The 88729-nt window shown below is 72.5% G+C and carries 73 protein-coding genes and 1 tRNA gene; 32 read left to right on the top strand and 42 right to left on the bottom strand.

What is annotated here, in order from left to right; all coding sequences use genetic code 11:
* Positions 1–104: 104 nt before the first annotated feature.
* From QEZ54_RS31815 to QEZ54_RS31790, 6 genes are all read right to left on the bottom strand, one after another.
* Positions 105–431, bottom strand: a complete 327-nt coding sequence (locus QEZ54_RS31815; protein ID WP_281308450.1) for an AzlD domain-containing protein — start codon at positions 429–431, stop codon at positions 105–107.
* On the bottom strand, positions 428–1174 hold the full coding sequence (locus tag QEZ54_RS31810; protein WP_281308449.1) for an AzlC family ABC transporter permease: 747 nt from the start codon (positions 1172–1174) through the stop codon (positions 428–430). The genes QEZ54_RS31815 and QEZ54_RS31810 overlap by 4 nt, the downstream gene beginning before the upstream one ends.
* A gap of 149 nt (positions 1175–1323) precedes the next feature.
* Entirely contained in the window at positions 1324–2574 is a 1251-nt protein-coding gene (locus tag QEZ54_RS31805) for an MFS transporter (protein ID WP_281308448.1), read from the bottom strand.
* A 186-nt stretch (positions 2575–2760) separates the two neighbouring features.
* Positions 2761–3726, bottom strand: coding sequence for an ATP-binding cassette domain-containing protein (locus tag QEZ54_RS31800; RefSeq protein WP_281308447.1), 966 nt, complete (start codon positions 3724–3726; stop codon positions 2761–2763).
* Between the two features lie 11 nt (positions 3727–3737).
* Positions 3738–4541, bottom strand: coding sequence for an ABC-2 family transporter protein (locus QEZ54_RS31795; protein ID WP_281308446.1), 804 nt, complete (start codon positions 4539–4541; stop codon positions 3738–3740).
* Entirely contained in the window at positions 4534–5262 is a 729-nt protein-coding gene (locus tag QEZ54_RS31790; RefSeq protein ID WP_281308445.1) for an ABC-2 family transporter protein, read from the bottom strand. The genes QEZ54_RS31795 and QEZ54_RS31790 overlap by 8 nt, the downstream gene beginning before the upstream one ends.
* Before the next feature lie 253 nt (positions 5263–5515).
* Between QEZ54_RS31790 and QEZ54_RS31785 the strand changes: the two genes are divergently transcribed.
* Positions 5516–8158 (top strand): WG repeat-containing protein, encoded by a 2643-nt coding sequence (locus tag QEZ54_RS31785; RefSeq protein ID WP_281308444.1) that lies wholly within the window; start codon positions 5516–5518, stop codon positions 8156–8158.
* A gap of 60 nt (positions 8159–8218) precedes the next feature.
* On the top strand, positions 8219–9217 hold the full coding sequence (locus QEZ54_RS31780; RefSeq protein WP_281308443.1) for an aldo/keto reductase family protein: 999 nt from the start codon (positions 8219–8221) through the stop codon (positions 9215–9217).
* Positions 9218–9294: 77 nt separating this feature from the next.
* On the opposite strand, the gene QEZ54_RS31775 is transcribed toward QEZ54_RS31780, so the two are convergent.
* The gene (locus QEZ54_RS31775) at positions 9295–9492 is read right to left on the bottom strand and encodes a hypothetical protein (protein WP_217397915.1); all 198 of its coding nucleotides are present in this window, start codon (positions 9490–9492) and stop codon (positions 9295–9297) included.
* A 154-nt stretch (positions 9493–9646) separates the two neighbouring features.
* Here QEZ54_RS31775 and QEZ54_RS31770 point away from each other — a divergent pair, with 154 nt between their 5' ends.
* From QEZ54_RS31770 to QEZ54_RS31760, 3 genes are read left to right on the top strand one after another with little or no spacing between them, the layout of a single operon-like run.
* Entirely contained in the window at positions 9647–11512 is a 1866-nt protein-coding gene (locus QEZ54_RS31770; RefSeq protein WP_281308442.1) for a bifunctional adenosylcobinamide kinase/adenosylcobinamide-phosphate guanylyltransferase, read from the top strand.
* Entirely contained in the window at positions 11487–12275 is a 789-nt protein-coding gene (locus QEZ54_RS31765; RefSeq protein WP_281308441.1) for an adenosylcobinamide-GDP ribazoletransferase, read from the top strand. Before QEZ54_RS31770 ends, QEZ54_RS31765 begins: the two co-directional genes overlap by 26 nt.
* A 10-nt stretch (positions 12276–12285) precedes the next feature.
* Positions 12286–13344, top strand: coding sequence for a hypothetical protein (locus QEZ54_RS31760; protein WP_281308440.1), 1059 nt, complete (start codon positions 12286–12288; stop codon positions 13342–13344).
* 38 nt (positions 13345–13382) lie between these two features.
* Here the strand turns inward: QEZ54_RS31760 and QEZ54_RS31755 are convergent, their stop codons facing one another.
* Entirely contained in the window at positions 13383–13730 is a 348-nt protein-coding gene (locus tag QEZ54_RS31755) for an MmcQ/YjbR family DNA-binding protein (RefSeq protein ID WP_281308439.1), read from the bottom strand.
* A gap of 79 nt (positions 13731–13809) precedes the next feature.
* Complete coding sequence (gcvT, locus tag QEZ54_RS31750; RefSeq protein WP_281308438.1) at positions 13810–14934, bottom strand: glycine cleavage system aminomethyltransferase GcvT; 1125 nt, start codon at positions 14932–14934, stop codon at positions 13810–13812.
* Between the two features lie 72 nt (positions 14935–15006).
* Here gcvT and QEZ54_RS31745 point away from each other — a divergent pair, with 72 nt between their 5' ends.
* Positions 15007–16575: a leucyl aminopeptidase gene (locus QEZ54_RS31745; RefSeq protein ID WP_281308437.1), complete on the top strand. Its 1569-nt coding sequence runs from the start codon at positions 15007–15009 to the stop codon at positions 16573–16575.
* A gap of 119 nt (positions 16576–16694) precedes the next feature.
* On the opposite strand, the gene QEZ54_RS31740 is transcribed toward QEZ54_RS31745, so the two are convergent.
* On the bottom strand, positions 16695–17015 hold the full coding sequence (locus QEZ54_RS31740) for a hypothetical protein (protein ID WP_281308436.1): 321 nt from the start codon (positions 17013–17015) through the stop codon (positions 16695–16697).
* A 194-nt stretch (positions 17016–17209) separates the two neighbouring features.
* Between QEZ54_RS31740 and lpdA the strand changes: the two genes are divergently transcribed.
* The 3 genes from lpdA (at position 17210) to QEZ54_RS31725 (ending at position 21454) form a co-directional block, all read left to right on the top strand.
* A complete protein-coding gene (lpdA, locus tag QEZ54_RS31735) occupies positions 17210–18586 on the top strand; it encodes a dihydrolipoyl dehydrogenase (RefSeq protein WP_281308435.1) in 1377 nt (458 codons plus the stop codon).
* Positions 18587–18651: 65 nt separating this feature from the next.
* Positions 18652–20415, top strand: coding sequence for a 2-oxoglutarate dehydrogenase, E2 component, dihydrolipoamide succinyltransferase (gene sucB, locus QEZ54_RS31730; protein ID WP_281308434.1), 1764 nt, complete (start codon positions 18652–18654; stop codon positions 20413–20415).
* A 136-nt stretch (positions 20416–20551) separates the two neighbouring features.
* Positions 20552–21454, top strand: coding sequence for a TIGR01777 family oxidoreductase (locus QEZ54_RS31725; protein ID WP_281308433.1), 903 nt, complete (start codon positions 20552–20554; stop codon positions 21452–21454).
* Positions 21455–21526: 72 nt separating this feature from the next.
* On the opposite strand, the gene QEZ54_RS31720 is transcribed toward QEZ54_RS31725, so the two are convergent.
* The 3 genes from QEZ54_RS31720 to QEZ54_RS31710 all read right to left on the bottom strand — a co-directional run bounded on the left by QEZ54_RS31720 (position 21527) and on the right by QEZ54_RS31710 (position 24259).
* Positions 21527–22669 carry a polyprenyl synthetase family protein gene (locus tag QEZ54_RS31720; RefSeq protein WP_281308432.1) on the bottom strand — a complete coding sequence of 381 codons (1143 nt, stop codon included), beginning with the start codon at positions 22667–22669 and terminating at the stop codon, positions 21527–21529.
* Between the two features lie 204 nt (positions 22670–22873).
* Positions 22874–23269 (bottom strand): SCO5389 family protein, encoded by a 396-nt coding sequence (locus QEZ54_RS31715; RefSeq protein ID WP_281308431.1) that lies wholly within the window; start codon positions 23267–23269, stop codon positions 22874–22876.
* Positions 23270–23281: 12 nt separating this feature from the next.
* Positions 23282–24259: an ATP-binding protein gene (locus QEZ54_RS31710; RefSeq protein WP_281308430.1), complete on the bottom strand. Its 978-nt coding sequence runs from the start codon at positions 24257–24259 to the stop codon at positions 23282–23284.
* Between the two features lie 191 nt (positions 24260–24450).
* Here QEZ54_RS31710 and QEZ54_RS31705 point away from each other — a divergent pair, with 191 nt between their 5' ends.
* Positions 24451–26295, top strand: coding sequence for a DUF6541 family protein (locus tag QEZ54_RS31705; RefSeq protein ID WP_281308456.1), 1845 nt, complete (start codon positions 24451–24453; stop codon positions 26293–26295).
* A gap of 399 nt (positions 26296–26694) precedes the next feature.
* On the opposite strand, the gene QEZ54_RS31700 is transcribed toward QEZ54_RS31705, so the two are convergent.
* Both QEZ54_RS31700 and QEZ54_RS31695 read right to left on the bottom strand, forming a co-directional pair.
* A complete protein-coding gene (locus tag QEZ54_RS31700) occupies positions 26695–28077 on the bottom strand; it encodes a hypothetical protein (protein ID WP_281308429.1) in 1383 nt (460 codons plus the stop codon).
* Between the two features lie 113 nt (positions 28078–28190).
* Positions 28191–30197: an MMPL family transporter gene (locus QEZ54_RS31695; protein ID WP_281308455.1), complete on the bottom strand. Its 2007-nt coding sequence runs from the start codon at positions 30195–30197 to the stop codon at positions 28191–28193.
* Positions 30198–30523: 326 nt separating this feature from the next.
* Here QEZ54_RS31695 and lipB point away from each other — a divergent pair, with 326 nt between their 5' ends.
* Positions 30524–31180, top strand: a complete 657-nt coding sequence (gene lipB, locus QEZ54_RS31690) for a lipoyl(octanoyl) transferase LipB (protein ID WP_281308428.1) — start codon at positions 30524–30526, stop codon at positions 31178–31180.
* Between the two features lie 199 nt (positions 31181–31379).
* On the opposite strand, the gene aspS is transcribed toward lipB, so the two are convergent.
* Positions 31380–32648 carry an aspartate--tRNA(Asn) ligase gene (gene aspS / locus QEZ54_RS31685; protein ID WP_281308427.1) on the bottom strand — a complete coding sequence of 423 codons (1269 nt, stop codon included), beginning with the start codon at positions 32646–32648 and terminating at the stop codon, positions 31380–31382.
* Positions 32649–32961: 313 nt separating this feature from the next.
* Here aspS and lipA point away from each other — a divergent pair, with 313 nt between their 5' ends.
* From lipA to QEZ54_RS31665, 4 genes are all read left to right on the top strand, one after another.
* Entirely contained in the window at positions 32962–33894 is a 933-nt protein-coding gene (gene lipA / locus QEZ54_RS31680; protein WP_281308426.1) for a lipoyl synthase, read from the top strand.
* 32 nt (positions 33895–33926) lie between these two features.
* Entirely contained in the window at positions 33927–34610 is a 684-nt protein-coding gene (locus QEZ54_RS31675) for a DUF4191 domain-containing protein (RefSeq protein ID WP_281308425.1), read from the top strand.
* A gap of 122 nt (positions 34611–34732) precedes the next feature.
* Positions 34733–35305, top strand: a complete 573-nt coding sequence (locus tag QEZ54_RS31670) for a helix-turn-helix domain-containing protein (protein WP_281308424.1) — start codon at positions 34733–34735, stop codon at positions 35303–35305.
* Between the two features lie 28 nt (positions 35306–35333).
* Positions 35334–36584: an MFS transporter gene (locus QEZ54_RS31665; RefSeq protein WP_281308423.1), complete on the top strand. Its 1251-nt coding sequence runs from the start codon at positions 35334–35336 to the stop codon at positions 36582–36584.
* Between the two features lie 160 nt (positions 36585–36744).
* On the opposite strand, the gene QEZ54_RS31660 is transcribed toward QEZ54_RS31665, so the two are convergent.
* Complete coding sequence (locus QEZ54_RS31660) at positions 36745–37110, bottom strand: RDD family protein (RefSeq protein WP_281308422.1); 366 nt, start codon at positions 37108–37110, stop codon at positions 36745–36747.
* Positions 37111–37347: 237 nt separating this feature from the next.
* Between QEZ54_RS31660 and glnA the strand changes: the two genes are divergently transcribed.
* Complete coding sequence (gene glnA, locus QEZ54_RS31655) at positions 37348–38781, top strand: type I glutamate--ammonia ligase (RefSeq protein WP_281308421.1); 1434 nt, start codon at positions 37348–37350, stop codon at positions 38779–38781.
* Positions 38782–38911: 130 nt separating this feature from the next.
* Here the strand turns inward: glnA and QEZ54_RS31650 are convergent, their stop codons facing one another.
* Positions 38912–39292, bottom strand: a complete 381-nt coding sequence (locus QEZ54_RS31650; RefSeq protein ID WP_281308420.1) for a holin — start codon at positions 39290–39292, stop codon at positions 38912–38914.
* A gap of 192 nt (positions 39293–39484) precedes the next feature.
* Between QEZ54_RS31650 and QEZ54_RS31645 the strand changes: the two genes are divergently transcribed.
* Entirely contained in the window at positions 39485–42019 is a 2535-nt protein-coding gene (locus QEZ54_RS31645; protein WP_281308419.1) for a penicillin acylase family protein, read from the top strand.
* Positions 42020–42090: 71 nt separating this feature from the next.
* On the opposite strand, the gene QEZ54_RS31640 is transcribed toward QEZ54_RS31645, so the two are convergent.
* The 5 genes from QEZ54_RS31640 to QEZ54_RS31620 form a co-directional block, all read right to left on the bottom strand.
* Positions 42091–42870, bottom strand: a complete 780-nt coding sequence (locus QEZ54_RS31640) for a metallophosphoesterase (RefSeq protein WP_281308418.1) — start codon at positions 42868–42870, stop codon at positions 42091–42093.
* 120 nt (positions 42871–42990) lie between these two features.
* Positions 42991–45927 (bottom strand): bifunctional [glutamine synthetase] adenylyltransferase/[glutamine synthetase]-adenylyl-L-tyrosine phosphorylase, encoded by a 2937-nt coding sequence (locus QEZ54_RS31635; RefSeq protein WP_281308454.1) that lies wholly within the window; start codon positions 45925–45927, stop codon positions 42991–42993.
* Between the two features lie 46 nt (positions 45928–45973).
* A complete protein-coding gene (locus QEZ54_RS31630) occupies positions 45974–46738 on the bottom strand; it encodes a type 1 glutamine amidotransferase (RefSeq protein WP_281308417.1) in 765 nt (254 codons plus the stop codon).
* 25 nt (positions 46739–46763) lie between these two features.
* A complete protein-coding gene (locus tag QEZ54_RS31625) occupies positions 46764–47402 on the bottom strand; it encodes a TetR/AcrR family transcriptional regulator (protein WP_281308416.1) in 639 nt (212 codons plus the stop codon).
* A gap of 332 nt (positions 47403–47734) precedes the next feature.
* Positions 47735–48703: an endonuclease/exonuclease/phosphatase family protein gene (locus QEZ54_RS31620; protein WP_281308415.1), complete on the bottom strand. Its 969-nt coding sequence runs from the start codon at positions 48701–48703 to the stop codon at positions 47735–47737.
* A 79-nt stretch (positions 48704–48782) separates the two neighbouring features.
* Between QEZ54_RS31620 and QEZ54_RS31615 the strand changes: the two genes are divergently transcribed.
* Positions 48783–49733 (top strand): LD-carboxypeptidase, encoded by a 951-nt coding sequence (locus tag QEZ54_RS31615; RefSeq protein WP_281308414.1) that lies wholly within the window; start codon positions 48783–48785, stop codon positions 49731–49733.
* 75 nt (positions 49734–49808) lie between these two features.
* On the opposite strand, the gene QEZ54_RS31610 is transcribed toward QEZ54_RS31615, so the two are convergent.
* The 3 genes from QEZ54_RS31610 to cimA all read right to left on the bottom strand — a co-directional run bounded on the left by QEZ54_RS31610 (position 49809) and on the right by cimA (position 52816).
* Positions 49809–50213 (bottom strand): hypothetical protein, encoded by a 405-nt coding sequence (locus QEZ54_RS31610; RefSeq protein WP_281308413.1) that lies wholly within the window; start codon positions 50211–50213, stop codon positions 49809–49811.
* A gap of 179 nt (positions 50214–50392) precedes the next feature.
* Positions 50393–51088 carry a D-Ala-D-Ala carboxypeptidase family metallohydrolase gene (locus tag QEZ54_RS31605; RefSeq protein WP_281308453.1) on the bottom strand — a complete coding sequence of 232 codons (696 nt, stop codon included), beginning with the start codon at positions 51086–51088 and terminating at the stop codon, positions 50393–50395.
* A 132-nt stretch (positions 51089–51220) separates the two neighbouring features.
* Positions 51221–52816, bottom strand: coding sequence for a citramalate synthase (gene cimA / locus QEZ54_RS31600; protein WP_281308412.1), 1596 nt, complete (start codon positions 52814–52816; stop codon positions 51221–51223).
* A gap of 307 nt (positions 52817–53123) precedes the next feature.
* Here cimA and QEZ54_RS31595 point away from each other — a divergent pair, with 307 nt between their 5' ends.
* The 3 genes from QEZ54_RS31595 to QEZ54_RS31585 all read left to right on the top strand — a co-directional run bounded on the left by QEZ54_RS31595 (position 53124) and on the right by QEZ54_RS31585 (position 55454).
* Complete coding sequence (locus QEZ54_RS31595; RefSeq protein ID WP_281308411.1) at positions 53124–53912, top strand: class III extradiol ring-cleavage dioxygenase; 789 nt, start codon at positions 53124–53126, stop codon at positions 53910–53912.
* Positions 53913–53976: 64 nt separating this feature from the next.
* Positions 53977–54720: a tyrosine-protein phosphatase gene (locus tag QEZ54_RS31590; RefSeq protein WP_281308410.1), complete on the top strand. Its 744-nt coding sequence runs from the start codon at positions 53977–53979 to the stop codon at positions 54718–54720.
* Positions 54717–55454, top strand: a complete 738-nt coding sequence (locus tag QEZ54_RS31585) for a tyrosine-protein phosphatase (protein ID WP_281308409.1) — start codon at positions 54717–54719, stop codon at positions 55452–55454. The genes QEZ54_RS31590 and QEZ54_RS31585 overlap by 4 nt, the downstream gene beginning before the upstream one ends.
* 57 nt (positions 55455–55511) lie before the next feature.
* Here the strand turns inward: QEZ54_RS31585 and QEZ54_RS31580 are convergent, their stop codons facing one another.
* Positions 55512–56363 carry a hypothetical protein gene (locus QEZ54_RS31580; RefSeq protein ID WP_281308408.1) on the bottom strand — a complete coding sequence of 284 codons (852 nt, stop codon included), beginning with the start codon at positions 56361–56363 and terminating at the stop codon, positions 55512–55514.
* A complete protein-coding gene (locus QEZ54_RS31575; protein ID WP_281308407.1) occupies positions 56363–57124 on the bottom strand; it encodes a VOC family protein in 762 nt (253 codons plus the stop codon). The genes QEZ54_RS31580 and QEZ54_RS31575 overlap by 1 nt, the downstream gene beginning before the upstream one ends.
* 137 nt (positions 57125–57261) lie before the next feature.
* On the opposite strand from QEZ54_RS31575, the gene QEZ54_RS31570 reads away from it, so the two are divergent.
* On the top strand, positions 57262–57912 hold the full coding sequence (locus QEZ54_RS31570; RefSeq protein ID WP_281308406.1) for a hypothetical protein: 651 nt from the start codon (positions 57262–57264) through the stop codon (positions 57910–57912).
* A gap of 82 nt (positions 57913–57994) precedes the next feature.
* Here QEZ54_RS31570 and QEZ54_RS31565 read toward each other — a convergent pair whose 3' ends face one another.
* Both QEZ54_RS31565 and QEZ54_RS31560 read right to left on the bottom strand, forming a co-directional pair.
* A complete protein-coding gene (locus QEZ54_RS31565; protein ID WP_281308405.1) occupies positions 57995–58861 on the bottom strand; it encodes an oxygenase MpaB family protein in 867 nt (288 codons plus the stop codon).
* Positions 58862–58929: 68 nt separating this feature from the next.
* Positions 58930–60372: an alpha-amylase family protein gene (locus QEZ54_RS31560; RefSeq protein WP_281308404.1), complete on the bottom strand. Its 1443-nt coding sequence runs from the start codon at positions 60370–60372 to the stop codon at positions 58930–58932.
* 349 nt (positions 60373–60721) lie between these two features.
* Between QEZ54_RS31560 and QEZ54_RS31555 the strand changes: the two genes are divergently transcribed.
* A complete protein-coding gene (locus QEZ54_RS31555) occupies positions 60722–61165 on the top strand; it encodes a MarR family transcriptional regulator (protein WP_281308403.1) in 444 nt (147 codons plus the stop codon).
* Between the two features lie 166 nt (positions 61166–61331).
* On the opposite strand, the gene QEZ54_RS31550 is transcribed toward QEZ54_RS31555, so the two are convergent.
* From QEZ54_RS31550 to QEZ54_RS31530, 5 genes are all read right to left on the bottom strand, one after another.
* Entirely contained in the window at positions 61332–62066 is a 735-nt protein-coding gene (locus tag QEZ54_RS31550) for a polyprenol monophosphomannose synthase (protein ID WP_281308402.1), read from the bottom strand.
* A gap of 37 nt (positions 62067–62103) precedes the next feature.
* Positions 62104–62175, bottom strand: a tRNA-Val gene (locus QEZ54_RS31545).
* A gap of 82 nt (positions 62176–62257) precedes the next feature.
* On the bottom strand, positions 62258–62713 hold the full coding sequence (locus tag QEZ54_RS31540) for a peroxiredoxin (RefSeq protein WP_281308401.1): 456 nt from the start codon (positions 62711–62713) through the stop codon (positions 62258–62260).
* Between the two features lie 137 nt (positions 62714–62850).
* Positions 62851–63294 (bottom strand): DUF3052 domain-containing protein, encoded by a 444-nt coding sequence (locus QEZ54_RS31535; RefSeq protein WP_281308400.1) that lies wholly within the window; start codon positions 63292–63294, stop codon positions 62851–62853.
* A gap of 215 nt (positions 63295–63509) precedes the next feature.
* Positions 63510–65831, bottom strand: coding sequence for a thiamine pyrophosphate-dependent enzyme (locus QEZ54_RS31530; RefSeq protein ID WP_281308399.1), 2322 nt, complete (start codon positions 65829–65831; stop codon positions 63510–63512).
* 102 nt (positions 65832–65933) lie between these two features.
* Here QEZ54_RS31530 and QEZ54_RS31525 point away from each other — a divergent pair, with 102 nt between their 5' ends.
* Entirely contained in the window at positions 65934–66839 is a 906-nt protein-coding gene (locus QEZ54_RS31525) for a metallophosphoesterase (RefSeq protein ID WP_281308398.1), read from the top strand.
* Between the two features lie 154 nt (positions 66840–66993).
* Here the strand turns inward: QEZ54_RS31525 and QEZ54_RS31520 are convergent, their stop codons facing one another.
* The 4 genes from QEZ54_RS31520 to QEZ54_RS31505 all read right to left on the bottom strand — a co-directional run bounded on the left by QEZ54_RS31520 (position 66994) and on the right by QEZ54_RS31505 (position 73055).
* Complete coding sequence (locus QEZ54_RS31520; RefSeq protein ID WP_281308397.1) at positions 66994–68568, bottom strand: mucoidy inhibitor MuiA family protein; 1575 nt, start codon at positions 68566–68568, stop codon at positions 66994–66996.
* A gap of 135 nt (positions 68569–68703) precedes the next feature.
* The gene (locus QEZ54_RS31515; RefSeq protein WP_281308452.1) at positions 68704–71238 is read right to left on the bottom strand and encodes a glycoside hydrolase family 9 protein; all 2535 of its coding nucleotides are present in this window, start codon (positions 71236–71238) and stop codon (positions 68704–68706) included.
* Between the two features lie 340 nt (positions 71239–71578).
* On the bottom strand, positions 71579–71983 hold the full coding sequence (locus QEZ54_RS31510) for a YjbQ family protein (RefSeq protein ID WP_281308396.1): 405 nt from the start codon (positions 71981–71983) through the stop codon (positions 71579–71581).
* 538 nt (positions 71984–72521) lie between these two features.
* Positions 72522–73055, bottom strand: coding sequence for a hypothetical protein (locus QEZ54_RS31505; protein WP_281308395.1), 534 nt, complete (start codon positions 73053–73055; stop codon positions 72522–72524).
* 203 nt (positions 73056–73258) lie between these two features.
* Here QEZ54_RS31505 and aceE point away from each other — a divergent pair, with 203 nt between their 5' ends.
* A complete protein-coding gene (gene aceE, locus QEZ54_RS31500; RefSeq protein WP_348650595.1) occupies positions 73259–75994 on the top strand; it encodes a pyruvate dehydrogenase (acetyl-transferring), homodimeric type in 2736 nt (911 codons plus the stop codon).
* A gap of 139 nt (positions 75995–76133) precedes the next feature.
* On the opposite strand, the gene QEZ54_RS31495 is transcribed toward aceE, so the two are convergent.
* Entirely contained in the window at positions 76134–77933 is a 1800-nt protein-coding gene (locus QEZ54_RS31495; RefSeq protein ID WP_281308394.1) for an ABC transporter ATP-binding protein, read from the bottom strand.
* 81 nt (positions 77934–78014) lie between these two features.
* On the opposite strand from QEZ54_RS31495, the gene QEZ54_RS31490 reads away from it, so the two are divergent.
* Genes QEZ54_RS31490 through QEZ54_RS31480 form a run of 3 tightly spaced genes read left to right on the top strand, consistent with a single transcriptional unit; the run spans position 78015 to position 80656 of the window.
* Positions 78015–78674 carry a ThuA domain-containing protein gene (locus QEZ54_RS31490; protein WP_281308393.1) on the top strand — a complete coding sequence of 220 codons (660 nt, stop codon included), beginning with the start codon at positions 78015–78017 and terminating at the stop codon, positions 78672–78674.
* Positions 78675–78704: 30 nt separating this feature from the next.
* The gene (locus QEZ54_RS31485) at positions 78705–80018 is read left to right on the top strand and encodes a M48 family metallopeptidase (RefSeq protein WP_281308392.1); all 1314 of its coding nucleotides are present in this window, start codon (positions 78705–78707) and stop codon (positions 80016–80018) included.
* Positions 80019–80023: 5 nt separating this feature from the next.
* On the top strand, positions 80024–80656 hold the full coding sequence (locus tag QEZ54_RS31480; RefSeq protein WP_281308391.1) for an MBL fold metallo-hydrolase: 633 nt from the start codon (positions 80024–80026) through the stop codon (positions 80654–80656).
* A 125-nt stretch (positions 80657–80781) separates the two neighbouring features.
* Here QEZ54_RS31480 and QEZ54_RS31475 read toward each other — a convergent pair whose 3' ends face one another.
* Positions 80782–82473, bottom strand: coding sequence for a stealth family protein (locus tag QEZ54_RS31475; RefSeq protein ID WP_281308390.1), 1692 nt, complete (start codon positions 82471–82473; stop codon positions 80782–80784).
* Between the two features lie 106 nt (positions 82474–82579).
* Here QEZ54_RS31475 and QEZ54_RS31470 point away from each other — a divergent pair, with 106 nt between their 5' ends.
* Together QEZ54_RS31470 and gltX are read left to right on the top strand one after the other, a co-directional pair.
* Positions 82580–84154: a glycosyltransferase family 39 protein gene (locus QEZ54_RS31470; protein WP_281308389.1), complete on the top strand. Its 1575-nt coding sequence runs from the start codon at positions 82580–82582 to the stop codon at positions 84152–84154.
* 84 nt (positions 84155–84238) lie between these two features.
* A complete protein-coding gene (gene gltX, locus QEZ54_RS31465; RefSeq protein WP_281308388.1) occupies positions 84239–85672 on the top strand; it encodes a glutamate--tRNA ligase in 1434 nt (477 codons plus the stop codon).
* 61 nt (positions 85673–85733) lie between these two features.
* Here the strand turns inward: gltX and QEZ54_RS31460 are convergent, their stop codons facing one another.
* Positions 85734–86324, bottom strand: a complete 591-nt coding sequence (locus QEZ54_RS31460; protein WP_281308387.1) for a copper resistance CopC family protein — start codon at positions 86322–86324, stop codon at positions 85734–85736.
* Between the two features lie 400 nt (positions 86325–86724).
* On the opposite strand from QEZ54_RS31460, the gene QEZ54_RS31455 reads away from it, so the two are divergent.
* Complete coding sequence (locus tag QEZ54_RS31455; RefSeq protein WP_281308386.1) at positions 86725–87363, top strand: hypothetical protein; 639 nt, start codon at positions 86725–86727, stop codon at positions 87361–87363.
* 42 nt (positions 87364–87405) lie between these two features.
* Entirely contained in the window at positions 87406–88203 is a 798-nt protein-coding gene (locus QEZ54_RS31450) for a hypothetical protein (protein WP_281308385.1), read from the top strand.
* The last annotated feature ends 526 nt before the right edge of the window (positions 88204–88729 follow it).

Genomic DNA, 88729 nt, shown 5'->3' with positions numbered 1-88729 from the left:
CCAAGATTCGTGCAGTTTCCCCGAAACTGCACCTCAGCAGGGCGCGCACGCCCCCGCCGCAGGCCGGGAGGAGCGGCAGGGGCGGGGGCGCCGGGAGGGGCGGGTCAAGGGAGGCCGGCGAGGCGGAGTAGGGCGGCCGTGGCGGCGGCGGCCACGACGACGACCACGAACGGCGCCCGTCGCCAAGCGAGCACCGCCCCGACCAGGACCGCGACCGGCCGCGCGACCCCCAGCGCCAGCCGCCCCGAGTCGGTGAACACGGCGGTGGCCACCAGCGCCGCGAGCAGCGTGGTGGCCGCGATCGGGAGCAGGTGCCGGAGCCGTTCGGGAAGGACGAGGCGGCCGCGCAGCAGCACCCCGGTGACCCGGAACGCGTACGTGCCCGCAGCCAGGGCCGCGATCACCAGCAGGGTCTTGGTCGTGGTGCTCATACCTTCTCCCGCTGGGCACTGGTGGTCGGGTCGGGTTCGGCGGCGGCCGGGGTGGTGCGTGGGCGCGGGGTGGGCAGCAGCACTGCGGCGCCGACGCCGACCAGGGCGACGAGCACGGGCAGCCCGGCCGGCAGCAGTGGCGTGGTGAGCACGGCGACGGCGGCGCCGGCGAGGGCGGCGTACCGGGTGGGGCGGTCCTTGAGCGAGGTCATGAGCAGGGCGAGCAGGCCCGCGGGGAAGGCGGCGTCGAGGCCGTACACGTTGGGGTCGCCGACGGCGCCGCCGAGCAGCGCCCCGGCGACGGTGCCGATGTTCCAGGTCACGAAGATCGCGATGCCGACCGACCAGAAGGCGCGGCGGCTGCGGGCCGGGTCGGACTGCGCCAGGGCGAACGCGGTGGACTCGTCGATCAGCAGGTGCGAGCCGAGCAGCCGGTGGCCGAGGCGGTCGCCGACGGAGCCGCCGACGGCCAGGCCGAAGGGCAGGTGCCGGGCGTTGACGAGGATGCCGCCGAGCACGGCCGCGACGGGGCTGGCCGCGACGAAGGCCACGGCGAGGAACTGCGATCCGCCCGCGAAGACCAGCAGTGACATCAGGACCGGTGCCCACAGCGGCAGGCCGCCGGCGACCGCGATGGCGCCGAACGACAGGCCGATGACGCCGGCGGCCGCCCCGATGGCCAGGGCGTCGCGCAGCAGCGCCGTGTCGCGGGTGGCCGTGCTCCGGCCCGCGCTCGAGCCCATATGTAATCACCTCTAGGGCCGTTTGATGATTACACCCACCTTAGCCTCGGCCCCACCGGCGCTCCCGCCCGACGTCCGCGTCCCACCCCTTGGACCGGCGTTAACAGGGGCCCCTTGCACCACGGAAAGCGATAAGAAGGGGCCCTTCCTTACCGGTGGGCGGGGGTGGGGAGGGGGCGCGGGGTGGCGGCGGGGAGCAGGGCGCGCCGCAGGCTGGGCGCCGCGAGCAGGGCGAGCAGCAGGCCGACCAGGGCGGCGGCGAGCGGGACGGCGAAGGCGCTCCGGTAGCCGACCAGGTCGGCCAGGCGCCCGGCCAGCGCTGCGCCCAGTGACACCCCGGCCACGACGCCGCTGGCCAGCAGGGTCATCACCATGCCCGCGCGGCGGGGCGGGCTGAGCCGCCCGGCCAGCGCGTACCCGGAGATCAGGTACGGGGCGGCGGTGACGCCGAGCACGATCACGGCGGCCACGGCGGTGACGACCGAGCCGGCCAGCAGCAGGGCCGCGGCCCCGGCGACCAGCGCGGCGGCCGACGCGACGTACCGGCTGACCGGGCCGAAGGAGGCGGGCAGCCAGGCCATGGCCAGTCCGGCCAGCGCGCTGCCCACGCCGAGCACCGCGTAGATGAGCCCGGCCGAGCCGGGGGTGCCGATCGCGTCGGCGAAGGCGGTGACGGCGGTCTGGGTGGCGCCGAAGACGACGCCGATCACGGACATCGCGGCGACCAGCACCGCGACCCGGCCGAGCGGCAGGCGCTGGGCGGCGTCGGCCCGGCCCGGGGTGCGGGGCAGCCGGACCACCGGCGGGGCGGTGCGGTGCAGCGCGAACGGGATCGCGGCGAGCAGGGTCAGCACGGCGGCCACCAGCAGCGGCGCCCCCGCGTGGCCGGTCAGGGCCAGGGTGCCGACCAGCGCCGGTCCGGCCAGGAACGAGGCTTCGTCGACGGCCCCCTCGTACGCCATCGCGGTGGGCAGCCTGCGCTGCTGGCCGTGCTCGCCGAGCAGGACCGCCCAGCGCACCCGCACCAGCGGGCCGACCTGCGGCATCGCGAAGCCCGCGAGCGCGGCCAGCGGCAGCACGGCGGTGCGGTGGCCGCCGAGCACGGCGGCGACGAGGGCGGCGTAGGCGAGGGCGTCGAGCGCGGCGGCGGTGACGCCGACGGTGCGCTGGCCGTACCGGTCGGCGAGGGTGCCCACGACGGGGCCGCCGACCGCCGCGCCGAGGCCGAACGCGGCCGCGGCCAGCCCGGCGGTGCCGTAGCTGCCGGTGGCGGCGACGACGAGGGTGATCACGCCGAGCGGACCCATGGCGGCGGGCAGCCGGGCGAGGAAGGCCAGGACGAGGAACCAGGGTCCGGTCAACCGGACCAGTTCACGGTATGAGGCACGCGGGGCCGACATGATTCTCCGGGTACGACGCAGGTCATGTGCGTCGTCCCACCCAACCGACGCACCCCTTGCGGCCCTGTGCGCCGCCCACTCTACCCACCCCAAGATCCCCGCACGACCACCTGTCCGCCGGCTCACACACGCGGTGGTTAAGAAGGGGCCCTTCTACTACGGAAAGCGATAAGAAGGGGCCCTTCCTTACCTCGGGGCGGGGGTGTGGCGGTACAGGCGGGCGATGACCGTTTCGATCTCTGGTTCGGTGACGGACAGGTCGCGCAGCACGCCGGTGGCCGTGAGCTGCGACACCAGCGTGCCGATCGGGGCGGTGCGGTCGACGGCGAAGGTCAGCCGCCCGCCCTCGGCCGATTCGAGGCGTACGCCGGGCAGGTCGGGCAGGGTGGCCGGGACCTCGTCCAGCTCGGCGACCAGGCGGCGCTGCGAGCCGTACCGGGCGTGCAGGGCCTCGATGGTGCCGTCGTGCACCACCCGGCCGTGGTCGATGACGACGATGCGGCGGCACAGCCGCTCGATGTCGGCCAGGTCGTGCGTGGTCAGCACGATGGTGGTGTCGCCCTTGGCGCCGAGCTCGGCCAGGAAGCCGCGGACGGCCTGCTTGCTGACCACGTCCAGGCCGATGGTCGGCTCGTCCAGGAACAGGATCTGCGGCCCGTGCAGCAGCGCCGCGGTCAGCTCGCCGCGCATGCGCTGGCCCAGCGACAGCTGCCGCACCGGGATGTCCAGGAACGCGTCGAGGTCGAGCAGGTCGCGGCAGCGGCGCAGCCGGGCGGCGTGCTCGGCGGCGGGCACCCGGTAGATGTGGCGCAGCAGCTCGAACGAGTCGCGCAGGGGCAGGTCCCACCACAGCTGCGAGCGCTGCCCGAACACGACGCCGATGCGCCGGGCCAGGGTGGTGCGCTGCGGCACGGGCGCCAGCCCGCACACCGACACCCGGCCGCCGGACGGGTGCAGCACGCCGGTGAGCATCTTGAGGGTGGTGGACTTCCCGGCCCCGTTGGGGCCCAGGTAGCCCAGCATCTCGCCGCGCTGGACCACCAGGTCCACCCCGGCCACGGCGGCGACGGTGCGCCGTTCGCGCTTGAACCGCCCCGCCCGGACCCGGATGTCGAACTCCTTGCGCAGGTCGTACGCCTCGATGATGTTCACGGGACTCCCCCTCACGAGCCGGTGCTGCGGTAGTGGCGCACCCCGGTGCGCCAGATCAGCCAGGCCGCGGCGGCCGCCAGCGCGGCCACCGCGGGGCCGGTCCAGCTCAGCCAGGCCGGGCCGCCGAGCGGGTCGGCGCGGCCGAGCACCACCAGCGACGGGTAGTACGCCACGAAGCCGAAGCCGAGCGTGAACCCGAAGAGGCGGCGCAGCCAGGTGCCGTAGACCGGCATCGGGTACGCGGTGAAGTCGCGGCCGCCGTAGGTCAGGGAGCTGCTCAGCTCACCGGACTCGACCCACCAGAACGCGACCGTGGAGGTGGCGATGAAGAACGCGCCGAAGAACACCGCCCCGCACAGCGGCGTCAGCACCAGCATCAGCACCCGTACCGGCGTCAGCGGCACGTCGGCGGCGCGCAGGGCCACGACCAGCAGCAGCACCGAGTAGACCACCCGGCCGATGCGGCGCACCCCCACGTCGAGGGCGAGCAGCTGCCCGAGCACGCCCAGCGGGCGGATCAGCACCGCGTCGAGCAGGCCGGTGCGGACGTACGTCTTCATCCGCTCGATGTTGCCGACGAACAGGTCCGACAGGGCGAACCCGGTCGCGGCGAGTCCGAACACGACGAGCGTCTCGCGCAGGGTGAACCCGCCCAGCGCGGGCACCTGGCGGAACACCACCAGCACCGCGAGCAGGTCCGAGCCGAAGAACAGCAGGTTGCCCAGCAGGTCCAGGGTGAAGCTCAGCCGGTACGACGCCTGCCCGCGCACCTGCGCGCGGACCAGCTCCCGGTAGATCCGCAGCCGCTCAGCCACCCTGCACCACCAGCTTGCGCTCGGCGCGCCGCTGCACCACCCGGCACAGCCACAGCAGCAGCACCGCCCACGCCGCCTGGACCCCCAGCATGCCCAGCTGGACGGGCCAGCCGTCGCGCTCGGTCAGCACGTCCAGCGGCGCCTGCAGCAGCGACGGGCCCGGCGTGCCGAACCACAGCAGTGCGGCGGCCCAGTCCGGCAGGAACCGGATCGGGAAGAACAGCCCGCCGCACAGGCCGGAGAAGACCGCCCAGGCCATGCCGACGCCGCGGTAGTCCAGCAGCCAGTAGCAGGTGGCGTTGGCCAGGAACCGGCAGGCGAAGCAGACCACCGTCGCCAGCACCACCGAGACCAGGAACAGCGGGTAGGTCGCGGGGCGGTGCGGCAGGTACATGTCGAAGATCAGCGCGCCGGTCACCATGGGCACGGCGAAGCGGGTGAGCATGGCGTACGCCGCGCGGCCGAAGTCGGCGGCCAGGAAGGCGAAGACCGGGTCCACCGGGCGGAGCAGGTCTATCACCACGTCGCCGGAGCGGACCCGGTCGGCCAGGTCGGTCCAGCCCCAGAGCATCACCACGCCGATCAGGCCCTGGCCGGCCCAGACGTAGAGGACCAGCTGCGGACCGGTGTACCCGGCGGCGGTCGCCCCGACGGCGGTAGCGGCCGCCGAGACGGCGAGCATCACGTACGTCCGCAGGAGCCCGAAGACCGAGTTCGTCACCGTCGCCGCCACGGTCGCCTGCCGGTACGTGGCGAATCTGCGGAAGCCCGATGCGCCTAATGTCCGTATTAGCGAGGCCATCTCGGTGAAGTTTCGGATTGTGAGCCGATCCGCAGTGGCGGTGATGAAGCCCACCCCGTAACCTCCACTCGCAACCGCATTCTGTTTCGGGCCGGAAGACCATATCCTTGCGTGCTTCCGGGCCGCGATGCGTTTTGCGCGGTAGTGGCACTTTGACCAGGCGAGGTGGGGCGTGAGCGACGAGCGCACCGACGAGCGGCACCGCGGCACCCCGGCCTGGGCCGGTACACCGACGTCGCCGTGGTCGCGCGTGCCCGGACAGCGTCCGCCCGCCGAGGCGCAGCAGGAGCAGCCCGCCCAGCCGCAGGGCCAGCAGCCGCCGCAGGGGCAGTTCGCCCCCGGCCAGGCCCCGGGCCAGCAGGGCGGCCCCCAGCAGTACGGTCCGCCGCAGCCCGGCCAGAACCCGCCCGGCCCGTTCCCGCCCGCCAGCGGCCAGCGCCCCGGCCAGGGCGGCATGCCCGGTCACCCGAGTGCGCAGCGCGGCGGCCGCCCCGGCCCGATGCCGCCGCAGCCCGCGGGTCCCCAGTTCCGCCCGAACGGCCCGCAGGGCCAGGTCTACGGCAGCCCCAACCAGCAGCACCCGCAGGGTCCGCCGCCGCAGGGCCAGCCCGGCCCCGGCGGCCCGGGGCAGTACGGTCCGCCCCAGCAGCGCCAGGGCCAGCCCCCGCAGGGTCCGCGCCCGCCGCAGCAGGGCCAGGTCTACGGGCGCCCGCAGGGCGGGCCCGGTCAGCAGGGCGGGCCCGGTCAGCAGGGCGGGCCCGGCCAGCAGTTCGGACCGCCGCCGCAGGGTCCGCGTCCGCCGCAGCAGGGCCAGGTGTACGGGCAGCCGCAGCCGGGCCAGCCCGGTATGCCGCCCGGCCGCCCCGGCCAGCCCGGTCACCCCATGCCGCCGCAGCCCGCCCAGGGTCAGCCGCAGCCCGGTCAGCCCCAGCCCGGCCAGCCGATGGGCGGTCAGCCCGTGCCCGGCCAGCCCGGCGTCGCACCGCAGGCACCCGGGGTGCCGCCCGCTGCCCCGCTGCCCGGTGCGGGCACCCAGGGACCCGCCCAGCCCGTGCAGGCCGCCGCGGGTCAGGCCGTCGCCACCCCGGTGGCGGGCCAGCCCGCTCCCGCCGCGCCTGCCGCCCCCGGCAAGCGCGGACGCCACTCCACCGCCGACACCGGAATGCTGCCCGCGATCACCGACGACACCCCCGCCCCGGCGGCCGTGAGCAGCACCGAGGCGCCCGTCGCCGAGGTCGCGCCGGTCTCGGCGGCACCCGTCTCCGCCGCTCCCGTCTCGGTCAACCCCGTCTCCCCGGCGGTGCCGTCGGCGCCCGTCGTGGCCAGCCCGGACACGGTGCTGCCGGTCGCGGCCAGCGCCGCGGGCGCGGCCACCGCGCTGTCGGCGCCGACCATGCTGCACCCGCTGGTGCGCCCCGGCGCGGCCCCGGCCGCCGAGCCCGACGCGGCCGTCACCGCGGCGGCGCAGGAGGCGGTCGCCGAGGAGATCCCGGAGCCGACCGAGAGCGGCCCGGATCCGGAGCAGGTGCTGGCGGCGTACCAGTGGCGGTTCCATCACGAGACGCTGCGCGAGCTGGTCGACAACCCCGACGAGCTGCGCGAGATCCGCGACAGGCTGACCGAGAAGCTCACCCCGGCCACCGACAACCCGACCCGGGCCCGGCTGCTGAGCCTGCGCGCCGTGGTGTCGCGCATCCTCGGCGACCTGAGCAAGGCCATGTCCGACGGCAAGATGGCGCTGGTGCACGCCGAGGCGACCGGCGAGCTGCGCCGGATCGCGCTGGCCAAGGCCCGGCTGGCGCACGTGCTGCAGTGGCGCGGCGACTTCACCGAGGCCGACAAGCTGTTCGCCGAGGCGAACTCCAGCGAGCTGCCCGACCGGCTGCGCGCCACCATGCACGAGCACGCGGGCCGGTCCTGCCTGGACCAGGGCCGCTACATGGAGGCGTTCAACCACTTCGAGAAGGCCCTGGAGCTGCGCAAGGTCGAGGACCCGGAGCTGATCGCGCGCACCGAGATGGCGCTCGACGCCGTCTCGATGAAGATCGCCGAGAACGGCATGGGGCCGTACCCGCGCAGTTCCGACGAGATCCTGCAGGTCAGCAAGCCGCCGGTGCCGCGCTTCGACGACCGGGTGCAGTGCTGGGGCTTCGCCGGCTCCGACGGCCGCACCGTGATCTCGCCCGCCTTCGCCGACGTGCAGCCGTTCCGCGACGGGGCGGCCTGGGTGCGGCGGCCGGAGATGGAGACCTGGGAGCTGATCGACGAGGCGGGCAACCGGCTCATCGACGGCCGGGCCGGGTGGCTCGGCGTCGGCTCGTTCTCCGACGGGCTGGCCTGGGTGTCGCGCGACGGCGCGGGCGGCTGGGTCGCCATCGACAAGCAGGGCCGCGTCATCATCTCGACCGGCTTCGACGACGTGCGCCCGTTCCGCCGCGGCCTGGCCGCGGTGCGCCGGGGCGGCTGGGGCGCGGTCGACAAGCAGGGCCGGGTCGTGGTGCCGTTCCAGTTCACCGGGTTCGCCACCGCGCTCACCGACGGTCGTTACGTCGACGGCTTCTCCGACGAGGGCCTGGCCATCGTGGACGCGGGCGGCCGCAAGGGCGTCGTGGACCGGGCCGGTGCGGTCGTCGTGCCGCCGGTGCACCCGGCGCTGGTCATCCACCCGGTGGCGTTCCTGATCGCCGGGCCGACCGGCCGCTGGGGCGCGCTGGACCGCAAGGGCCGTCCGTTCATCGACCCGGAGCTGCCCAGCCGCCAGGTCGTGATGGAGGAGCTGGACCGCCTGCTCGCCGACACCAAGCCGGTGCTGTAAGTTCCACGCCCCGCCGTGCCCCGGTAAGGGGCACGATCGCGGCCTGGATAGGGTCGGGGTATGGAGTTTCGGCATTTGGGCCGTTCCGGGATGCTCGTCAGCGAGATCTCGTACGGAAACTGGATCACCCACGGCTCGCAGGTCGAGGAGGACGCCGCGCTCGCGTGTGTACGCGCCGCCCTCGACAGCGGCATCACCACGTTCGACACCGCCGACGTGTACGCCGGCACCCGCGCCGAGGAGGTGCTGGGCCGGGCGCTGAAGGGCGAGCGCCGCGCCGGCCTGGAGATCTTCACGAAGGTGTACTGGCCGACCGGTCCCGGCCGCAACGACCGGGGCCTGTCCCGCAAGCACATCATGGAGTCGATCGACGGCTCGCTGCGCCGCCTGCAGACCGACTACGTCGACCTGTACCAGGCGCACCGCTACGACTACCGCACGCCGCTGGAGGAGACCATGGTCGCCTTCGCCGACATCGTGCACAGCGGCAAGGCGCACTACATCGGCGTCTCGGAGTGGAAGGCGTCGGAGATCCGCGCCGCCCACGCGCTCGCCACGGAGCTGCGCATCCCGCTGGTCTCCAACCAGCCGCAGTACTCGATGCTGTGGCGGGTCATCGAGGCCGAGGTCGTGCCGACCTCCGAGGAGCTCGGCCTCGGCCAGATCGTGTGGTCGCCGATGGCCCAGGGTGTGCTGTCGGGCAAGTACCTGCCCGGCCAGCCGCCGCCGGCCGGTTCCCGGGCCACCGACGAGAAGTCGGGCGCGAACTTCATCTCGCGCTGGCTCGCCGACGACGTGCTGACCCAGGTGCAGCGGCTGCGGCCGCTGGCCGACCAGGCCGGGCTGACCATGGCCCAGCTCGCCGTCGCGTGGGTGCTGCAGAACCCGAACGTCTCCTCGGCGATCATCGGCGCGAGCCGCCCCGAGCAGGTGCACGACAACGTCAAGGCGGCCGGGGTCAAGCTCGACGCCGACCTGCTCAAGGCGATCGACGAGATCGTCGAGCCGGTCACCGAGCGCGACCCGGCCCGGACCGAGTCCCCCGCCAACCGGCCCTGACCTGTCACGACGCGAGCCGTGGTCCCGTCCCAGCTGGACGGTGACCACGGCTCGCGTCGTGTCCGGAGCTCTCCGCGCTACTGCGCGCCCTGCAGGCTCATCCGGTACTCCTCCCGGTCGCCCTCCACCAGCACCACGTCCGTGGCACCGGCCGAGAGCAGGTCCCGCCACACCTGGCCGAGCCAGGACTCGGCGTCCGCCTGGTTGCTGAACGTCTCGTTCGGGCCGTCGACCGGCTTGCCTTCCGCGTCCTCGTACCGCCAGCTCCACGTCATGCCGCCCAGCTTAATCCGCGCCGGGCCCCGTCCACCGCAGGCGCCGACCGTGCAGTTTCGGGGAAAGTGCTGGATTGCGGGCCAAGATTCCAGCACTTTCCCCGAAACTGCACCACCGACCAGCCCCGGCGGGCGGCGACAGTATCCTTCGGGCATGTCGCATGACGGGTGGCCCTCACACATCGGGGCGCGGGTGCTGGTCCTGGGCGGTATCCGCTCCGGCAAGAGCGAGTTCGCCGAGTCGCTGCTGTCCAACGCATCGTCGGTGCGGTACATCGCCACGGCGGTGATCGGCGACGACGAGGCGTTCGCGGCCCGGGTCGCCGCGCACCGGCGGCGGCGGCCGCAGAGCTGGCTGACGGTGCCGACCGAGGGCGACCCGGCGGCGCTGCTGGGCGCGCTGATCGAGGCGCTGCCGGACGAGACGCTGCTCGTCGACGACCTGGGCGGCTGGGCGGCGGCGCTGCTGGACGCCGACGGCGCCGACGAGCGGGTGCGCGAGCTGGCCGATGCGGTACGCGGCTGCCGCGCCCGCCTCGTGCTGGTGAGCCCGGAGGTGGGCCTGTCGGTGGTCCCGCCGACCGCGGCCGGGGTCCGCTTCGCCGACCTGGTGGGCCTGGCCAACCAGGCCGTGGCCGCGGCGTGCGACTCGGTCGTGCTGGTCGTCGCGGGGCAGCCGTCGTGGCTGCGCCGCCCCGGCGCGACGGACGCGCTGGAGACCCCGGAGGTGCCCGCGACGGCGCCGGTGACGGCCGTCCCGGCCCCCGCGGCCCCGGCGGCCGCGCTGAGCGCCCCGGTGGCCAGCCCCGAGGTGGTCGTGCCGACGCCCGCCGTGGCGGCGCCGTCGCAGGCGATGCAGGAGCGCACGCAGGCGCTGCCGATCGTGGCCACCGGCCTGGTGATCCAGCCGGGCATGGACCTGCCGATCCCGGACAGCGACGCCCGCGACGCCGCCCGCGACCACCTGAACCTGCTCGACATCGCGGGCAGCGGCCTGGGCAGGCTCGCCGAGGTGGTGCTGTTCGCCGCCGGGGCGCAGAGCCGCGCGGTGCCGGCCCCGTGGCGTACGCCGCGACTGGTGCTGCTGCACGGCGACCACGCGGGCGGGCTGACCGCGGGCCAGTCCCCGGCCCGGTCGGCCCGGACCGCCGACGAGGCGCGCCGCGGCGAGGGCCCGCTCGGCCTGCTCGCGGGCGAGTACGCGGTGAGCCTGCAGGTGGTGGGCACGGCCCCGGCCGCGCCGGTCGAGTTCGAGCCGGCCACCACGCTGGACGTGGTGGAGGGGGCGCTGCGGCAGGGCTGGCAGCTGGCCGACGAGGCCGCCGACAGCGGCGTCGACCTGCTGATCCTCGGTTCGTGCGGGGCGGGTGCGGAGGCGGCCGCCGCGGCGATCGTGTCCGCGGTGACCGGCGCCGAGGTGCCCGCGCTGCTGGCCCGGGTGGTGGGCCCCGACGGCTCGGTCGACGACACCGCCTGGATGGACCGCTGCGCGGCCGTACGCGACGCGCTGCACCGGGTGCGCGGCCGGGTGCTGAACCCGAAGGAGATGCTCGCCGAGCTCGGCGGCGCGGACCTGGCGGTGGCGGCCGGGCTGATCCTGGGCGCGACCGCCCGCCGTACGCCGGTGCTGGTCGACGGCCCGGTCGGCGTGGCCGCCGGGCTGATCGCCCGCGACCTGGGCAGCCCGTCGCGGCTGTGGCTGGCCATGGCCGACCACGGCAGGCACCCGACCACCACGCTGGCCGCCGACGTGCTGGGCGCTCCGCCGCTGGTGGACGTGCAGCCGGGCCTGGGCGAGGGCACCGCGTCGCTGCTGGCGCTGCCGCTGATGCGCTCGGCGCTGACCCTGGCCGCGACCCTGCCCGCGCTGCCGCCGGTGCTGGACGCGCCGCCGGAGCACCTGCTGGAGCCCGAGGAGCCCGTCGCCGCGGTCGAGGTGGACCACCCGACCGACGAGCCGGTCGCCGCGGCGGAGCCGGAGACCGAGCACGCCGATGGCCGACCGTCCCAGGTGGAGTGACGGGGCGCGCCTGGCGCTGACCACGTTCACCGTCGCGCCCGTGTCCGGCCCGCAGCGGCTGGACCGGGCCGTCGGGGGCGTCGCGATGCGGCTGGGTCCGCTGGTCGGCGTGCTGCTCGGGCTGCTGCTCGGCGGGGCGCTGGCGCTGCTGGCGGCCGGGCTGCCCGCGCTGCTCGCCGGGCTGCTGGCGGTCGGCCTGGCCGCGCTGCTGACCCGGGGGCTGCACCTGGACGGGCTGGCCGACACCGTCGACGCGATCGGGTCGTACCGGTCGCGCGAGCGGGCCCTGGAGATCATGAAGTCGCCGGAGGTCGGCCCGTTCGGGGTCGTCACGCTGGTGCTGGTGCTGGGCGCGCAGGCGGCGGCGCTGGCCGCGGCGGCCGACCGACCGCTGTCCGCGCTGTCGGCCACGGTCGCCGCGGCGGTGGCCTGCGGGCGGCTGGCGGTAGCGGCGGGCTGCGCACGGGGCGTGCCCGCGGCCCGGCCCGGCGGCATGGGCGCGCTGGTCGCCGGGACCGTCGGCCCGGTCGCGCTGGCCGTGAACACGCTGCTGGTCGCGGCCGTGGCCGTGTCGGCGGTGCCGCAGCGCCCCTGGCAGGGGCCGGTGGCGGTGCTCGGCGGGCTGGCGGTGGCGCTGGCGCTGCGCGCCCATCTGGTACGGCGCCTCGGCGGCATCACCGGTGACGTGCTCGGGTTCCTGTCCGAGACGGCGACGACGGTGACCCTGCTGGCGGCGGTTCTCTTCCCGGCCGCGAGCCACTAGCATCCCGGGAATGATCGAGTCACCCCTGCTACGCGCCACCGACCGGCTCATCGAGGCACGCACCGCACATGATTCGGACGCGTTCGACGAGGCGCTCGAGGCGTTGTGGGCCGCGGCGCAGCATGCGGGCCCGGACGAGCTCACCGCGGCGCTGTCGCAGGTAGCGCCACTGCTGGCGGTGCTCGACGCGAGCGTGGGCGGCGAGTTCGCGATGCTGTGCGGCGCGCTGATCGAGATCGGCGCGATGCCCGAGGCGCTGCTGATGGTGCTGACCGTTCGGCTGCCCGGCATCCTGTCCGACGCGGTCGCCTTCACCGACGTGTGGGCGCGCCTGGTGCCCGGCACGCCGCTGCCCGAGCCGGACATGGAGAACTTCGACACCGCGCTGGACCGCCTGGACACGCGCATGCCGCCCGCCGAGGCTTCGCACCTGACCGAGGCGTGGTTCGCGCTGACCTCGTGGCTGCGCTGCGCCTCGACCATGCTGCAGGCCTCGCCGATGGCGCGGCAGTTCCTGTCGACCGATCCGGCGCTGCGGTCGATGGTCGCCGAGCTGGAGTCGCACCGCGAGGACATGATCTGGGTATCGTCGCTGCTGGGTGTGCTCGACAACGCGCAACTGGTGGTGCTGCACCGGGCCCAGCGACGCGGCTACGTGGTGCGCATCGGCGGGGTCGGCGACAACTTCCAGCTGCACACGCTGCTGGCGGGCACGTTGGCCGGTCCAGCCGAGCGCGGCCTGCTCACCGGGTACGAGGTGGATCCGGCGTGGACGGCGGTGGCCGCGAACGCGCCCCGGTCGGCGTTCGGCGGGCAGGTGCGGGGGCAGTTCAACCTGGTCGACGTCCACGGCAACTGGATCTGGAACGAGGGCACCCCGGCCGACATCCCGCTGCTCGACGGCGTACGCGTGGTGGTACTGGACCCGCCGCCGTACGCGCGGGGCTGGGACAACAGTCGCCGCTTCCCGCTGATGCCCGCGTGGATCAGCCTCGACGAGGTGATGGCGCCTGAGCAGGCGGCCGCGTGGCTGTCCCGCGTCGCCGACGCCAAGCCGATGGGCGCCTGAGCCCTACTCCCGTCATACCTGAGCGGCGCCGGCGGCGGTCACTCGGCGTCGTACTGCTTGACCAGTTTCCTGGGGGCGGTGCTGCGCCAGGCCTCCAGCACCAGTTCGTGCAGCTCGCCGGGGTCGGCCTCGGCGAGCTGCACCTGCACCCAGCCGAACCTGCCCACGTACGCGGCGACGGAGTAGACGTGCGGGCTGTCGCCGATCAGCGCGGCCTGCTCCTCCTTGGACGCCTTGACCGTCATGGCCGGGCTGTCCGGGGCGCCGCTGGCGAACATCTTGCCGTTGACCCGCAGCGTGGGGTGGCCCCACTCGGCGACCATGACCTCCTCGCCGCCTGGCAGCGCCAGCACCCAATCCCTGACCTGCTCATACGTCACCGCCATGCGCCCCACCCTACTAGTGGCGTGAAGAAGGGCCCCTTCTACATCGGATAACGATAAGAAGGGGCCCTTCCTTGCCTCCTCAGCGGACGGAGGGGGTGACGAAGGGGGGCTTGGTGACGGTCATCGTGGAGCGGCGGCCGCGGATGTCGACCTCGACGGTGTCCCCCTCGGACAGTCCCGAGCCGCTGTCCAGCAGCGCCAGCGCGATGCCGATCTTGCGGGTGGGCGAGAAGGTGCCGCTGGTGATCTCGCCGACGACCTGGTCAGCGGCGCCGAGCACCTGCATGTGCGGGCGCGGGATGCCGCGGTCGGTGGCGACCAGGCCCCAGAGCGTACGGCGCGGACCCGCCGCCTTCTCGGCGACCAGCGCGGACCGGCCCCAGAAGGCGGGCTTGCTCCAGCCGACCGCCCAGCCGGAGCGGGCCTGCACCGGGGTGATCTCCAGCGACAGGTCCTGCCCGTGCAGCGGGTAGCCCATCTCGGTGCGCAGCGTGTCGCGGGCGGCCAGGCCGCAGGCGCGCACCGGCAGGTCGGTGCCGAACAGCGCGTCCCACACCCGGACCGCGTCGGCGGCCGGGGCGACCAGCTCGTAGCCGTGCTCGCCGGTGTAGCCGGTGCGGCACACGGTCAGCTCGACGCCGTCCAGCTCGGCGGTGGCGAAGCTCATGTACTCGTGCTCGGTCGGCAGCCCGAGGCGGCCCAGCAGCTCGGCCGAGCGGGGACCCTGCACGGCGAGCACGGCGTAGTCGCGGTGCTCGTCGGTGATGTCCAGGTCGGCGGGCGCGGCGGCGCGCAGCCGCCGGACGACCTCGGCGGTGTTCGCGGCGTTCGGGATGAGGAAGACGTGGTCCTCGCCGTGCAGGTACGCGATGATGTCGTCCACCACGCCACCGGTCGCCTCGTCGCAGCACAGCGTGTACTGCGCCTTGCCGGGCTTGATCCGGCCCAGGTCGTTGGTGAGGCACGCGTTGACGAACTCGGCCGCGCCGGGTCCCGCGATCCGGGCCTTGCCGAGGTGGCTGACGTCGAAGACGCCGACCTCCTCGCGTACGGCGGCGTGCTCTTTCAACACCCCGCCCCCGGCATACTCCAGCGGCATGTCCCAGCCGCCGAAGGCGGCGAACTTAGCCCCCAGCGCAGCGTGCCGCTCGTGCAGCGGCGACCTGAGCAGGGCGGTTGAGTCTTTTGAACCCACGTCGGTCATGAGCGCAACTTACCCTGGCACATACGGTTGGTTAGCATCGGCGCAGCAACCCACGTCCATCAGGAGAACTTTGTGACCACGCCCACCACGGCTCTGCCCACGCTGAGCCTCGCCGACACCGATCCCGCAGACCTGACCGTGGACGCCGTCGTCATCGGCGTGCACAGCCAGGACGGAGCCGAGGGCGCGGCCGGCGAGCTGCTGCTGGCGTCCGGGGCCGAGAGCATCGCGGCGGCGTTCGACGGCAAGCTGACCGCGACCCTGGCGGTGCTCGGCGCGACCGGGGGCGCGGGTGAGGTCACCAAGGTGGCCACGCTCGGCACCATCGCCGCACCGGTGCTGGTCGCGGTCGGCCTGGGCGCCGAGCCCGTCGGCGCCGCGCCCGCGCCCGACACGCTGCGCCGGGCCACCGCCGCGGCGGTCCGCGCCCTGGCCGGGGCCAAGAAGGTCGCCCTGGCCCTGCCCCTGTCCGACGACGCCGAGGACAGCGGCGCGCCCGCCCTGCGCGCCGTCGCCGAGGGCGCCGCGCTCGGCGCGTACCGCTTCACCGGATACAAGGCCAAGCCCGCCGCCACCCGCAAGGACCCGGTCTCGGCCGTGTCCGTGCTCGTCCCCGACGCCAAGGAGCAGGCCGCCCAGGCCGAGCTCAAGCGCGCGGGCGTGGTGACCACCGCGGTCGCCCGCACCCGCGACTGGGTGAACGTGCCCGCCAACCTGCTGCGCCCGCCGACGTTCGCCGACGAGATCGCCGAGGCGGCCGCCAAGGCCGGGCTCGAGGTCGAGGTGCTCGACGAGCAGGACCTGATCAAGGGCGGCTTCGGCGGCGTGCTGGCCGTCGGCATGGGCTCGGCCGCCAAGCCGCGCCTGGTCAAGCTCACCTACAGCCCTGCCTCCTCGACGAAGTCGGTGGCGCTGGTCGGCAAGGGCATCACCTTCGACACCGGCGGTGTCTCCATCAAGCCGCCGCAGGGCATGTGGGAGATGAAGTCCGACATGGCCGGCGCGGCCGCGGTGGCCAGCACGATGATCGCCCTGGCCGAGCTGAAGCCGGCCGTGGCGGTCACCGCGTACATCCCGATCGCGGAGAACATGCTGTCGGGTGAGGCGTACCGGCCCGGTGACGTGGTCACCATGCGCGGCGGCAAGAAGGTCGAGGTGCTCAACACCGACGCCGAGGGCCGCATGGTGCTGGCCGACGCGATCACGCTGGCCTGCGAGAGCAGCCCCGACTACCTGATCGAGACCTCGACGCTGACCGGCGGACAGGTCATCGCGCTGGGCAAGCGGATCGCGGGCGTGATGGGCTCGGACGCGCTGGCGCAGCGGGTCAAGACCGCGGGCGAGGTCGTCGGCGAGCCCACCTGGCCGATGCCGCTGCCGGACGACGTACGCAAGACCATGGAGTCCGACGTCGCCGACATCCTGCAGGTCAGCGCCGGTATGGAGCGCGCCGGTCACATGCTGCAGGGCGGCGTGTTCCTGCGCGAGTTCGTGGCCGAGGGCGTCGAGTGGGTGCACATCGACATCGCGGGCCCGTCGTTCCACTCCGGCGAGCCGACCGGCCACTGGAGCAAGGGCGGCACCGGAGTGCCGGTCCGCACGCTGCTCGCCCTCATCGACGACATCACGGCGAACGGCTGACGGCTGACGGCTGACGGCTGACGCATCGGCTTCACATTGACGCTGGCCCATCTAGAGCACGTTTCCACTGGAAACAGTCCTCTGGATAGGCCAGCGTCAATGCTATGTGTAGGCGACCTTCAGGCGGTGCCGCCCCGCTTCTGGCGGGCGTTGTAGTCGCGCATGCGCTGCGGGTACCCCACCAGCTGGACGTCGTACACCGGCATGGCCAGCCGCTGGGCGAACTGGCGCACCGCCCCGGGGTTCGGCATGCGGCGCCGGGTCCACTCCCCGTCGTGGGCGATGAGGATGACCGTGGTCCCCGTCACCGTGGTACGCGGCTCGATGAAGGCCTCCACCCCCCGGCGGGACCGTACGAACTGCTCCAGGTACTCCAGATCTGCCGGATTCGCCGGCCGGTCGCCCGAGGGACCGCTGCCGCGGCGGCGGAACCAGCCCACTGTGCATCTCCTCTCCGCAACGGTGTGCGGTGAACCTACCGATGGGACACAAGAGTAGTCAGACGTGTCCTTGAGCACCTCGAGTGCGCGCGGCCCCGCCGACAGTGACAAGATGGCCGATGGTGGGCTGAGCACACGCTGGCGAGGCCTGCCCCTGGGCCTCACAGTGGCAATGACGCGACCTTGGAGCGATCGTGAGCGACACCTTTGACGTAGTCATCCTCGGCGGCGGAAGCGGGGGCTACGCCACCGCGCTGCGCGCGACACAGCTGGGTCTGTCCGTCGCGCTGATCGAGAAGGACAAGCTGGGCGGCACCTGCCTGCACCGGGGCTGCGTGCCCACCAAGGCGCTGCTGCACGCCGGCGAGGTCGCCGACCACACCCGCGACGCGGGCCACGTCGGCATCAAGGCCGAGCTGATCGAGATCGACATGGCCGGCGTCAACGCGTACAAGGACGGCGTCGTGGCCGGCCTGTACAAGGGCCTGCAGGGCCTGATCAAGCACGCCAAGGTCACCTACGTCGAGGGCACCGGCACGCTGGTCGCGCCCAACGCCGTCGAGGTGGACGGGCAGCGCTACACCGGCCGCAACATCGTCCTGGCCACCGGGTCGTACTCCAAGAGCCTGCCGGGCCTGGAGCTGGACGGCGAGAAGGTCCTGGCCAGCGAGCACGCGCTCCAGCTGGACCGGGTGCCCGCCTCCGCGATCGTGCTGGGCGGCGGCGTCATCGGCGTCGAGTTCGCCAGCGCGTGGAAGTCGCTGGGCGCCGAGGTGACCATCGTCGAGGCGCTGCCCCGCCTGGTCGCCGCCGAGGACCCGGACATCTCCAAGCAGCTGGAGCGCACCTTCCGCAAGCGCGGCATCAACTTCAAGGTCGGCAAGCCGTTCGAGAAGGTCGAGAAGACCGACACCGGCGTCAAGGTGACCATCGCCGGCGGCGACACGCTCGAGGCCGAGCTGCTGCTGGTCGCGGTGGGCCGCGGCCCGGCGACCGCCAACTGCGGCTACGAGGGCCAGGGCGTCACCATGGAGCGCGGCTTCGTGCTGACCGACGAGCGCCTGCGCACCAACATCCCCAACGTGTACGCCGTCGGCGACATCGTCCCCGGCCTGCAGTTGGCCCACCGCGGCTTCGCGCAGGGCATCTTCGTGGCCGAGGAGATCGCGGGCTTGAACCCGGCGCCGATCGTCGAGTCGGGCATCCCGCGCGTGACCTACACCGACCCGGAGATCGCGTCGGTCGGCCTCACCGAGGCGCAGGCCAAGGAGAAGCTGGGCGCCGACAACGTCGAGTCGTACAACTACAACCTCGGCGGCAACGGCAAGAGCAAGATCCTCAACACCCAGGGCTTCGTCAAGCTGGTGCGCCAGAAGGACGGCCCGGTCGTCGGCATCCACATGATCGGCGCCCGGATGGGCGAGCAGGTCGGCGAGGCGTCGCTGATCGTGAACTGGGAGGCCTTCCCGGCCGAGGTCGCGCAGCTGATCCACGCCCACCCGACCCAGAACGAGGCGCTGGGCGAGGCCCACCTGGCCCTGGCGGGCAAGCCGCTGCACGCGCACAACTGAGCGATTAAGCTCGCCTCGTCCTATTCCATACTGCGGATCTGCATTCAACTGAGGAGTCTGAAGCAATGCCGGTATCGGTAACCATGCCGCGGCTCGGCGAGAGTGTCACCGAGGGCACCGTCACCCGGTGGCTCAAGCAGGAGGGTGAGCGCGTCGAGGTCGACGAGCCGCTGCTCGAGGTGTCGACCGACAAGGTCGACACCGAGATCCCGTCGCCGGCCGCCGGCATTCTCAGCAAGATCCTCGTCGGCGAGGACGAGACCGCTGAGGTAGGCGCCGAGCTCGCCGTCATCTCGGGCGAGGGCGAGAGCCCGGCCGCCGCCGCGCCCGCTCCGGCGGCGCCCGCGGCGGCCGAACCCGCCCCCGCCGCCTCCCCGGCCCCGCAGGCCGCGGCTGCGGCCGAGCCCGCCGCCCCGGCTGCGGCTCCAGCGGCCGCGTCCTCCGGCGACGCCACGCCGGTGCGCATGCCCGCCCTGGGCGAGAGCGTCACCGAGGGCACCGTCACCCGGTGGCTGAAGGCGGTCGGCGAGACCATCGAGGTCGACGAGCCGCTGCTCGAGGTCTCCACCGACAAGGTCGACACCGAGATCCCGTCGCCGGTCGCGGGCACCCTGCTGGAGATCACCGTCGCCGAGGACGAGACCGCCGCCGTCGGCGCGCAGCTCGCCCTGATCGGCGCGGCGGGCGGGGCTCCGGCCGCCGCCGCTCCGGCCGCGCCCGCACCCGCCCCGGCCGCCCCGGCCCAGGCGGCTCCCGCCCCGGCCGCCCCGGCGCCCGCTGCTCCGGCCGCGCCCGCTGCTCCGGCCCCGGCTCCGGCCGCCGCCGCTCCGGCGCCCGCCGCGCCGACGGCGACCCCGGTGGCCGCGGCCCCCGCCGCCGCCCAGGCCCCGGCCAACGGCGACGGGTACGTCACCCCGCTGGTGCGCAAGCTCGCCGCCGAGCACGGCGTCGACCTGAACGCGCTGGCCGGCACCGGTGTCGGCGGGCGCATCCGCAAGCAGGACGTGCTGGACGCGGCCGCCAAGGCCAAGGCACCGGCTCCGGCCGCTGCCGCCGCCCCGGCGCAGGCCGCCCCGGCCGCCGCGCCGAAGTCGGCGCCCAGCCCGCTGCGGGGCCGCACCGAGAAGCTGTCCCGGCTGCGGGCCACCATCGCCAAGCGCATGGTGGAGTCGCTGCAGGTCTCGGCGCAGCTCACCACGGTGGTCGAGGTCGACGTCACCCGGATCGCGCGCCTGCGTGAGCAGGCCAAGGCCGACTTCGCGGCCAAGCACGGCGCGAAGCTGTCCTTCCTGCCGTTCTTCGCGCTGGCGGCGGTCGAGGCGCTGCGGCAGTTCCCGAACGTGAACGCGTCGCTCGACATGGAGGCCGGCACGGTCACCTACCACGACGCCGAGCACCTGGGCATGGCCGTGGACACCGACAAGGGCCTCATCGTCCCGGTGATCCGCAACGCGGGCGACCTGAACCTGGCCGGCCTGGCCCGGCGGATCGCCGACGTGGCCGAGCGCACCCGCACCAACAAGATCCTGCCGGACGAGCTGTCGGGCGGCACCTTCACGCTGACCAACACCGGCAGCCGGGGCGCCCTGTTCGACACGCCGATCATCAACCAGCCGCAGGTGGCCATCCTGGGCACCGGCGCGGTCGTCAAGCGCGCCGTGGTCGTGGACGACCCGGACCTGGGCGAGCTGATCCTGCCCCGGCAGATGGTGTACCTGGCCCTGTCGTACGACCACCGGCTGGTGGACGGCGCCGACGCGGCCCGGTTCCTCACCGCGGTCAAGGAGCGCCTGGAGGCGGGCAACTTCGAGGCCGAGCTCGGCCTCTGAGCGATCGTCCCGGCGAGGGGCGTCCCGGCAGCGGCCGGGGCGCCCCTCGCCCGTTTGACGGCGCCCGATGGCTCGGCGCGCCCGCGCCGGGCGGTGTCGGCCCGCCGCGGGCGCCCCGCTCGGGCATGATTGCCGTATGCGGATCGTGGTGGCGGGAGCCTCGGGCTTCCTCGGGCAGCCCTTGCTGGCGACGTTGCAGGCGCACGGCCACGAGGTGGTCCAACTCGTACGCCGCCCCGCCGGGCATCCGTCCGAGCGGCAGTGGGACCCGGCCGCCCCGGTCCGCCTGCCCGACGGCACCGACGCCGTCATCAACCTGTGCGGGGTCGGGGTGTCCGACCGCCGCTGGAGCGACGAGTACCAGGCGCTGATCCTGTCCAGCCGCCTCGTGCCCACGACGACGCTGGCCAACGCGGTGGCCGCACAGCGCATCCCGCTGCTGGTCAACGCCTCCGGTGTGGGCTACTACGGCGACACCGGCGACCGCGAGGTGACCGAGCTGTCGCCGGTCGGCGACGACTTCCTGGCCGGGGTGTCGCGGCACTGGGAGCAGGCGACCGCGCCCGCCGCCGACGCCGGGGCCCGGGTGGCGCTGCTGCGTACCGGCTACCCCCTGCACCGCGACGGCGGTTTCCTCAAGGCGCAGCTGGTGCCGTTCAAGATGGGGATAGGCGGGCGGCTGGGCAGCGGCCGGCAGTGGGTGCCGTGGATCTCGCTGGCCGACTGGCTGGGGGCGGTGGCGCACATCCTCGGCGACGACCGCATCGACGGCCCGGTCAACATGGTCGGGCCCGAGCCGGTCACCAACACCCAGTTCACCAAGGCGTTCGGCGCCGAGCTGCACCGCCCGACCCTGTTCCCCATCCCCAAGGCCGCCCTGAAGATGCTGTACGGCGAGTTCGGCAACGAGGCCTTCCGCAGCCTGCGCGTCCTACCCGCCGTCCTGCGCGAAACCGGCTACCACTACCACCACCGCACCGTCTCCCAGGCGCTGCGCGCCGCCATGACCGACCCCCTCCCCACCCCCACCCCACGTTGATCATGAACTTACGGACGTGTTCGACGGCGTGTCCCCACCCCGCCACCGTGATCACCGCCGTGCCGGCGGCAGTCAGCGGCGGCGGGTGACGGCCGCCACGGCCAGGGAGCGGAGGGTGTCGCGGGCGGCGGGGTCGATCGGCAGGGCGTCCAGTACGGCCAGGGCCTGGGCGCAGCGCTGCTCGATCAGCCCTTCGACCGCCTCGGGCGCACCGGTGGCGGCGATCGCCGCCCGCAGCCGCTGCGCGCTCCGTTCGCCCAGGTCGGCGCGGCCGTAGAGGCTGGTGATGGTGCGGGTCTGCGCCGTATCCGCGCGGGCCAGCGCCAGTCCGATCAGCACGGTCGGCTTGCCCTCGCGCAGGTCGTCCACGACGGACTTGCCGGTCTGCGCCGGCTGCCCGAACACGCCGAGCAGGTCGTCCCGCAGCTGGAACGCCGCGCCGAGCGGGTCGCCGAACCGCTCGAAGCCGTCGAGCAGCTCGCCGGGCGCGCCCGCGAGCGCGGCTCCGATCTGCAGCGGCCGGGTGACCGTGTACCGCGCCGTCTTGTACCGGATGACCTGCTCGGCCAGCGGCACCGAGCCGCCCGCCACGGTCAGGTCCAGGTACTGCCCGACCATCACCTCGCTGCGCATCAGGGCGAGCCAGTGCCGGGCGGCGGCCACCCGCCCGGGGTCGGCGCCCGCCTCCTCGAACATCTGGTCCGACCACATGGCGCACAGGTCCCCGGCGAGGATGGCCAGGCTCCCGGCCAGCCGGTCCCGATCGGCCGCCGCCCCCCGCAGCGGCGGCAGGCCGGTGAAGGCCCGGTGCAGGGTCGGCTCGCCCCGGCGCAGGTCGCTGGCGTCCATCAGGTCGTCGTGGATGAGCGCGAAGCTGTGGAACAGCTCCAGTGCGGCCGCAGCGGAGATCACCGCCTGCTCGTCGCGCGGGTCGAAGCCGGGCTCGGGCGCGGCCGCGCGCCAGCCCCAGTAGCAGAACAGGGGCCGCAGGCGCTTGCCGTCGGCCAGTACGAAGCGGCGGATCAGGCTCATCGCCTCGGTCAGCCCGGAGGCGGGCGTGCCGGGCGTCTGGGCTTCGACCGCGCCGAACTCCTCGGCGCGGCGGTTCAGGAACAGGGCGAGCGCGGCGTCGAAGCGCTGCCGCAGCAGCGCGGGTTCGGCGGCGGTGGTTCGGGTGGCGCGGCGTGGTGCGATGACGGGTATGGCACGCGACATGGCCGGCTCCTCTCCGGCTGGGCGCCCGGGTGCAGCGCTACCAACTTGACTAAGTCAATCATACGAGCAATTGCATTAATGCATACATGACACTGAACCTCAGTCTGTCCACCTCACGCGAATGAAGTTTCACTCATCGATGCCGCCGAAGCCGGACGCCACGCGGCCGGAGGACCCCGGTCCCCCGGCCGCGCGGCGTTCCGGTCAGCAGTCGCGCAGCTCAGGCGACTGGTTGCGCAGCTGCGCCAGCGGCGACACGAACTCGGCGTACGCGGCGCCGCCGACCGCCGACGGCGCGAACGCCGCCACCCGGTGGCAGTTCTGGAACGCGAACTTCACGCCGAAGTGCCGCTCCGCCGCGCCCCGGATCGAGTCACTGGCCAGCGCGCGCAGCAGCTGCCCGCGCTCGGCCTCGCTCGGCGGCGGCACGGCGTGCTCGCCGAAGGGCGCGGTCGGGTCGTCGCGCAGCTCCTGCGCGGCGGCCGTGAGCACCGCCCACGCGTACGGCAGCGACTCGCGTACGCAGTCGACGAACTCGGCGTCGTCGACCTGACCGGCCTCGGCGCGCTCCAGCAGCGCCACGGGCACCTCAAGGGACATGGGTACTTCCTCTCATCGGTGGTGCTCGGCGAGCTCGAGCCACTGCGGCCCGAGCACGAATCCGGGGTCGACCTGCGCGGCGAGGTCCTCGCCGCTGCGGGCGTTGCCCCAGGCCTGCGCGTTGCGCAGGTGGAACTCGACGGCCTGGGCGGTGTAGCGGTCCCAGTCCTTGGCGCAGCCGTCCACGGCGGCGCGGATCCGGTCGAGCGCCGCCCGGTTGGCGGGCTCCAGCTCGGCGATGGGGCGCGGGGCACCCCGCTCGGCGGCGCGCACGAACGACGACCGCCCCACCCAGGTGAGCAGGTCGTCCCCCACGTGCTCGCGCAGGAAGTCGACGTCCGACGCGTCGTCGATCTTGTTGCCGACCACGTGCACCCGCACCCCGAACTCCCGGGCGTACCCGATGTACTGCCGGTACACGCCCACGCTGCGCAGCGTCGGCTCGCACACCAGGAAGGTCGCGTCGAACCGGGTGAACAGCCCGGAGGCGAAGCTGTCGGCGCCGGCGGTCATGTCGACCACCACGTACTCCCCCGGCCCGTCGACGAGGTGGTTGAGCAGCAGCTCGACCGCGCCGACCTTGGCGTGGTAGCAGGCCACGCCCAGGTCCTCGGTGGCGAAGGGGCCGGTCACGGCCAGCCGGATGCCGCCGACGCGGCGTACCAGCCGGTCGTAGATCGGGTTGGGCCCGGCCACCCGCAGCAGGCGCGAGCCGCGCCCCGGCGGGGTGGTCTTGACCATCGCAGCGGCGGAGGAGATGAGCGGGTTGTCGCCGCGCAGGTACTCCTTGATCTGGCCGAGGTGGTCGCCCAGCGAGGGCAGCAGCACCGCCTCGTCCTCGCTGATGCCCAGCGCCGCGGCCAGGTGCTGGTTGATGTCGGCGTCGACGGCCAGCAGGGCAGCGGAGTCCTCCGCGGCCAGGTGCCGGGCCACCAGCGCCGCAAGGGTGGTCTTGCCACTACCGCCCTTGCCGACGAATGCCATCTTCATACTGCTATTGATACCCATTTTCAATAAGACCTCAACCACCGCGGGCCCGGCGTGTCGCCGCTGCTAAACTGCGCCGAGTGTCGATCGCCTCGCAGCGCACCCCGCTGACCACACCCGCGCCCAGCGCTCCCGACGCGACCCCGGCACCCGGCAGACCCCGCGCGTGGCGAGCCGACCTGCTGGTCGCCGCCGTGTCACTGCTCATCGCGGTATGGGTCACCGGCGCGCTCTGGGCCGATCCCGCCCACCGCGCCAGCGGCGTCAACTCCGGTGACCAGGCCTTCTTCGAGTGGCTGCTCTCCTACGGGGCGTACGCGGTCACGCACGGGGCCGACCCGCTCTTCACCCACCTGCTCAACGTGCCCGACGGCGTGAACCTCGCCGTCAACACCTCGATCACGGTGTACGCGGTCGCCTTCGCCCCGCTCACCATCCTGGCCGGGCCCACCGCCACCTTCCTGGCGATCCTCACCCTCAACCTGGCCCTGAGCGCCTTCGCCTGGTACCGCCTGTTCGCCCGCCACCTCGGCGCCGCCCCGTGGGCCGCCGCCGTCGGCGGGCTGTTCTGCGGCTTCGCGCCCGCGATGATCTCCCACGCCAACGCGCACCTGAACTGGACCGCCCAGTGGGTCATCCCGCTGATCATCGGCCGCTGCCTGCTGCTCATCCGGCGCGGCAGGCCCGTCCGCGACGGAGCGATCCTGGGCCTGCTCATCGCGGTCTGCTTCTCCATCGCCGCCGAGGCGCTGTTCTTCACCGCCCTCGCGCTCGGCGTGTTCACGCTCGTCTGGGCGCTGTCCCGGCGCGCCGAGACCCGCACGCTGCTGCGCCCGGCGCTGACCGGCCTCGGCACCGCCGCGCTGGTCGCGGGCGCGCTCCTGGCGTACCCCCTCTGGCTGCACTTCCTCGGCCCGCAGGGCTACCACGGCACCGGCTTCGACCCGAAGGTCCACAACGAGGACCTCGCCGCGTACGCCGCCTGGCCGGAGCGCTCCATCGCCGGTGCGCTCGGGCTCAACGCCAAGCTCGCCGCCAACCCGACCGAGGAGAACTCCTTCTTCGGCGCCCCGCTCCTGCTGCTGGTCATCGTCGGCCTGGTGCTGCTGTGGCGCCGCGCCGACCGGGCCCACCGGGCCACCCTGCGCGGGCTGGCCGTCGTGGCGGGCGTGTTCACCGTGCTGTCACTCGGCCCGGAACTGCGCTGGCTCGGCCGCCTCACCGGCACCCCGATGCCCGAGGCGCTCGTCGGCGGCCTGCCCGTCTTCAACGCCGCGCTACCGTCCCGCCTGGCCCTCATCGTCGCCCCGGTCTTCGGCCTCCTACTCGCCTGGCTCGGCACCACCCTGACCCGCCACCGGGCCCACCCCGCCACCGCCGAGCCCACCGCCCGTCCCGCCGACTCCGGACCCGCCGCCGACACTGAATCCAGCGCCGACACGGCCGCTACCCGGTCCGCCACCCCCGGCCGACCGCTGCCCGGACCCCGCTGGGCCTGGCTCGCCGCGTTCGCCGTCGCGCTGGTCCCCCTCTTTCCGACCCAGCTGTCGGCCCGCGACCGGGCGCCCGTTCCGCACTTCTTCGCCGACGGCACCTGGCGCCAGTACGTCGCCGACGGCGGCACCGTGGTCCCCGTCCCGATCACCAACGACCTGCTGCCCGACGGCCAGCGCTGGCAGGCGGCCGCCCTGGCCGACGCGGCCGGTGCGGGCGAGGGCGTGTTCCGGCTGCCCGCCGGGTTCTTCCTCGGCCCCGGCGGTCCCAACGGCACCGGCCGGATCGGCCCGATCCCGCGCCCCACCCAGACGCTGCTCGAAGAAGTCGCCAAGACCGGCACCGTGCCGCCGATCGGCGAGGCCGAACGGGCCGCGCTGCGCGAGGATCTGCGCTACTGGCACGGCTCGATCGTGGTGCTCGCCGACGACGTACACGGCGCCCACTGGCCGACGTACCAGCCCGCGCTGCTCCAGACCATGACCGCCCTGCTCGGCGCCCCCGAACGCGTCGACGACGTCTGGCTCTGGCGTACCCCCGCCTGACCCGGCCCCGGTCAGCTACTCGGCGGCGGTCGGCTGGGCGAGCAGGGTAACGCGAAGGGCCGGTGATCACCGCCTGCGGTCACAAGCCGTGGTTCAGGCCGACGTTCTGACCTCAGACGGCGACCAACAGCCGAAACAGGCCCGGAGATCGCGGTCTCCGGTCACATCACCGCCCACCCGCTGGCCCTATCCCACCTTCGGCCCAGAGACGCCGACCATCGCCGCCAGCTGACCCGAGATCGCGGCTTCGGGTCACATTGCTCGCACTTACACGAGGTTCTGACCGGCGAGAGTGATCTTCGAGCAGCGCGGCTCCAGCGACCGTCGGGCCGACGGTGACATCGTGGAGCTGGTCGGTGGTGGCCGGGTGGTACGCCGGTGGCGGTCCTGATCAGCGGCTCACCAGCGCCACTCGGCGCGGGCCAGGCGCGGGGCGACCCGCTCGGCCCAGGCCGCGCGGGTGCTCGCGGCGATCCGGCGCACCAGCGGCACTCCGAGCCAGAGCAGCACCCCGCCGCTGTAGGCCGCGCTCACCCACTGCCCCGCCGTCAGGTAGCGGAACTGCCAGGACACCAGCGGGTACCACAGCGAGCTGTACTCGGGGCTGTGCCAGCACAGCGCCTCGACCGACTGCGGGGTGTTGAAGCAGGCGGTCGGCCACAGCTCGTGCCACAGCAGGCTGTTCAGGCCGATCCATACCGACACGATCAGCACGGCCAGGGTGAGCAGGTCGGCGCCGAGGCGCGCCTGCCGGTGCCCGAGGCGCAGGGCCAGTGCGAGCGAGGCGGGCAGGATCCCGGCGAGGAAGAAGCGCGGGCCCCAGCTCATGCCGCCGTACCAGGCCCACCAGGGGGCGTAGACCAGCAGCAGGCCGCCGAGGAAGGTGAGCCAGAGGCGCTGCAGCCGGGCCAGGTCGAGGCCGGTCGGGCCGAGGTCGGCCAGCGGTCCGCGGATGGGCAGGAACATGCCGGGCAGGTACCAGACCAGGCCGCGGCCGAACGAGAACAGCAGGGCGAGCAGGCCGAAGAAGACGGGGTACGAGAATCCGGGGCGGCCCGAGAACGGCATGATGTCCTTGGCCCCGCGGTCGCCGACGTAGCCGCCGTGGCGTACCAGGATCTCCAGCAGCACCAGCGCGGCCGCCGCGACCACCGGCAGCACCAGCCGCAGGCGCCGGTCGCGCCACAGCTGCGACAGGCCGACCAGGCCCAGCCCGACCAGGGTGGCCGGGGTGTTGACCGCCCCGACGACCATCGACGCCCAGCCCCAGCCGCGGCGGCGACCGCGGACCACGACCACGATGCCGACCATCACGAAGATCATGGTGAACGGCTCGCTGCCGTAGTGGCCGACGTCCGGCGCGATCATGCTGGCGGACACGGTGAGCAGCAGGAACCGGCGGATCAGCGTGCCGGGCACCAGCCCGCGCAGCAGCAGCGCCAGCGCGCCCAGCCCGGCGGTGAAGACGACCAGGTTGAAGTAGCGGATGCCGGCCTCGGGCGTGGCGACGAGCTTGCCGAGCAGCCACAGCGGCGTGGAGAACAGCGGCCCCATCAGCGAGTACTCGCTGTGGTCCACCCGTCCTTCGGCGAGCAGCGCGGTGATGCTGCGCAGCCGGTCGGCGCCGTCGGCGACCGGGCCGAGCTGCTGGCCGAAGACCAGCCGGGCGAGCCCGGCGACGATCAGCACGGTCTCCACGACGGCGGTCCAGCCCGGACGGCGCGGGTCCGGTGACTGCTCCGCGGTGACCTGCGCTCGGGTTTCGATGGTGGTCGTCGACACGCCGGATACCTTACGGCCCGGCCGACCGCACCCGCCGCACCGGCGGACCGCACGTGAAGAAGGGCCCCTTCCACCTCGCATTGCGATAAGAAGGGGCCCTTCCTTACGTCAGGTCAGGCGGAGCGGCGCCAGAGCTTGCCGGGCCACCAGACGAAGCGGCCGATGTCGATCGTCAGCGCGGGGACGAGCAGGGAGCGCACCAGCAGCGTGTCCAGCAGCACGCCGAACGCCACCGCGAACGCGATCTCGACCACGAACACCAGCGGGAGTACGGCCAGGGCCGCGAAGGTGGCGGCGAGCACGACGCCCGCCGAGGTGATGACGCCGCCGGTGACCGCCAGGCCCTTGAGGGTGCCGTCCTTGTGGCCGATCCGGCCGGCCTCCTCGCGTACCCGGGTCATCAGGAAGATGTTGTAGTCGACGCCGAGCGCCACCAGGAACACGAACGCGAACAGGGGGTACGACGAGTCGGCGCCCGGGAAGTCCAGGATGTCGGTGAACACGAACCCGGAGATCCCCAGCGTGGCCAGGTACGACAGCACCACGGTGGCGATGAGCAGCAGCGGAGCGATGAGCGAGCGCAGCAGCACCATCAGGATCAGGAAGATCACGCCGAGCACCAGCGGGATGATGACGTTGCGGTCGCGCTGCGAGGTCTGCTGCACGTCGACGTTGATCGCGGTGAACCCGCCGACCTTCGCCTCGGCGCCCTCGATCGCGTGCACCGCGTCGCGCAGCCGGTGCACGGTGTCGGCGGCGGCGGTGGAGTCCGCCGCGTCGGCGAGCGTGGCGTCGATGCGGACCAGCCCGTCGACCACCTTCGGCTGCGCGTTCGGGATCGGGAACGGGCCGGTGTAGGCGTGCGCCTCGGCTACGCCGCCGGTGGCCCGTACCACGGCGAGGGTCTGGTCGAGCTTGTCGGCCCGGACCACGATCTCGGCGGGGCTGCCGGTGCCGCCCGGGAAGTGCGCGGTGGTCAGCTCCTGCGCGGCGACCGAGTCGGGGCGGCCGGTGAAGCCCTCGGTCTGCGGGATGCCCTCGGCCTTGAGCTGGGTCAGCCCGGCCACGCCCGCCAGCAGCAGGAACGCGGTGGCGATCCAGACCAGCCGGGCGCGGCGGCCGACCAGCGCGGAGACCTTCGCCCAGATGCCGCGCTCCTCGGCGGGCGCGGAGCCGAACTTCGGCCGTACCGGCCAGAACGCGACCCGGCCGAGCAGCACCAGGATGGCGGGCAGCAGGGTCAGCGAGACGAGCAGGCTGCTGGCGATGCCGATGGCGCCGACCGGGCCGAGGCCCTTGTTGGAGGCCAGGTCGGAGACGAGCAGGCAGAGCAGGCCGAGGATGACGGTGGCGCCGCTGGCCAGGATCGGCTCGAACGAGGCGCGCAGCGCGGTCCGCATCGCGTCGAAGCGGTCCTCGGTGCGGCGCAGCTCCTCCCGGAAGCGCGACACCAGCAGCATCGCGTAGTCGGTGGCCGCGCCGAGCACCAGCACGTCCAGGATGGCCTGGCTCTGGCCGGAGACGGTGATGACGTCGTTCTTGGCCAGCAGGTAGACCACGCCGTTGGCCAGCGCGAACGCCAGACCGGCGCCGAACAGCACCACCACGGGCAGGATCGGGCTGCGGTACACGATCAGCAGGATGACGGCGATGATGCCGACGGTGACGCCCAGCAGCAGGCCGTCGATGGAGCCGAACACGGCCATCATGTCGGTGAGGATGCCGCCGAGCCCGCCCACGTGGGCCTGCAGGCCGTCGGCGGTGCCGGTGTGGTCGCGGATCCACTCCACGTAGTCGACGTTCTTCTGCGCGTCGGTCTCCGAGAACAGCACCGTGACCTGTACGGACCTGCCGTCGGCGGAGGGCTGGGGCACCAGCGGCACGTCGACGAGGTGGGCGCCGAGCTCGGACTTGATCGCGGCGAGCTGGCTCGCGATGGTCGTCTGGTCGGCCTCGGTGAGGCCGGTGTCGCGTGCGTAGATCAGCTGGGCCGGTACGGCGTCGAGGCCGGCGAAGCCCTTGGCCAGGTCGAGCACGGCGGTCGCCTCGGCGCTCTCGGGCAGGAAGGACGCGTTGTCGTTCTTCTGCACCTCGCTCACCTTGCTGGACAGGCTGCCCATGCCGCCGCCGACCAGCAGCCAGAGCACCAGCGCCACGGCGGGCAGCACCCAGCGCCACGGCCGGACCGTCGCGGGCGGCTGTGCGCCGCCCGTGCCCGGGTCGTCGACCCGAGACTCCTTCTTCTCCCGCGTCGCCGTCATGGCCGAGGCGTCCTCTCCCGCGTGTGACCAGCAAGGTGTCAGCACGTGCCACTATTTGTGAAAACTTTCACGAGCATGACTTGCGGCTCACATTACCGATCGCGGGCCGGGCACGCATTCACGGGTGCGGGTGACCCCGGCCACGTACGGGGCCACGGGTCCCCCGCGCGAGTAGCCTGAGCGACGTGACCAGCACCGCGATTCCCACGCTCGCCGTACGCCGCGCGGGCACCGTCGACTACCTGACCGCCTGGGACGAGCAGCGCCGCCTGCACGCCGGCGTCGTGGCGGGCACCGAGCCCGACACCGTGCTGCTGCTGGAGCACCCGAGCGTGTACACCGCCGGCAAGCTCACCGAGCCGTGGGAGCGCCCGTTCGACGGCACGCCCGTCGTGGACGTCGACCGCGGCGGCAAGATCACCTGGCACGGGCCGGGGCAGATCGTCGGGTACCCCATCGTCAAGCTGCCGGTGATCCGCGGCGGCCTGGCCGACGTGGTGGCGCACGTGCGCCGCACCGAGCAGATGCTCATCGACGTCTGCGCCGAGCTGGGGCTGACGACCGAGCGAGTCAAGGGGCGCTCCGGGGTGTGGGTGCGCGCGGACGAGCGCGGGCCCGACCGCAAGGTCGCCGCGATCGGCATCCGGGTCGCGCGCGGCGTGAGCCTGCACGGGTTCGCGCTCAACTGCGATCCGGACCTGACCTGGTACGACCGCATCGTGCCGTGCGGCATCAAGGACGCCTCGGTGACCTCCCTGACGGCGGAACTGCACCGCGACGTGACGGTCGACGAGGTCCTCCCCATCGTCGAACGCCACCTCCACACCATCATGGCCAGCTGACCCAGCAGCCCGAGAGTCCCCTCTCGCCCGCCCCACCCCGTTCTTGAATCGACGGTGGCCTATCTAGAGCACGATTCTCCGAAATCCGTCCTCTAGATAGGCCACCGTCGATGCTAGGTGGGCAGCGACCAGCGCCGCGCGACACATGGAAGCGCCGCGCGGCGCGGGACACGGCTCGGTGCCGCGCTGCGGGGACCGCTCAGGGGGTGACGCGGTTGAGGTCGCGAGGGAAGGCGCTGACCTCGCGGATGTTCGCCGCGCCGGTCAGGCGGGCCGTGAAGCGCTCCAGCCCGATGGCGAAGCCGCCGTGCGGGGGCATCCCGTGCCGGAACGCCTGCAGGTACGACTCGTAGGCCGCCGTCGTCTCCCCGTGCGCCGCCAGCGCCGCCGCGTAGTCGCTGTAGCGGTGCAGCCGCTGCCCGCCGGTCACCATCTCCAGCCCCCGGAACAGCAGGTCGAAGCTGTTGGACCAGCGCGCGTCCCCGGGCTCGGGGTGGGTGTAGAACGGCCGCTTGGCCATCGGGTACCCGGTGACGAAGACGAAGTCGCTGCCGTGCTCGCGCACCGCCCACTCCCCGATCGCCCGCTCGTGCGCGGGCGCCAGGTCCGGCTCGTCCTCCGGCGCGCCCGCGATCTTCAGCGCCTCGCTGAAGTGCAGCGCCGGAATCTCGGCCGGTACCTCGGGCAGCGCGTACTCGTAGCCCAGCTCGCCGACGCGGCCGACCATCCCGGCGACCACCTCGCGCAGCACCGCCATCACGTCGCGGTGGTCGCCGATGAACCCCAGCTCCGCGTCGAGTGAGGTGTACTGGGCCAGGTGCCGGGTGGTGTCGCTGGGTTCGGCCCGGAACACCGGCCCGACCTCGTACACGCGCTCGAAGACGCCGACCATCATCTGCTTGTAGAACTGCGGCGACTGGGCCAGGTAGGCCGGGCGGCCGAAGTAGTCGATCGCGAAGACGTTGGCGCCGGACTCGGTCGCGGTCGCCGTGATCTTCGGCGTGTGGATCTCGGTGAAGCCGAGCCCGTCCAGGGTCTGCCGGAAGCCCCCGGCCGCGGCGGCGGCCACGCGCAGGCCCCGCGAGCGCGACGGGTGCCGCAGCGAGATCGGGGCGGCGTCGAGCTGCGTGGGCAGGCCCGCGCCCAGCACCGGCCGGTACAGGTCGAACGGCGGCGCCTCGGCGGGCTCGCCGAGCAGCCGTACCCCCACCTCGGTGAGCTCGACCCCGCCCGGAGCCGCCGGGTTGGCGGTCACCGTGCCCTCGACGGCGACGACGGTCTCCTCGGGCAGCGCCTCGACCAGCTCGCGCGGCCCGGGTTCGGTGATGACGGCCTGGCTCAGTCCCGCGGCGTCGCGCACGATCAGGAAGGCGACCGATTTGAGCAGCCGGCGGCGATGGATCCAGCCGGCGATGGTGATCCGTGCGCCCACGTGCGCGGGCAGCTCAGCGGAAAGGATGCGTTGCATGGGTGTTTACCTCCGGGTTCTTCCGCAACGCCATCCCCAAAGGGGTGTGGGCGGTTTGGGAACCCGCGGTGCCACCACACCTTCACCCGCGACCGGATCGTCCGGCCGGGGCCTCATGCAGCACGGGTCGGGGCCATACGAGCGCGGCGGCTCGACCCGGGCGTCACTCCGGTGATTCGCCCCGTTCCTGCTGTTGAGCGACGACGCTAGCGGCCCGCGCCGCCGCGGGCAACCGTTTTCGTGGCGTGGCGGGCGCTGAGACGTCCGTTACCCGCGCTGAGATCAAGGGGTCGTCGGCGCGTACGCTGGCCGCATGACCATCGTCGCTCCCGAGGGCCGGCGCCTGCTGCGCGTGGAGGCCCGAAATGCCGAGACGCCGATCGAGCGCAAGCCCGAGTGGATCAAGGTCAAAGCGAAGATGGGCCCGGAGTTCACCCAGCTGCACTCGCTGGTGAAGCGGGAGGGCCTGCACACGGTCTGCCAGGAGGCGGGCTGCCCCAACATCTACGAGTGCTGGGAAGACCGCGAGGCGACCTTCCTCATCGGCGGTGACCAGTGCACCCGCCGCTGTGACTTCTGCCAGATCGACACCGGCAAGCCCGCCGAGTTCGACGCCGACGAACCCCGCCGGGTCGGCGAGTCGGTGGCGACGATGGGCCTGAAGTACGCCACCGTGACCGGTGTGGCCCGCGACGACCTGCCCGACGGCGGCGCCTGGCTGTACGCCGAGACCGTCCGCCAGATCCACAACCTGGTCCCCGGCTGCGGTGTCGAGCTGCTGATCCCCGACTTCAACGCCGTCCCCGAGCAGCTGGCCGAGGTGTTCGCGGCCGCGCCCGAGGTCCTGGCGCACAACGTGGAGACGGTGCCGCGCATCTTCAAGCGCATCCGGCCCGCGTTCCGCTACGAGCGCTCCCTCGAAGTGATCACCAAGGCCCGCGAGGCCGGGCTGGTCACCAAGTCGAACCTGATCCTGGGCCTGGGCGAGGAGCGCGAAGAGGTCTCGCAGGCGCTGCGCGACCTGCACGCGGCCGGGTGCGAGCTGATCACCATCACGCAGTACCTGCGCCCGACCCCGCGCCACCACCCCGTGGAGCGCTGGGTGAAGCCGGAGGAGTTCGTCGAGCTGAGCACGGAGGCGACCGAGATCGGTTTCGCCGGTGTGATGAGCGGTCCGCTCGTTCGCTCGTCGTACCGGGCCGGACGCCTGTACCGTCAGGCCCTGGCAGCCCGTACCGCCGCCTGAACCGTCGACACTGACCCTTAGGATCCACACCCATGGCAAAGGCCGAAGAAAAGGTCTCCTTCTTCCAGCGGTTGAAGCAGATCGGCATGGTGTTCTCGTTCACCGCCAAGCAGGACCGCTGGTTCGTGCCGCTGGTCGCGGCCGCCGCGCTGATCCCGCTGGCCGTGACGATCGCCGCCGTGCTGCTCGGCGCCGGCTGGCTGTGGCTTCCGATCGGCATCCTGTTCGCGCTGCTCGCGGTGCTCATCGTGCTCAACCTGCGGTCCAACACCGCGATGATGAACATGATGGAGGGCCAGCCGGGCGCGGCAGGCCAGCTGGTCGAGCAGATGCGCGGCGACTGGCGGGTCAAGCAGGCCGTCAGCGCGACCGCGCAGATGGACGTGGTGCACCTGGTGATCGGCAAGCCGGGCGTCATCCTGCTGGCCGAGGGCGCTCCGCAGCGGGTCAAGCCGCTGCTCGGCGAGCAGAAGCGCCGCCTCGCCAAGGTCATCGGCGACACCCCGCTGTACGACTACATCATCGGCACCGAAGAGGGCCAGCTGTCGATCCGCAAGCTGCGCTCGACGCTGCTGCGCCTGCCCGTGCGCCTCAAGGGCAAGGACATCAACGCGCTGGACCGGGCGCTGACCGCGCTCACCGCGCGCCCGCAGATGCCCAAGGGCGGCCTGCCCAAGGAGTTCCGCCCGAAGATGCCCCGCGGCCGCATGCGCTGACGCGAACCCGTACGAAAAAGGCACCCTGCTCAGGGTGCCTTTTTCGTGGCCACATACATCGATAATCATGAGATCCAGTAGGAACCTTCCGGAACGCGAATACTTGATCTAGCGTATGGATCATGCGACGCATCACCGATCCGCAGGCGCTCAAAGGGCTGGCGCAGCCGATCCGGCAGAAGCTGTACCGGCTGCTGGTGCAGCTCGGGCCGTCGACCGGCGCGACCCTGTCCCGGCGACTGGGCACCGACCCCGGGCAGACCAGCTACCACCTGCGCGAACTGGCCCGGCACGGCTTCGTCGAGGATGTGCCGGAGCTGGCCCGCGACCGCCGCGAGCGCTGGTGGCGCGCCGTGCCCGGCTCCACCGGCTGGGCGCACGTCGACTTCACCACCCCGGAGGCCCAGGCCGTCGCCGCCGCGGCCAAGGCCCAGGTCGTCATCGACGAGTTCGAGCGGGTACGCGCCTACGAGCGCGCCCGCGAGACCTGGAGCCCCGCCTGGCAGGCCGCCGCGACCAGCAGCGACTCGTTCCTGCGGCTCACCGCCGACGAGCTGGCCGAGCTCACCGGCGAGCTGCACGGGGTACTGGTGCGCTGGGCCCGCCTCGGCCGCGAACGCGCCGCCGCCCCGGAGCCCGACCCCGATCGCGAGCACGTCTTCCTCTTCTTCCACGCCTTCCCCGAGCGTCCCTGACCGCCGCGAACCCCCTGGAGCGCCCCGCATGACCACCGCCACCCTCACCCCCGCCCCGGCGGCCACCCCGGCCCGGCCCGTCCACCGCGAACCCGGCTACCTGCGCTACGTGGCCGGCCAGGCCGTGTCCGTCCTCGGCGACCAGGTCTGGTACGTCGCGCTGTCGTACACGGCGGTACAGCTCGCCGACCCGGCCACCGCGGGCGCCGTCCTGGCCGTCTCCTCGGTGCCGCGGCTGCTGCTCCTGCTGTTCGGCGGGGCGATCGTCGACCGGTACAGCCCGCGCCGCCTCATGATCGGCAGCGACCTGGCCCGGGGTGCGATCGCCCTGGTCACCGCCGCCGTCGCGCTCGCCCAGCCGAGCGTCGCGCTGCTGGTGGTGGTCGCGCTCGCGTTCGGTGTCGCCGACGCGCTGTTCCTGCCCGCCGCGGCCACCATGCCGCCGCGCCTGCTGGCCCCCGCGCAGCTCACCAGCGGGCTGGCCCTGTCCGGCCTGGCCGCGCGCCTGGCGCTGACCCTCGGCGCGCCGCTGGGCGGCCTGCTGCTGCCGCTGGGCGGCCTGCCGCTGGCCTGCCTGGTCAACGCGGTCACCTTCGCCATCTCAGTGCTGGCGCTGTGGTCGGTGCGCCCGGCACCCGCCCCCGCCGCCACCGTCCGCACCCCGCTGGGCGCCTCGATCCGCGAGGGCCTGCGGTACCTGGCCGGCCACCGCGTGCTGCGCGGCACGCTCGGGGTGTCCCTGCTGGTCAACATCGGTTTCGTCGGGCCGATGAACGTCGGGCTCGCGCTGGTCGCGGCCGACCGGGGCTGGGGCGCGGGCGGCATCGGGGCCATGCTCGCCGGGTTCGGCGCCGGCGCCGCGCTGGGCAGCCTCGCCATGCTGCGGGTACGCCCGAAGCGCAGCCTCGGCCCGGTGCTGGCCCTCGGCGCGGCGGTCCAGGGGGTGGCCGTGTTCGCGGTCGCGCTCGCCCCGGCCCAGGTGTGGGCGGTGGCCGCCACGGCCGTCGTGGGGCTCACCAGCGGGCCGCTCGGGGTGCTGCTGTCGGCGCTGGTGCAGGGGCACACCGCCGACACCCACCGGGGGCGGATCGCGAGCGTGAACACGCTGGCGAGCCTGGGGGTGACGCCGCTGGCGATCGCGGCGGTGGGCGCCGCGGCCGGGGCGTTCGGAACGGTGGCCACGTTCGCGGGCAGCGCCTCGCTGGAGCTGCTCGCGGCGGTGCTGTGCCTCGCGGTCCCGGCCCTGCGCCGCGCCCGGTTGACCGCACCGTCCGTGTGACCGGCGCGCGCCCGGCTGATCCGTCGCCGCACCCCACCCGTCCCGCCTTAAATCGACGCTAGCCTATCTAGAAGACAGTTTTGTCCGAAACCGTCTTCCAGATAGGCCAGCGTCAATAAAAGGCGGGGCGGGACCAGCGGGGGCGGATCGACCGGGCGGGTCAGGCGGCGGGGCGGATGAGGGTGCCGGCGGCGCGGTCGTGCAGGCCGCGGCGCTCGGGGTCCATCACCAGGGCCGGGATGACCAGGGCGAGCAGGATGCCGCGCAGGGCGCCGCGAAGTAGGCCGACCGGCTGACCCGTCTGCTCGCCGAGGCAGGTAATCTTCGCCAGACGCATGCCGGGCGTCTGGCCGAACAGGCCCACGAAAAAGGTGTATTCGGCAACGAGCACGACAACCGGGGCCCAACCGTCCACCATCGGGCGGGCGAAGATCCCGGCGATCAGGACGCACAGCATCCAGTCGAGCAGCAGGGCGCCGAAGCGCCGGGCCAACGACGGAACAGCAGGTAGCGAGGCGTCTGTCACCCGGTGAGCGTACCGCCCGGGTCGACGGACCCCCACCGGGCCGGTTTACAGGTGACGTAACACGGCCGAAACAAAACTGACACGGCCGGGCAACGCCGCGGTTCTAGCGTCGCGACCAGCCAATGGCCACCCGACGCAACGCAGCGCCGTCGGCCGCGTTTCCCAGGGAAGAGCCCCCGAGAGATGTGCTGAGTGGGGGCCGTGAGCTCCCAGAGACCATCCGTGCCAGGAGGACGTGTGTTCGCCAACTCCGAAGAACTGCTTCGGTACATCAAGGACGAAGACGTCAAGTTCGTCGACGTCCGCTTCTGTGACCTGCCCGGCGTGATGCAGTTCTTCACGGTGCCGGTGCAGTCGTTCGACGCGAGCGTCTTCTCCGACGGCCTCGCCTTCGACGGCTCGTCCATCCGCGGCTTCCAGCAGATCCACGAGTCGGACATGCTGCTGCTGCCGGACGTGACCACGGCGTTCATCGACCCGTTCCGGATCCAGAAGACGCTGGCGCTGAACTTCTTCATCCACGACCCGTTCACGCGTGAGGCCTACTCGCGTGACCCGCGCAACGTGGCGAAGAAGGCCGAGGCGTACCTGGCCGCCAGCGGCATCGCCGACACCGCGTACTTCGGCGCCGAGGCGGAGTTCTACATCTTCGACTCGATCCGCTACTCCACCCAGGCGAACCAGGCGTTCTACCACATCGACTCGATCGAGGGCGCCTGGAACACGGGTGCGGCCACCAACGCCGACGGCTCGGCCAACCGCGGCTACAAGCCCGGCTACAAGGGCGGCTACTTCCCGGTCGCGCCAACCGACCACTACGCGGACCTGCGCGACACCATGGTGACCAACCTGGTGAACCTCGGCTACACCGTCGAGCGCGGCCACCACGAGGTCGGCACCGCCGGTCAGGCTGAGATCAACTACAAGTTCTCGACGCTGCTCGCCTCCGGCGACCAGATGCAGCTGTTCAAGTACGTCATCAAGAACACCGCCTGGCAGGCCGGCAAGACGGCGACCTTCATGCCGAAGCCGCTGTTCGGTGACAACGGCTCGGGCATGCACACCCACCAGAGCCTCTGGCTGGGCGGCGAGCCGCTGTTCTACGACGAGACCGGCTACGCCGGCCTGTCGGACATGGCCCGCTGGTACATCGGCGGTCTGCTGCACCACGCGCCGTCGCTGCTGGCCTTCACCAACCCGTCGGTCAACTCGTACCGCCGCCTGGTGCCGGGCTTCGAGGCGCCGGTCAACCTGGTGTACTCGCAGCGCAACCGCTCCGCCTGCACCCGTATCCCGGTCACCGGCACGAACGCGAAGGCCAAGCGCATCGAGTTCCGCTGCCCCGACCCGTCGTCGAACCCGTACCTGGCGTTCTCGGCGATGCTGATGGCCGGTCTGGACGGTATCCGCAACAAGATCGAGCCCCCGGCTCCGATCGACAAGGACCTCTACGACCTGCCGCCGGAGGAGGTCGCGAACGTGACCCAGGTGCCGGGCTCGCTGTCGGACGTCCTGAACTCGCTCGAGAAGGACAACGACTACCTGCAGGCCGGTGGCGTGTTCACCAGCGACCTGATCGAGACCTGGATCGACTACAAGCGGTCCAACGAGATCGACCCGGTCCGCCTGCGTCCGACCCCGCACGAGTTCCAGATGTACTTCGATTGCTGATGTAGTCAGTCAGCAAGCAGAAAGGGCCGGGCTCTCGCCCGGCCCTTTCTGCTTGCTGGCAGTCGGTGCAGTTTCGGGGATAGTGCGGGAAACGCGACCAAGATTCGTGCAACTTCCCCGAAACTGCGCGCTACTTCCGCGCGGGGGCGGGGGCGTCGTCGGGGGCGGCGGCGGGGGCCGGAGTGGGGGCCGGGGCGGCGGGTTCGGCGGTGGCGGTGGCGGTGGCCACGGCGACGGCGGCCGGGGAGGCGCCCAGCAGCGGGGCGGCCGCCCCGACGAGGCTGGGGCTGTTCGCGGCGCCGATCGGGCCAGATCCGATCGACATCAGCACCGACAGCAGGGCGGCGCTGACCGCCAGCGACAGCGCCCCGCGCCACTCGATGGCGGTGACGTCGACCCCGACGGCGCCGCTGAACGAGCCGACTCCGAACGCCGCGATCAGGGCCTGGACGAAGGTCTTGATCGCACGCTCCATGGTGCCGATCCAGAACTGCTTGTTGAGCAGGTACATGCCATTGCTCCCTAAGGGGTGAAGCCAAGACGGGCATGAGCCTAGATGCCCGGGGTGGCCGGAAGCCGTCGCCTGTGCGACACCTGCCCCCACCTGGCACGGAGCGGTTCGGTCAGCCGCGACCGGCCGTACGGGGGATTTCCGTTACCTGGCGGTAACGCTGATCACACCCGGTGCGTAGACTCCGCCAACGTGAAACCCCCACGTACTTTCCTCCGCCGCCTGCGCAAGGTCGCGCTCTGGACCCTCGGGGTGGTGGTGGTCCTCGCCATCGTCGCCACCGGGCTCGGAGTGTGGTCCGTGCGCCGCGCCTTCCCGACCCAGGACGGCACCCTGTCCCTGCCCGGCCTGTCCGCGCCCGTCACCGTGAAGCGCGACGAGTACGGCATTCCGCAGGTGTTCGCGAAGACCTCCGACGACCTGTTCCGGGCGCAGGGCTACCTGCACGCCCAGGACCGGTTCTGGGAGATGGACTTCCGCCGCCACGTCACCGCGGGCCGGATCTCCGAGCTGTTCGGGGAGAGCCAGCTGGAGACGGACAGGTACCTGCGCACCATGGGCTGGCGCCGGGTGGCCGAGCAGGAGGTGGGGCTGCTGTCGCCGCAGGCGCAGCAGGGCCTGAGGGCGTACGCCGACGGCGTGAACGCGTGGCTGGCCGCCAACACCGACCGGCAGGGTGACGGCTTCGCCGCCTCGGGCACGCTGAGCCTGGAGTACAGCATCCTCGGGCTGCAGAACTCCGACTACGTGGTGGAGCCGTGGCAGGCCGCCGACAGCCTCGCCTGGCTCAAGGCGATGGCGTGGGACCTGCGCGGCAACATGGAGACCGAGATCCGCCGGGAGGCGCTGAAGGCGTCGGGGCTGTCGACCGAGCAGGTAGAGCAGCTCTACCCGGCGTACCCGGTGGACCGGAACGTGCCGATCGTGCCCGGCGGTGCCGTGGTGAACGGGGCCTTCGACCAGAACGCCAAGGGTGAGCCGACCACGACGACCCCGAAGGCCGACACCGTGTCGCTGCCCGCGGGCGGGCTGCTGGACCTGGCCGAGGGCCTGGCGAAGCTGCCGGGCCTGATGGGCAACGCCGACGGCGACGGCATCGGCTCGAACTCCTGGGTGATCTCCGGCAAGCGGACCGCGACCGGCAAGCCGATCCTGGCCAACGACCCGCACCTGAGCCCGAGCCAGCCCGGCATCTGGTACCAGATGGGCCTGTTCTGCGAGTGCGGCACCAAGGTCGCCGGCTTCACCTTCTCCGGCGTGCCCGGCGTGGTGATCGGCCACAACGACCGGATCGCGTGGGGCTTCACCAACCTCGACCCCGACGTGATCGACATGTACCTGGAGAAGCTCGACGGCGACAAGGTCGAGGTCGACGGGGTGTGGCAGCCGCTGACCACCCGCCAGGAGGTCATCAAGGTCGCGGGCGGCCAGGACGTGACCATCACGGTCCGGTCCAGCAAGCACGGTCCGCTGCTGTCCGACGCCAGCGACAGCCTGAAGAAGCTGGGCGGGGAGTACGGCCTGGCGATCCGCTGGACCGCGCTGGACCCGGGCCGCACCGCCGACGCGCTGTTCGCGCTGAACAAGGCGAAGGACTGGACCGAGTTCCGGGCCGCCGCGGCGCTGTTCGAGGTGCCCGCGCAGAACATCGTGTACGCCGACGTCGACGGCAACATCGGCTACCAGTCCCCCGGCCGCATCCCGGTGCGGGGCGCGCAGGCCGACGGCCGGTGGTTCGCGCAGGGCTGGGACAGCAGATACGACTGGACCGGTTACATCCCGTTCGCGGAACTGCCCAGCGTGTTCAACCCCGAGCAGGGGTACATCGCCACCGCGAACCAGAAGGTGATCGGCGACCAGTACCAGCACCACCTGACCGACGACTGGAGCTTCGGCTACCGCAGCCAGCGGATCAACGACATGATCCAGGCGAAGTCCGGCATCACGCTGGAGGACGTGCGGCAGATGCAGTTCGACAACCGCAACGGCTTCGCCCCGACGCTGATCCCGGTGCTGCAGGCCGACCAGCGCGGCGGCCGGTCGAAGGTCGAGCAGGACGCGGACAGGCTGCTGCAGGGCTGGGACTTCCAGCAGGGTGAGGACTCGGCGGCCGCGGCGTACTACAACGCGATCTGGCGCAACCTGCTGCTGCTGACCTTCGACGAGATCCCGGCCGACTACACGCCCGACGGCGGCGACCGGTGGTTCGAGGTGGTCAAGGCGCTGCTGGACAAGCCGGACGACGCGTACTGGGACGTGAAGTCCACCCCGACCGTGGAGAAGCGCGACGACATCCTGGTCCGGGCCATGTCGGACGCGGTGAAGGAGCTGGCCGAGGCGCAGGGCGAGGACGTGTCGAAGTGGCGCTGGGGCGCCATGCACACGCTGACGCCGACCCACGCCACGTTCGGCGAGTCGGGCATCGGGCCGATCGAGTGGCTGTTCAACGAGCCCGCGGCCGGGGTGTCCGGCGGCGACTCGATCGTCAACGCGACGGGCTGGAGCGCGGGCGACGGGTACGAGGTCGACGCGGTGCCGTCCATGCGCATGATCGTCAACCTGGCGGACCTGAACGACTCCCGCTGGGTGCAGTTGACGGGCAACTCGGGCCACGCCTTCCACGACAACTACAGCGACCAGTTCGAGCTGTGGCGCACCGGGCGGCTGCTGCCGTTCCGCTTCGGCACCGACCAGGAGACCAAGCAGGTCCTGACGCTCACCCCGTAGCGGCCGCAAGGTTAAGAAGGGCCCCCTCTACATCGCATTGCGATAAGAGGGGGCCCTTCCTTTCGGCCTGGCTAGGTCTGGAGCGGGAGCGGGACGACCAGGCAGGCCGCGCCGAGGGAGATGCCGGTGTCGACGGCCACCGCCAGGCCGTCGGCGTACACGACGGGGGCGCAGACGATCTCCGGGGGCACGCCGAAGGTCTCCGGGATGGTGGAGTGGCCGTGCACGATGCGGCTGCCGCCGAGCTTGGCCAGCAGCTCGCGGGCGTTGTCGGGGCCGCCGGCGGACAGGAATTCGAAGCGGCGGAACAGCAGGCGGGTGTTGCGTCCGAACGTCTCGGCGTCGCGGTCGCGCATGATCTGCCGCACCGCGGCGTTGATCTCGTCGATGGTGGCGCCGAACTCCAGGTAGGCCAGGGTGTCGGCGTGGATGAGCAGGTGGTCGTCGACCAGCGCCACCGCGGGCAGGTCGGCCAGCCAGTCGCAGCGTTCGTCGTCGAGCCCGGCGAGGTCGGCCTCCTGGCCGCCGTTCAGGGCCCAGACGGAGACGATGTCGCGCAGTTCGGTGACGGCGGAGTGGGGCGTGTGCCTGCTGCCGTACAGCAGCATGTCGTGGTTGCCGATGACGCAGCCGACCTGGCCGCCCGCCGCCTGCGCCTCGCCCTGCAGCCGCCGGATCAGGTCGATCACGCCGAGCCCGTCCGGCCCCCGGTCGGTCAGGTCGCCGAGGAACCACAGCCGCGCGTCGCCGCCGGACCACGCCCCGTGCTCGTCGAGCAGGCCCGTGCTCCGCAGCGCCCGGGTCAGCGGCACAAGGTGTCCATGCACGTCACCGACCACATACAGCGTCACGGGGCACACAGTACGCCAGGCGCGTTTCGAAAACGATCACGGCTGGAGCACGGTCGGCGGCGGGTCCGTGTCACCGGGCCACACCTCATGTGGTGTGGGTACACCGCATGAGGTGTGGGCTCACGCGTGGAACAGTCGCTCGACGGCGGCGCGGGCGCGCCGGGTGGTTTTGAGGTATTCGTCCAGGAACTCCCCTGGATCGCCCGCGGCGAGGATGCGGGCCACGCCCGCGAGCTCGTCGCCGTGGCGGGGCAGCTGGTCGACGGCGCGGCCGCGGATCAGCGTCAGCGCGTTGCGCACCCGCGAGCACAGGGTCCAGGCCGTGTCGAGCACCTCGGCGTCCTCGACCGAGACCAGGTCGGCCTCGTGCGCGGCGCGCAGCGCGACCAGCGTGCGGGTGCTGCGCAGGGCGTCGATCTCGTGGCCGTGGCGCAGCTGCCACAGCTGCACGGTCCACTCGACGTCGGCGATGCCGCCCCGGCCCAGCTTGGTGTGGGTGAGCGGGTCGGCGCCCCGGGGCAGCCGCTCGCTCTCCACCCGCGCCTTGATCCGGCGGATCTCGGTGATCTGCTCCCGGCGCAGCCCGTCGACCGGGTAGCGGATCGGGTCGATCAGCGCGGTGAAGCGGTGGGCGAGGTCCGCGTCGCCCGCCACCGGCCGGGCCCGCAGCAGCGCCTGCGCCTCCCATATCTGCGACCACGTGGCGTAGTAGCGCTGGTAGGCGGCCAGGCTGCGCACCAGCGGCCCCTGGCGGCCCTCGGGGCGCAGGTCCGCGTCCACGCCCAGCGGCGGGTCCGGCGCCGGGGCCGACAGCAGGGTGCGCAGCTGCTCGGCGATGGCCAGGGCGACACCGTTGGCCTCGTCGTCACGCATGCCGGGGGCCGGCTCGTACACGAAGAGCACGTCGGCGTCGCTGGGGTAGCTCAGCTCGGCGCCGCCCAGGCGGCCCATGCCGATGATGGTGAAGCGGAACTCCGGCGGCGCCCCGGCGGCCTGGCGGGCCACGGCCAGCGCGGCGCCGAGGGTCGCGTCGGTGAGGTCGGCCAGGCCCTGCCCGACCTCCAGCACGTCGACCGGGCGGGCCGGGGCCAGCTCACCGGCGCCGCTGAGCAGGTCGGCGCAGCCGATGCGGAACAGCTCCCGGCGGCGCATCGCGCGCACGGCGGCCACCGCCGCGCGCGGGTCGGGGTGGCGGGCCGCGGCCGCGGCCAGCCCGTCGCAGAGCGGCTCGCGGATGCGCAGCGCCAGCTCCGTGTCGTCGGCGAGCAGCCGCAGCGCCTCCGGGTCGCGGGTGAGCAGATCGGTGAGGTACCGGGAGCTGTCCAGCACCCGGGCCAGCCGCAGCGCCACCGGGCCCTCGTCGCGCAGCAGCCGCAGGTACCAGGGGGTGCTGCCCATGGTGTCGGAGACCTGCCGGTAGGCCAGCAGCCCGGCGTCGGGGTTGGGTGCGTCGGCGAACTCGGCCAGCAGCACCGGCAGCAGGGTGCGCTGGATCGCGGCGGTGCGCGACACCCCGGCGGTCAGCGCCTCGAGGTGCCGCAGCGCCCCGGCGGGGTCGGCGTAGCCGAGCAGCTCCAGGCGGCGCCGGGCGCCCTCGGCGCGCAGCGACAGGCCGTCGGCCGGCACCCGGGCCACCGCCGCCAGCAGGGGGCGGTAGAGCAGTTTGGCGTGCAGGCGGCGTACCTCGGCGGCGTGGGTGACCCAGTCGGCGCGGAACGCGGCCACCGGGTCGAGCCCGGCCCCCTCGCGGCTGCGGCCGACCCCGAGCGCGGGCTCCTCCCGCTTGTAGTTCATCGCTCGGGCCAGCCAGCGCAGCGCGGCGGTGCCGGCGCCGCCGTCGTCGGCGGGCACCGTGTGGGTACGCCGCAGCCGCTGCAGCTGCAGCCGGTGCTCGACGTTGCGCAGGAACCGGTACGCCTTGCTCAGCGCCTCGCCGTCGCCCCGGCCGACGTAACCGCCCGCGACCAGGGACCGCAGCGCGCGCAGCGAGTTGCCCGAGCGCAGCGACTCGTCACCCCGGCCGTGCACCAGCTGCAGCAGCTGCACCGCGAACTCGATGTCGCGCAGCCCGCCCGGCCCGCGCTTGATCTCGCGCTCGATCTCGTTGCGGGGCACCTGGTCGATGATGCGCCGCCGCATCGCCCGCACGTCCTCGACCGCCTCGGGCCGCTCGGCGGCGTGCCAGACCAGCGGCTGCAGCGCGGCCAGCCACGCCTTGCCCAGCCCCGAGTCCCCCGCCACCGGACGGGCCTTGAGCAGCGCCTGGAACTCCCAGGTACGCGCCCAGCGCTTGTAGTACGCGAGATGACTGGCCAGCGTACGCACCAGTGGCCCGCGCCCGCCCTCGGGCCGCAGCGCCGCGTCCACCGGCCAGGCCACATGCCCGCAGATCTCCATCAGCGCCGCCGCCACGGTCGTGGCCGCGCTCAGATCCTCGTCCTCGGCGGCGACGAAGATGACGTCCACGTCGGAGACGTAATTCAGTTCGTCGCCGCCGCACTTGCCCATCGCGATCACGGCCAGCCGCGGCCGGGTGGCCACCCGCCCCAGCGCGATCCGGTACGCCGCCCGCAGCGTCGCGTCGGCCAGCGCGGTGATCTCGGCCATCGTCGTCTCGACGTCGACCCCGTCGGCCAGGTCGCCCGCCGCGATCCGCAGCAGCCCCCGCTGGTACCCCTGCCGCAGCGCGGGCACGTCGGCCAGCCCGCTGTGCACCTCGTACCGCGGCGGCACGGTGTGGCCGAGCACCTGCCACTGCCCGGCCTGCGCGGCGAGCTGGTCGCCCAGCGCCGACGACGCGCCCAGCACGGTCAGCAGGCGGATGCGCAGGTCCTCGTCGGCGCCGAGCCGCTCGATCACACCAGGTTCGCGTTCGCAGATGCGGTGCAGCTGGCGCAGCGCCAGGTCGGGGTCGGCGGCGCGGCCGAGCTGCTCCAGGATGAGCGCGCCCTCCTCGTCAACGGGCCGCTGCGCGTCGGGGTCCCACAGCCGCAGCCCGCGCAGCAGCGCCACCGGGTCCGGCCCGGTCGCCGCGAGAGTGAAGCCGAACCGTGCCAGCCTGCCGATGCCCGCCACGCGCTCAGGCTATCGGTCGGGCCGGTGCTCAGCCCAGCAGCGGCAGGTCCTTGCGCACGTCCACCTCGGGCGTACGCCCCAGGGCCAGGTCGGCGAAGCGCCGGGCGAACGGCTGCCACACCTCGGCCACGTCGTCCTGCGTCGCCTCGACGCCCGCGATCAGCCCGTCGGGCTGCCAGCCCTGCTCGGTCATCCAGTCGCGGTTGTGCTCGATCCACGCGGCGAACATGTCCAGGTCGCACTCGATGTGGAACTGGGTGCCCCAGGCCCGGTCGCCGAGCCGGAACGCCTGGTGCGGGTAGCGCGGCGACGCCGCGAGCAGGGTCGCCCCGAGCGGCAGCTCGGTGATCTCGTCGAAGTGGTACTGGATCACGTCGGGCGCGAACGGGACCGCCCACCACAGCGGGTCGGACTCGGCCACGTCGCGGCGGGCCACCAGCCGGGCACCGATCTCGGGGCCCATGGTGGACCGCTCGACCGTGCCGCCGTGGGCCTGGGCGAGCAGCTGCCCGCCGAGGCAGATCGCCAGCGTCGGCACCCGGTGCTTGACCGCCTTGCGCAGCAGCCCCTCCAGCTTCGGGAACCAGGGCGCGCCGGGCACCCCGCCGGTCGGGAACGCGTCCTGCTCCCCGCCGAGCACCACGAACGCGGCGTACCCGGTGAGGTCGTCGGGCAGTTCGTCGCCCGCGTGCGGCTTGAGCACGGCCAGCTCCAGGCCTGCCCCGGTCAGCCAGTCGCCGAGCCGGCGCAGGTCGTCGGACGGGTCGTTCTCGATCACCAGTGCGGTCGCCACGCCGACGAGGTTAGCCCAGTGCTGGTCAGGAGCGGCGGGCGGCGGCCTTCTTGGTGACCCGGGAGCGCAGCGCGCGGCGGGCTACCGGCCCCAGCTCGTCGACCATCTCGACCAGCACCGCGAGCTGCTCCAGCGCGGCCATGGCCCGCTGGGCGCCGTCAGGGTCGACCCCTTCGTACAGCTCCAGGCCGATGAACGCGGCCGAGACCGCTCTGGCCAGCCCCGGCACGTCGGCGATCTCGGCGATGGGCGAGCCGGTCAGCACCCGCCGCAGCACGTGCTCGATCTCGACGGTCCACAGGTCGAGCGCCTGCGCGGTGCTCTCGGTGAGCTTCCCGCCGCCCTGCGCCCCGGCGAGCAGCTGCGCCAGCACCGCCACGTTGCCCAGGTCTCGCTCCTCGGTGTGCAGCGCCCGGCCGACGTCGAGCAGCCCGCGCAGTGAGGTGACCGAGGCCAGCCGCTCGCGGTAGGCGCCGACCCGGACCTCGGTGCCGGCCCGGCAGGCGGCGACGAGCAGGTCCTCGACGCTGCCGTAGTGGTAGAAGACCAGCGCCTGGTTGACCCCGGCGGCGGCGGCGATGGTGCGCGCAGACGCACCGGCGATGCCGTGGTCGCGCAGCGTGGCCATGGCCCCGTCGAGCAGCCGCTGCTTCGTGTCCGACATCGTTCCCCCTCCTGCCCCGACCAGCGTAGGCAGGGGTCCCGAACGGCGCCGGCCACCCCCCGTTGCCAATGTGGCCGGCGCCGTTCGAAGTCTGGAATCCGACTCGGACGCGAAGACTTTCGCGCACGGGTCTGACAGAAAACGACATCGGCCGCCATCGGCGTCGGGACAGGGCCGCGAGCCGCTCCGTCGAAGCGATCACCCTCGACGATAGCCCTCTTTGAGCGATCGCTCAAGCCCGCCGCGGGGGCGCGGGGTCCGTGCAGTTTCGGGGAAGTTGCAGGAATCTTGGACCGGATTCGAGCACTTTCCCCGAAACTGCACAGGCACGATCAGGGGAGGACGAGCTCGGCCAGGACGGGGCGGTGGTCGCTGCCGCGCAGGGACAGGACGTGGTAGTCGCGGATGCCCACCCGCCGGTCGGCCAGCACCCGGTCCAGCACCACCGGCGGGATCCGGTCCCCGTCGTACGGCCCCCACGTGCCGATCAGCCCGTGCCCGGTGACGTCCGCCGCGTCCCGGTAGCCCGTGTCGATCAGGTCGCGGATGAAGTGGTGGTCCAGTGTGGCGTTGAAGTCGCCCAGCAGCACCCGCAGCGGCCCGTCCGGGGTGGCCCGCTGCTGGTCGGCGTAGCTGTCCCGCCACGGCGGCACCGCCACCTCGGTCGACGGCGCGGTGGGGTGCATCGACTCCAGCGCGACCTGCTGCCCGCCCGGCATGGTCAGCACCGCCTTGGCCTGCCCGAAGTTCCACGGGTTCAGCCGCATCCCGTCGTCGCGCAGCGGATACCGCGCGAACAGCCCCGAGCCGCCCACGTTGCCCTCCGGATAGGTCACCCAGTACGGCAGTTCGTCGCGCAGCCCGGCCGCGGTGAGCTCGTCCACGAAGCTCGGCGTCATCTCCTGCAGCGCCAGCACGTCCACCCGCTGCTCGCGCACCAGCGCCACCAGCCCCTTGGAACTGGCCGACCCGGCCAGCACGTTGGCGGTCAGCACCCGCAGCGCCGGTCCCTTCGCCCCGGCCAGCGCATCGCCGTCGGCGGTCATCCGAGGCAGCACCACCGCCGCCAGCAGCAGCACGACCAGTGCCGCGGCGGCCGCGGCCGCCCAGCGCCGCCACACCAGCAGCCCGACCAGGGGCACCAGCGCCCCGAGCGCGACGTACGGGGTGAACGCGATCAACTGCGTCATCGGGTACCACTCGTCCGAGCCGGTCAGGCGCAGCAGCGCCCATACCGCGCCGGGCAGCACCAGCAGCCACGGCAGCACGGACCGTACGGTGAACCGCAATATGCTCCGCATGGGCTCGGACTCTAATGATCGTTGCCGCGCCGCGGGGGCGGGCTTTGTGAAGGTTCTGTGCGCGCTAGGCTCTGCGGCCATGACCGACCTGGCCGCCCCCGCCCCCACCACCCCCACGCTGCACCCGGACCGGCTGCGCCCCGGCGACACGGTGGCGCTGGTGTCCCCGTCTGGGCCGGTGCCCGCCGAGCGGGTGGAGGCGGCGGTGTCGGTGCTGACCGGCTGGGGGCTGCGCCCGCACGTGTACCCGCACGTGCTGGCCCGGCACGGCTACCTCGGCGGCACCGACGAGCAGCGCCTCGACGACCTGAACGCGGCCCTGTCCGACCACCGGATGCGGGCGGTGCTGTGCACGCGCGGCGGCTACGGCGCCCAGCGCATCGTCGACGGCCTCGACCTCGACGCGGTCCGCCGCGACCCGAAGCTGGTGCTGGGCTTCTCCGACATCACCTCGCTGCACCTGGCGCTGTGGCAGGGCGCCCGGCTGGCCACGGTGCACGGACCGGTCGCGGCCCAGTTCGACAAGGGGCCCGACTCGCTGACGGCGCGGGGCGCCCGGCACGCCCTGATGACCGGCGAACCGGTGCTGGTCGAGGCGGACCCGGCCGAGGACACCCACCCGGTGCGCACGTCCGGCCGGGCCGAGGGCGTGCTGCTCGGCGGCAACCTGTCGCTGCTGGCCAGCACCCTGGGCACGCCGCACCTGCCGGACCTGACCGGGGCGGTCCTGCTGCTGGAGGACGTGGGCGAGGTGCCGTACCGCGTCGACCGGATGCTGACCCACCTGCGCCGCAGCGGCGTGCTCGACCGCGTCGCCGGGATCGCCGTGGGCCAGTTCACCGACTGCGCCGACGGCTGGCCGGTCAGCGTCGCCGACGTGCTCGCCGAGCGCCTGACCGGGCTCGGCCTGCCGGTGCTCGGCGGCCTGCCGATCGGCCACGGTGCCCAGCACACCGCGGTGCCGCTGGGCACCCGGGCCGTGCTCGACGTGGACGCGGGCACGCTCACCGTCGCCGCGGCGGCGGCCTGACCTCGCGCACCGGTCAGGCGGCGGCCGCAACCGGGTCGGCGGTGCCGACCGGAGCACGGCGGCGGGCGGGAGCGGTCAGCTGTTCAGCGAAGTCAGCACCATCAGCGCCGGGATGGGCGTGACCAGCAGGCCGACGGCCCAGCCGACGAGCAGGCCGACGCCGAGGCTGTCGCGCTTGACGATGCGTGTGATGCCGTACACCAGCACCGTCATGCCCAGCACCAGCTGGCTGAGCAGACCGGTGGCGATGTAGGCCGACTCCAGGTCGGAGTCGTAGTAGTAGCCGTCGCCGGGGCGGGCGAAGGCGAGCGCCGCGAGGGTCGCGGCACCGACGGTGGCCGCGTGGCCGAGCGCGGCGATTCCGGCGCCGCGCCACATCCGGCGGGCACGGTACTGGTCGGGGCTCATCGCGGGGGCCGGGCCGGGCTGGACCGCCACGGCGGCCGGGCTGTCCGGCGCCCGGTAGGGGTTGTCGAGCATGGGGTGCCGCCTCCGTCCCGGGCCGTGCGGGGAGCCCGTGGCACGCAGCGTAGCGCCACGGGCGACGGGCTCGGCTTCGGCTGATCCGGTGGGGTCCGGACCGGCGCGGGCGGTCGTCCGGCAGCGGCGCTGCTGCCGGACGACCGGGTCAGGCGGTGCGGTTCAGGCGCGGACGCAGGTCAGAAGCACTGCGAGGCGGACCAGAAGCGGCTGGACCGGATGTCGGCGTGGACGTGGTCGCCGTGGTCGGGGTAGCCGGGGCCGAGGATCCCGTTGAAGCCGTGGTAGCGGGCCTGCTTGGCCATGGTGCACAGCGAGTGCGCCCCGGCGCCGAGGTCGGCGCTGTTGCCGTACAGGTGCTGGCTGTCGGAGGCGCCGCCGACGGCGGCGTTGCAGGCCTGGCTGCGGAAGCCCGAGGTGACGCGGATGGGCTGGTCGCCCAGCGCGTGCCGCAGCGCCTCCAGGCGCCACATCACCTTGAGCGCGTTGGCCTTGGCGGTGGCGGCCGAGACGTTGCCGCCGGCCCACGTGCTGTTGCAGGTGTTCAGCTCGGAGTAGGCGAAGTGGATCGGGGTGCAGTCGTCGTCCTGCAGCGAGTAGATCTTGTTGTACGTCTGCGGTCCGGCGATGCCGTCGGCGCCCAGGCCGTACGCCGACTGGAAGCGGGTCACCGCGTCCTTGGTCGCCTGGCCGAAGATGCCGTCGATGACCATGAAGCCGCCGTAGCCGGGGTAACCCGCGACGCGGATCTGGAGCTGGCGCACGTCCTCGCCGGAGGTGCCGGTGGACAGGTTGCGGGTCCAGGTGTAGCAGCCGTCGGCGAAGGCGGGGGTGCCGCCGACGACGACGGCGGCCGTCGAGCCGACGGCCGCCATCACGATCACGGTCAGTGCCCGGATAAGGGCTTTTCTGAGGGTACGAGGGGGCATGGCGAAACCTTGCCAACCACGTACGTCGATGTCAAGTCCTTACATGAACTGATGAGTTCATGAAGTAAACTTGCACGCTCAGTGGCCGGAGCGCACCCGCCGGTCACCCCCCGCCGCGGTCACGCCGTACGCCAGCGCGTCGACCAGCGCCCGCCAGCTCGCCTCGACCACGTTCTCGTGCACGCCGACCGTGGTCCAGTCGCGGCCGTCGGCGTCCACCGTCTCGACCAGCACCCGGGTCACCGCCTCGGTGCCGTGCGACCCGGCCAGGATGCGCACCTTGTAGTCGGCCAGCTCCAGCCCCGCCAGCTGCGGATAGTGCCGCGCCAGCGACTGGCGCAGCGCCTGGTCCAGCGCGTTCACCGGGCCGTTGCCCTCGGCGGTGGCGATCACCCGCTCGCCGCGTACGCGCAGCTTCACGGTCGCCTCGCTCACCACCGCCCCGTCCTCGCGGTGCTCCACGATCACCCGGTACGACTCCAGCGTGAACGGCGTGGTCTGCTCCCCCAGCGACTGGCGCACCAGCAGCTCGAACGACGCGTCGGCCGCCTCGAACGACCAGCCCGCCGCCTCCAGCTCCTTGACCCGGTTGGTGACCTTCGACAGGGTCTCCGGGTGGCCGGCCAGGTCCAGCCCGAGCTCTCGGCTCTTGAGCTCGATGCTGGCCCGGCCGGCCATCTCGGTGACGAGGATCGTCATGTCGTTGCCGACCACCGCGGGATCCACGTGGTTGTAGAGCGCGGGGTCGACTTTGATCGCACTCGCGTGCAGCCCCGCCTTGTGGGCGAAGGCGGCGGACCCGACGTAGGCCTGGTGGGTGTCGGGTGCGATGTTGGCGATCTCGGCGATGGCGTGCGAGACGTGCGCCATCTGTTCCAGGCAGCCCTCCGGTAGGACGGTCATGCCGAGCTTCAGTTGCAGGTTGGCCGTGATGGCGAAGATGTCGGCGTTGCCGGGGCGCTCGCCGTAGCCGTTCGCGGTGCCCTGCACGTGCCGTACGCCCGCCTCCACCGCGGCGAGGGTGTTGGCGACGGCGCACGCGGTGTCGTTCTGGGCGTGCATGCCGAGCAGGTCGGGCTCGATGCCCAGGCGCCCGCACAGCGCCTCGATCGCCCGGCCGACCTGCGAGGGCAGCATGCCGCCGTTGGTGTCGCACAGGACCACCCGCTCGGCGCCGGCGTCCAGGGCGGTGCGCACCACCGAGGCGGTGTAGTCGGGGTCGAAGCGGAAGCCGTCGAAGAAGTGCTCGCAGTCGACGAAGACGCGGCGGCCGTGCCCGCGCAGGTGGGTCACGCTGTCGCGGACCATGGCCAGGTTCTCCTCCAGCGTGGTGCGCAGCGCGCGCTCCACGTGGCGCCGGTCGGACTTGGCGACCAGGCACACCACCGGGGTGTTCGCGGCCAGCAGGCCCGCGATCTGCGCGTCCTGCTCGACCGGGGTGCCCGCCTTGCGGGTGGAGCCGAACGCGACCAGCACCGCGTGCTTGAGCTGCAACTCGGTCTGCGCGCGGGCGAAGAACTCGGTGTCCTTGGGCACGGCGCCGGGCCAGCCGCCCTCGATGAAGCCGACGCCGAACTGATCGAGCAGCCGCGCCACGGCGAGTTTGTCGGCCACCGAGTACGTGATGCCCTCGCGCTGTGCCCCGTCGCGCAGCGTGGTGTCGAAGATCTGCATGATGTCGCTCCTCCTAGAGCCGCATGCGGGAAACGCCTGATTCCGAACTGACCCGGCAAAACAAAAGACCCCCCGCGGGTCGCGGGAGGTCTGCGCGTCGGCGGTGCCTGAGACTTCAGGCGATGCCGGCGCGCTCGCTGCGAATAATCAGTACGAGGTGGATCACGCTCGGTAGCGTCCCACTTTTGCGACGCTCAGGCCAGCAAGCTCCCGCGATTCGGGACAACGTGGCGCCCCGACCGAGAGATTCGGCAGGTCGGAGGCCGGGCGGGTGCGGATAGTTGAATGCTCAAGTATCATGGTCGGCGTGACTACCCGGATGCCCGCCCTCTACCTCAGCCATGGCGCTCCGCCGCTGGCGGACGACCCGCTCTGGACCCGCCAGCTGGCCGACTGGTCCGCCGGGCTGCCCCGCCCCACCGCGATCCTGATGATCTCGGCGCACTGGGAGAACGCCCCGCTGGCCCTCGGCGCGACCGAGACCGTCCCGCTGGTGTACGACTTCGGCGGCTTCGAACGCCGCTACTACGAGGTCACCTACCCCGCGCCGGGCGCGCCCGAGCTGGCCGCCAAGGTGCGCGGCCTGCTGCGCGCCCCCGGCCGCCCGGTCGTCGACGTGCCCGACCGCGGCCTCGACCACGGCGCGTACGTGCCGCTCAAGGAGATGTACCCGGACGCCGACGTCCCGGTGCTGCAGCTGTCCATGCCGACCCTGGACCCGCGCACGCTGATGGAGGTCGGGCGGCGGCTCGCCCCGCTGCGCGACGAGGGCGTGCTCATCGTGGGCTCCGGCTTCTTCACGCACAACCTGCGCGCCGCGATGCCGTACGCGTTCCTCGGCGCCGACGCCCCGGTGCAGGGCTGGTCCGCCGAGTTCGACGACTGGGGCGCCCGCGCCCTGGCCGAGCGCGACATCGACGGCCTGCTCGACTTCCTGCACGCCGCGCCGTCGGGCCGGATGGCGCACCCGCGCACCGAGCACTTCGCGCCGCTGTTCGTGACCCTGGGCGCCGGCGAGTCCGACCTGGACCGGCGCCGCAGCGTCATCGACGGGTTCTGGATGGGGCTGGCCAAGCGGTCCATCCAGCTCGGCTGACCCGGCGGGGCGTCGAGGCGGGCGGCGGTGGAGCGGAGCTCGGTGCGGACACTACGGTAGGGGCGTGACGATCGTGCCCGACCGCAGCATCATGTTCACCGCCGTCTTCAACTTCCGTGATCTGGGCGGGCTGCCCGCCGCCGACGGGGCCGTGGTCCGGTCGGGCACCGTGTACCGGTCGGACAACCTGAGCCGCCTGGTGGAGGCCGACCGGGACTCGTTCGGGGCGCTGCGCGTCCGCACCGTGATCGACCTGCGCCGCCCCACCGAGGTCGCCTCCTACGGGCGGGTGCCGGAGTGGACCGGGGTGGTGTGGCGGCACAACCACCTGGAGCACCCGCTGTGGGATCACAGCACCTACACCGCCGAGACGGGCGTGGCCCGCTGGCTGGCCGAACGCTACCTGGAGCTGGCCCACCACGGGCGGGCCGACATCGCCCGGGTGATCGGGATGCTCACCGACGCAGACAACGGACCGACCGTGGTGCACTGCCTGGCGGGCAAGGACCGCACCGGCCTGATCGTCGCGCTCACGCTGGACCTGCTCGGGGTCGCCGACGAGGAGATCGCCCAGGACTACGCGCTGACCGGCCGCAGCGAGGCCGCGTTCACCCGCTGGTTCATCCAGACCCACCCCGACCAGGCGAACGTGCCGACCCCGGTGGTCTACCAGCAGACCCCGGCCGAGGCGATGCTGCTCACGCTGCGCGAGCTGCGGCAGCGGTACGGGTCGGTGCAGGAGTACCTGGTCGGCTCCGGGCTGCACCGGGAGCGGATCGGCATGCTGCGCGAGCGGCTGCTGCGTTGAGCGCCGGGATGCTGGACTTCGCGGGCACCGTCTTCAACTTCCGCGACGCGGGCGGGGTGGCCACCACCGACGGCGCGGCGGTGCGGTCGGGGCTGCTCTACCGCTCCGACGCGCTGTGCGACCTGGCCGAGTCCGACCGGGCGGCGTATGCGGCGCTGGGCATCCGTACCGTCATCGACCTGCGCAAGCAGGTGGAGCTGGACCGCTACGGCCGGGCGCCGCAGTGGTCGTGCGAGCGCTGGCACAACGTGCCGCTGAACAACCCCATGTGGCGGCACGAGGACTACTCCCCGGCCGACGGCGTGGCCGCGTTCCTGACCGAGCGCTACCACGAGGCGGCGGTGCACGCCGCCGCCGACATCGCGACCGCGGTGCGGATCCTGGCCGACCCCGACTGCGGCCCGGCGGTGGTGCACTGCTGGGGCGGCCGCGACCGCACCGGCGTCGTGGTCGCCCTGGTGCTGGCGCTGTGCGGGGTCGCCGACGCCGACATCGCCGCCGACTACCACCGCACCGAGCAGGGCACCGCCCGGTTCCTGGCCTGGCGCGACCGGCACCGGCCCGGCAAGCTGCCGCTGGAGCCGTACCTGGCCAGCACCCCCGCCGAGGCGATGCTGGTGTTCCTCGCCGACCTGCGCCGGCTCCACGGCTCGATCGAGGCCTACCTGCTCAGCTCGGGCCTGACCTCCGCCGAGATCACCGCCCTGCGCACCCGCCTGCGCACCGCCGCCTGAGAGGTTGGGAAGGGGCCCTTCCACCTCGCAAAGCGATAAGAAGGGCCCCTTCCTTGCTCAAGCCAGGTGGGTGAGGGCGGCGCGGCGGGCGGGGTCGGTGGCGAACGACGGGTCGCACCCGGGCAGCAGCTCCAGCGCCGTCCGGGCCGGTGCGGCCGCGTCGTCCGGGCGACCCGCTGCGGCGTACGACAGAGCCAGCTCCTCGAACAGCCAGCCGTCCGGTGCCGCGGACTCGGCCACGGCCAGCTCCAGCTCCGGCAGCGCCTCGGCGGGCCGGTCCAGCAGGCGCAGCGCCCTGGCCACGGCGTACCGCGCGATCGGCACCTGGGCGGGCTGGTCGGGGTGGGCCTGGCGCACCGCGAGCGCCTGCCGGAACGCCGCCAGCGCCGGTTCGGGCTCACCGCCGTCCAGCAGGTCCCAGCCCAGGTTGTTGAGCAGCGAGCCCTGCCAGCGGCGCACCTCCGGGTCGGCCGAGGACCGGGCCAGCTCCAGCGCCGTCCCGGTCCACGCGCGCCGGTCCGCGCCCTCGGGCTGCGCCAGCGCGACCATGTGGGCCGCGTCGACCGCCACGAACTCGGCGGACGGGTCGGTGCCGGCGCGGGCGGCCTCGTACGCGGCCAGGAACAGCGGCAGCGCCGCGGCGGCGTCCCCGCCGCTGCGCCGCAGCCGCCCGCGCTCCAGCAGCGCCCGGGCCCGCACCACCGGCACCGACCCGGCCAGCAGCTCCGCCCGGTCCAGCAGCCCGTCCCCGGCACCGAACTCGCCGCGCAGCCCGTGCACCCGCGCGAGCTGCGTCAGCACCTCGGCCCGGCCGGTGTCGCCCGGCTCGGCCTCCAGCCGGGCCGACAGCCGCCGCCAGGTCGTGTCGAGATCGGCGAAGTCCCACAGCCCCCGCAGCCGGTCGCCCATCAGCGGCCCATCGTCTCCAGCACCAGCTCCGACAGCTCGATGATCGCGAACATGCCGCCCTGTGGATCGCTGAGCATCGCGTAGTTGCCCACCGGCATCTCCAGCGGCCCGGTCAGCACCCGGCCGCCCAGCTCCTCGCAGCGGGCGACCGCGCGGGCGCAGTCGCTGACCTCGAAGGTGACCCGCCAGTGCGCGGGCGCGTCCAGCGGGTAGCGACCGTCCATCACCGACAGCCCGCCGACCGTCCGGCTCTCCACCAGCCACTCGATGTACGGCACACCCTCGACGATCTCGCCCTTGCGCTCGTACCAGTTGAACGCCTTGCCGTAGAACGACACCGCCGCGCTCTCGTCGCGCGCGACGACCTCGGCCCAGCACTGGGTGTCCGGCTCGTTGGCGAGCTCGGCACCGGCGAAGGCGCCCTTCTGCCAGAGCCCGAAAACCGCGCCCTCGGCGTCGGCGCACAGCGCTGCGCGGCCGCGCGGCCCGAAGTCGGTGGGCGGCATCAGCACGGTCCCGCCGGCACCGGCCACCGTCTGCGCCGCGTCGTCGACGCTGGGCACCGAGATGTACTCGAGCCAGGCGGAGGGCCGTCCGGGCACACCCGGTCTGATCCCCGCCACAGCCCGGCCGTCCAGCGAGAACACCTCCCCCGGCTCCCACCCGAACATGGCCGCGTAGAACGCCGTCGCCCCGGCGACGTCGGCTGCGGCGTACTCCGCCCAGCACGGCGTGGCAGGCGCGTATCCCCTAACTCGCATGTCGACACCTTAGGGCTAGATCGGCTCCGCGGCGAGAGGTCCGCCGCGCCACCGTTACCCCGCCGTTCGGCCAGGTGTAGTGTCGAGGGGGTCGATCGGTCCATGCGCGAACGTCACTGTCGCGCGATGATGTGGCCATGCTCCAGGATCGATCCGTCGTGGCGGGCCTCAACACCGCGCTGAACGAGGCCGACGTGGTCGGGCTGCGCGTCTACTGGCCCGGCCGCACGGTGCGGCTGCTCCTGCACGTGCTCGCACTGCCGGAGGAGGGCCCCGCCGACCCCGACACCCGCCGCGCCCTCATCTTCACCGGCGTCTCGCAGGTGCGCGTGCTGCTGCGCACCGACCGCAGCAACAGCCGCGACTACGGCCGGGCGATCACGCTGGCCGACGCCGACGACGCGGACCGGTTCCTGGCCTCGGTCGGCTGGTCCAACCCGATGTACGGCTGGACCTTCGTCGACGACCCGCAGCTCACCCACGACTGGCCCGAGGAGCTCAGCTTCACCCTGACCTCCCCCAACGGCCCCGCCGACGGCCCCGACACGCACACCCTGTACTGGTTCTGCGAGTGCGGCCGCGCCGAGCCCGGCGGCGACGTCGGCTACTGCATCGAGGGCGACATCCGCTTCGAACGGCTCGAGGTCGAGCGCGCCGACGGCTCCCCCGTCCCCCTGACCGCCTTCATCGCCGAGGGCATCCGCTGGTGGGAGGCCTTCAACGCCGCCGACCCCCGAGTCTCCCCCACCGCCCAGCAATCCCAGCCCCCCTCCCCCGCCTGGACCTGAGGCAAGGAAGGGACCCTTCTTATCGCATTCCGCAGTAGAAGGGCCCCTTCTTAACGGTGGTGGCGGGCGGGGCGGCGGGTGGTCACGTCGCGGACGCGGCGGCGGCCGCCCGGCGCAGCGCGTCACGGTAGATGGGGCCGCGCAGGAGGCGCTGGGGCAGGGCGTTGGCGGCCAGGCGCAGGGCGCGGACCGAGATCGAGGCGGAGACGTCCGTGGTGGGCAGGGCGATGCTGCCGTAGATGCGGCGGGCCCACGGTGGCTGCAGGGCGAACGCGGTCGCCGCGACGCCGGTGTACAGCAGCCGGGCCGGGGTCAGGCCCAGGTGCCAGGGCAGCGGCGGGATCATCAGGAAGCGCAGCGTGTCCGCGCACTCCCTGGTCATCCTCAGGGCCGGGCGCATGGACCGGTAGTAGGCGGCCACCTCGGCGGCGGTGCCCGGGACGGTGTCCGGGTCGAGTCCGATCAGCGCGGCTGCCGCCCGCTGCTCGGTGTAGTAGCGGTCCACCTCGGCCTCGGTCAGCTCCAACCCGGCCCGCCGGGCGGTGCCCACGAACGACTCCACCTCGGTCACGTGCACCCAGCGCAGCAGCTCCGGCTCGTCGATGCGGAACCGCTCACCGGTACGCGGATCGACCGCCCGCATCCGCGCGTGCAGCCCTCGCACCCGCCGCCCGGCCGCCCTGGCCTGCGCGGTGGTCCCGAAGATCACAGTGCCGACGTACTGCGCGGTGCGGATCAGGCGGCCCCACGGGTCGGTCTTGTAGTTCGAGTTCTGCACCACCCCGGCGATCGCGCGCGGGTGCAGGGCCTGGAGGAACAGGGAGCGTACGCCCGCGACGTACAGGATCGGCTCGGCGTGCACGCGCCAGGTGACCGAATCCGGCCCGAACAGGCCCACGTCGCAGCTCTCGTCCACGGCGGGGCGCAGGCCCGTGCTGACGGCGCTCATCACCCCAGAGTGCCACGCGCCCCGGCCGGGGAGAGCCGGGGCGCGTGTTCGTACCGTTATCGGAGGTTCTATCCGATCTTCGCGCCGACGTGGATCGCGATCGCGTCGTGTGCGGCGACGTTGGCGACGAACCAGCCGTTCGCGTCGACCGTGATCACCGGGCCGGTGCAGGCGCTGCCCGTGTAGTCGCCGTGGATGACGTCGCAGTAGCGTCCGGCGGGCACGTTCGTGTGGTACGAGCGCCCGTTGACCGCGCCGTCCTCGTCGTTGATGGTCAGGTAGCCCTTGCCGTTGCGACCGAACGCGATGTGGTTGCTGCCGTTGTCGTACCAGTTGACGACGGTGGTGCCCTTGACCGCGTTGTGGAAGGCGACCATGTTCGCGATGACCTGCCAGCGGTGCTCGCAGCGCCAGCCGCCGGTGAAGCAGGTCGAGTTGTTCGTCTTGCCGGCGCTGTTGGACGGCGGACCCTGGTCGCGGTTGCTGAACTCGTAGCTGCTCATCACCGCGGGCGAGCCGTACGGCCAGGCCAGCATGAACGCGTTGGCCAGCGCGTAGATCCCGTTGTCCTTGTAGGTGAGGATGTCGCCGCCGTCGCGCTGGGTGTCGTGGTTGTCGGTGAACACGACCGCCTTGGACGTGGAGATGTAGCCCCACGGCTCGCCGAAGTTGTTCAGGTAGGCCAGCTTCTCGTACCGGAACACCCGGCCCAGGTCCTTGCCGTACCGGAACTCGTGCACGTCGCCGTTGCCGGTGTACTCGGTCGGCAGGATCGGCTCACCGGCCCCGAAGATGACCTCCTGCACGATGTACGCGCTGCGCGACAGCTTGGCCTTGATGGCGGCGATGTCGGCGGCGGGCATGTGCTTGCTGGCGTCCAGCCGGAACCCGTCCACGCCGAGGGTGAGCAGGTCGTTGAGGTAACCGGCGATCTTCGTGCGGACGTAGTCGCTCTCGGTCTTGAGGTCGGCCAGGTTGGCCAGCTCGCAGTTCTGCACCTCGTACCGGTCGTTGTAGTTGACGATGTCGTCGTTGCCGTTGCGCCCGCAGTGGTGGAAGTCCTGCGTCTGGTAGATGCCCGGGTATGTGTACGAGGTGTAGGTCGAGCCCGCCCAGCCGGTGCCCGAGCCGACGCCGGTCATGTGGTTGACCACGGCGTCGACGATCACCTTCACGCCCGCGTTGTGGCAGGTGGTGACCATCGACTGGAACTGGGCCCGGGTGCCCTTGCGGGATTCGATCTTGTAGCTGACCGGCTGGTACGCCACCCACCACTGCTGGCCGGTCGCGTGCTCCTGGGGCGGGGAGACCTGCACGTAGCCGTAGCCGCGCGGGCCGAGGAAGTTGGTGCACTCGGCGGCGACCGAAGGCCAGTTCCACTCGAAGAGCTGGACGATCACGTCCTTGGTGCCGGAGGGGGCGGCCGCGGCGGGGGCGCTGGTGACGCCGGTGACGGCAGTCGCGGCCAGGACCGCCGACAGCGCCAGAGGGAGGAGCCTGCGTCGTCTCATGGGGACACTCCATACACGATGGAAACCTCGCTGAAATCTTTCAGCAAAGTTACAATCGGCTTGCCGCCCGGTCAACGTGTGAATATCGAACTGGCACGCCAAAGCAGATGAAAGACCTTTCACTACTCCACTGCGCCACGGCCCCCGCCACACCCCCGGCCTTTCATGGACGCCGGCCCATTACATCGACTGGATCGAGATCAAACTCGACGCGATAGGCCAACGTCTATGAAAAGCCGAGGGTGGGGCGGGTGGTGCCGGGGTGGTGCCGCGGGGTGGTGCCGCTGTCGGCGCGGCGCGCGGGTTTAGCTGTCGTGACAGCAACAGTTGTGACAGCTAAAGTGACGGTATGGACAAACCCATGCCCGACTTCGCCGCGCTCGGTGGCGGCTCCATGCTGCACCAGGTCTCCCGGGAGCTCACCAACCTGCTGGACCGCCAGCTGGCGCAGCACGACCTGACCACCCAGCAGGCGGCCCTGCTCACGCACGCCGCCGGCGGCCCGGTCACGCCGAGCAGCCTGCGCGAGGACCTGGGCACCGACACCGCGGGCATGACCCGGCTGGTCGACCGGCTGGAAGGCAAGGGCCTGCTGCGCCGCGCCCCGCACGTGGCAGACCGCCGGGCGGTGGTCATCGAGCTGACCCCGGCCGGACGCGCGCTGCTGCCGCACGTGCCACCGATCTTCGCCCGCACCGTCGGCCGGATGTTCGCCGACTTCTCCCCCGCCGAGCTGACCCAGTTCAACGCCCTGCTCCGCCGCGCCCACACCAACCTCACCGCCACACCCTGACGCACCCCACGCGCCCCGACGCGCCCGCGCCCGCGCCCGCGCCGGAGGGTGCAGTTTCGGGGAAAGTGCAGCAATCGCGGCCAAGATTCGTGCACTTTCCCCGAAACCGCACGCCGAAACAGGAGCGCCCCCACCCGAACGGGGTGGGGGCGCGGGGCGGGACCGGTCAGTGGGGGTTCTTGCCGAAGCGGAGCTTCCAGGGGACCATCGCGGACTCGACCTGGACGCCGAGGCTCATCTTGGAGACGCCCTCGGCGCGCTCCTCGAACTTGATCGGCACCTCGGCGATGCGCATGCCCTGCCGCACGACGCGGTAGTTCATCTCCACCTGGAACGCGTAGCCGTTGCTCTGCACCGACGCGACGTCGATCGCGCGCAGGGTGTCGGCGTGCCACGCCTTGAAGCCCGCGGTGGCGTCCTTGACCTTGAGCTGCAGGATCGCGTTCACGTAGAAGTTGGCCCAGGCCGACAGCGCCTTGCGGTGCCAGGGCCAGTCGCTGGCCAGCGCGCCGCCGGGGACGTAGCGCGAGCCGAGCACGACCGCCGCGTCGGTATGGGCGAGCTTGTCCAGCATGCCGGGGATGGCCGAGGTCGGGTGGGACAGGTCGGCGTCCATCTGGATCACGATGTCGGCGCCCTCGTCCAGCGCGCGCGTCATGCCCGCCACATACGCCCGGCCGAGGCCGTTCTTCTCGGTGCGGTGCAGCACGCTGACCGGGATCGGCCCGTCCACGGCGAGCTTGTCCGCGACCTCGCCGGTGCCGTCCGGCGAGTTGTCGTCGACGACCAGGACACCCAGGTTCGGGATCTTCAGCGCCGCGAGCAGCTCGACCAACTTGGGCAGGTTGTCCCGCTCGTTGAACGTCGGCACGACGACGGTGGTCTTCGGAGCGCTGGACATGATCACCTTTGGGTTTGGCCGGAATCGGCACGTGAAGTGGGCGCGGCAGGGTTCGAACCTGCGACCCTCCGCTTGTAAGGCGGATGCTCTCCCGCTGAGCTACGCGCCCGGTGGGCAGGCGCCCGCACGGAACCCGGACATCCTACCTGATGGTGCGCCGGAATCTCGAAACCCCGGCGCACCGGAGGAGATCACAGCGCGGCGAGGGCCTTGCGCCAGCCGTCCTGATCGCGCGCCTCGCCGGGCAGGTTCATCTCGGCGTACTGGACGACGCCCTCGCGGTCGATCACGAAGGTGCCCCGGTTGGCGAACCCGCGCTCGTCGTTGAAGACCCCGTACGCCTGGGCCGTCTCGCCGTGCGGCCAGAAGTCGGCCAGCAGCGGGAAGTCGTAACCCTGCTGGTCGGCCCATACTTTGTGGGCGAAGACGGAGTCGACGCTGACCGACAGCACCTGGGTCGTGTCGTTGGCGAAGTCGCCGATGTTGTCGCGGACCGAGCAGAGCTCGCCCTGGCAGATGCCGGTGAAGGCGAGCGGGTAGAAGACCAGCAGCACGTTCTTGGCGCCCCGGAAGTCCGACAGCCGCACTTCCTGGTTGTTCTGGTCCTTCAGCACGAAGTCCGGTGCCTGCGTCCCGACCTCGATCATGGTGTCTCCCCCTGAAGCCGCGGCGACTGCTGCCTCGGGCGCGGGCAGAGCCGCCCGCCGACCGCGCCGCCCATGATGATCGCAGGCGTGGCTGGCGGCCTGCCGGGTGGGGCAGGCCGCTGCGACGGCGGCCGACGTCAGCGCTTGGGGGCGCGCGCCGCCTTCGGTGCCACCAACCGCGCCGCGCTCCAGTCCTTGCCGGCGCTGAGGGTGGAAGTCTGGGTGAGCCCGGCGGTGGGTGCCGCCTCGGCGATCTCGCTCGGCTCGACGTGTCCGGGCCGGCCCGACTTGGGCGTCAGCAGCCACACCACGCCGCTCTCGGCGAGTGGGGCGATGGCGTCGACGAGCAGGTCGACCAGGTCCCCGTCGTCCTCGCGGTACCACACCAGCACCGCGTCGACGACCTCGTCGGTGTCCTCGTCCACCAAATCTGATCCGCATGCCTCGGCCAGGGCGTCACGGAGCTCGAAGTCGACGTCGTCGTCGTACCCCATCTCCATGACCACCATGTCCGGCTCGATACCGAACCGGTCCGCCAGGCTGCGTACGCCCTCGGCGGCCTGACCAGCGGTCGCGCTCACTGTCGCGTGCCTCCTCTTCCGTTCGCGCACGCCCGCCCCGTGGCGGGTTCACGTGCCCTTCGCGTTCTGTTGCCATTGTCGTCGGCGTCACAGCCGACTGCCGGTAGTCCACACAGTTCTAGCCCCCAGCGCAAGTGGCACACCGCGCGGGTCCCGAAAAAGGCCCGCACACACCCCCTGCGACCGGCCGCCGACCGCATCGGCGAAGAAGCCCGCTACGCGGCGAGCAGCGCCCTGGCGGCCCGTTCGATGGCGTCCTCGCCGACCAGGACGTGGTCTGCGGCCGGGCCCAGGGGCAGGAAGGTGTCCACGGCGGCGATGCGCCGGGCGAGGCCGACGTACCCGGCGTCGACCAGGGTGGCCAGCACGCCCTCGGCGACGCCGCCGGTGCGGCGGGTCTCGTCGACGACCAGCACCCGGCCGGTCGCGGCGGCCTCGCGGACGATGTCGGCGACCGGCAGCGGGGCCAGCCAGCGCAGGTCCACGACGCGGCAGCCGTGGCCCGCCTCGGCCAGCCGGGCCGCGACCCGCAGCGACATGCGTACGCCGTTGCCGAAGGTGATGATGGTCAGCTCGTCGGTGCTGCCGAAGCTGTAGCCGCGGGCGCGGCCGACGGGCACGTGCGTGTCGCCCCAGCGCGCGGGCGGGGCGTAGGGCGCGGTCCAGCCGCCGTCGCCGTCGTGGTGCAGGTCACGCGTGTGGTACAGCGCGATCGGCTCCAGGAACACGCTGACCGTCCCGTCGACCTCGGCCGCGGCGACGCAGGTGCGCAGCATCGCGGCGGCGTCGTCGGGTCGGGCCGGGGCGGCCACGACCAGACCGGGGATGTCGCGCAGGACGGCCACCGAGTGGTCGTTGTGGAAGTGCCCGCCGAAGCCCTTCTGGTACGCCAGCCCGGCGATGCGGACCACCATCGGGTTGCGGTACGCCCCCTGCGAGAAGAACCGCATGCTGGCCGCCTCGCCGCGCAGCTGGTCCTCGGCGTTGTGCAGGTACGCCAGGTACTGGATCTCCGGGATCGGCAGCATCCCGCCCAGCCCGGCGCCCAGCCCGAGGCCGAGGATGGACGTCTCGTCGAGCAGCGTGTCGAAGACCCGGGCCGGGCCGAAGCGGTCGCGCAGCCCCTTGGTCACCCCGTACACGCCGCCCTTGCGGGCCACGTCCTCGCCGAACACCAGCGCCTGCGGGTACGCCAGCAGCAGGTCGGCCAGCGTGGCGTTGATCGCCTGGGCCAGGGTCTGCGCCCCGCCGCGCTCGGGCGGCGTACCGCCGAAGCTCTCGGCGCGGGCGGCCAGCAGCGCCCCCGCCGCCCGTTCACCCGCCCGGGTGACGCTGCGGGCCACCCGCAGCGGGCGGCGCGGCGCCAGCGGGGCGACCACCTCGGCCGCCGAGGCCAGCTTCGGCTCCTCGCGCACCTGGGCGGCGGCGTGCCGCACCCGCCAGCCGAGCTCGTCGTAGCGGCTGAGCAGCTCCGGTGCGGTGGCCTGGCCGGAGTCGATGAGCAGTCGGGCGGTGCGCAGCAGCGGGTCCAGCGCCAGGTCGTGCTCGATCTCGGCCGGGGCGCGGTAGGCCAGCTCGGCGTCGGCCCCGGCGTGGCCCATCAGCCGTACCGTACGCAGGTGCAGCACGGCGGGGCGGCGGTGGCGACGGACCCAGGCCACGGCCGAGCGGGCCACCGCGTACGTCTGCGCCAGGTCGCACCCGTCGGCATGGTGGTAGCGCAGCCCGGGGCGGGCCTTCAGAGCCGCGCCGACCCAGCCGGCGGGCGAGCGGACGCTGATGCCCAGCCCGTTGTCCTCGCACACGAACAGCAGCGGCAGCCGCAGCCCGGTGAAGTCCGACCAGCCCGCGGTGTTGAACGCGGCGGCGGCGCTGGCGTGGTTGACCGAGGCGTCGCCGAACGAGCAGACCGCGATCGCGTCGCGCGGCCACGGCGGCAGCGGCGTGTCCAGCTCGGGTGCGGCGTGCCGCCCGGCCCGCAGCGCGTCCGCGCCCTGCCGGGCCCGCTCGATCGCGAACGCCAGCCCGACCGCCCGCGGCAGGTGCGAGGCGATGGTCGAGGTGGTCGGGATGATGTTCAGCTCGGTACTGCCGAAGACCTTGTGCCGCCCGCCCGCGATCGGCTCGGCGGCGCTGGCGGTGATGCCGCGCAGCACGTCGCGGATCGGGTCGACCTTGCCCTCGGCCAGCTGCCCGGCGCGGGCGCAGTAGAACGCGCCGGAGCGGTAGTGCAGCAGCGCCGGGTCGGTGGGCCGCAGCGCGGCGGCGACGGCCGCGTTGCCCTCGTGCCCGGCCGAGCCGATGGTGTAGAAGCCCGCCCCGTCGGCGCGCAGACGGCGCGCGGCCAGATCGAGGTGGCGGCTGGTGACCTGGGCGTCGAACAGCTCGCGGGCCTGGGCGGCGGTCAGCCCGCTGTCGCCGCGCACCGTCGCATGCGGATCGGCGACCGGGGTGGTGGCGGGCTGGGTGGACCAGGCTGTCAGCGCGCCGCGGAACCGTTCGTCGAGATCATGAGAGGTGCTCACGCTGCACAGCATGACCCAGGAGGGTGACAGGCAACCAGTCGGATCGCGGATCAGACACGCGTGGCGGCCTGCCGAAATACCCTTATTGTCTGGTTCCTGACGATAATCGGGCCCATGGCTAAACCATGTCTTCCGATCCTGTACTCCCTGCTCGGCGCCGGACTGCTGGCGCTCGCCGCCGTCCCGGCGGCGGCGGGGCCGGACCACGCGAAGAAGGCCGACGAGCCGGCGGTGCTCGTCGGCGCCGGCGACATCGGCAGCTGCGCCAGCGACGGCGACGAGATCACGGCCAAACTGCTCGACCGGATCCCGGGCACCGTGTTCACCCTCGGCGACAACGCGTACGTCGCGGGCACCGCCGCCCAGTTCCAGAAGTGCTACGAGCCCTACTGGGGACGGCACCGCGACCGCACCCGGCCCGCCATCGGCAACCACGACTCCCGCACCGACGAGGGCGGCCCGTACTACGACTACTTCGGCAAGGCGGCCGGGCCGGAGGGCAAGGGCTGGTACTCGTACGAGCTCAACGGCTGGCAGGTGCTGGTGCTGAACTCGACCTGCGACGTCATCGACTGCGACGACGACTCCGAGCAGCTGGAGTGGCTGGACGACGAGCTCGACGACAGCGACGCCAAGTGCCAGGTGGCGATGTTCCACCACCCGCTGTTCACCTCGGGCAGCAAGCACCACTCCGAGCCGCGGGTCAAGCCGTTCTGGGACGTGCTGCACGAGCACGGCGTGGACGTGGTGCTCAACGGCCACAACCACAACTACGAGCGGTTCGCGCCGCAGGACCCCGACGGCAAGGCCGACCCGAAGGGCATCGCCCAGTTCATCGTCGGTACGGGCGGCGGCGGGCTCAACGGCTTCGGCCGCCACCCGGCGCCGAACTCGAAGGCCCGTGACGCGAAGGACTTCGGGGTGCTCAAGCTGAGCCTGCACGAGGACAGCTACGACTGGAAGTTCGTCGCCCAGCCCGGCTCCACCTTCACCGACACCGGCACCGCCACCTGCCACTGACCACCCGCCCCACCTGCCTGACGGCGGCAGCGCCCCCGCTTCCCGCTCCGCCTTAAATCGACGCTGGCCTATCTAGAAGACGGATTCCCGAAATTCATCCTCTAGATAGGCCAGCGTCAATAGCAAGCCGGGGCGGCGCAGGCCCGGAGCGGGGTCAGTCGCGCCAGCCCGCGATCTCCACGCCCTTGGCGGACTCCACCCGGAGGCCGAACTGGATCTCCGCGGTCGTGCCGGGCTGCAGGGCCAGTTTCCAGGTGAGTACGCCCAGTTCGGAGCGCTCGGCGGGCTCGGGCTTGGCGTGCAGCTCACGTACCGTGATCTGCGGGTCGCGGGAGACCGGCAGCTGGTCCAGCACCGTCATCGAGACCGGGCGCGGGCTGTGGTTGGTGATGGTGAGCTTGTACTCGGCGTCCGTACGCCGGGTCGAGCCGAGGGTCGCCTTGCTCGCGGCCCGGCGCACCAGCTCCCGCTCCACCCGCACCCGGTCGTCGACGCCCAGGGCCAGCTCGCGCTCCTCCAGCGGCGCCCACGGCTCCAGCCGGGTCGAGCCGACGAAGTCGCCCTCGTGGAACAGCGCCGCCTGGCCGGGCGGCAGCGTGTGCCCGGAGGTGTTGCGCACCGTGGCGCGCAGGGTCGCCTCCTGGGCGCGTACCGGCGCGGTGATGTGGTCGAGGCGGGCCTCCAGGTCGAAGGTCGCGATCAGGGTGCGGTGCGCGGTGCCGTCGGCGGGCACGGCCACCGACTTGAGCGGGGTGTACGTCGCCGCGACCGGCCCCTCCTCCACCGCCGCGCTGGTCTCCCGCACCGCGGCCCGCGCCTTGGGCGCCATGGCCTGCATCGGCGGGCCGCCCGGGGCGGGGGCGGGCATCGCCGCGGCGGGCATCGGCGCCCCGGCCATCGTCATGCCGTACAGCTGCGGGGGCGCCGGGTGGAACACGTCGACGAACCACGGGTCGAGCTCGGGCACGGTCAGCGCGCCCGCCGGGCGGGCGGTGGACAGGCGCAGCCGGCACTCGGGCCAGTCCTCCCCGGTCCGCTGGGTGATCATGCCGTGCCAGGTGAGGGCGAGCCGGTCACCGGCCAGGCGCAGGTCGTACCCACTGGTCCAGCTCGCGCCCGGGACCAGGTAGGTCAGCTCGAGCTCGACCTCGCCGCCGCCCTCGTCGACCTCCAGCAGGATCTCGGCCAGCAGGCGGTCGGGGCGGGCGCTGCCGCGCAGGTCCATCAGCCGCCGCTCGACGGCCTCGCGCCGCTTGTGCAGCTCGGTGCGCTCCTGCTCGCGCAGGCGGCGGTCGCGGTGCAGCGCGGTGAGCTGCTCGTCCAGGCCGTCGGCGAACCGGGCCGCCGCGGCGACCTCGCCGGTGGCCAGGTTGCCCGCACCGCGCATCGCGAGCCGGGCCAGGAACCGCTCCCGGGACACGGCCACGGTGTCGGCGTCGAGCAGCTCGGCGACGCGCGCCTCGATCTCGCGCAGCTGCGCCTCCAGCGCCGACACGGTGGCGTCGTCGCTGGCCGCTTCGCGGCGGGTGATCACGTTGACGCCGGCGACGGCGGCCGGGCCGTGCCCGGAGACCCGGACGGAGTCGCGCAGCAGGCCCAGCGGCAGCGGTCCACAGGGGACCCGGTGCTCACCCGCGGGCAGGGTCACCGTGCCCCGGCGGGTGACCCGGGCGCGGTCGGGGAAGACCGTGACGGCCACGATCGGGGCGTCGAGGGATTCGAGGCTCATAAGCTGAGGCTACCGAAACGTGACCAGCGCTCGCGGCGCAAACAGGACCGTGCGGCGCACCGGGGCCGCAACCGGGCCGGGGCGGCCGCGCGGCTGGTGCCGCGCGACCGCCCCGGTTTCAGGCAGTGCGGTGGTTCAGGAGCAGGCGGCGCCGTTCAGGGTGAACAGGGCCGGGTTCGGGTTCGCCCCGGTGGCGGGGTTGCCGACGAAACCGAAGGTCACCGTCTGGCCGGGCGCGATGACCTTGTTGTACGCCAGGTTGCTCGCGCTGACCTGGGCACCGGACTGGGCGAACCCGGCGTCCCAGCTGCTCTTGATCGACTGGCCGCCCAGGAACGACCAGCGCAGCGTCCACCCGTTGACCGAGGTGGTGCCGGTGTTCTTGAGGGTCACCTGGGCGTTGAAGCCGTCACCCCACTGCGTGTACTTGGTGTAGGTCACCTTGCACTTGGCGGCGGCGGGGGCGGCACCGTCGCCCTGACCGGCCAGGAACGAGGCGATCCAGGCCAGCGGGGCGTTCCAGTTGATCGTCAGCTCGTTGGTCGACCACGAGTCGATCGAGTCGATGTAGCAGAACTGGCCCGTGCAGCCGGCCAGCTTCTGCTGCGCGACCGGGTCCTGGATGGACGAGTTCGGGCCACCCGACAGCGTGCCCTTGGGCGGGTTGGGCAGGTCCGGGTTGAGCGAGTGGGCGTACCAGCGGCTGTGCTGGTTGCGCGAGTTCACCTCGCCGTAGCCGGTGACATAGGACATGTTCAGGGCGTTGCGGCCCATGATGTAGTCCATGCCCCGGGCGACGCCCTCGGCGTACTTGCGCTGGCCGCTGATGTCGTACGCGGCCGCCAGCACGATCATGTTGTTCACGATCCCGCTGTTGGAGCCCCAGTCGTAGGAGTTGTTCGCCGGGGCGTACGGCACGCCGTACGGGTGGGCGACGCCGTCGGCCAGGTACTTGTCCGCGCCCGCCACGACCGAGGCGCGCACGGCGGCCCGGTTCGGCAGGGCGCTGGGCAGGGTGGCCAGGTCGATGCGGCCGAGAGCCGCCACGCCCTGCCAGCCGAAGCCGCCCGCCGACCAGATGTCGGACGTGTGCAGCGGCGAGGCGGTCACCGCGTCGCGGTACTGGTTCTCACCGGTGGTCAGGAACAGCTCCGCCGCTGCCCAGTAGAACTCGTCGGTGACGTTGACGTCGTCGTACGTGCCGCCGCCGGTGCCGTCGGAGGTGCTCGCGTAGATCGCCGGGTGGGCCAGCGCCGCCGCGTAGGCGGTCCGGGCCGCGGCCAGGCTGCGGGCGGCGAAGGCCGGGTCGTACGAGGCGTAGACGCGAGCGGCCTGCGCGGCCGTGGCGGCCAGGTTCAGCGTCGCCGCCGTCGACGGCGGGTGCAGCTCGCGCAGCTTGTCGTCGCGGTCGGGCAGCAGCGGCAGGCCGGTCCACTCACTGTCGTGGATCTTGTGGTGGGCCATGCCGGCCAGCGGGTTGCCCGCCGGCACCTGCATCTTGAGCAGGAACTCCATCTCCCAGCGGGCCTCGTCCAGGATGTCCGGGACGCCGTTGCCGCTCTCGGGCGTGTTCAGCTGCCCGTCGGTGAACGGCGCCTGGCCGCTCGCGGCGTACTTGCCCCGCTCGAACTCGTTGAGCAGCTGGAACACCGAGATGCCGCCGTTGACCACGTACTTGCCGTGGTCTCCCGCGTCGTACCAGCCGCCGGAGACGTCCAGGCGGTAGTCGCAGACGCCCGGCTGGCAGGGCACCGACACGTCACCGGTGTTCGGCGCCACGCCGACGTGCCCGGCCGCGCGGCCGTAGCCGGGGCGCAGCGCGTCGGAGATGGCGATGCCGGAGCGCTGCGGGTAGAAGAACTTCAGCGCGTCGTCGCGCAGCCCGGCGTAGAGGTCGCCGGCCAGGTCGAACGGGCGGCTGGTCTCACCGTCGGCGACCAGGGTGTAGCCGGTGCCGGCCACCGCGTACGAGCTGAAGTCGATCGACTGCACGTTCTGCCCCGAGCTGGCGTCCACCCCGCGCGGGGTGGTGCTGCCGGAGGCCACGACCGTGCCGCCGCTGTTCTTGAGCTGCCACGGCAGCGCCCCGGTGGCCTCGGTGACCACGGTGGCGCCCTTCGGGCCCTTGGTCAGGTAGCCCACCTGGTTGACCCGCACGCGCGGACCCGTGTCGGGCTGGTACACCTCGGGCGCGGCGCCGCCCTTGAGGGAGATGTCGTCCAGGCAGATCCGCCAGGGGGAGGCACTGCCACCGATCTGAAACGCCACCTGCGCGTTCGGTAGGGAGACGGGCGCGGTGAAGGTGTACGAGTAGACGGTGGCAGTGCCCGTCATCAGCGGATTCGCGGCCAGGAACTGGGTCCACGGATCCACCGGCAGCTGGATGAGCGCCTTGCCGACCTTGTCGGGGGTCGCGCTCGCCTTGAAGCTGTACTGATAGGTCTCACCGGCCACCAGCGGGACGTTGTCCTGCCCGATGATGACGTCCCACGGGTTCACGGTGCCGCCGGGGATGTCGGCGCAGAGCTGGCCGCCGCTGGAGTCGAGCGCGATGTTGCTGGTACCCCACCACGGGGCGTGCCCCGAGTCGAAGGTGCCGTTGACGATCTGCTCGGGCGGGTCGGCTGACGCACCGGCCGCGGTGAGGCTCGTGGCGACGAGCCCGGCCACCGCCGCGATGGCGATCAGAACGGGTTTGCGCACTGAGGTTCCTTTCGATGAAGCGATCGGGTGGTGCATCGAAAGAGGCACGGAATGCCGGTCCACCTGCGCTTTCACGCATGAGCAGGGTGGGAGCGCTCCCATTCGTGCGTATGAATTATTGCCGCCGCGTTTCGGCAGTGTCAATCGCCCGCCCGGCCGGGCACCCGGGAACCCGCCCGCCCACCCACCGACCCACCGGCTACTTACCCGGTTGCCCGGCAACCGGCCGTCTGCCCCGCCTCTTTCGCCCCACTGCGGGCAAGTCACCGGCCTGTCCGGGGCCACCCGCGATCACCGCGACGGCCGGTCAACCCGCGAGGAAGGAGAAGCGCACCTGCCGGGTCGGGTTGTCGCCATTGGTGTCGACCAGGCAGATCGACTGCCAGGTGCCCAGCATGATGCGGCCGCCGAGCACCGGCAGCGTCGCGTACGGCGCCACGAAGGCGGGCAGCACGTGGTCGCGCCCGTGGCCGGCGGAGCCGTGCCGGTGCCGCCAGCGGTCGTCGGCGGGCAGCACGTGCTCCAACGCCGTGAGCAGGTCGTCGTCACTGCCCGCCCCGGTCTCGATGATCGCGACCCCGGCCGTCGCGTGCGGCACGAACACATGCAGGAGCCCGTCGCCCCGGTCGGCGGTGAAAGTTTCAGCCTGGGCGGTCAGATCCACCACGCTCGGACGAGACCCGGTACGCACGGTGATCACGATGCTCTCCATGCGCACCACCGTAAACGCCCCCAGACCCCGATCAACCCCTCCCCTCCGCCCAAAGATCACCACCCCCGGCCACTACCTCCGCCCCAGCCCCCGCCAACCGCCCCAAGAACGCGATCACCGCCGGCAACAGCACCCAAGATCGCCACCCCAGGACAGAAGGCGCAAGACCACAGCGCCGGGTCAGGAGATGAGGTCTGAGCGCACGGAGTGACCGCAGGGCGCGATCGTGAAGGGCCACGGCGCCAGATGAGGTCTGAGCGCACGGAGTGACCGCAGGGCGCGATCGTGAAGGGCCACGGCGCCGCCCGACCCCGCACGCGCCTGGCCGACCTGACCGGTCGCCAATGCGACCTCCCCGACAATGCGACCGCACGACGCGATCACATCCGGCAGCCCGGCCGAAGATCACGCGTTCCGGTCAGAAGTGGGCTTGAGAGCGCGCGCAATGACCGCAGGTGGCGATCGACGGCGGGAAACGCGCCGTCGATCGCCACCTGCGGTCAGAAAACGCCGAGCCGAAGGCACCGGGCCAGGGGCTTCAGTCGCCCCCGCCGCCGTCCCCACCCCCGTCGCCGCCGGAGCCGCCGGAGTCCCCGCCGTCGGAGTCGCCGTCCGAGTCGTCATCGTCGTAGTCGTCGTCGTGGTCGTGGTGGCTGCCGCCGTGACCGCCGCGGCGGCGCCGCCGGCGACGGGCGAACAGCAGGGTCAGCCCGACCAGCGCGATGATCGGTGCGGCGATGCCCGCGACCTGCGCCGGGCCGGACGGGGCCAGGAAGGCGTAGCCGTCCATCCCGGGGATGACGTGCGCCGGGGTCGGCGAGTCGATGCGCTGCTCGACGTTCGCGCCGACGAGCCGCCCCTGGTGGCGCTGGTTGTCGTGCGACCAGGTGGCCTCGCAGTAGCGGTGGATGCCGGCGAACGGCGGCTTGCCGAGCGGTGCGGAGCAGCCGCGCCCGACGATGGACAGCGCGGTGACCGGATCACCGCCCACCTCGGCCACCAGCGGGAAGGTCGTGTTGACCACGAGCAGGCAGCCCCAGAGGAACAGGAGCAGGCCGAGGAGTCTTCGCATGCGCGGCACGTTAATCGATCAGATCCGCTGGCTTGCTGAACCCGTCGCCCATCCGACCCAAAAGTTACTGGTCAGTATGCGTGTCGCGGATCGCACCGAGCAGCGGTACGCGTGACGAATGCCCCGCCGAAGGGGCAGGATGGGGCGAACAGACAACTTCTGTTGGCAAGACCGACTATCACTACAACTACGAGGGAACGCCTGTGGCCACCGAACGCAAGCGCCCGGTGATCAGCGACGGCCTGCCGAGCCAGCTCCCGGATATCGACCCCGAGGAGACGGCGGAGTGGGTTGAGTCGCTCGACGGAGTGATCGACGAACGCGGCGCCAAACGCGCCCGCTACGTCATGTTGCGGCTGTTGGAGCGTGCCCGTGAACGCCAGGTCGGCGTTCCGCCACTGACCACCACTGACTACATCAACACCATTCCCAGCGAGCGCGAGCCCTGGTTCCCGGGCGACGAGAACGTCGAGCGCCGGCTCCGCGCGTACATCCGCTGGAACGCCGCGATGACCGTGCACCGCGCCCAGCGCCCCGGCATCGGCGTCGGCGGCCACATCTCGACCTTCGCCTCGTCGGCGTCGCTGTACGAGGTCGGCTTCAACCACTTCTTCCGGGGCAAGAACCACCCCGGCGGCGGCGACCACATCTTCTACCAGGGGCACGCGTCCCCGGGTATGTACGGGCGCGCCTACCTCGAGGGCCGGCTGTCCGAGCACCAGCTCGACGGGTTCCGCCAGGAGCTGTCGCACCCGGGCGGCGGCCTGCCGTCGTACCCGCACCCGCGCCTGATGCCGGACTTCTGGGAGTTCCCGACGGTGTCCATGGGCCTGGGCGGCCTGAACGCGATCTACCAGGCGCGGTTCAACCGCTACCTGCACCACCGCGGCATCAAGGACACCTCCGACCAGCGAGTATGGTCGTTCCTCGGCGACGGCGAGATGGACGAGCCGGAGACCCTGGGCGCGATCGGCCTGGCCGCGCGCGAGGAGCTGGACAACCTCACCTTCGTCATCAACTGCAACCTGCAGCGGCTCGACGGCCCGGTGCGCGGCAACGGCAAGGTCATGCAGGAGCTGGAGGCGTTCTTCCGGGGCGCCGGCTGGAACGTCATCAAGGTCGTCTGGGGCCGCGAGTGGGACCCGCTGCTGGCCGCCGACACCGACGGCGCGCTGGTCAACCTGATGAACACCACGCCCGACGGCGACTACCAGACCTACAAGGCGGAGTCCGGGGCGTACGTGCGCGAGCACTTCTTCGGGCGCGACCCGCGCACCCGCAAGATGGTCGAGCACATGTCCGACGACGAGATCTGGGGTCTCAAGCGCGGCGGGCACGACTACCGCAAGCTGTACGCGGCGTACAAGGCGGCGACCGAGCACACCGGCCAGCCGACCGTGATCCTCGCCAAGACCATCAAGGGCTGGACGCTGGGCTCGCACTTCGAGGGCCGCAACGCCACGCACCAGATGAAGAAGCTGACGCTGGACGACCTGAAGACGTTCCGCGACCGCCTCTACCTGGACATCCCGGACTCGGTCCTGGAGGCCAACCCGTACGAGCCGCCGTACTACAAGCCGGACGCCAAGAGCGACGAGATGGCGTACCTGCTGGAGCGCCGGGCGGCGCTGGGCGGCTCGCTGCCGTCGCGCAACACCAAGTACACGGCGCTGCAGCTGCCCGAGCACAAGGTGTACGCGGACCTGAAGAAGGGCTCCGGCAAGCAGAAGATCGCCACCACGATGGCGTTCGTCCGCCTGTTCAAGGACCTGATGAAGGACAAGCAGATCGGCCACCGCTGGGTGCCGATCATCCCGGACGAGGCGCGCACGTTCGGCATGGACTCGCTGTTCCCGACCGCGAAGATCTACTCGCCGCACGGCCAGCAGTACACCGCCGTGGACCGCGAGCTGTTCCTCTCCTACAAGGAGTCGACGGCCGGGCAGATCCTGCACGAGGGCATCAACGAGGCCGGCTCGGTCGCGTCGTTCACCGCGGTGGGCAGCTCGTACAGCACCCACGGCGAGCCGATGATCCCGGTCTACATCTTCTACTCGATGTTCGGCTGGCAGCGGACCGCCGACGGCCTGTGGGCCGCGGCCGACCAGATGACGCGCGGCTTCCTGCTGGGCGCCACCGCCGGCCGCACCACGCTGAACGGTGAGGGCCTGCAGCACGAGGACGGCCACTCGCACCTGATCGCGGCGACGAACCCGGCCGCGGTCGCGTACGACCCGGCGTTCGGCTTCGAGATCTCGCACATCGTCGAGGACGCCCTGCGCCGCATGTACGGCGAGTCGCCGGAGGACGTCTTCTACTACCTCACGGTGTACAACGAGCCGTATGTGCACCCGGCCCAGCCGGAGGGCATCGACGTGCAGGGTCTGCTCAAGGGCCTGTACCGGTACTCGTCCGGCCCGGCCGAGGGTCCGAAGGCGCAGATCATGGCGTCGGGCGTGGGCATGCAGTGGGCGATCAAGGCCCAGCAGCTGCTCGCCGAGGACTGGGGCGTGTCGGCCGACGTCTGGTCGGCGACGAGCTGGACCGAGCTGCGCCGCGACGCGGTCGAGGCGGAGCAGTTCAACCTGCTGCACCCGGACCAGCCGACGAAGGTGCCGTACGTGACCCGGGCGCTGGAAGGCGCACCGGGCCCGAAGGTGGCCGTCTCCGACTGGATGCGGGCCGTCCCGGACCTGATCTCGCGCTGGGTGCCCGGCGACTACACGTCGCTCGGCACGGACGGCTTCGGCATGTCCGACACCCGCTCGGCGCTGCGCCGCCACTTCAACGTGGACGCGGAGTCGGTCGTGGTGGCGGTGCTGTCGCAGCTGGCCCGCGCCGGTGAGGTGCCGGCCTCGGCGCCCGCCGAGGCGTTCCGCAAGTACGCGATCGACGACGTGAACGCGGCTCCGGCCGGCGAGACCGGCGGCGACTCCTAAGCAGTACCTGTCGCGGGGTCACGCCGTATGTGGTGTAGCTACACCACATACGGCGTGACCCCGCGCTGTATGTGCCGCTCGTAGCCGCCGCTGGGGTTCTGCTCCCGGACCTGCCGGCTGCTGCACCTGGGCTGGTGCGTCAGTCGGCCTCGACCAGGGGTTCGACGAGGGGTTCGACCAGGAACTGGTGGGCGGCGAGCTCGCGGTAGAGCGGGCTGGTCGCCAGCAGTTCGTCGTGGCGGCCGGTCGCGACGACGCGGCCGTGTTCGAGCACCACGATCTGGTCGGCGTCGACGACCGTGGACAGCCGGTGCGCCACGATCAGCAGCGTGCGCCCGCTGGCGACGGTGTCGATCGCGGCGCGCAGCGCTGCCTCGTTGCGCGCGTCGAGGTTGCTGGTCGGCTCGTCGAGCAGCAGGATCGGCGGCTTGGCCAGCAGCGTACGGGCGATGGCCAGGCGCTGGCGCTCGCCGCCCGACAGCAGCACCCCGCCCTCGCCGACCTGGGCGTCCAGCCCGAGCGGGGTGCGCCCGGCCAGTTCGCCGAGGTTGACCGCGGCCAGCACCTCGCGCATCTGCTCGTCGGTGGCGTCGGGGGTGGCCAGGCACAGGTTGTCGCGCAGGGTTCCGGCGAGCACCGGCGACTCCTGCTCGACGTAGCCGAGCCTGGCGCGCAGGGTGTCGTGGTCGAGGTCGCGGATGTCGGTGCCGCCTACCCGGATGCTGCCGGAGCTGACCTCGTAGAAGCGCTCGACCAGCGACAGCAGGGTGGACTTGCCCGCGCCGGACGGCCCGACCAGCGCGGTGCGGGTCCCGGCGGGGGCGCGGAAGCTCACCTCGTGCAGCACTGGCGCGGGTTCGGTGCCCTCCTGCGCGGCGTACGCGAAGCCGACCTGGTCGAATTCGATCGCGGGCGCGTCGGCCGCGGCGGCGCGGCGCGGCTCGGGCACGACCGGCGCCTGCTCGCTCTCCAGCGGGATGACCAGCACCTCCTCCATCCGCTGCAGCGCCCCGAGCCCGGCCTGCAGCTGCGTGTACGCGTTGAGCGCCTGCCCCAGCGGCATGACCAGGAAGAACACGAACAGCACGAACGCCACCAGGTCGCCGACGCTGATGGTCCCGTTGGCCACCCGTGCCCCGCCGACGCCCAGAACCAGCAGGAACGAGCCCTGGACGGTGGTCACCATGGCGGGCTCGACGATCGCCTGCAGCCGCGCGATCCGGATGCCCGCGCGGAACGCCTGCTCGGCGCTGCCGGTGACGGTGGCGGTCTCGCGGACCTCGGCCCGGCTGGCCCGGATGGTGCGCGCGGCGGTGATCGAGCGCTCGACGGCGGCGGTCATGTCGCCGATGCGCTCCTGGGCCTGCCGGGACATGCCGCGCACCTTGCGGGCGAAGAAGATGCCGCCCGACAGGCCGATGACCAGGCCGACCAGGGTCACCCCGAACAGCACCGGGTCCAGCACGACCATCGCGGTGGCCGCGCCGACCACCATGATCGCGCCGGTGACCGTCTCGAACAGGCCGGAGGTGACCACGGCGCGCAGCAGGGTGGTGTCGGCGCCGACGCGGGAGAGCAGGTCGCCGGTGCGGCGGCTGTCGTACTCGGCGATGGGCAGGCGGAGCAGGTGGGCGGCCAGGCGGCGGCGGGCGGTCAGCACCAGGCCCTCGGCGGTGCGCTGCAGCAGGTAGTGCCGCAGTCCGTTGATCGAGGCGGCGCCGACGAGCAGTCCGACCAGCCCGAGCACGCTGGCCGAGACCGGGGTGCCGTGCTGCAGCCCGTCGATGACGTCGCGGGTCAGCACCGGCTGGGCCAGCGTGCCGAGGGTGGTGATCAGGGACAGGCCCGCCACCAGCAGCAGCGAGGAGCGATGGGTGCGCAGGTAGGGCCAGAGGGTGCGCAGGCCGACCTTGGGCGCGCTGGGGGGATCCGCCGACATGTGCCGACTCTACCTGCCGACCGGTAAGCACGGCCGCCACCGCGGTGCCGGCGCGAGCGGCAGGCGTTTACCCTTTCCGGCATGCGCAGCGCGTTGATCGTCCGCGGCGGGGCCGGGTTCCACGACCCCGTCGGCACCACCGACAGCTTCCTGCCGTTCCTCGAGGAGCAGGGCGTCGCGGTCACGATCGCGGAGGACCTGGCCGTGTACGACGACCGCGACCGGCTGCACGCCACCGACCTGGTGATCAACTGCTGGACCTCCGGCGGCGACGAGTTCACCCCCGAGCGGGCGGCCAACCTCGACGACGCGGTACGGGCGGGCACCGGGCTGGCCGGGTGGCACGGCGGCATCGTCGCCGCGTTCACCGAGCGCCGCTACCAGTGGCTGACCGGCGCCTGGTTCGTGTGCCACCCGGGCGACTTCGTCCGGCACACGCTCACGGTGCTGCCGGAGCACGCCGACCACCCGATCACGGCCGGGATCGACCGGGTCGAACTCGACACCGAGCGCTACTGGCTGCTGGCCGACCCGCTCAACGACGTGCTGGCCACGATCACCTTCCCGGTCGAGGAGGGCGAGCCCTGGCAGGAGCCGGTGACCCACCCGGCGGTCTGGACGCGCCGGTGGGGCGCCGGACGGATCTTCGTCTCCACCGTCGGGCACCACCTGCCCGATCTGGACGTGCCGCAGATCCGTACCCTCACCGAGCGCGGCATGCTCTGGGCCGCCCGGCATTGACAGCACCCCACCGGGTGATCAAACTGCCTCGTGCCCTCCGCCAAGACCGACACCGCGACCCCCGTGCTGTGCCCGAAGTGCCAGTCACGCCTGGTCAGCGAGAACGAGGCGACGCCCTGGTGCGCCCGCTGCGAGTGGAACCTCGACCACTTCCCCGCCCCGCAGGGGCTCAACTGGGTGCTCCGGTGGCTGTACGTACGGGAGCGCCGCCTGGGGTTCACCTCGGGCACCGGACTCGTCCGCGAACTCGCCACCGGGCGGGCCCGGCCGACGCTGCGGCTCGGCACGGCCGTGCTGGTCGCCGTCTCGGCGGTGCTGCTCCTGCTGCCGCTCGCGCTGCTGGCGGGCGGGGTGTGGCTGATCGCCGCCAGCGGCGGGTTCGGCACCCAGATCATCCTCGGGCTGCTGCTGATCGCGGCCGCGTACTGGCTGCGCCCGCGCGTCGACCGCCTCAAGGACCTCAAGCACGACACCTATCCGCTGTCCGCCGAGAGGCAGCCCGAACTGTTCGCGCTGATCGCCCGGACCGCCGCGGCGGTCGGCGCGCCGATGCCCGACCATGTCGCGCTGAGCGACGAGTGGAACGCCTGGGTGGCCCGCGCCGGGGTACGCGGGCACCGGGTGCTCGTGCTGGGCATACCGGCGCTGGTCGCGCTCAGTCCGCAGCAGACGGTCGCGCTGCTGGCGCATGAACTGGGCCACCTCGGCAACGCCGACCCCCGGCGGCGGCTGCTGACCCGGCCGGCGTGCACGATGTTCGCCGTCCTCGCCCGCGCCCTGCGCCCGCCCCGCAAGGATGCCTGGGAGCTGCGGGTCGGCGGGATCCTGGCAGTGGTGCTGGCCGCCTGGCAGGTGCTGGGCGGGGCGCTGTGCCGGGTGCTGTACAGCGCGCACATCGGCATGAACCTGCTGGCCGAACGCACGCACCGGCGGGCCGAGGCGCTGGCCGACCTCGGTGCCGCGGGGGCCGCGGGCACCGCGGCGACGCTGGAACTCGTCGCGGACATGGCCATGTGGCCGGTCATCGCGCCGGTCGTGGACGGCCGGACGGCGCCGGGCGCGGCGCAGGCGCGGTGGCGGGAAGGGCTGGCGCAGGCCCGCGAGCGCAACGCCGAGCGGGCGCCGCGCCTGCTCCAGCTGTCCAACCGCACCGATGCCTCGCTGTTCAGCAGCCACCCCGCCCCGGGGCGGCGGCACGACCTGCTCAAGGCGGCCCCGTTCCAGCAGGCCGCGGTGGTGGTGACGCCCGAGCAGGCGCTGCGGCTGGACGCCGAGCTGAACCCGTACGTCGAGGCGCTGCGCGGGGAACTGGCCAAGCGGCAGCGCGACTTCGAGCTACTGTGAGCCGCATGCGTCTGATCAAGTACACCCACGCCTGTGTCCGGATCGAGCACGACGGCCAGGTGCTGGTGATCGACCCGGGCACCTGGAGCGAGGACGAGGCGTTCGCGGGCGCCGGCGCGGTGCTCGTCACCCACGAGCACGCCGATCACATCGACGTGGACCGGATCGCCGCCGCGGCGGCCGCCGATCCGCAGCTGCGCGTCTACGCCCCGGACCCGGTGGCGGCCCAGCTCGCCGAGCGCGGCGCGGCGGTGGTCACGGTCGCGGTCGGGGACACGGTCACCGCCGCCGGGCTGCCGGTGGAGGTCGTCGGCGGCCTGCACGCCGAGATCTACGAGGGCCTGCCGGGCTGCGCGAACGTCGGGTTCGTGGTCGCGGGCGACGTCTACCACCCGGGCGACTCGTTCTTCGTACCGTCCCAGCAGGTCCGCACGCTGCTGCTGCCGACCTCCGGGCCGTGGTTCACCATGGCCGGGGCGCTGGACTTCGTCCGGGCGGTCAAGCCGCAGCGGGCCTACTCCATCCACGACGCCATGCTCAGCGAGCGCGGCCTGGGCAACGTCGACCGCTGGGTGGAGTGGAAGGGCGACACGGAGTACGCCCGCATCGACCTGGGCGCCTCGGTCACCCTGGCCTGACCCAGTCCCCGCCGCACGCACGAGTGCCCGGCCACCCCGAAGACCATCGGAGTTGCCGGGCACTCGTGCGTATCATGGCCGCTCTTTCCCCTTATCGCCGGGCAACTTGAGCGATCTTGGACGGGTCAGGCGGTGACCTTGGGGTGGGCGGCGGCCGGGTCGCGGCGCTGCTGGGTGAGTTCCATCCGGCCCTGGGCGCCGGTCAGCTCCCAGGGCGCCTGGAACGGGAAGTACGCCGCCATGAAGTCCTTCACCATCCGCGCCTGCTCGTCGAGGTCGTCGAGCTCGGAGTTGGTGTCGTTGAGGCAGAACACGTCGGTGTTGCGCTGGCGTACCAGCCGGGCCAGCATCACCGGCGCGACCAGACCGCCCAGGTCGATGTAGACGTGGGAGATGCCGGCGGGCACCGAGCGGCCGGTGCTGTGCGCCCAGTAGTGCGCCAGCGACGACGGGATGGACAGGTCGCCGCGGTCGCGGAACTGGTGCGAGGCGGTCGCGTGCGACTCCTCGCGCAGCTCGGTCTCGATCTCCTCCAGCACGCTGCGCAGCAGCGGGTACGGCACGTGCCGCATCTTCTGGTAGACCTGGGTGCCGAACCGCGCCTGGATCAGCCGCCGGTTGTTCTTGGCCGCCACGTCCACCGGGTGGTCGGCCGGGGCGGGCGGGTTCAGGTCGACCAGCGAGCTGGACGGGAAGAACTTGGCCACCCCGTTGGCGAAGAAGAACTGGCCGGGCAGCACCGGGCGGCCCAGGATCATGTCGTCGTTGAAGTACAGGAAGTGCTCGGACAGGCCGGGCACCCGGTGCAGCCGCGACTCGATGGCGTGCGAGTTGAACGTGGGCAGCACGCCCACGTCGCCGAAGATCTCCCGGTGGGTGACCAGGGTGACCCGCGGTGAGGACAGGTCGAGCCAGCTCGGCACCTGATCGTCGGTGACCAGGTAGATGTGGTTCACCCAGGGCGCGAAGGCGTGCAGTGAGCGCATCGAGTACAGCAGCTCGTCGCGCGAGGTGAAGCGCGAGGCGTTGGTGGCCAGCCCGTTGAACGAGTCGTCGGCGCCCATCGCCTTGGCCTTGCGGGCCTGCCAGGCCGGGTCGTCGCCGTCGACCCAGGTGTAGACGACGTCGATCGGGAACCGCACGTCGTTGGGGCCGGGCTCGGCGTAGACGGCGCGGCTGCGGAAGCGCGGCTCGGCCGAGGCGGGCATGAACTGCGACAGGCGCTGCGCGGGTACGTGCTCGACCGGGGTGTCGACGCTGACGACGGTGCCGACCCGGTGCGGACGCGGCCCGACCAGGCGCGGGGCGTCCCACCCCGCCACCTTCACGGTGTCCCAGAACTCGATCTCGCACGCGTACGCCCCGTCGAGCAGCGCGTTGCCCTCCGGGCTGGTGACGGCCTGGTAGACCTGCACCACCCGGCACCGCTGCGGGCTGATGCGGCGGCCCTCGCCGTCCATGGTGCGCACCACCATGCCGGGTGCGGCGGGCTGGCCGCGCAGCAGGCGCAGCACGGCGGGCCGGTGTTCGACGCCGACCGCGACCGCGCTGCAGCGCGGGTCGATGTGCGGCACGCAGAAGTAGTCCAGCCCGGCGTCCTCGAGCAGGCCGAGCACGATCTGCAGGTTGCCGTGCCAGGCCGTCGCCGGGGAGGCGCCGGCGATCGCCACGGCGGACACCCCGTGACTGCGCGCCCGGCTCCGTCCGACGCCGCCGACCAGCAGCTTCGCGATGCGGACCCGCTGGCGCAGCGGCAGACGGCACGCCGCGGCTTTGAGCGCGGGGCGGGGCAGGAGGCGTTTGACAATCTGCTTCACAACGACCCAACATAAACGATAAGGCACTAAAGCTAGCGTATCGCCACAATAAGAACTTTTCATGTTCACGCGCTCGATGAGGGCGCATCTGCACAGGAGACAACGCGTGACCCGCCTATCCGTGCACGCCCCCGACCGGCTGACACGCAGCCTGCCGGTCACGGCCCCCGCGCTCGTCACCCTCGTCGCCGTCCTGCTCGGCCACGACCGGCGGGCGCTGTGGCGCGACGAGTACGCCACCTGGTACGCGGCGACCCTGTCCCCCGCCGACCTCAAGCACCTGCTGTCCAACGTAGATGCCGTCTTCGCGCCGTTCTACCTGTTCACCCGCGCGTGGATCACCCTGTTCGGGGACAGCCTGACCAGCCTGCGGCTGCCCTCGGCGCTCGCGATGGCGGTCACCGCGGGCCTGCTCGGGGCGCTCGGGCGGCGGCTGTTCTCACCCGGCACCGGCCTGGTCGCGGGCCTGCTGTTCGCGGTGCTGCCGTCGGTGTCGCGCTACGGCGAGGAGGCCCGGCCGTACGCGTTCGCGCTGGCCGCCACCGCCGGGGCCACCCTGCTGCTGCTGCGCGCCCTGGAGCGGCCCGACCTGGTGCGCCGCTGGGTGCCGTACGCGCTGACGGTGACCCTCATCGGCTGGTCGCACCTGGTCGCGCTGACGGTGCTCGGCGCCCACGCGCTCGCGGTCCTGGCCACCGCCGCCCCGCGCCTGACCGCCCTGCGCCGCTGGACCGCCGCCGCCGTCTGCGGCGGCCTGCCGGTGGTGCCGCTGCTGCTGCTCGGCCGGGGCCAGTCGCGGCAGATCGGCTGGATCGAGACGCGGGAGGAGTCGATCCGCTCGTTCGTCACCGCCGTGTTCGGCTCGCTGACCGTCGGCCTGCTGGTGCTGGCGCTGGGCGTGCTCGCGATCCGGCTGGCCGACCCGCGCCGCCGCCTGCTGCTGGCCTGGGCGCTGCTGCCCCCGGCGCTGGTGCTGGCGGCCACGCCCCTGGTGAACCTGATGCTGTCGCGGTACCTGCTGTTCACGCTGCCCGCGTGGGTGCTGCTGGCCGCCGTCACGCTGCGGCGGGGCGCGGCGCTGGGCGTGACCGCGTTCGTCGCCGCCGCCAGGGGCCGGTTCGCGCCGGTCACCCCGCGCAGCGGCCGTTCCTGGGCCGTGGTCGCGGCGGGCCTGGCCGTCCTGGGCGCGCTGGCGCTGCCGGGCCAGGTCGACGCGCGTACGCTGCCCGCCGGCAACCAGCCCGACCTGCGCACCGCCGCACAGATCATCAAGGCGCGGCTGGAGCCCGGCGACGCCATCGCCTACGGCGGCACCACGCACGGCGGGCCTCGCGTCTTCCGGCGCGGCATGGCGTTCGAACTGCGCGACGTGACCGCGCCCAAGGACGTGTTCGTCAGCGTCCCGTCCCAGGCCACCGGCACCTTCAACGCGGTCGAGTGCGCCGACCCGGCGGCCTGCGCGCGGGGCGTCAAGCGGCTGTGGCTGGTCACCTCGGCCCCGGACGGCAACCTGTACGGCTGGCTGCCGGCCACCCGCGCCGAGCTGCTGCGCACCGAGTTCACCGCGCGGTTCGAGCAGCGCATCCAAGGCGTGGCCGTGGTGCTGCTGGAGCGCTCCGGCCAGCCCCTGCCGCAGGTCCCGGCCGGGGCCGAGCCCGCCGCGCTGGCGCCCCGGCCCTAGGACTCAGCGCCGCCCGGCAGCTCGCGACCGCGCGCCGATAACCTCGTGGCGGGGTGACGGGGGTCGCGCCGTACCCTGGAGTCCGTGACGGTACGTGTGCGATTCGCCCCATCTCCCACCGGCATGTTCCATGTCGGCGGCGCCCGGTCAGCCCTGCAGAACGCGGTCTACGCCAAGCAGCACGGCGGCGTGTTCGTGCTGCGCATCGAGGACACCGATGCCGCGCGCAACCGCCCCGAGTGGACCGAGGGCATCCTCTCGGCGCTGGAGTGGATCGGCATCGCCCGCGACACCTACGAGGGGCCGCTGTTCCAGTCGTCGTACCACGCCGAGCACGCCAAGGCCGCCCAGCAGCTGTTCGACGCGGGCCGGGCGTACTACTGCGACTGCACCCGCGACGACGTGCAGGCCCGCACCGAGAACAAGTTCTCCGGGTACGACGGCTTCTGCCGCGACCGCGGCCTCACCCCGGGCGAGGGGCGCGCGCTGCGCTTCCGTACCCCCGACGAGGGTGTCACCAAGGTCGTCGACCTGATCCGCGGCGAGCCGACCTTCGAGAACAAGCTGATCGAGGACTTCGTCATCGCGCGCGGCGACGGCTCCCCGGTCTTCCTGCTGGCCAACGTGGTCGACGACGTCACCATGGGGATCACCCACGTGATCCGGGCCGAGGAGCACCTGCCCAACACGCCCAAGCAGCAGCTGCTGTGGCAGGCGCTTGGGCACGAGCCGCCGGTCTGGGCGCACGTGCCGGTCGTGGTCAACGAGAAGCGGCAGAAGCTGTCCAAGCGCCGCGACAAGGTCGCCCTGGAGATGTACCGCGACGAGGGCTACCTCGCCGCCGCCATGCGCAACTACCTGATGCTGCTGGGCTGGGCGCCCTCCGGCGACCGCGAGATCGTGCCGTGGTCGGTGGTCGAGGACGAGTTCCGCCTGGAGGAGGTCAACCCGTCCCCGGCGTTCTTCGACGAGAAGAAGCTGCGCGCGTTCAACGGCGAGTACATCCGGGCGCTGAGCGTGGCCGAGTTCGCCGAGGCGTGCACGCCGTGGCTGACCGGGCCGTTCCCGACCGAGCAGGAGCGGGCCGACCGGGGCTACGGCATCGTGGCGCCGCCGTGGGACCCGGCGAAGTACGACGCGGCCGTGTTCGCGCAGGTGGCCGAACTGGTGCAGACCCGCATCGCGGTGCTGTCCGAGGTGGTCTCCTACGTGGACTTCCTGTTCCTGGACTCCCCGCTGCTGGACGAGGCGGCCTGGGCCAAGGCGGCCAAGGACGCGGGCATCCTGCCCGACGTGACCTCGGCGCTGCGGGACCTGCCGTCCTGGGACGCCGAGTCGATCAAGAACACGCTGGTCGCCGTCGGCGAGGCGCACGGGCTCAAGCTGGGCAAGGCGCAGGCACCGGTGCGGGTCGCGGTGACCGGCCGCTCGGTGGGCCTGCCGCTGTTCGAGTCGCTGGAGGTGCTGGGCCGCGAGCGTACGCTCGCCCGCCTGGCGAAGCTGACCCCCGCGTCCTGAACCCGGACGCGAAAGGACCCGCCGGTGACCGGCGGGCCCTTTCGCGCGGGTACGGCCGGAGTCAGGCCTGACCGCGGCGCCGCTTGACCAGGTTGAGCAGCCCGCCGACGAGCAGACCCGCCACCGCCGCCCCGCCGATCCACGGCCACCACGGCTTGTCCTCGCCGCCGGCCGGCTGCGCCTGCGCCGGGCTGGGCGAGGCGGGCGCGGCGGTGCTCGGCGCGGCGCTCGGCGCCGCGGCCGACTCGGTGACCGGCGCCGGGCTCGGCTGCCCCGCGACAGTGAACGTGTACTCCCCCTTGACCAGGTGGCCGTCCTCGGAGGACACCTCGAAGGCCACCTTGTACGCGCCCCCGGCGGTGCCGGTGAACTTCGCCGAGATGGTCTTGCCGCTGATCGCGGGCGTCTCCGCCGCGCTCGCACCGTCCGGGCCGGTGACGGTGAGCTTCGCGCCGTCCTTCTTCAGCGTGGCCAGGAACTTCAGCATCACCTGGGCGGGCGGGGCGGCCACCGTCGCGTTCTTGGCCGGGGACGCCGACACCAGCGAGTTGTGCGCCCAGGCCGGCTGCGCCACCAGCGCCAGCAGGGCGGCCGCTACGGCTGCCACCAGGGCGTACGCCCAGGTGCGGGTGCGCTGGACGGGGTTGGTCACGTCGTTCTCCACTCGGTCGGGCAGGTCTGTCCGCGGTTGGTCGACGGTACCCGGCGTCTGGTTCCCGACGGGACGGACGTCACCTCGCTTACCGGCGGTCGATCGTCACTCGTGGCACATGTCACGATCACGGGCCGTCCAGAACGGAGGCACATCCGGATTTCGTGTCCTAAACGTGACTATCCATTCGGCAACTAGACGGCCCCTGCGCGAGTCTTTGACTGGTATCACCAGTCACACTGTTCTCAGTTGACGTGACCCGCCCCTCAGCGGGTACGGGTGACACGATCCGCCCTTCGGACGGATCTCAGGTGACCCCGCCCGCCCTCCGGCGGGCCGAGTCGTTGCAGCGAACGGGGCGAGCATGGGCCGGAGCATCCACCGGAAGATCGTCGCAGGGGTGTTCACCGCATTCCTGCTGCTGGTGAGCGCTCCGGCAGCGCACGCTTCGGCGCCGAGCCCGGCCCCGAAGCCGCCCAGGCCGTCGGCCAAGCCCAGCCCCTCCCCCGACCTGAAGCTCATCACGATCACCGGCGCGGGGATCACCGCCCCGCTGACCGTCAGCTCCGCCAGCGACCAGCGGGTGTTCGCACTACTGATCAGCGAGGTCGACTGGCTGGCCAGCCGCACCTCCGTGCTGAAGGCGCCCGCCGCCGACAAGCTCGGCCCCAAGTACACCGTGGTCACCACGGTCAACGGCGCGGCCAAGCAGACCTACGACCTGTACCCCGCCGCGGCGGGCGGCCCGCGCGTCTTCCGGCCCCAGGCCCAGCCCGACAAGCGCAAGGTCACCGCCGCCTGGTTCTACGGCCGCCTCAGCATGCCGTCGAGCCTGCGCGCCGTCGGCGTCGTGCTCGGCACCCCCGGCCCGAACGAGGGCGGGGGCGGCGGCGGCACCGTCGAGACCCCGCAGGCAGAACCCGACATCGAGGCGATGGTCGGCGACTGGCAGAAGTTCGTCGGGCTCAACGGCGCGGTCGTGGTGGTCATCGCCCTCGGCGTCTTCGCCATCGCGTACGTCCTGCGCCGCCGGGTCTGACCGGCGCTTCCGGTACCCGCGCCGGGACCGGATACTGACGCGATGCGACAGCTCCGCCGACCAATCCGCGCCCTGGCCGCCCTCGCGCTCGTCGCGTTCGGCCTGTCGGGCTGCATGAAGCTCGACATGGACCTCACCGTCAACAGCAACGACACCCTCGACGGGACCGCCGTCGTAGCGCTCGACCGCAAACTGCTCTCGATGGGCGGCCAGAGCCCCGAGAAGGCGTTCGACCAGGCCGGAGACACGGTCAAGGACCTGCCCAAGGGCTCCCGGACCGAGGTGTACGACGACGGGAAGTTCTACGGCAAGAAGATCATTTACGACGACCTGTCGTTCGCTGCGTTCAACTCCGGCGGGGCGGGCGCCCCGCGCATCGAGCACGCGAACGGGAAGTACACCTTCACCGCCGACCTCAAGACCGGCTCCAGCGACCTCGGCCCGCAGGCCGAACTGGCCCGGCCGCTCCTGAGCGGCATCCAGATCACCATCGCGCTCACCTTCCCCGGCGACGTCATCGAGCACGACGCGCACGCCCGGGTCGATGGCCGCAAGGTCACCTGGCAGCTCAGCCTCGGCGAGGACAACCGGCTGCGCGCCGTCGCCGAGGACGGGCCGGGGATCCCGTGGGCGGTCGTCGCGGCGGTCGGGGGTGTCGCGGGGCTCGCGGTGATCGTCGGCATCGTGGTGCTCGCCATCTGGCTCACCCGCCGCCACGCCGCCCAGGCCCCGGCCGGTGCTGCGGTACCCGCGTACCCGACCGACCACCCCTACCCCGACACCCTCCCCACCCCGACCCCGCCCACCCCGCCCTACCCCCACAACCCCCACCAGCCCTGACGCACCACCGGCCACCGACAGCGATCGCCCCCCACGCCCAAACCCCCGCCCCACAAGCTCACTGATCGCCGCCTGCGGCCAAAACCTCCGCCACGCAAGCTCACTGATCGCCGCCTGCGGCCAAAGTCTCGGCCCGCAAGCTCACTGATCGCCGCCTGCGGCCAAAACCTCCGCCACGCAAGCTCACTGATCGCCGCCTGCGGCCAAAGTCTCGGCCCGCAAGCTCACTGATCGCCGTCTGGTGTCAGAACCTCGCCCGAAGAGCCTGGTTTCGACACCAGACGACGATCAACCACGTGAGCAGAGACCGAGCCTCGCCTCGCCCCGGAGCGGGCTGGGCCGAACTGGGCCTGAGCCCAAGTCGGCTGGTCGTCGAAGTGGGCTGGGCATGGAGCGGACCGAGCCCGTGCGGGCTGGGGTCGGAAGCGGCCTGGGCTGACATTTTGACCGCAACCGGTGAGCGACTACTCCGCGGAAGCCGGAGATCGTCGTTTGGGGTCGAAGCCTCGGCTGGATCGCGGCGTCC

Origin of the sequence: Catellatospora sp. KI3, assembly GCF_029948125.1 — a bacterium.
Lineage (GTDB): Bacteria > Actinomycetota > Actinomycetes > Mycobacteriales > Micromonosporaceae > Catellatospora.
Note: the sequence above shows the minus strand (reverse complement) of the source record. Positions and strands in the feature narration are given on the sequence as shown.

Coding starts and splice junctions, on each gene's coding strand:
- QEZ54_RS31815 (WP_281308450.1), bottom strand. CDS start 431: ATGAGCACCACGACCAAGACCCTGCTGGTGATCGCGGCCCTGGCTGCG.
- QEZ54_RS31810 (WP_281308449.1), bottom strand. CDS start 1,174: ATGGGCTCGAGCGCGGGCCGGAGCACGGCCACCCGCGACACGGCGCTG.
- QEZ54_RS31805 (WP_281308448.1), bottom strand. CDS start 2,574: ATGTCGGCCCCGCGTGCCTCATACCGTGAACTGGTCCGGTTGACCGGA.
- QEZ54_RS31780 (WP_281308443.1), top strand. CDS start 8,219: ATGGAGTTTCGGCATTTGGGCCGTTCCGGGATGCTCGTCAGCGAGATC.
- QEZ54_RS31775 (WP_217397915.1), bottom strand. CDS start 9,492: ATGACGTGGAGCTGGCGGTACGAGGACGCGGAAGGCAAGCCGGTCGAC.
- QEZ54_RS31770 (WP_281308442.1), top strand. CDS start 9,647: ATGTCGCATGACGGGTGGCCCTCACACATCGGGGCGCGGGTGCTGGTC.
- QEZ54_RS31765 (WP_281308441.1), top strand. CDS start 11,487: ATGGCCGACCGTCCCAGGTGGAGTGACGGGGCGCGCCTGGCGCTGACC.
- QEZ54_RS31760 (WP_281308440.1), top strand. CDS start 12,286: ATGATCGAGTCACCCCTGCTACGCGCCACCGACCGGCTCATCGAGGCA.
- QEZ54_RS31755 (WP_281308439.1), bottom strand. CDS start 13,730: ATGGCGGTGACGTATGAGCAGGTCAGGGATTGGGTGCTGGCGCTGCCA.
- gcvT (WP_281308438.1), bottom strand. CDS start 14,934: ATGACCGACGTGGGTTCAAAAGACTCAACCGCCCTGCTCAGGTCGCCG.
- sucB (WP_281308434.1), top strand. CDS start 18,652: ATGCCGGTATCGGTAACCATGCCGCGGCTCGGCGAGAGTGTCACCGAG.
- QEZ54_RS31725 (WP_281308433.1), top strand. CDS start 20,552: ATGCGGATCGTGGTGGCGGGAGCCTCGGGCTTCCTCGGGCAGCCCTTG.
- QEZ54_RS31720 (WP_281308432.1), bottom strand. CDS start 22,669: ATGTCGCGTGCCATACCCGTCATCGCACCACGCCGCGCCACCCGAACC.
- QEZ54_RS31715 (WP_281308431.1), bottom strand. CDS start 23,269: ATGTCCCTTGAGGTGCCCGTGGCGCTGCTGGAGCGCGCCGAGGCCGGT.
- QEZ54_RS31710 (WP_281308430.1), bottom strand. CDS start 24,259: ATGAAGATGGCATTCGTCGGCAAGGGCGGTAGTGGCAAGACCACCCTT.
- QEZ54_RS31695 (WP_281308455.1), bottom strand. CDS start 30,197: ATGGGCAGCCTGTCCAGCAAGGTGAGCGAGGTGCAGAAGAACGACAAC.
- aspS (WP_281308427.1), bottom strand. CDS start 32,648: ATGCAACGCATCCTTTCCGCTGAGCTGCCCGCGCACGTGGGCGCACGG.
- lipA (WP_281308426.1), top strand. CDS start 32,962: ATGACCATCGTCGCTCCCGAGGGCCGGCGCCTGCTGCGCGTGGAGGCC.
- QEZ54_RS31675 (WP_281308425.1), top strand. CDS start 33,927: ATGGCAAAGGCCGAAGAAAAGGTCTCCTTCTTCCAGCGGTTGAAGCAG.
- QEZ54_RS31670 (WP_281308424.1), top strand. CDS start 34,733: ATGCGACGCATCACCGATCCGCAGGCGCTCAAAGGGCTGGCGCAGCCG.
- QEZ54_RS31665 (WP_281308423.1), top strand. CDS start 35,334: ATGACCACCGCCACCCTCACCCCCGCCCCGGCGGCCACCCCGGCCCGG.
- QEZ54_RS31650 (WP_281308420.1), bottom strand. CDS start 39,292: ATGTACCTGCTCAACAAGCAGTTCTGGATCGGCACCATGGAGCGTGCG.
- QEZ54_RS31625 (WP_281308416.1), bottom strand. CDS start 47,402: ATGTCGGACACGAAGCAGCGGCTGCTCGACGGGGCCATGGCCACGCTG.
- QEZ54_RS31620 (WP_281308415.1), bottom strand. CDS start 48,703: ATGCGGAGCATATTGCGGTTCACCGTACGGTCCGTGCTGCCGTGGCTG.
- QEZ54_RS31615 (WP_281308414.1), top strand. CDS start 48,783: ATGACCGACCTGGCCGCCCCCGCCCCCACCACCCCCACGCTGCACCCG.
- QEZ54_RS31610 (WP_281308413.1), bottom strand. CDS start 50,213: ATGCTCGACAACCCCTACCGGGCGCCGGACAGCCCGGCCGCCGTGGCG.
- QEZ54_RS31605 (WP_281308453.1), bottom strand. CDS start 51,088: ATGGCGGCCGTCGGCTCGACGGCCGCCGTCGTCGTCGGCGGCACCCCC.
- cimA (WP_281308412.1), bottom strand. CDS start 52,816: ATGCAGATCTTCGACACCACGCTGCGCGACGGGGCACAGCGCGAGGGC.
- QEZ54_RS31580 (WP_281308408.1), bottom strand. CDS start 56,363: ATGGGCGACCGGCTGCGGGGGCTGTGGGACTTCGCCGATCTCGACACG.
- QEZ54_RS31575 (WP_281308407.1), bottom strand. CDS start 57,124: ATGCGAGTTAGGGGATACGCGCCTGCCACGCCGTGCTGGGCGGAGTAC.
- QEZ54_RS31570 (WP_281308406.1), top strand. CDS start 57,262: ATGCTCCAGGATCGATCCGTCGTGGCGGGCCTCAACACCGCGCTGAAC.
- QEZ54_RS31565 (WP_281308405.1), bottom strand. CDS start 58,861: ATGAGCGCCGTCAGCACGGGCCTGCGCCCCGCCGTGGACGAGAGCTGC.
- QEZ54_RS31560 (WP_281308404.1), bottom strand. CDS start 60,372: ATGAGACGACGCAGGCTCCTCCCTCTGGCGCTGTCGGCGGTCCTGGCC.
- QEZ54_RS31555 (WP_281308403.1), top strand. CDS start 60,722: ATGGACAAACCCATGCCCGACTTCGCCGCGCTCGGTGGCGGCTCCATG.
- QEZ54_RS31550 (WP_281308402.1), bottom strand. CDS start 62,066: ATGTCCAGCGCTCCGAAGACCACCGTCGTCGTGCCGACGTTCAACGAG.
- QEZ54_RS31540 (WP_281308401.1), bottom strand. CDS start 62,713: ATGATCGAGGTCGGGACGCAGGCACCGGACTTCGTGCTGAAGGACCAG.
- QEZ54_RS31530 (WP_281308399.1), bottom strand. CDS start 65,831: ATGCTGTGCAGCGTGAGCACCTCTCATGATCTCGACGAACGGTTCCGC.
- QEZ54_RS31525 (WP_281308398.1), top strand. CDS start 65,934: ATGGCTAAACCATGTCTTCCGATCCTGTACTCCCTGCTCGGCGCCGGA.
- QEZ54_RS31520 (WP_281308397.1), bottom strand. CDS start 68,568: ATGAGCCTCGAATCCCTCGACGCCCCGATCGTGGCCGTCACGGTCTTC.
- QEZ54_RS31510 (WP_281308396.1), bottom strand. CDS start 71,983: ATGGAGAGCATCGTGATCACCGTGCGTACCGGGTCTCGTCCGAGCGTG.
- QEZ54_RS31505 (WP_281308395.1), bottom strand. CDS start 73,055: ATGCGAAGACTCCTCGGCCTGCTCCTGTTCCTCTGGGGCTGCCTGCTC.
- QEZ54_RS31495 (WP_281308394.1), bottom strand. CDS start 77,933: ATGTCGGCGGATCCCCCCAGCGCGCCCAAGGTCGGCCTGCGCACCCTC.
- QEZ54_RS31490 (WP_281308393.1), top strand. CDS start 78,015: ATGCGCAGCGCGTTGATCGTCCGCGGCGGGGCCGGGTTCCACGACCCC.
- QEZ54_RS31480 (WP_281308391.1), top strand. CDS start 80,024: ATGCGTCTGATCAAGTACACCCACGCCTGTGTCCGGATCGAGCACGAC.
- QEZ54_RS31450 (WP_281308385.1), top strand. CDS start 87,406: ATGCGACAGCTCCGCCGACCAATCCGCGCCCTGGCCGCCCTCGCGCTC.